This window comes from Roseomonas sp. F4 (assembly GCF_053891155.1).
Window position 1 is genome coordinate 500,672 of record NZ_JBSSHK010000004.1, and the last position, 111,220, is coordinate 611,891.

Annotated in this window: 106 protein-coding genes and 4 tRNA genes (2 of these 110 cut by a window edge); 42 read left to right on the top strand and 68 right to left on the bottom strand. The window is 68.4% G+C overall.

What is annotated here, in order from left to right:
• The 18 genes from nuoN to ACVFYP_RS18895 all read right to left on the bottom strand — a co-directional run.
• Nucleotides 1-962, bottom strand: partial view of an NADH-quinone oxidoreductase subunit NuoN gene (nuoN, locus tag ACVFYP_RS18810; RefSeq protein ID WP_499201736.1) — the 5' portion only. 457 nt of this gene lie to the left of the window's left edge; 962 of the gene's 1,419 nt are visible here — the first part of the coding sequence; it begins with the start codon at nt 960-962; the stop codon falls past the left edge of the window.
• A gap of 8 nt (nt 963-970) precedes the next feature.
• Nucleotides 971-2,482 (bottom strand): NADH-quinone oxidoreductase subunit M, encoded by a 1,512-nt coding sequence (locus tag ACVFYP_RS18815; protein ID WP_499201737.1) that lies wholly within the window; start codon nt 2,480-2,482, stop codon nt 971-973.
• Complete coding sequence (gene nuoL / locus ACVFYP_RS18820; protein ID WP_499201738.1) at nt 2,479-4,395, bottom strand: NADH-quinone oxidoreductase subunit L; 1,917 nt, start codon at nt 4,393-4,395, stop codon at nt 2,479-2,481. The genes ACVFYP_RS18815 and nuoL overlap by 4 nt, the downstream gene beginning before the upstream one ends.
• 4 nt (nt 4,396-4,399) lie before the next feature.
• A complete protein-coding gene (gene nuoK / locus ACVFYP_RS18825; protein ID WP_499201739.1) occupies nt 4,400-4,711 on the bottom strand; it encodes an NADH-quinone oxidoreductase subunit NuoK in 312 nt (103 codons plus the stop codon).
• Complete coding sequence (locus ACVFYP_RS18830; protein ID WP_499201740.1) at nt 4,711-5,400, bottom strand: NADH-quinone oxidoreductase subunit J; 690 nt, start codon at nt 5,398-5,400, stop codon at nt 4,711-4,713. The genes nuoK and ACVFYP_RS18830 overlap by 1 nt, the downstream gene beginning before the upstream one ends.
• Nucleotides 5,401-5,411: 11 nt before the next feature.
• On the bottom strand, nt 5,412-5,900 hold the full coding sequence (nuoI, locus tag ACVFYP_RS18835) for an NADH-quinone oxidoreductase subunit NuoI (RefSeq protein ID WP_499201741.1): 489 nt from the start codon (nt 5,898-5,900) through the stop codon (nt 5,412-5,414).
• A gap of 3 nt (nt 5,901-5,903) precedes the next feature.
• Nucleotides 5,904-6,920: an NADH-quinone oxidoreductase subunit NuoH gene (gene nuoH, locus ACVFYP_RS18840; RefSeq protein ID WP_499201742.1), complete on the bottom strand. Its 1,017-nt coding sequence runs from the start codon at nt 6,918-6,920 to the stop codon at nt 5,904-5,906.
• A 4-nt stretch (nt 6,921-6,924) separates the two neighbouring features.
• Nucleotides 6,925-8,964 (bottom strand): NADH-quinone oxidoreductase subunit NuoG, encoded by a 2,040-nt coding sequence (nuoG, locus tag ACVFYP_RS18845; protein ID WP_499201743.1) that lies wholly within the window; start codon nt 8,962-8,964, stop codon nt 6,925-6,927.
• Complete coding sequence (locus ACVFYP_RS18850; protein WP_499201744.1) at nt 8,964-9,233, bottom strand: pentapeptide repeat-containing protein; 270 nt, start codon at nt 9,231-9,233, stop codon at nt 8,964-8,966. The genes nuoG and ACVFYP_RS18850 overlap by 1 nt, the downstream gene beginning before the upstream one ends.
• Nucleotides 9,230-9,697: a hypothetical protein gene (locus tag ACVFYP_RS18855; protein ID WP_499201745.1), complete on the bottom strand. Its 468-nt coding sequence runs from the start codon at nt 9,695-9,697 to the stop codon at nt 9,230-9,232. Before ACVFYP_RS18855 ends, ACVFYP_RS18850 begins: the two co-directional genes overlap by 4 nt.
• Nucleotides 9,697-11,007, bottom strand: coding sequence for an NADH-quinone oxidoreductase subunit NuoF (gene nuoF, locus ACVFYP_RS18860; protein WP_499201746.1), 1,311 nt, complete (start codon nt 11,005-11,007; stop codon nt 9,697-9,699). The genes ACVFYP_RS18855 and nuoF overlap by 1 nt, the downstream gene beginning before the upstream one ends.
• A gap of 3 nt (nt 11,008-11,010) precedes the next feature.
• Nucleotides 11,011-11,619, bottom strand: a complete 609-nt coding sequence (locus ACVFYP_RS18865) for a complex I 24 kDa subunit family protein (protein ID WP_499201747.1) — start codon at nt 11,617-11,619, stop codon at nt 11,011-11,013.
• Nucleotides 11,616-12,821: an NADH-quinone oxidoreductase subunit D gene (locus tag ACVFYP_RS18870; protein ID WP_230410992.1), complete on the bottom strand. Its 1,206-nt coding sequence runs from the start codon at nt 12,819-12,821 to the stop codon at nt 11,616-11,618. Before ACVFYP_RS18870 ends, ACVFYP_RS18865 begins: the two co-directional genes overlap by 4 nt.
• A 29-nt stretch (nt 12,822-12,850) precedes the next feature.
• Nucleotides 12,851-13,549: an NADH-quinone oxidoreductase subunit C gene (locus ACVFYP_RS18875; RefSeq protein WP_499201748.1), complete on the bottom strand. Its 699-nt coding sequence runs from the start codon at nt 13,547-13,549 to the stop codon at nt 12,851-12,853.
• Entirely contained in the window at nt 13,491-14,051 is a 561-nt protein-coding gene (locus ACVFYP_RS18880) for a NuoB/complex I 20 kDa subunit family protein (protein ID WP_216879108.1), read from the bottom strand. The genes ACVFYP_RS18875 and ACVFYP_RS18880 overlap by 59 nt, the downstream gene beginning before the upstream one ends.
• A gap of 40 nt (nt 14,052-14,091) precedes the next feature.
• Nucleotides 14,092-14,460: an NADH-quinone oxidoreductase subunit A gene (locus tag ACVFYP_RS18885; RefSeq protein ID WP_499201749.1), complete on the bottom strand. Its 369-nt coding sequence runs from the start codon at nt 14,458-14,460 to the stop codon at nt 14,092-14,094.
• A 282-nt stretch (nt 14,461-14,742) separates the two neighbouring features.
• Nucleotides 14,743-14,819 (bottom strand) — tRNA-Asp (locus tag ACVFYP_RS18890).
• A 272-nt stretch (nt 14,820-15,091) separates the two neighbouring features.
• Nucleotides 15,092-15,799: a GntR family transcriptional regulator gene (locus ACVFYP_RS18895; RefSeq protein WP_499201750.1), complete on the bottom strand. Its 708-nt coding sequence runs from the start codon at nt 15,797-15,799 to the stop codon at nt 15,092-15,094.
• 57 nt (nt 15,800-15,856) lie between these two features.
• On the opposite strand from ACVFYP_RS18895, the gene fahA reads away from it, so the two are divergent.
• From fahA to ACVFYP_RS18910, 3 genes are read left to right on the top strand one after another with little or no spacing between them, the layout of a single operon-like run.
• Nucleotides 15,857-17,152, top strand: coding sequence for a fumarylacetoacetase (gene fahA / locus ACVFYP_RS18900; protein ID WP_499201751.1), 1,296 nt, complete (start codon nt 15,857-15,859; stop codon nt 17,150-17,152).
• Between the two features lie 31 nt (nt 17,153-17,183).
• Nucleotides 17,184-17,972, top strand: coding sequence for a cyclase family protein (locus ACVFYP_RS18905; RefSeq protein ID WP_499201752.1), 789 nt, complete (start codon nt 17,184-17,186; stop codon nt 17,970-17,972).
• A gap of 4 nt (nt 17,973-17,976) precedes the next feature.
• Nucleotides 17,977-18,951 carry a Bug family tripartite tricarboxylate transporter substrate binding protein gene (locus ACVFYP_RS18910; RefSeq protein WP_499201753.1) on the top strand — a complete coding sequence of 325 codons (975 nt, stop codon included), beginning with the start codon at nt 17,977-17,979 and terminating at the stop codon, nt 18,949-18,951.
• Nucleotides 18,952-18,971: 20 nt separating this feature from the next.
• On the opposite strand, the gene ACVFYP_RS18915 is transcribed toward ACVFYP_RS18910, so the two are convergent.
• From ACVFYP_RS18915 to ACVFYP_RS18950, 8 genes are all read right to left on the bottom strand, one after another.
• Nucleotides 18,972-19,046, bottom strand: a tRNA-Val gene (locus ACVFYP_RS18915).
• A gap of 114 nt (nt 19,047-19,160) precedes the next feature.
• Entirely contained in the window at nt 19,161-19,433 is a 273-nt protein-coding gene (locus tag ACVFYP_RS18920) for an HU family DNA-binding protein (protein WP_499201754.1), read from the bottom strand.
• Between the two features lie 289 nt (nt 19,434-19,722).
• Nucleotides 19,723-22,140, bottom strand: a complete 2,418-nt coding sequence (gene lon / locus ACVFYP_RS18925) for an endopeptidase La (RefSeq protein ID WP_499201755.1) — start codon at nt 22,138-22,140, stop codon at nt 19,723-19,725.
• Nucleotides 22,141-22,344: 204 nt separating this feature from the next.
• Nucleotides 22,345-23,601, bottom strand: a complete 1,257-nt coding sequence (gene clpX / locus ACVFYP_RS18930; protein WP_499201756.1) for an ATP-dependent Clp protease ATP-binding subunit ClpX — start codon at nt 23,599-23,601, stop codon at nt 22,345-22,347.
• A gap of 172 nt (nt 23,602-23,773) precedes the next feature.
• Entirely contained in the window at nt 23,774-24,418 is a 645-nt protein-coding gene (clpP, locus tag ACVFYP_RS18935) for an ATP-dependent Clp endopeptidase proteolytic subunit ClpP (RefSeq protein ID WP_499201757.1), read from the bottom strand.
• 252 nt (nt 24,419-24,670) lie between these two features.
• Complete coding sequence (gene tig, locus ACVFYP_RS18940) at nt 24,671-26,008, bottom strand: trigger factor (protein ID WP_499201758.1); 1,338 nt, start codon at nt 26,006-26,008, stop codon at nt 24,671-24,673.
• 153 nt (nt 26,009-26,161) lie between these two features.
• A tRNA-Leu gene (locus ACVFYP_RS18945) sits at nt 26,162-26,243 on the bottom strand.
• A 50-nt stretch (nt 26,244-26,293) separates the two neighbouring features.
• Nucleotides 26,294-28,678, bottom strand: coding sequence for a thiamine pyrophosphate-binding protein (locus ACVFYP_RS18950; protein WP_499201759.1), 2,385 nt, complete (start codon nt 28,676-28,678; stop codon nt 26,294-26,296).
• Nucleotides 28,679-28,910: 232 nt separating this feature from the next.
• Between ACVFYP_RS18950 and ACVFYP_RS18955 the strand changes: the two genes are divergently transcribed.
• Genes ACVFYP_RS18955 through ACVFYP_RS18965 form a run of 3 tightly spaced genes read left to right on the top strand, consistent with a single transcriptional unit; the run spans nt 28,911 to nt 31,914 of the window.
• Nucleotides 28,911-30,425 (top strand): sensor histidine kinase, encoded by a 1,515-nt coding sequence (locus ACVFYP_RS18955; protein WP_499201760.1) that lies wholly within the window; start codon nt 28,911-28,913, stop codon nt 30,423-30,425.
• Nucleotides 30,422-30,859 carry a response regulator gene (locus tag ACVFYP_RS18960; RefSeq protein ID WP_499201761.1) on the top strand — a complete coding sequence of 146 codons (438 nt, stop codon included), beginning with the start codon at nt 30,422-30,424 and terminating at the stop codon, nt 30,857-30,859. Before ACVFYP_RS18955 ends, ACVFYP_RS18960 begins: the two co-directional genes overlap by 4 nt.
• Nucleotides 30,856-31,914 (top strand): sensor histidine kinase, encoded by a 1,059-nt coding sequence (locus ACVFYP_RS18965; RefSeq protein WP_499201762.1) that lies wholly within the window; start codon nt 30,856-30,858, stop codon nt 31,912-31,914. Before ACVFYP_RS18960 ends, ACVFYP_RS18965 begins: the two co-directional genes overlap by 4 nt.
• Here the strand turns inward: ACVFYP_RS18965 and ACVFYP_RS18970 are convergent.
• The 5 genes from ACVFYP_RS18970 to ACVFYP_RS18990 form a co-directional block, all read right to left on the bottom strand.
• Nucleotides 31,889-34,246, bottom strand: coding sequence for a CheR family methyltransferase (locus tag ACVFYP_RS18970; RefSeq protein WP_499201928.1), 2,358 nt, complete (start codon nt 34,244-34,246; stop codon nt 31,889-31,891). The genes ACVFYP_RS18965 and ACVFYP_RS18970 overlap by 26 nt on opposite strands.
• Nucleotides 34,134-35,186, bottom strand: coding sequence for a chemotaxis protein CheB (locus ACVFYP_RS18975; RefSeq protein ID WP_499201763.1), 1,053 nt, complete (start codon nt 35,184-35,186; stop codon nt 34,134-34,136). The genes ACVFYP_RS18970 and ACVFYP_RS18975 overlap by 113 nt, the downstream gene beginning before the upstream one ends.
• Nucleotides 35,187-35,231: 45 nt before the next feature.
• Entirely contained in the window at nt 35,232-36,428 is a 1,197-nt protein-coding gene (locus ACVFYP_RS18980; RefSeq protein ID WP_499201764.1) for an MFS transporter, read from the bottom strand.
• Between the two features lie 79 nt (nt 36,429-36,507).
• Nucleotides 36,508-37,947 (bottom strand): malonyl-CoA decarboxylase, encoded by a 1,440-nt coding sequence (locus ACVFYP_RS18985; protein ID WP_499201765.1) that lies wholly within the window; start codon nt 37,945-37,947, stop codon nt 36,508-36,510.
• Complete coding sequence (locus tag ACVFYP_RS18990) at nt 37,940-39,445, bottom strand: NAD(P)H-hydrate dehydratase (RefSeq protein ID WP_499201766.1); 1,506 nt, start codon at nt 39,443-39,445, stop codon at nt 37,940-37,942. The genes ACVFYP_RS18985 and ACVFYP_RS18990 overlap by 8 nt, the downstream gene beginning before the upstream one ends.
• 99 nt (nt 39,446-39,544) lie before the next feature.
• Here ACVFYP_RS18990 and ACVFYP_RS18995 point away from each other — a divergent pair, with 99 nt between their 5' ends.
• The 4 genes from ACVFYP_RS18995 (at nt 39,545) to ACVFYP_RS19010 (ending at nt 42,500) form a co-directional block, all read left to right on the top strand.
• Nucleotides 39,545-39,910, top strand: a complete 366-nt coding sequence (locus ACVFYP_RS18995) for a hypothetical protein (RefSeq protein WP_499201767.1) — start codon at nt 39,545-39,547, stop codon at nt 39,908-39,910.
• 74 nt (nt 39,911-39,984) lie between these two features.
• Complete coding sequence (gene parA / locus ACVFYP_RS19000; RefSeq protein ID WP_499201768.1) at nt 39,985-40,620, top strand: ParA family partition ATPase; 636 nt, start codon at nt 39,985-39,987, stop codon at nt 40,618-40,620.
• Between the two features lie 90 nt (nt 40,621-40,710).
• On the top strand, nt 40,711-41,187 hold the full coding sequence (locus ACVFYP_RS19005; protein WP_499201769.1) for a GNAT family N-acetyltransferase: 477 nt from the start codon (nt 40,711-40,713) through the stop codon (nt 41,185-41,187).
• Complete coding sequence (locus tag ACVFYP_RS19010; protein WP_499201770.1) at nt 41,184-42,500, top strand: hypothetical protein; 1,317 nt, start codon at nt 41,184-41,186, stop codon at nt 42,498-42,500. The genes ACVFYP_RS19005 and ACVFYP_RS19010 overlap by 4 nt, the downstream gene beginning before the upstream one ends.
• On the opposite strand, the gene ACVFYP_RS19015 is transcribed toward ACVFYP_RS19010, so the two are convergent.
• A complete protein-coding gene (locus tag ACVFYP_RS19015) occupies nt 42,497-42,976 on the bottom strand; it encodes a MaoC family dehydratase (RefSeq protein WP_499201771.1) in 480 nt (159 codons plus the stop codon). The genes ACVFYP_RS19010 and ACVFYP_RS19015 overlap by 4 nt on opposite strands.
• On the bottom strand, nt 42,973-43,899 hold the full coding sequence (locus tag ACVFYP_RS19020; RefSeq protein WP_499201772.1) for a DMT family transporter: 927 nt from the start codon (nt 43,897-43,899) through the stop codon (nt 42,973-42,975). The genes ACVFYP_RS19015 and ACVFYP_RS19020 overlap by 4 nt, the downstream gene beginning before the upstream one ends.
• A gap of 37 nt (nt 43,900-43,936) precedes the next feature.
• Here ACVFYP_RS19020 and ACVFYP_RS19025 point away from each other — a divergent pair, with 37 nt between their 5' ends.
• Genes ACVFYP_RS19025 through metC form a run of 4 tightly spaced genes read left to right on the top strand, consistent with a single transcriptional unit; the run spans nt 43,937 to nt 47,371 of the window.
• On the top strand, nt 43,937-44,605 hold the full coding sequence (locus ACVFYP_RS19025) for an NUDIX domain-containing protein (protein WP_499201773.1): 669 nt from the start codon (nt 43,937-43,939) through the stop codon (nt 44,603-44,605).
• Nucleotides 44,605-45,324 (top strand): alanyl-tRNA editing protein, encoded by a 720-nt coding sequence (locus ACVFYP_RS19030; protein WP_499201774.1) that lies wholly within the window; start codon nt 44,605-44,607, stop codon nt 45,322-45,324. The genes ACVFYP_RS19025 and ACVFYP_RS19030 overlap by 1 nt, the downstream gene beginning before the upstream one ends.
• A 5-nt stretch (nt 45,325-45,329) precedes the next feature.
• Nucleotides 45,330-46,175 carry a sulfurtransferase gene (locus tag ACVFYP_RS19035; protein ID WP_499201775.1) on the top strand — a complete coding sequence of 282 codons (846 nt, stop codon included), beginning with the start codon at nt 45,330-45,332 and terminating at the stop codon, nt 46,173-46,175.
• The gene (gene metC, locus ACVFYP_RS19040) at nt 46,175-47,371 is read left to right on the top strand and encodes a cystathionine beta-lyase (protein WP_499201776.1); all 1,197 of its coding nucleotides are present in this window, start codon (nt 46,175-46,177) and stop codon (nt 47,369-47,371) included. The genes ACVFYP_RS19035 and metC overlap by 1 nt, the downstream gene beginning before the upstream one ends.
• Nucleotides 47,372-47,401: 30 nt before the next feature.
• Here the strand turns inward: metC and ACVFYP_RS19045 are convergent, their stop codons facing one another.
• Both ACVFYP_RS19045 and ACVFYP_RS19050 read right to left on the bottom strand, forming a co-directional pair.
• Nucleotides 47,402-47,764 (bottom strand): helix-turn-helix domain-containing protein, encoded by a 363-nt coding sequence (locus tag ACVFYP_RS19045; RefSeq protein ID WP_499201777.1) that lies wholly within the window; start codon nt 47,762-47,764, stop codon nt 47,402-47,404.
• Between the two features lie 73 nt (nt 47,765-47,837).
• Nucleotides 47,838-48,341 (bottom strand): Fur family transcriptional regulator, encoded by a 504-nt coding sequence (locus ACVFYP_RS19050; RefSeq protein WP_499201778.1) that lies wholly within the window; start codon nt 48,339-48,341, stop codon nt 47,838-47,840.
• A gap of 63 nt (nt 48,342-48,404) precedes the next feature.
• Between ACVFYP_RS19050 and hisI the strand changes: the two genes are divergently transcribed.
• From hisI to ACVFYP_RS19070, 4 genes are all read left to right on the top strand, one after another.
• Entirely contained in the window at nt 48,405-48,860 is a 456-nt protein-coding gene (gene hisI, locus ACVFYP_RS19055; RefSeq protein WP_499201779.1) for a phosphoribosyl-AMP cyclohydrolase, read from the top strand.
• Nucleotides 48,857-49,897 carry a CobW family GTP-binding protein gene (locus tag ACVFYP_RS19060; protein WP_499201780.1) on the top strand — a complete coding sequence of 347 codons (1,041 nt, stop codon included), beginning with the start codon at nt 48,857-48,859 and terminating at the stop codon, nt 49,895-49,897. The genes hisI and ACVFYP_RS19060 overlap by 4 nt, the downstream gene beginning before the upstream one ends.
• Nucleotides 49,898-49,993: 96 nt before the next feature.
• Nucleotides 49,994-50,644 carry a GOLPH3/VPS74 family protein gene (locus tag ACVFYP_RS19065; RefSeq protein WP_499201781.1) on the top strand — a complete coding sequence of 217 codons (651 nt, stop codon included), beginning with the start codon at nt 49,994-49,996 and terminating at the stop codon, nt 50,642-50,644.
• Between the two features lie 39 nt (nt 50,645-50,683).
• Complete coding sequence (locus ACVFYP_RS19070; protein WP_499201782.1) at nt 50,684-51,016, top strand: STAS domain-containing protein; 333 nt, start codon at nt 50,684-50,686, stop codon at nt 51,014-51,016.
• Nucleotides 51,017-51,076: 60 nt separating this feature from the next.
• Here the strand turns inward: ACVFYP_RS19070 and ACVFYP_RS19075 are convergent, their stop codons facing one another.
• Nucleotides 51,077-51,334 (bottom strand): SemiSWEET family sugar transporter, encoded by a 258-nt coding sequence (locus tag ACVFYP_RS19075; protein ID WP_499201783.1) that lies wholly within the window; start codon nt 51,332-51,334, stop codon nt 51,077-51,079.
• Nucleotides 51,335-51,380: 46 nt separating this feature from the next.
• Here ACVFYP_RS19075 and ACVFYP_RS19080 point away from each other — a divergent pair, with 46 nt between their 5' ends.
• The 4 genes from ACVFYP_RS19080 to ACVFYP_RS19095 are packed head-to-tail and all read left to right on the top strand — an operon-like array spanning nt 51,381 to nt 54,425.
• Nucleotides 51,381-51,977, top strand: a complete 597-nt coding sequence (locus ACVFYP_RS19080) for a GNAT family N-acetyltransferase (protein WP_499201784.1) — start codon at nt 51,381-51,383, stop codon at nt 51,975-51,977.
• On the top strand, nt 51,974-52,873 hold the full coding sequence (locus ACVFYP_RS19085) for a carbon-nitrogen hydrolase family protein (RefSeq protein WP_499201785.1): 900 nt from the start codon (nt 51,974-51,976) through the stop codon (nt 52,871-52,873). Before ACVFYP_RS19080 ends, ACVFYP_RS19085 begins: the two co-directional genes overlap by 4 nt.
• Nucleotides 52,870-54,012, top strand: coding sequence for a lipid-A-disaccharide synthase (gene lpxB / locus ACVFYP_RS19090; protein WP_499201786.1), 1,143 nt, complete (start codon nt 52,870-52,872; stop codon nt 54,010-54,012). The genes ACVFYP_RS19085 and lpxB overlap by 4 nt, the downstream gene beginning before the upstream one ends.
• Nucleotides 54,009-54,425 carry a GNAT family N-acetyltransferase gene (locus tag ACVFYP_RS19095; RefSeq protein ID WP_499201787.1) on the top strand — a complete coding sequence of 139 codons (417 nt, stop codon included), beginning with the start codon at nt 54,009-54,011 and terminating at the stop codon, nt 54,423-54,425. Before lpxB ends, ACVFYP_RS19095 begins: the two co-directional genes overlap by 4 nt.
• 32 nt (nt 54,426-54,457) lie before the next feature.
• On the opposite strand, the gene ACVFYP_RS19100 is transcribed toward ACVFYP_RS19095, so the two are convergent.
• On the bottom strand, nt 54,458-55,393 hold the full coding sequence (locus ACVFYP_RS19100; RefSeq protein WP_499201788.1) for a Gfo/Idh/MocA family protein: 936 nt from the start codon (nt 55,391-55,393) through the stop codon (nt 54,458-54,460).
• Between the two features lie 152 nt (nt 55,394-55,545).
• Here ACVFYP_RS19100 and secD point away from each other — a divergent pair, with 152 nt between their 5' ends.
• The 4 genes from secD (at nt 55,546) to ACVFYP_RS19120 (ending at nt 60,441) form a co-directional block, all read left to right on the top strand.
• Nucleotides 55,546-57,129: a protein translocase subunit SecD gene (gene secD, locus ACVFYP_RS19105; protein WP_499201789.1), complete on the top strand. Its 1,584-nt coding sequence runs from the start codon at nt 55,546-55,548 to the stop codon at nt 57,127-57,129.
• Nucleotides 57,130-57,154: 25 nt separating this feature from the next.
• Nucleotides 57,155-58,117 (top strand): protein translocase subunit SecF, encoded by a 963-nt coding sequence (gene secF, locus ACVFYP_RS19110; RefSeq protein WP_499201790.1) that lies wholly within the window; start codon nt 57,155-57,157, stop codon nt 58,115-58,117.
• Nucleotides 58,114-59,067: a tripartite tricarboxylate transporter substrate-binding protein gene (locus ACVFYP_RS19115; protein WP_499201791.1), complete on the top strand. Its 954-nt coding sequence runs from the start codon at nt 58,114-58,116 to the stop codon at nt 59,065-59,067. The genes secF and ACVFYP_RS19115 overlap by 4 nt, the downstream gene beginning before the upstream one ends.
• 216 nt (nt 59,068-59,283) lie before the next feature.
• A complete protein-coding gene (locus tag ACVFYP_RS19120) occupies nt 59,284-60,441 on the top strand; it encodes an EAL domain-containing protein (protein ID WP_499201792.1) in 1,158 nt (385 codons plus the stop codon).
• Here ACVFYP_RS19120 and ACVFYP_RS19125 read toward each other — a convergent pair.
• From ACVFYP_RS19125 to ACVFYP_RS19160, 8 genes are all read right to left on the bottom strand, one after another.
• Complete coding sequence (locus ACVFYP_RS19125; RefSeq protein ID WP_499201793.1) at nt 60,429-61,598, bottom strand: iron-containing alcohol dehydrogenase; 1,170 nt, start codon at nt 61,596-61,598, stop codon at nt 60,429-60,431. The genes ACVFYP_RS19120 and ACVFYP_RS19125 overlap by 13 nt on opposite strands.
• Nucleotides 61,599-61,709: 111 nt before the next feature.
• The gene (locus tag ACVFYP_RS19130; protein ID WP_499201794.1) at nt 61,710-62,777 is read right to left on the bottom strand and encodes an ABC transporter ATP-binding protein; all 1,068 of its coding nucleotides are present in this window, start codon (nt 62,775-62,777) and stop codon (nt 61,710-61,712) included.
• Nucleotides 62,774-63,766 (bottom strand): ABC transporter ATP-binding protein, encoded by a 993-nt coding sequence (locus ACVFYP_RS19135; RefSeq protein ID WP_499201795.1) that lies wholly within the window; start codon nt 63,764-63,766, stop codon nt 62,774-62,776. The genes ACVFYP_RS19130 and ACVFYP_RS19135 overlap by 4 nt, the downstream gene beginning before the upstream one ends.
• Nucleotides 63,763-65,196, bottom strand: coding sequence for an amidohydrolase family protein (locus tag ACVFYP_RS19140; RefSeq protein WP_499201796.1), 1,434 nt, complete (start codon nt 65,194-65,196; stop codon nt 63,763-63,765). Before ACVFYP_RS19140 ends, ACVFYP_RS19135 begins: the two co-directional genes overlap by 4 nt.
• A 19-nt stretch (nt 65,197-65,215) precedes the next feature.
• On the bottom strand, nt 65,216-66,805 hold the full coding sequence (locus ACVFYP_RS19145; RefSeq protein WP_499201797.1) for an ABC transporter substrate-binding protein: 1,590 nt from the start codon (nt 66,803-66,805) through the stop codon (nt 65,216-65,218).
• 18 nt (nt 66,806-66,823) lie between these two features.
• Entirely contained in the window at nt 66,824-67,684 is an 861-nt protein-coding gene (locus ACVFYP_RS19150) for an ABC transporter permease (RefSeq protein WP_499201798.1), read from the bottom strand.
• Entirely contained in the window at nt 67,681-68,622 is a 942-nt protein-coding gene (locus ACVFYP_RS19155) for an ABC transporter permease (RefSeq protein WP_499201799.1), read from the bottom strand. Before ACVFYP_RS19155 ends, ACVFYP_RS19150 begins: the two co-directional genes overlap by 4 nt.
• Complete coding sequence (locus ACVFYP_RS19160; RefSeq protein ID WP_499201800.1) at nt 68,616-70,247, bottom strand: amidohydrolase; 1,632 nt, start codon at nt 70,245-70,247, stop codon at nt 68,616-68,618. Before ACVFYP_RS19160 ends, ACVFYP_RS19155 begins: the two co-directional genes overlap by 7 nt.
• Before the next feature lie 152 nt (nt 70,248-70,399).
• Between ACVFYP_RS19160 and ACVFYP_RS19165 the strand changes: the two genes are divergently transcribed.
• Nucleotides 70,400-71,974: an ABC transporter substrate-binding protein gene (locus tag ACVFYP_RS19165; RefSeq protein WP_499201801.1), complete on the top strand. Its 1,575-nt coding sequence runs from the start codon at nt 70,400-70,402 to the stop codon at nt 71,972-71,974.
• Nucleotides 71,975-71,977: 3 nt separating this feature from the next.
• Here ACVFYP_RS19165 and hflX read toward each other — a convergent pair whose 3' ends face one another.
• The 10 genes from hflX to ACVFYP_RS19215 all read right to left on the bottom strand — a co-directional run bounded on the left by hflX (nt 71,978) and on the right by ACVFYP_RS19215 (nt 80,896).
• Nucleotides 71,978-73,327, bottom strand: coding sequence for a GTPase HflX (hflX, locus tag ACVFYP_RS19170; RefSeq protein ID WP_499201802.1), 1,350 nt, complete (start codon nt 73,325-73,327; stop codon nt 71,978-71,980).
• A gap of 41 nt (nt 73,328-73,368) precedes the next feature.
• Complete coding sequence (locus tag ACVFYP_RS19175; RefSeq protein ID WP_499201803.1) at nt 73,369-73,737, bottom strand: DoxX family protein; 369 nt, start codon at nt 73,735-73,737, stop codon at nt 73,369-73,371.
• Nucleotides 73,737-74,213, bottom strand: a complete 477-nt coding sequence (locus ACVFYP_RS19180) for a cupin domain-containing protein (protein ID WP_499201804.1) — start codon at nt 74,211-74,213, stop codon at nt 73,737-73,739. The genes ACVFYP_RS19175 and ACVFYP_RS19180 overlap by 1 nt, the downstream gene beginning before the upstream one ends.
• A gap of 104 nt (nt 74,214-74,317) precedes the next feature.
• The gene (locus ACVFYP_RS19185) at nt 74,318-75,223 is read right to left on the bottom strand and encodes a helix-turn-helix transcriptional regulator (RefSeq protein ID WP_499201805.1); all 906 of its coding nucleotides are present in this window, start codon (nt 75,221-75,223) and stop codon (nt 74,318-74,320) included.
• Between the two features lie 86 nt (nt 75,224-75,309).
• Entirely contained in the window at nt 75,310-76,095 is a 786-nt protein-coding gene (locus tag ACVFYP_RS19190) for an ABC transporter permease (RefSeq protein ID WP_499201806.1), read from the bottom strand.
• Nucleotides 76,092-76,931: an ABC transporter permease gene (locus ACVFYP_RS19195; RefSeq protein WP_499201807.1), complete on the bottom strand. Its 840-nt coding sequence runs from the start codon at nt 76,929-76,931 to the stop codon at nt 76,092-76,094. Before ACVFYP_RS19195 ends, ACVFYP_RS19190 begins: the two co-directional genes overlap by 4 nt.
• Nucleotides 76,928-78,022, bottom strand: a complete 1,095-nt coding sequence (locus tag ACVFYP_RS19200; RefSeq protein ID WP_499201808.1) for an ABC transporter ATP-binding protein — start codon at nt 78,020-78,022, stop codon at nt 76,928-76,930. The genes ACVFYP_RS19195 and ACVFYP_RS19200 overlap by 4 nt, the downstream gene beginning before the upstream one ends.
• A complete protein-coding gene (locus ACVFYP_RS19205; RefSeq protein ID WP_499201809.1) occupies nt 78,019-78,789 on the bottom strand; it encodes a class II aldolase/adducin family protein in 771 nt (256 codons plus the stop codon). Before ACVFYP_RS19205 ends, ACVFYP_RS19200 begins: the two co-directional genes overlap by 4 nt.
• A complete protein-coding gene (locus ACVFYP_RS19210; RefSeq protein WP_499201810.1) occupies nt 78,789-79,730 on the bottom strand; it encodes a 2-hydroxyacid dehydrogenase in 942 nt (313 codons plus the stop codon). The genes ACVFYP_RS19205 and ACVFYP_RS19210 overlap by 1 nt, the downstream gene beginning before the upstream one ends.
• Before the next feature lie 59 nt (nt 79,731-79,789).
• A complete protein-coding gene (locus tag ACVFYP_RS19215; protein WP_499201811.1) occupies nt 79,790-80,896 on the bottom strand; it encodes an extracellular solute-binding protein in 1,107 nt (368 codons plus the stop codon).
• A gap of 110 nt (nt 80,897-81,006) precedes the next feature.
• Between ACVFYP_RS19215 and ACVFYP_RS19220 the strand changes: the two genes are divergently transcribed.
• The 11 genes from ACVFYP_RS19220 (at nt 81,007) to ACVFYP_RS19270 (ending at nt 96,706) form a co-directional block, all read left to right on the top strand.
• Complete coding sequence (locus ACVFYP_RS19220; protein WP_499201812.1) at nt 81,007-82,329, top strand: NAD(P)/FAD-dependent oxidoreductase; 1,323 nt, start codon at nt 81,007-81,009, stop codon at nt 82,327-82,329.
• The gene (locus ACVFYP_RS19225; RefSeq protein ID WP_499201813.1) at nt 82,326-83,933 is read left to right on the top strand and encodes an amidohydrolase; all 1,608 of its coding nucleotides are present in this window, start codon (nt 82,326-82,328) and stop codon (nt 83,931-83,933) included. Before ACVFYP_RS19220 ends, ACVFYP_RS19225 begins: the two co-directional genes overlap by 4 nt.
• On the top strand, nt 83,930-84,796 hold the full coding sequence (locus ACVFYP_RS19230) for a DMT family transporter (RefSeq protein WP_499201814.1): 867 nt from the start codon (nt 83,930-83,932) through the stop codon (nt 84,794-84,796). Before ACVFYP_RS19225 ends, ACVFYP_RS19230 begins: the two co-directional genes overlap by 4 nt.
• Nucleotides 84,793-86,658 carry an ABC transporter ATP-binding protein gene (locus ACVFYP_RS19235; RefSeq protein ID WP_499201815.1) on the top strand — a complete coding sequence of 622 codons (1,866 nt, stop codon included), beginning with the start codon at nt 84,793-84,795 and terminating at the stop codon, nt 86,656-86,658. Before ACVFYP_RS19230 ends, ACVFYP_RS19235 begins: the two co-directional genes overlap by 4 nt.
• Nucleotides 86,659-86,733: 75 nt before the next feature.
• Nucleotides 86,734-87,945 (top strand): FAD-dependent oxidoreductase, encoded by a 1,212-nt coding sequence (locus ACVFYP_RS19240; RefSeq protein ID WP_499201816.1) that lies wholly within the window; start codon nt 86,734-86,736, stop codon nt 87,943-87,945.
• A 95-nt stretch (nt 87,946-88,040) separates the two neighbouring features.
• Nucleotides 88,041-89,378 carry a sn-glycerol-3-phosphate ABC transporter substrate-binding protein UgpB gene (ugpB, locus tag ACVFYP_RS19245; RefSeq protein ID WP_499201817.1) on the top strand — a complete coding sequence of 446 codons (1,338 nt, stop codon included), beginning with the start codon at nt 88,041-88,043 and terminating at the stop codon, nt 89,376-89,378.
• Nucleotides 89,379-89,445: 67 nt separating this feature from the next.
• Entirely contained in the window at nt 89,446-90,333 is an 888-nt protein-coding gene (gene ugpA, locus ACVFYP_RS19250) for a sn-glycerol-3-phosphate ABC transporter permease UgpA (RefSeq protein WP_499201818.1), read from the top strand.
• Nucleotides 90,333-91,235: a sn-glycerol-3-phosphate ABC transporter permease UgpE gene (gene ugpE, locus ACVFYP_RS19255; protein ID WP_499201819.1), complete on the top strand. Its 903-nt coding sequence runs from the start codon at nt 90,333-90,335 to the stop codon at nt 91,233-91,235. Before ugpA ends, ugpE begins: the two co-directional genes overlap by 1 nt.
• A gap of 1 nt (nt 91,236) precedes the next feature.
• Complete coding sequence (gene ugpC, locus ACVFYP_RS19260; RefSeq protein ID WP_499201820.1) at nt 91,237-92,307, top strand: sn-glycerol-3-phosphate ABC transporter ATP-binding protein UgpC; 1,071 nt, start codon at nt 91,237-91,239, stop codon at nt 92,305-92,307.
• A 50-nt stretch (nt 92,308-92,357) separates the two neighbouring features.
• On the top strand, nt 92,358-94,526 hold the full coding sequence (locus tag ACVFYP_RS19265) for a glycosyltransferase (protein ID WP_499201821.1): 2,169 nt from the start codon (nt 92,358-92,360) through the stop codon (nt 94,524-94,526).
• Nucleotides 94,527-94,732: 206 nt separating this feature from the next.
• Nucleotides 94,733-96,706 carry a sensor histidine kinase gene (locus ACVFYP_RS19270; RefSeq protein ID WP_499201822.1) on the top strand — a complete coding sequence of 658 codons (1,974 nt, stop codon included), beginning with the start codon at nt 94,733-94,735 and terminating at the stop codon, nt 96,704-96,706.
• Nucleotides 96,707-96,710: 4 nt separating this feature from the next.
• Here ACVFYP_RS19270 and ACVFYP_RS19275 read toward each other — a convergent pair whose 3' ends face one another.
• The 6 genes from ACVFYP_RS19275 to ACVFYP_RS19300 form a co-directional block, all read right to left on the bottom strand.
• On the bottom strand, nt 96,711-97,073 hold the full coding sequence (locus tag ACVFYP_RS19275) for a response regulator (RefSeq protein ID WP_499201823.1): 363 nt from the start codon (nt 97,071-97,073) through the stop codon (nt 96,711-96,713).
• A 107-nt stretch (nt 97,074-97,180) separates the two neighbouring features.
• On the bottom strand, nt 97,181-97,522 hold the full coding sequence (locus tag ACVFYP_RS19280; RefSeq protein WP_499201824.1) for a gamma-glutamylcyclotransferase family protein: 342 nt from the start codon (nt 97,520-97,522) through the stop codon (nt 97,181-97,183).
• Nucleotides 97,503-98,915: a phosphoglucomutase/phosphomannomutase PgmG gene (gene pgmG, locus ACVFYP_RS19285; protein ID WP_499201825.1), complete on the bottom strand. Its 1,413-nt coding sequence runs from the start codon at nt 98,913-98,915 to the stop codon at nt 97,503-97,505. Before pgmG ends, ACVFYP_RS19280 begins: the two co-directional genes overlap by 20 nt.
• 29 nt (nt 98,916-98,944) lie before the next feature.
• Entirely contained in the window at nt 98,945-99,817 is an 873-nt protein-coding gene (gene galU / locus ACVFYP_RS19290) for a UTP--glucose-1-phosphate uridylyltransferase GalU (protein WP_499201826.1), read from the bottom strand.
• Nucleotides 99,818-99,899: 82 nt separating this feature from the next.
• Nucleotides 99,900-100,592 carry a J domain-containing protein gene (locus ACVFYP_RS19295; protein ID WP_499201827.1) on the bottom strand — a complete coding sequence of 231 codons (693 nt, stop codon included), beginning with the start codon at nt 100,590-100,592 and terminating at the stop codon, nt 99,900-99,902.
• A 3-nt stretch (nt 100,593-100,595) separates the two neighbouring features.
• Nucleotides 100,596-101,300, bottom strand: a complete 705-nt coding sequence (locus ACVFYP_RS19300; protein ID WP_499201828.1) for a vWA domain-containing protein — start codon at nt 101,298-101,300, stop codon at nt 100,596-100,598.
• Between the two features lie 12 nt (nt 101,301-101,312).
• On the opposite strand from ACVFYP_RS19300, the gene ACVFYP_RS19305 reads away from it, so the two are divergent.
• Nucleotides 101,313-101,885, top strand: a complete 573-nt coding sequence (locus ACVFYP_RS19305) for a hypothetical protein (protein ID WP_499201829.1) — start codon at nt 101,313-101,315, stop codon at nt 101,883-101,885.
• Here ACVFYP_RS19305 and ACVFYP_RS19310 read toward each other — a convergent pair.
• The gene (locus ACVFYP_RS19310; protein ID WP_499201830.1) at nt 101,830-104,109 is read right to left on the bottom strand and encodes an NADP-dependent malic enzyme; all 2,280 of its coding nucleotides are present in this window, start codon (nt 104,107-104,109) and stop codon (nt 101,830-101,832) included. The two genes, ACVFYP_RS19305 and ACVFYP_RS19310, sit on opposite strands and share 56 nt — an antisense overlap.
• 174 nt (nt 104,110-104,283) lie before the next feature.
• On the opposite strand from ACVFYP_RS19310, the gene ACVFYP_RS19315 reads away from it, so the two are divergent.
• Together ACVFYP_RS19315 and ACVFYP_RS19320 are read left to right on the top strand one after the other, a co-directional pair.
• Nucleotides 104,284-104,712, top strand: a complete 429-nt coding sequence (locus tag ACVFYP_RS19315) for a hypothetical protein (protein ID WP_499201831.1) — start codon at nt 104,284-104,286, stop codon at nt 104,710-104,712.
• A gap of 341 nt (nt 104,713-105,053) precedes the next feature.
• On the top strand, nt 105,054-105,644 hold the full coding sequence (locus ACVFYP_RS19320; RefSeq protein WP_499201832.1) for a GNAT family N-acetyltransferase: 591 nt from the start codon (nt 105,054-105,056) through the stop codon (nt 105,642-105,644).
• Nucleotides 105,645-105,667: 23 nt separating this feature from the next.
• Here ACVFYP_RS19320 and ACVFYP_RS19325 read toward each other — a convergent pair.
• Nucleotides 105,668-105,753 (bottom strand) — tRNA-Leu (locus tag ACVFYP_RS19325).
• A 28-nt stretch (nt 105,754-105,781) separates the two neighbouring features.
• On the opposite strand from ACVFYP_RS19325, the gene lipB reads away from it, so the two are divergent.
• On the top strand, nt 105,782-106,465 hold the full coding sequence (lipB, locus tag ACVFYP_RS19330) for a lipoyl(octanoyl) transferase LipB (RefSeq protein ID WP_499201833.1): 684 nt from the start codon (nt 105,782-105,784) through the stop codon (nt 106,463-106,465).
• Nucleotides 106,466-106,494: 29 nt separating this feature from the next.
• Here the strand turns inward: lipB and ACVFYP_RS19335 are convergent, their stop codons facing one another.
• The 5 genes in view from ACVFYP_RS19335 to ACVFYP_RS19355 are tightly spaced (at most 13 nt apart) and all read right to left on the bottom strand, a layout consistent with a single transcriptional unit that may run on beyond the window.
• The gene (locus ACVFYP_RS19335) at nt 106,495-107,307 is read right to left on the bottom strand and encodes a creatininase family protein (protein WP_499201834.1); all 813 of its coding nucleotides are present in this window, start codon (nt 107,305-107,307) and stop codon (nt 106,495-106,497) included.
• Between the two features lie 13 nt (nt 107,308-107,320).
• A complete protein-coding gene (locus ACVFYP_RS19340) occupies nt 107,321-108,295 on the bottom strand; it encodes an ABC transporter ATP-binding protein (RefSeq protein ID WP_499201835.1) in 975 nt (324 codons plus the stop codon).
• Nucleotides 108,292-110,112 (bottom strand): dipeptide/oligopeptide/nickel ABC transporter permease/ATP-binding protein, encoded by a 1,821-nt coding sequence (locus ACVFYP_RS19345; protein ID WP_499201836.1) that lies wholly within the window; start codon nt 110,110-110,112, stop codon nt 108,292-108,294. Before ACVFYP_RS19345 ends, ACVFYP_RS19340 begins: the two co-directional genes overlap by 4 nt.
• On the bottom strand, nt 110,109-111,059 hold the full coding sequence (locus ACVFYP_RS19350; protein WP_499201837.1) for an ABC transporter permease: 951 nt from the start codon (nt 111,057-111,059) through the stop codon (nt 110,109-110,111). Before ACVFYP_RS19350 ends, ACVFYP_RS19345 begins: the two co-directional genes overlap by 4 nt.
• Nucleotides 111,059-111,220 carry the end of an ABC transporter substrate-binding protein gene (locus tag ACVFYP_RS19355; protein ID WP_499201838.1) on the bottom strand. It continues 1,371 nt past the right edge of the window, so 162 of the gene's 1,533 nt are visible here — the last part of the coding sequence; the start codon falls outside the window, past its right edge; the stop codon is at nt 111,059-111,061. The genes ACVFYP_RS19350 and ACVFYP_RS19355 overlap by 1 nt, the downstream gene beginning before the upstream one ends.

Below are 111,220 nucleotides of genomic sequence, written 5' to 3' on the forward strand. Positions count from 1 at the left end.
TAGACCAGCACCCCGCGCAGCCCGACATCGCTGGCCACCGCCAAGCCCATCAGCGCGTAGCCGACATGGCCGATGGAGGAATAGGCCATCAGCCGCTTGATGTTGCGCTGGCCGATGGCCGCGAAGGCGCCCAGCAGCATGGAGCCGACCGAGGCCACCCAGATCACCTGCGACCATTGCGCCGCGAGGTCCCCGAAGGGACCCGCCAGCACGCGCATCAGCAGCGCGATGGCCGCCACCTTCGGCGCGGTGGCGAAGAAAGCCGTCACCGGCGTCGGCGCACCCTCATAGACGTCGGGCGTCCACATATGGAAGGGCACGGCCGAGATCTTGAAGCACAGCCCGGCGAGAACGAAGACCAGCCCGACCACGACGCCAAGGCCCACTGTGCCGCCCGACAGCGCATCCGCCAACTGGTCGAAATTGGTGCTGCCGGCAAAGCCATAGACCAGCGACGAACCATAGAGCAGCAGGCCCGAAGCCAGGGCGCCGAGCACGAAATACTTGAGCCCGGCTTCCGCGCTGCGGGGGTTGTCGCGGTCGAAGGCGGCGATGACGTAGAGCGACAGGGAAAGCAGTTCGAGCCCGATATAGAGCGACATCAGGTCATTGGCCGAGACCATGACCAGCATGCCGAGCGTCGCGAACAGCATCAGCACGGCATATTCGAAGCGCCCGATGCCCGCCTTCTCATTGTAGTCGAGCGACAGTACCACGCCCAGAGCGGCGCCCAGCAGGATCAGCACCTTGGCAAAGCGGCTGAAGGCGTCGGAAACATATTGGCCGAGGAAGGCCGTGCCCTCCCCCTGCCCGATCACCAGTACCGCGGTCAGCACGAAGGCGCCGATCACGGCCATGGAGACGGGGAAGAAGGTCTCCTTCTTCGGGATCACGCCGCCGGCCAGGATCAGCAGGCCGGCGATGCCGAGGACGATCTCCGGCGTGGCAAGGGTCCAGTTCATCGGGCTCATCACATCCCAGCCAGTCGTGCGGCGCCGAGGGCGGCTTCATGGCGCGCGACCAGCGCGGCCACGGTCGCCTCGAAGAAATTGAGGAAGGAGGAGGGATAGACCCCCATCCAGATGGTCAGCAGGATCAGCGGCGCGAAGGTGGCGTATTCGCGCGGGCTGAGATCCAGCAGCGCCTTCAGATCCTCCCGCACGATCTTCCCGAAAATGACGCGGCGGTACAGGTACAGCGCATAGGCCGCGCCCAGGATCATGCCCATGCAGGCGCCGAGCGCGACCCAGGGGTTCACCCGGAAGGCGCCGACAATCACCAGCAACTCGCCCGGGAAGCCGGCAAGGCCAGGCAGTGCGACGCTCGCCATGGTAAAGACCATGAAGACCAGCGCATAGGCCGGCATGATCTTCGCCACGCCGCCGTAGCGCGCGATTTCCCGCGAATGCACCCGGTCGTACAGCACGCCGACGCAAAGGAAGAGCGCGCCGGAGACGACGCCGTGGCTCAGCATGGTGAACAGCGCGCCGGACAGGCCCTGCGCGGTGAAGGTGAAGATGCCCAGCGTGACGATGCCCATATGAGCGATCGAGGAATAGGCGATCAGCTTCTTCATATCCTCCTGCGCCAAGGCGACGAGGGAGGTGTAGATCACCGCGATCACGCTCAGCGCGAAGATCAGCGGCGCGAAGTCGGCGGAGGCCTGCGGCAGCAGCGGCAGGGAGAAGCGCAGGAAGCCATAGGCGCCCATCTTCAGCAGCACGCCCGCCAGAATAACGGAGCCCGCGGTCGGCGCTTCGACGTGCGCATCCGGCAGCCAGGTATGCACCGGCCACATCGGCACCTTCACGGCGAAGGAGGCGAAGAAGGCCAGGAACAGCCAGAACTGCATGCGTGGCGAGAAAGCCGTCTGCATCAGCGTGGGGATGTCGGTGGTGCCGGCCTCGTACCACACCGCCAGGATCGCCAGCAGCATCAGCAGGCTGCCCGCCAGGGTGTAGAGGAAGAACTTCAGCGCCGCATAGACGCGCCGCGCACCGCCCCAGATACCGATGATGAGGAACATCGGGATCAGCACGGCTTCGAAGAAGATGTAGAACAGCACGAAGTCCAGCGCGGCGAACATGCCGATCATCATCGCTTCCAGCACCAGGAAGGCGACCATGTATTCGCGCACGCGGGTCTGCACGCTTTCCCACGAGGCCAGGATGCAAAGCGGCGTCAGGATGGTCGACAGCAGGATGAACAGCACCGAGATGCCGTCCACGCCCATGTGGTAGCCGATGCCGTATTCCGGCAGCCAATCCACCCGCTCGACGAACTGGAATTCCGCGGTGGACTGGTCAAAGCCGGTCCAGAGCAGCAGCGACAGCGCCAGGGTGATCAGGCTGGCCCAAAGCGCGGTCCAGCGGGCATTGCGCGCCACCACGGCGTCCTCGCCCCGCACCATCATGATGATCAGGGCGCCGGCCAGCGGCAGGAAGGTGACGAGGCTCAGCAGGGGGAAACCGGCGGTGTTCATCGGGGCATTCCGACCAGAATGAGGCTCACGAACAGGACAAGCCCGATGATCATGGTGAAGGCGTAGCTGGCGACCCGGCCGGATTGCAGCCGCACCGCCCCGCCCGCCACCCCGACAGCCAGGGACGCCGCGCCATTCGGCATGCCATCGATGATGCGGGTATCGCCGGTCTTCCAGAAGACGCGCGCCAGATGCAGCGCGGGCCGCACGAAGATCGCGTCATACAGCTCGTCGAAGTACCACTTGTTGAGCAGGAAGCGGTGCAGGCCCGGCAGGGCGCCGGCCAGCATCGCCGGCAGCTTCGGCGCGAACATGTACATCACATAGGCCAGCGCGATGCCCGCGAGGCCGACCACGGTCGGCGCCAGCGGCACCCAGGACGGCACGTGATGGGCGTGTTCCAGCACCTGGTTGGTGGCGGAGGTGAAGATCGCGCCGTTCCAGAAGGCGTCCTGATCATGACCCACGAAAAGACCGTAGAAGACATAGCCCGTCAGCACCGCGCCCACCGACAGCGCCAGCAACGGCACCATCATGGTCCAGGGGCTTTCATGCACATGTTCCATGGTGTGGTGGTCCGCCCGCGGCGCGCCATGGAAGGTCATGATGATCAGGCGCCAGGAATAGAAGGCGGTCAGGAAAGCGGCCAACAGGCCCATGGCGAAGGCGTACATCCCTGCCCCGCTATGCGCGGCATAGGCCACCTCCAGCACCATGTCCTTCGAGTAGTAGCCGGCGAAATAGGGCACGCCGGCCAGCGCGAGGGAGCCGATCCACATCATCGCATAGGTCAGCGGGATCTTCTTCCAGATGCCGCCCATGCGGCGGATGTCCTGCTCATCCGACATCGCGTGGATGACGGAGCCGGCGCCGAGGAACAGCAGCGCCTTGAAGAAGGCATGGGTGAAGAGATGGAACATCGCCGCCTGATAGGCACCGACGCCGACTGCGAAGAACATGTAGCCGAGCTGCGAGCAGGTCGAGTAGGCAATGATGCGCTTGATGTCGTTCTGCACGCAGCCGATGGTCGCCGCAAAGATCGCCGTGGTGGCGCCGACGATGGTGATGATGGTGAGCGTGGTCGGCGCGTATTCCAGCACCGGCGACATGCGGCACATCAGGAACACGCCGGCCGTCACCATGGTCGCCGCATGGATCAGCGCGGAAACCGGCGTCGGTCCCTCCATCGCATCCGGCAGCCAGGTGTGCAGGCCGATCTGCGCCGACTTGCCGCAGGCGCCGAGGAACAGCAGCAGGCCGATGACTTCGAGCGACGGCAGTCCCAGGAAGGTCTGGTTCTGCACGGCCTCGACACCCGCGAAGATCGTCTCGAACTCCACGGACTGGAAGGTCCAGAAGGTGAGCGCCATGCCGAGCATGAAGAACACGTCGCCGACGCGGTTGACGATGAAGGCCTTCATCGCCGCGCGGTTGGCGCTTTCCTTCTCGTACCAATATCCGATCAGCAGATAGCTGGCGAGGCCGACGCCTTCCCAGCCGAAGAACAGCTGCACCAGGTTATCGGCCGTCACCAGCATCAGCATCATGAAGGTGAACAGCGAGAGATAGGCGAAGAAGCGCGGGATCGTCGCGTCATGCGACATGTAGCCCACGGAATAGAGGTGGATCAGCGTCGAGATGAAGGTGACCATGGCCACCATCACCACGCTCAGCGTGTCGTAGCGCAGCGCCCAGGAGACCTCGAAGCCACCCACATCGATGAAGGTGAACAGCGGTACGACGCCGGGCGCGCTGTGCAGCGCCACATCGACGAAGGCCGCGGAGCCGCAGACGGCCGCGAGCGCCATGAAAAACACGGTGGCCCATTGGGCCGGCTTGTCGCCGATCCAGCGGCCCAGGAAGCCCGCGATGCAGGCCCCGAGCAGCGGGAAGAAAATGGCGCCGACATACATGGGCTCAGCCCTTCAGGGTGGACACGTCATCCACCTCGATCGTGCCGCGGTTGCGGAAGTGGATGACGACGATGGCGAGGCCGATGGCGGCCTCGGCCGCGGCGACCGTCAGGATGAACATGGCGAAGATCTGCCCGGTGAGGTCGCCCAGCTGCGCGGAGAACGCCACCAGGTTCAGGTTCACCGCCAGCAGGATCAACTCCACCGACATCAGGATGACGATGATGTTCTTCCGGTTCAGGAAGATGCCGAGCACCCCCAGCACGAACAGGATCGCCCCCACCGTCAGGTAGTGCGAAAGGCCGATCGCCAGCATCAGTGGTGCCCCCCATGGGCGTGGTCATGAGCGATGGGCTTGGGCTTCTCGGCCGGCGCATCCACCGGCGGCCGCTCGATGCCCAGCTCCGCCAGGCCGGCGCCGCTGCGCACCTGGCGCAGATTGACGCTGCCCATGCGGGAAACCTGCTTGCCGATATCCTGGCGCTTGGCCTGAGGCTTGTTGCGCAGCGTCAGCACGATGGCGCCGATCATCGCGACCAGCAGGATCAGGCCGGAAAGCTGGAACAGCCAGACATGGTCCGTATAGAGGATGCGACCGATCTCGCGGGTGTTCTCCGCCCCCGGCTCCATCGGGTTCAGCCGAAGTCCGGCCGCGTTGTCGGCGAAACTCCAGCTTCCGAAGACGAAGATCAGCTCGACGAAGAGCACCAGGCCGATGACGCCGCCGATCGGCGCGTAGCGCTGGAAGCCTTCCCGGATCGCGGAGAAGTCCACATCCAGCATCATCACGACGAACAGGAACAGCACCGCGACGGCGCCGACGTAGACGATGACCAGGATCATCGCCAGGAACTCCGCCCCTGCGATCAGGAACAGCGCCGCGGCGTTGAAGAAGGCCAGGATCAGGAACAGCACGGAATGGACGGGATTGCGGCTGGTCACCACCATGACCGCGCTGGCGATCAGGATGGCGGCGAACAGGTAGAAGGCGATGGCGGCGATCATTCCCCTGCCCCTCAGCGATACGGCGCGTCGAGGGTCAGGCGCTGGGCCAGCGCCGCTTCCCAGCGGTCACCGTTATCCAACAGCCGGCCCTTGTCGTAGATCAGCTCCGACCGCGTTTCCGTGGCGAATTCCAGGTTGGGTCCCTCAACGATGGCATCCACCGGGCAGGCTTCCTCGCACATGCCGCAATAGATGCACTTCGTCATGTCGATGTCGTAGCGCGTGGTGCGACGGGATCCGTCCTCGCGCGGCTCGGCCTCGATGGTGATGGCCTGGGCGGGGCAGATGGCCTCGCACAGCTTGCAGGCGATGCAGCGCTCCTCCCCATTCGGGTAGCGGCGCAGCGCGTGCTCCCCCTTGAAGCGCGGGGAGACCGGCGACTTCTCATAGGGATAGTTGATGGTCGCCTTGCGGCTGAAGAACTGCTTCAGCGTCAGCGCCATGCCGCCGACCAATTCGGTCAGCAACAGGCTGCGGGCGACGCGATCGAGGGTTGCCATGGATCAAACTCCTCCCGGCAGCCAGCCGAAGATCTTCAGCACGAAGGCGGTCAGCACCAGCCAGATCAGGCTGAGCGGCAGGAACACCTTCCAGCCCAGACGCATCAGCTGGTCGTAGCGGTAGCGGGGAAAGGTCGCGCGCACCCAGACGAAGACGAACAGGCAGAAGCAGATCTTGAAGATGAACCACAGCGGCCCGGGCACCCAGGTGAAGGGCGCGATGTCGAAGGGCGCGTACCAGCCGCCCAGGAACAGGATGGTGATGAGCGCACTCATCAGGATCATGTTCGCGTATTCGCCGAGGAAGAACAGCGCGAAGGACATGCTGCTGTATTCGACGAAGAAGCCCGCCACCAGCTCGGACTCGCCTTCCGGCAGGTCGAAGGGGGCGCGGTTGGTTTCGGCCAGCGCGCTGATGAACATGATGATGAACATCGGGAAGAGCGGGATGATGAACCACAGCCCCTCCTGCGCCCGCACGATGTCGCTCAGGTTCAGGGAGCCGACGCAGAGCAGCACGGTGACGATGACGAAGCCCATCGAGACTTCGTAGCTGACCATCTGCGCGGCGGAGCGCAGCGCGCCCAGGAAGGCGTATTTCGAATTGGAGGCCCAGCCGGCGATAATGACGCCATAGACGCCGAGCGAGCTGATCGCGAACAGATACAGGATGCCGACATTGATGTCGGCGATCGCCCAGCCCTCATTCACCGGGATCACCGCCCAGGCCAGCATCGCCAGCATGAAGGTGATCATCGGCGCCATGATGAACAGCGCCCGCGCCGCGCCGGAAGGAATGATGGTTTCCTTCATCAGCATCTTCAGCGCGTCGGCGAAGGGCTGCAGCATGCCGAAGGGCCCGACGATGTTCGGCCCCTTCCGCATCTGCATTGCGGCCAGCACCTTGCGCTCGGCCCAGGTGAGGTAGGCGACGCCGATCAGCAGCGGCACCAGCAGCGCCATGGCCTGGGCCACGGTCAGTGCGAGCACGCCCAAGGGGGTGGCGAGGAAAGCGTCCATCGTCCTACTCCGCCGCCACGGCCATCGGCGCGGCATAGGTCGCCGCGCACTGCGCCATCACCTCGGAGGCACGGCTGATGACATCGGCCTGGTGGTAATTCGCCAGCGGCAGGGTGAAGGCCGCGGAGGCCAGCGCGCCGACATCGCCCGAAGGCCCCGTGGCATCGGCGCAGAAGCCGCGTTCGAAACCCTCGGTCAGCGGCATGGCATCCCGAAGCTGCACCAGCGTGTCGAAGGGCAGCGTCGCGCCCAGCGCCTCGCTGGCGGCGCGGATGATGCGCCAATCCTCACGCGCCTCGCCCGGCGGATGCACCGCCAGATGGCCGCGCTGCACGCGGCCTTCCGTATTCACCCAGGTGCCGTCCTTCTCGGTATAGGCAGCGCCCGGCAGGATGACGTCGGCACGGGATGCCGCGCGGTCGCCGTGATGGCCCTGGTAGATCACGAAGGTGCCCGGCTGGATCATCGCCGGATCGACGCTGTCGGCGCCCAGAAGCCACAGCGCATCCACGCCGCCGCCCAGCATGCCGCCAATATCCTGCCCGCCCTCACCCGGCAGGAAGCCGAGCGCCAGGGCGCCGACCTGGCCGCCGAACAGATGCAGCAGATTGAAGCCGTGCCAGTCCGGACGCAGCGCATCGGCGCTGGCCGCCACCTGCCAGGCCGCGGCCAGCACGGCTGCGCCATCGGGCCGCGCCAGAGCGCCGCGCCCGAGCAGCACCATGGGCTTCTTGGCCGCGCGGAAGGTCTGGCTGAACCAATGCGTGCCCTCGATGAGGGTGCCCAGCGCCGCCGGGCTGTCGCCCAGATGCTCATGGCCATAGGTCAGGTCGAGGCCCTGCGGGCCGATCAGCCCGACCGGGAAGCGGCCCTGCGCCCAGCGCTTGCGGATGCGGGCGTTGATGACCGGCGATTCCTGACGCGGATTGCTACCGACGATCAGCAGCGCATCCGCTTCCTCGATGCCGGCGATGGTCGTGTTGAAGCGGTAGAAATCCGGCCGCGACACGTCGATGGCCGCGCCATCCACCCGGCAGTCCAGATTGGCCGAGCCCAGCTTCGCCATCAGCGACTTCAGCGCGAACAGGCTTTCGGCATCCACCAGATCGCCGGCGATGGCGCCGATCCGCGAGCCCGGCAGACCCTTCAGCTTCGCCGCGATGGCCGCGAAGGCTTCGCCCCAGCTCGCCGGCCGCAGCTTGCCATCCACACGCACCCAAGGCCGATCCAGCCGCTTGCGCTTGAGCCCATCGAAGGAAAAGCGGCCACGATCGGCCATCCATTCCTCGTTCACATCCTCATTGATGCGCGGCAGGATGCGCAGCACTTCCGGGCCGCGCGTGTCGATGCGGATATTCGTGCCGGTCGCGTCCAGTACGTCGATGCCCTCGGTCTTACGCAGCTCCCAGGGCCGCGAGACGAAGGCATAGGGGCGCGAGGTCAGGGCGCCGACCGGGCAGATGTCGATCAGATTGCCGGAGAGTTCGCTGGTCAGCGCCTGCTCGACATAGGTGCCGATTTCGAGGTTCTCACCGCGATTGGTGCCGCCGAGCTCGGATGTGCCGGCCACTTCCGCGGAGAAGCGCACGCAACGCGTGCACTGGATGCAGCGGGTCATGATCGTCTTGATCAGCGGCCCGATATTCTTGTCCTTCACCGACCGCTTCGCCTCGCGGTAGCGGCTGTGATCCATGCCGTAGCCGACGGCCTGGTCCTGCAGGTCGCATTCGCCGCCCTGGTCGCAGATCGGGCAATCCAGTGGATGGTTGATCAGCAGGAATTCCATGACGCCGCGACGCGCATTGCGCACCACAGGGCTGTCCGTCTTCACCACCATGCCATCCGCGACCGGATAGGCGCAGGAGGCGACGGGCTTCGGCGCCTTCTCCACCTCGACCAGGCACATGCGGCAATTGCCGGCGACGCTCAGACGCTCATGGTAGCAGAAGCGCGGGATTTCCTTGCCCGCGGCCTCGCAGGCCTGCAGCACCGTGGCGCCGTTCGGGACTTCGACCTCGATCCCGTCAACCGTGACCTTCGCCATCACGCCACCTTCCTATAGGCCGCGAAAAGGGCATCAACCGCCACGCCGTTGATGGTCATCCCCGTCAGCCCCGAACCCGTCACCTGCACGCCCGAAAGGTCGCAGGCCTTAAACTGCGCGCCGGCCAGCGTCGCGCCTTCGAACACCGTGCCGCCGAGGTTGCTGCCCTCGATGCGGCTGCCGGTCATCGTCGTACCCTTCACCAGGCTGCCGGGCGCATTGCAGCCGGAGATGGCGATGGGGCCGGCCTTGCCGGAAATCTCGGTCATACTTGACCACCCTTCATGTCGCGAACCCGCGCCAATATCCGGCGGAAGCTGAGCGAGTAGTGCGGCGCAATCTCGTCATGATGCTTCAATACATAGTCGCGGTGATACTGGACTTGGCTTTCGACCGTCGCCAGCCAAGCACATCGTTCGCTTCCCTTGGTATGAAGCAGCACCTGCTCGCAGGCAGAGGCCATGAATGAGAAGAACCACTCATAGGCGCCGAACTTACCCGTGTTGGTTATCTGCGTCAGATCGCCGTTGGCCAGGACTGGATGAGAAATAGCGAGCTCGAGATACCTGTCGTAGGCCACCAGTGCAGCAGAGCGCGCGGCAGTGCTACGTGCGTCGCGGCCCTGGATCAGTGCAATCACCAGCGCAGCAACAACCGCCGCCAGCGTGCCGACCGCACTCAACATTTCCCAAAAGGAATCACCCGCCGGGAGTGTCGCCTGCGCCGGGTTCATCACTCGGCCGCCATCGGCAGCGCGGCAGGCTGCCCATGCGCGGCCTTGTAGGCGGCGATGCGCTCCTCCATCACCGGCCGGTAGTGCCGGATCAGCCCCTGCACCGGCCAGACGCCGCCATCGGCAAGCGCGCAGATGGTGTGGCCCTCGATGCGGCGGGTCACATCCTCCAGCACGTCGATCTCCTCGATCTCCGCGCGGCCCTGCACCATCCGGTCCATCATGCGGCTGACCCAGCCCATGCCCTCGCGGCACGGGGTGCATTGGCCGCAGCTCTCATGCTTGTAGAAGCGCGACAGGCGGGCGATGGCGCGGACGATATCGGTGGACTTGTCCATGACGATCACGCCCGCCGTGCCCAGGCCCGACTTGTGCTCGCGGAGCGCATCGAAATCCATCAGCACATCGTCACAGATGTGCTTCGGCAGCAGCGGCGTGGAGCTGCCGCCGGGGATCACACACATCAGATTGTCCCAGCCGCCGCGCACGCCACCGGCATGACGCTCGATGAGCTCCCGCATCGGGATGCTCATCTCCTCCTCGACATTGCAGGGCTTGTTCACATGGCCCTGGATGCAGAAGATCTTGGTGCCGGAATTCTTCGGACGGCCGAAGCCCGCGAACCAGGCCGCGCCACGGCGCAGGATGGTCGGCACCACGGCGATGGTCTCGACATTGTTCACCGTGGTCGGGCAGCCATAGAGGCCGACGGCGGCCGGGAATGGCGGCTTCAGCCGCGGCATGCCCTTCTTGCCTTCCAGGCTCTCGATCAGCGCCGTCTCTTCGCCGCAGATATAGGCGCCGGCGCCGCGATGCACGTAGAGATCAAAATCCCAGCCGGAGCCCGCGGCGTTCTTGCCGAGCAGGCCGGCGGCATAGGCCTCGTCGATCGCCGCATCCAGCACGCGGCTCTCATTGTAGTACTCGCCGCGGATGTAGATGTAGCCGGCATGGGCGCCCATGGCGAAGCCGGCGATCAGGCAGCCCTCGATCAGCGTATGCGGATCGTGGCGGATGATGTCGCGGTCCTTGCAGGTGCCGGGCTCGGATTCGTCGGCATTCACCACAAGGTAGTGCGGCCGCTCGCTCGCCTGCTTCGGCATGAAGGACCACTTCATGCCGGTCGGGAAGCCCGCGCCGCCGCGGCCGCGCAGACCGGAGGACTTCATCTCCTCGATGATCCAGTCACGACCCTTGGCGAGGATGCCGCCCGTGCCGTCCCAGTTGCCACGCTTCTGCGCCGCCGCCAGGCGCCAGTCCTGCAACCCGTAGAGGTTGGTGAAGATGCGGTCCTTGTCGGAGAGTGCCATGGCCTATTCTCCCCCCACATCGATCAGCGTCAGCGGCCCGCCTTCCGGCGCGCTGGTCTGGCGACCGATGCTGCTGCCGGGTGTCGGCTTCTCGCCACGCTTCAGCGCCTCGATCAGCGCGACGGTGCGGTCGTAGTCGAGGTCTTCGAAATAGTCGTCATCCACCTGGAGCACCGGCGCATTCACACAGGCGCCGAGGCACTCCACCTCGGTCAGCGTGAACAGCCCATCCTCGGAGGTCTGGCCGACACGCACATGCGCCGCGTCATGGCAGGCGCGCATCACATCGTCCGAGCCGCGCAGCATGCAGGGCGTCGTGCCGCAGAGCTGCAGATGGTGGCGTCCGATCGGCTTCATGTTGAACATGAAGTAGAAGGTCGCGACCTCATAGACGCGGATCGGCGCCATGCCGAGGCGATCGGCGATGACATCCATCGCCACCTTCGGCACCCAGGCGCTGCCCGTGCTGCGGCCCATCTGGCGCTGCACGACATAGAGCAGAGGAATCACGCCGGAAGCCTTCTTCGCCTCCGGATACTTGGCCAGAATCTTCCGGATTTCGGCCTCGCTCGACTCGTCGAAGGCGAAATGCGTGGGCTGTTCGAAGCTCACCGGTCGATCTCCCCGAACACGATGTCCAGGCTGCCAATGATGCTCACCGCATCGGCCAGCATATGCCCCTTGGACAGGGCCTCCATCGCCTGAAGATGCGCGAAGCCGGGCGCGCGGATCTTGCAGCGATAGGGGCGGTTGGTGCCGTCGGCCACCATATAGACGCCGAACTCGCCCTTCGGCGCCTCGGTCACCGTATAGGTCGCGCCTTCCGGCACGTGATAGCCCTCGGTGTAGAGCTTGAAGTGATGGATCAGGCTTTCCATCGACCGCTTCATCTCCCCGCGCGAGGGCGGGGAGATCTTGTGGTCGGCGATCTTGACCGGACCCGGGCGGATATGGCCCAGGCACTGTTCCACCATGCGCAGCGACTGCCGCATCTCCTGCATCCGCACCAGGTAGCGATCGTAGCAATCGCCCTGCACGCCGACCGGGATTTCGAAGTCGAGCTGGTCGTACATCTCATAAGGCTGCGACTTGCGCAGGTCCCAGGCGCAGCCGGAGGCGCGCAGGCAGGGGCCGGAGAAGCCCCAGGACATCGCCTGCTCCGCCGTCATCACGCCAATATCGACGGTGCGCTGCTTGAAGATGCGGTTCTGGGTCAGCAACCCCTCAAGCTCATCGAGGAATTTCGGGAAGCGCTGGCACCAGGCGCCGATCTTATCCTCCAGACCCGCCGGTAGATCCTTCGCCACGCCGCCGGCGCGGAAGTAGTTCACATGGTAATGCGAACCGCCAACCGCCTCGTAGAATTCCAGCAGATGCTCGCGCTGCTCGAAGCCCCAGAGCGATGGCGTGATGGCGCCGACGTCGAGCGCATAGGTCGTGACGTTCAGCAGGTGGTTCAGGATGCGCGTGAGTTCCGCGAACATCGTGCGGATCCATTTGGCGCGCAGCGGCACGTCATTCTCGATGCCGAGCAGCCGCTCCGTCGCGAGGACAAAGCTGTGCTCCATGCACATCGGGGAGACGTAATCCAGGCGGTCCATATACGGCATGGCCTGGAGGTAGGTCTTGTATTCGATCAGCTTCTCGGTGCCGCGATGCAACAACCCGATATGCGGATCGGCACGCTCCACCACCTCGCCCTTCATCTCCAGGATGAGGCGCAGCACGCCATGCGCGGCCGGATGCTGCGGGCCGAAATTGATGGTGTGCGTCTCGGCATCGAACAGCTTCTGGGAGGCGTTCGGGCCGTCCATCTGCGACAGGCCGGAGACGAGTTCCGTTGTCATGACTTCGGCCCCTCGATCTGCCCGCGTTCGCTGCGGATCTGATGCACCTTCTCGTCGCCCGGCAGGGTGGTCATGCCCTCCCACGGGCTCAGGAAGTCAAACGACCGGAAATCCTGGGTCAGCGCGACAGGCTCATAGACCACCTGCTTGCGGGTCTCGTCGTAGCGAACCTCGACATGGCCGGTCAGGGGGAAATCCTTGCGCAGCGGATGGCCCTCGAACCCATAGTCGGTCAGCAGGCGGCGCAGGTCGGTCTGGCCCTCGAAGACGATGCCGTACATGTCCCAGGCCTCGCGCTCATACCAGGTCGCGGCGGGCCAGACGGCGATCAGGCTCGGCACCGGCGTCGCCTCATCGGTCGAGACCAGCACGCGGACACGCTGGTTCAGCGCGAGGCTGAGCAGGTTGTAGACCACCTCGAAACGCTCCGCGCGCTCCGGCCAGTCCATGCCGCAGATGTCCATCACCTGTTCGAAGGCGAAGCGCGGATCGTCGCGCAGCATCAGCATCAGCGGCACCAATTGGTCCCGCCGCGCGCGCAGCACCAGCTCCGCCCCGCGTTCCACGAACACCTCCTCCACCACGGAACCCGCGGCTTCGGCGATGGCGGCGCCCAGCGCCTGGAGGGTGCTCACCTCAGCCACGGAGGATGGTCCCCGTGCGGCGGATCTTTTTCTGCAATTGCAGGATCCCATAGACCAGGGCTTCGGCGGTCGGCGGGCAGCCGGGGACATAGACATCCACCGGCACCACACGGTCGCAGCCGCGCACCACGGAGTAGCTGTAATGGTAATAGCCGCCGCCATTGGCGCAGGAGCCCATGGAGATCACCCAGCGCGGCTCCGACATCTGGTCGTAGACCTTGCGCAAGGCGGGCGCCATTTTGTTGGTCAGCGTGCCGGCCACGATCATCACATCCGACTGCCGCGGCGACCCGCGCGGGATGATGCCGAAGCGATCGAGGTCGTAGCGCGCCATATAGGCGTGAATCATCGGCACCGCGCAGCAGGCCAGACCGAAGGTCATCGGCCAGAGGCTGCCGGTGCGGGCCCAGTTCACCACCTTGTCGAGGTTGGCGATGACGAAGCCTTTTTCCTCGATCTCACCGGTGATGCCGCGCACCACGGAATCCTGCGCCGGGCCGGGGGGCAGAGCCTCCCTGTTCCAGGCGATCTGGTCTGCATTCGAACCGCTCATGCCATTCTCCGGGCGCCCTGCCGGCCTCCCCTAAAAGGCTTCATTCCCAGTCCAGCGCGCCTTTGCGCCACTCATAGATGAAGCCCACCGTCAGCACGCCCAGGAAGCCCATCATGGACAGGAAGCCGAACCAGCCGATCTCCCCGAGCGTGACCGCCCAGGGAAACAGGAAGGCGACTTCCAGGTCGAAGATGATGAACAGGATGGCGACCAGGTAGAATCGCACATCGAATTTCCGGCGCGTGTCGTCGAAGGGCTCGAAGCCGCATTCATAGGCCGAGAGCTTCTCGGCATAGGGCTTCTGCTTCGCGGCCAGAAGCGCGCCGCCGACCATCGCGCAGGCGATGCCGCCGGCGATGCCCAGGAACACCAGGATCGGGAAGTATTCTGCCAGCAGCGGCTGGGTCATGGTGCTTCGGCCATCCTTGCCTGGCCCGAGGCCGCCAAGGGCACCCGGGCTATTCCACTTGCACGCCAAGGCGGGGCGAACTGCGCCAGTCCCGCAGGCCCCGTCCCCATCGCATTGCAGCGCAGCGGAGAATACTCGCCCTGGCCACACTTCGCCATAGGGCCGATGCATGATGGAAGTGTTGACATGTGGCAGGTCGTACCAAGGACCAAAAAGAAAAAGGGCGCTCACCAATGGTGAACACCCGTTTCTTAACTTTCCAGAGAAAGTAGCAAGTCCGCGTGGCGCGAGTGACGGGGCTCGAACCCGCGACCTCCGGCGTGACAGGCCGGCGCTCTAACCAACTGAGCTACACCCGCCCGCGAACTTGTGCGGCGGGGAATAGGGGTGCGGCGGCGGCCTGTCAACAGCCTCCCCAGGTGCCCCGCGGACGGCCCGGGGAGCCGGCGGCGGGGGCTGCCCTGATCGGTCCGGCAATAGCATTTCCGGCGATTCGCATGATTGATCCGCAGGCCACCCCTCGGCCTCTCGGGGCCGTTCCGGCCCGCGAAGGCGCTTGGCGGCATGGTTCGATGACAAAAAAGTCGCGAGCGGATGTGGGTTGGACGGCACTGGCGACGCCGGATAGTGGTCAGGCGCCGCCGCCAGGCCGCGCCACGCCCTCCAGTACCTCCACCACCTGCTCCGCTGTCTTGCCTATATGGGTGGTGAGTTCCTGGGTCGCGGCGGGGTCGCGCGCCAGGGTCAGTTCGGCCAGCCGGGCATGGACCCGCAGCATGTGGTCCCAATCCAGCGCCGCGATCTTGATGATCCGGCGGTAGCGCGTCTTCTGCACATACAGCTCGTCGCAAAAGCGCTTCAGCGAGGGCAGCGGGCAGCCGGCGATCAGCGCGGCATGGAAGCGATGATGGCGGACCTCATAGCTGTCCAGCCAGGCCTCGCTGGTCATGTCGCGGCGGCCGATCTCGTGGCCCAGCACGGAGAGGGCGGCGACGATGCCATCTTCCCATTCCGCACCGCCCTCCGCCATGGCGAGCCGCAGGGCCGCCGCCTCCGCGATCTGACGGGACTGGGTGATGTCCTGCAGATGGGCGCGGGTGACCGGTGGGACGGAAAAGCCCTTCTGCCCCTCAAGCCGAACCAGCCCTTCCGCCGCCAGCCGCGCCAGGGCTTCCCGCAACGGCGTCGCGCCCAGGCCGTAGCGGGCACTGAGTTCGCGCAGCCGCAGCCGCGCCTCCGGCGGCAGGCTGCCGGCGATGATGTCCCGCCGCAGCTTGCGGGCCGCGGACTCCGCGAGGGTGACCTCCGCGAGGATGGCTTCCTGATTCTGATCGATCATCTGAAAAATTTATATTTCATCTAGCCAGACGCTGTCCAGCGCGACAGGATGGCGTCCATGGAAACGACCAACGAAACGCATGATCCCGCCTTGCGGGCCTGGATTCCCGCGGCCAATGCGCCGGAATCCGACTTCCCCATTCAGAACCTGCCGCTTGGCCTGTTCTCCCGACCCGGCGAGGCGCCACGCCCCGGCATGGCGATCGGCGACCGCGTGCTCGACCTGCGGGCGGCGGCGGAGCTGGGCCTGGTCCCGGCGGAAGGCCTCGGCGGGCCAACGCTGAATCCGCTGATGGCGCTGGGCCGCCCCGCTTCGGCGGCGTTGCGCCGGGCCGCCTCCACCCTGCTGCGCCAGGGTGGCGCCGGGCAAGCCGCGGCGGAACGGATCACCGTGCCGATGGCGGAGGTGACCCTGCACCTGCCCGCGTCGGTGGCGAACTTCACCGACTTCATGATCTCCCGCGACCATTCCGAACGCCTGGGCGCGCTGAAGAACCCCTCCGCCCCCCTGCCCCCGGCCTTCTCCCATCTGCCCATCGCCTACCACTCCCGCGCCTCCTCGCTCCGCGTCAGCGGCACGCCGGTGATGCGGCCGAACGGACAGCGGCGGGAGGAGGATGGCAGCGTCAGCTTCGGGCCGGAGCGGCGCCTGGATTTCGAGCTGGAACTGGCGATCTGGATCGCCGGGGAGAATGCGCTGGGCACGCCGGTGCCGATGCGCGCCGCACCGGAGCGGCTGTTCGGCTATGGCCTGCTGAACGACTGGTCCGCCCGCGAGATCCAGATGCTGGAAATGCCGCCCCTCGGCCCTTTCCTCGGCAAGAGCATGGCCACCACGGTCTCGCCCTGGATCGTGACGGCGGAGGCGATGAGCCCTTTCGCGACCGGCGCCGCGCCACGGCCGCTTGGGGACCTGCCGGTGCCGGCGCATCTGGACAGCGCAACCAACCGCGCCGCGGGCCATCTGTCGCTCACCATGGAGGTGCTGCTGCTGACCCCGGCCATGCGCCAGGCCGGCGCCGCGCCAGCACGCATCACCGCGACGGAATTCGCCAACCTTTACTGGACGCCGGCGCAGCTCGTCGCGCACCACGCCTCCAATGGTTGCAGCCTGTTGCCGGGCGACCTGTTCGGCAGTGGCACCTGTTCCGGTCCGGAAGCCGGGGCCCGCGCCTGCCTGGCCGAAATCGCCCTGACCGGCCCGATCGCCCTGCCTGGCGGTGAGACGCGGCGATTCCTTCTGGATGGCGACGAGGTGATCTTTCGCGCGCGCGCCCATGCGCCGGGCGCCGTGCCGATCGGCTTCGGCGAATGCCGCGCCGAAATCCTGCCAGCACCCGCCTGGCCCAACTGACAACAAGAACGACGAGGAACGGACAGGCCCCATGCCGAGACGCATCATCGACATCTCATCGACCCTGAAGGCGGGCATAGCCTCCGACCCGCCGCACATGCTGCCCAAGATCAACTACCGCAACCACCACGACACCGCGCCCTCCATGGCCGCGCTGATGGGCGTGCCGGTGGAGGCGCTGCCGGAGGGGGAATATGCGGCGGTGGAGGAGATCACCCTCTCCACCCATAACGGCACGCATCTTGACGCGCCCTACCACTACTTCTCCCGAATGGATGAGGCGCTGGTCCCGGGCGGACGCCCGGCCATACGGATCGACGAGGTGCCGTTGGACTGGTGCCTGCAACCCGGCGTGAAGCTGGACTTCCGGCATTTTCCCGACGGCTATGTCGCGACACCTGAGGATATCCGCCGGGAGCTGGACCGCATCGGCCATGTGCTGCGACCGCTCGAGATCGTGGTGGTCAACACCGCGGCCGGGGCGCGCTACGGCCAGCCGGATTTCCTCGATACCGGCTGCGGCATCGGCAAGGCGGCGACGCTATGGATGCTGGAGCAGGGCGTGCGCGTGGTCGGCACCGATGCCTGGTCCTGGGATGCGCCCTTCAGCCACACCGCCCGGCGGGTGAAGGAAACCGGCGATGCCTCACTGATCTGGGAAGGCCACCGCGCCGGACGCGAGATCGGCTACTGCCACATGGAGAAGCTGAGCAACCTCGACGCCCTGCCGGCCGACGGATTCACCGTCGCCTGCTTCCCCGTGAAGATCGAGCGCGCCTCCGCCGGCTGGACCCGCGCCGTCGCCATCATCGAGGAGTGAGACCATGCGCCACATGATGCTGGCCGCGCTGCTCGCGCTGGCCCCCCTCACCTCTGCCATCGCCCAGGGAAGCCAACCGGGGAGCCAAGCGGGCAGCTATCCAGAGCGTCCGATCACCATGATCATGCCCTATTCGCCCGGCGCGGCGGATGTGCTGATCCGGGCGATGGGGGAGCATATCCAACGCACGCTGCACCAGCCCCTGGTGCTGAACACGCGGGACGGTGCCTCCGGCGTCGTCGGCATGCGGGTGGTCGCGGCGGCCGCGCCGGATGGCTATACGCTGGGCCATACGCCTATGACCGCCATCGTCGTGCAGCCGCATCTGCTGCGGAATCCGGGCCTGGGCCCGGAGCAGTTCGAAGGTGTCTGCGGCACCAATGAGAATGTCATCACCGTCGCCGTGCGGACCGAAAGCCCGATCCGGGACCTGCCTGGCCTGGTGGCGGAGGCCCGCAGGCGCCAGCTCAGCTTCGGCAGCCCCGGCCCCAATTCCCTGCCACAGCTCGCCGTCTGGCGCGTGCAGCGGGCCACCGGCGTGGAGATGAACCACATCCCCTATCGCGGCGAGGCGCCGCATGTGAACGACACGCTGGCCGGCCGGCTCGACTTCTCCGCCGCCATCGTCAGTTCGGTGGCGGAGCTGGTGCAGGCGGGGCGGATGCGGATGATCGCGGTGTTCTCGGCCAACCGGCATCCGGATTTCCCCGATGTGCCGACGGCGCGGGAACAGGGCATCGATGCCCAGCAATTCTCCCAGGTCGGCATCTACGCGCCGCGCGGTACCCCTGCCCCGATCCTCGACCGGCTGGAGGAAACCTGCCGCGTGGCGCTGGAGGATCCGACCGTGCGCCGGGTGCTGGCGACCAGCCGCAGTCCGGTGAGCTTCGTGCCGCGCGCGGAGCTCACCCGGATGATTCGTGAGGAGTACGGCAATTACGGCCGCATCCTGCGTGAGCTTGGCGTACAGCCGGAATAGGGACGGGCGGGCGGCGGTTCTGGTGGGCGCTGACGGGATCGAACCGCCGACCACCTGTGTGTAAGACAGGCGCTCTACCGCTGAGCTAAGCGCCCCAAGCGCCCCCATGGCCTAGCCGCCCGGCGGCGCGGCGCCAAGACCTTTGAAACGGAAAAGGGCCAGCCCCTGCGGGCCGGCCCTTCCGTCACGTCAGATCTTGGCGGGTAGTCTCAGTTCACCGCGTCCTTCAAGCCCTTGCCGGCCTTGAAGCGCACCGTGTTGGTCGCCGGGATCTCAATCTCCTCGCCGGTCCGCGGGTTGCGGCCCTTGCCGGCCTTGCGCTTGGAGGTGCTGAAAGTGCCGAAGCCGACCAGTCGGACTTCGGTGCTCGTCTTCAACGCCTTCTCGATCGCATCGAACACCGCATCGAGCACGTCGCTCGCCTTGGCTTTCGGAATGTCAGCAGCCTCCGCAACCACGGTGACCAGATCCTGCTTGTTCATGTGGGACTCCCTTTCAGGTTCCTGTTCATTTCGCATCATCGAACGGGCCCGAATCACGCCCCGCCACGGCGGCACACTAAGAGCCGCGTTTCAGCGCAGTCAACGTCGTCGCTCTCGATTTCTGGCGGATAACCGCCATTTCCGGGATACAGGCGCGGTAAATTCGCATGGCGCGAGGGCAAATCATCGGGAGGTTGCCAAATATTCAGGATGCGGCGCCCGAAAACAGAAAGGGCGCGCACCCCAGGATGCGCGCCCTCGCCCTGTTCAGACCCTCGCCGGCCTCACCTCAGTGCGGTCGCACCGTGGCGCCATCGCTGCCCGCGGACCCGGCGGCAGGCGCCGGATCGGCCGGCTCCTCCCAGGTGATCGCTTCCGGTTTGCGGACCAGGGCCTGGGAGATGACCTCATCCGCATGGCTGACCGCGATGATGGTCAGCCCCTTCTTCACATTGTCCGGGATCTCGGCCAGGTCCTTCTCATTCTCCTTCGGGATGAAGACCGTGGTGACGCCGGCACGCAGCGCCGCCAGCAGCTTTTCCTTCAACCCGCCGATCGGCAGCACCCGGCCACGCAGCGTGATCTCGCCCGTCATGGCGATATCCTTGCGCACCGGAATGCCGGTGAGCACGGAGACGATGGAGGTGGCCATCGCCACGCCGGCGGAAGGTCCGTCCTTCGGCGTCGCACCTTCCGGCACATGCACATGGATGTCCCGCTTCTCGAACACCGTCGGCTTGATGCCGAAGTTGATCGAGCGGCTTCGCACATAGGACAGCGCCGCGGAGACGCTTTCCTGCATGACGTCGCCGAGCTTGCCGGTCGTCTTGATGGCACCCTTGCCCGGCAGAACCACCGATTCGATGGTCAGGATCTCGCCGCCCACCTCGGTCCAGGCGAGGCCGGTGACGACGCCCACCATGTCCTCGGCTTCCGCCTCGCCGTAGCGGAACTTCCGGACGCCGGCGAACTTCTCCAGGTTCTTGACGGTGACCGCGACCTTCTTCGTCTTCTTGGAGACGATCTCCTTCACCGCCTTGCGGGCGATGCCGGCCAGCTCACGCTCCAGGTTACGCACGCCCGCTTCGCGGGTGTGGTAGCGGACCATGTCGTGCAGCGCCTCGTCCGAGATGCTCCACTCGCCCTTCTTCAGGCCATTGGCCTCGCTGACCTTGGGCAGCAGATGGCGCTTGGCGATCTCGACCTTCTCATCCTCGGTGTAGCCGGGGATGCGGATGATCTCCATGCGGTCCAGCAGCGGCTGCGGCATGCGCAGGCTGTTGGCCGTGGTGACGAACATCACGTCGGACAGGTCGTAATCGACCTCCAGGTAATGGTCGTTGAAGGTGCCGTTCTGCTCGGGGTCCAGCACTTCCAGCAGGGCGGAAGACGGGTCACCGCGCCAATCGGCGCCCAGCTTGTCGATCTCGTCCAGCAGGAACAGCGGGTTCGACGACTTCGCCTTCTTCATCCCCTGCAAAACCTTGCCGGGCATGGAGCCGATATAGGTCCGACGATGGCCACGGACTTCCGCCTCATCGCGGACGCCGCCCAGGGACATGCGGACGAAGTTACGACCGGTCGCCTTGGCGATCGACTTGCCGAGCGACGTCTTGCCCACGCCGGGCGGGCCGACCAGGCACAGGATCGGGCCACGAATCTTGGGCGAGCGCGACTGCACCGCCAAATACTCGATGATCCGCTCCTTGATCTTGTCCAACCCGTAGTGGTCGGCATCCAGCACCGCTTCCGCCGCGACCACGTCGTTGCGGATACGGGTCTTCTTCTTCCACGGGATCGACAGCATCCAGTCGAGGTAGTTGCGCACGACGGTGGCCTCGGCCGACATCGGCGACATGGTCTTGAGCTTCTTCAGCTCCGCCATCGCCTTGTCGCGGGCCTCCTTCGAGAGCTTGGTGGCCTTGATCTTGGCCTCAAGCTCGGCGGCCTCGTCCTTGCCTTCCTCGCCCTCGCCCAGCTCCTTCTGGATCGCCTTGAGCTGCTCGTTCAGATAGTACTCGCGCTGCGTCTTCTCCATCTGCCGCTTCACGCGGCTCCGGATGCGCTTTTCCACCTGAAGGACGCCGATCTCGGCTTCCATATGGGCGAAGACCCGCTCGAGACGCGGGCCGACGCCCACGATCTCCAGCAGCTCCTGCTTCTCGGAGATCTTGAGGTTCAGGTGGCTCGCCACCGTATCGGCCAGCTTGGCCGGCTCCTCGATCTGGTTGATCGAGACCAGCACTTCCGGCGCGATCTTCTTGTTGAGCTTGATGTACTGCTCGAACTGCGCGACCACGGTGCGCGCCAGCGCCTCCAGCTCGCGCCCCTCGGGCTTCGGCTCATCGGCCGTCGCGGCAAAGGCCTCGAAATAGGGTTCGGTGCCCTTATAGGCATCGATCTTGGCGCGCCGGCCGCCCTCGACCAGCACCTTCACGGTGCCGTCGGGCAGCTTCAGCAATTGCAGCACCGTGGAGACGGTGCCGACCTGGTACAGGTCCTCTGCCCCCGGATCGTCCTGCGCGGCGTTCTTCTGCGCGACCAGCAGAATTTGCTTGTCGTCGCGCATCACCGCTTCCAGCGCGCGGACGGATTTCTCGCGCCCGACGAAAAGGGGGACGATCATGTGGGGGAAGACAACGATGTCACGCAGCGGCAGGACGGGAAGCAGTTCGCCGCGGACGGGTTCAGTGGGATTGGCCGCCATATCGGACCTCACTTTGGACGATCGGCGCGGGAACCGCCCCCAGGATGATCCCACCTGGGGTCCTGGTTATCGGCACGGTTCCGGCGCCACGGGATTGTCAAACAGATGGCCCCCCTACCCCACCATCACAAGCGGCCCCGCATGCGGGTGCTTCGTGTCAGGGGTGCCATCGGCGCCAGGCCTATCGGGGCCTGGCCCCGTTCCTCAGCCCGCAGATTGCTCCGCGGGGCGTTCACCATAGATGAACAGCGGGCTGGCGCGGCCTTCGGCCACCTCCCGGTTCACCACCACCTCCTCGATATCCTCGATACCGGGCAGGTCGAACATGGTGCTCAGCAGGATCGCCTCCATGATCGAGCGCAGGCCGCGGGCGCCGGTGCGGCGCTGGATGGCCCGCGTCGCCACGGACTTCATGGCGTCCTCGGTGAAGGTGAGCTTCGCCCCCTCCATCTCGAACAGCCGCTGATACTGCTTGATCAGGGCGTTCTTCGGCTTGGTCAGGATCTCGATCAGGGCCTTTTCGTCGAGGTCCTCGAGCGTCGCCACCACCGGCAGGCGGCCGATGAATTCCGGGATCAGGCCGAACTTCAGCAGATCCTCGGGCTCGACTTCCTTCAGGATGGCACCCGCGCGCCGCTCATCCGGCGCCCGCACCTCGGAGCCGAAGCCGATGCCGGAGCCCTTGCCGCGGGAGCCGATGATCTTCTCCAGCCCCGCGAAGGCGCCGCCGCAGATGAACAGGATGTTGGTCGTGTCGACCTGCAGGAATTCCTGCTGGGGATGCTTGCGCCCGCCCTGCGGCGGCACGGAGGCGACGGTGCCTTCCATGATCTTCAGCAGCGCCTGCTGCACGCCCTCACCCGACACATCGCGCGTGATGCTCGGATTGTCGGACTTGCGGGAAATCTTGTCGACCTCGTCGATATAGACGATGCCGCGCTGCGCCCGCTCCACATTATAATCGGCCGATTGCAGCAGCTTAAGGATGATGTTCTCCACATCCTCACCGACATAGCCGGCTTCCGTCAGCGTCGTCGCATCCGCCATGGTGAAGGGCACGTCGAGGATGCGGGCCAGCGTCTGGGCCAGCAACGTCTTGCCCGAGCCGGTCGGGCCGATCAGCATGATGTTGGACTTGGCGATCTCGACCTCGCCGGCCTTCGCCCCATGCGCCAGGCGCTTGTAGTGGTTGTGGACCGCGACCGACAGAACCTTCTTCGCATGATCCTGCCCGATGACGTAATCATCGAGGACCTTGCAGATCTCGCGGGGCGTCGGCACGCCGTCACGCGACTTGACGAGGTGCGTCTTGTGCTCCTCGCGGATGATGTCCATGCAAAGCTCGACGCATTCATCGCAGATGAACACGGTGGGCCCGGCGATCAGCTTCCGGACCTCGTGCTGCGACTTGCCGCAGAACGAGCAGTACAGGGTATTCTTCGAGTCGCCGGACTTGCTCATGCGCGCTCCGAAAGCCTCAAGCCGCGACCGCCAGGCAGGTTGACGGCGCGGGACGCCTGCCCCCCGGCCGGGGGGCGGGAAACAAAGGAATATAGCCCCGCAATCGAGCGGGGGAAAGTGCCACCCATCGGGTGACGGCGCGGCAAGGTGCCGCGCCCCGCCCGAAGGGCGCTCAGATCTTCACCGGATCGGTCGGCGGCACCGGCCGCTGCTCCACCACCTGGTCGATCAGCCCGAAGTCCCGGGCCTCCTCGGCCGTCATATAGGTGTCGCGTTCCATCTTGGCCTCGATCTCCTCGATCGGCTGGCCGGTATGGTGGACGTAGATGCGGTTCAGGCGTTCCCGGGTCTTCAGGATCTCACGCGCCTGGATGGCGATGTCCGTGGCCTGGCCCTGGGCGCCGCCGGAGGGTTGGTGGATCATCACCTGGCTGTTCGGCAGGGCGAAGCGCTTGCCCTTGGCACCGGCGGTCAGCAGCAGGCTGCCGGCGGAGGCGGCCATGCCGACGCAGACGGTCGAAACCGGGCTGCGGATATACTGCATGGTGTCATACATCGCGAGGCCGGCGGTCACGACGCCGCCCGGGCTGTTGATGTAGAAGGCGATCTCCTTGTTCGGGTTCTCGCTTTCCAGGAACAGCAGCTGGGCGCAGACCAGCGAGGCCACCTGGTCGAAGATCGGCCCGGTCAGGAAGATGATCCGCTCCTTCAACAGGCGCGAATAGATGTCATAGGCCCGCTCGCCCCGCGCCGTCTGTTCGACGACCATGGGCACGAGCGAGTTATTGTAGATCTCGACCGGATCGCGGTCACGCATGGTGGTCCCTTTCATGCCCGTCCGTCGCCGGCCTGGGCGCATTCCCCTGACTGGGTTCCCCTCGTCGGGGCCACAGTGTGACAGCGAATCTCTGCCATTCCCTTTAAGATGGGGAAAGCCGCGTCGCCCGCAAAGCCCCCCACCCCAAGACCCATATGGCGGAGCGCGGAACTGGGGCGAGAGTCCCGCAAATGCAAGCGGGGCGGGCCTTGGGCGCCGCCCCGCTGAACGATCCGGATTGGCCGAGGCCGCTTAGTCGGCCTGGGTGGTCAGCTCCGACGGGGCGACCTGATGGTCGGTGACCTTGGCCAGTTCCAGCACGAAATCGACCACCTTCTCCTCGAAGATCGGCGCCCGCAGGCCCTCGATCGCCTGGGGATTCTTGCGGAAGTACTCCATCACCTCCTTCTCCTGCCCCGGGTAGCGGCTGGCTTCCTGGCGCATGGCGTTGGCGATTTCGTCGTTCGACACCTGGATGTTGTTGGTGCGGCCGATCTCGGACAGCAGCAGGCCCAGGCGGATGCGGCGCTCGGCGATGCCGCGGTAGTCCGCCTTCAGCGTCTCCTCGTCCTTGCCCTTGTCGTCCGCATCCAGGCGGCCGGCCTTCAGGTCCTGCTCCACCCGCTGCCAGATCTGGGCGAACTCGGCCTCCACCATGCCGGACGGCACCTCGAACACGGCCTTCTCGGCCAGGGCGTCGAGCAGCGCGCGCTTCACCTTCATCCGGGCCAGGGCGTCGTATTCGCCCTGCAGGTTCTCGATGACCTTGGCGCGCAGCGCGGCCATGTCCTCAAGCCCGAGGCGCTTGGCGAATTCGTCGTCCATCTCCGGCAGCTTCTTCACCTTCAGCGCCTTGGCGTTGATGGCGAAAACAGCGTCCTTGCCGGCCAGAGCGGCGGAGCCGTATTCGGCCGGGAAGCTGACATTGATGTCCTTCTTCTCGCCCGGGCTCATGCCTTCCAGCTGCTCGGTGAAGCCGGGGATGAAGCCCTCGCCGGCCACCTCGACGGGGGTGTCGGTGGCAGTGCCGCCCGGGAAGGGCTCGGACAAGCTGCCGTCCTCGTTCTTAGTGCGGCCCTCGAAATCGACGACCAGCACGTCACCCTTGGCGGCCGGGCGGGCTTCGGCGACGTCTTCCGTGGTGGCCAGGCGGCCGGCCATGGTGGCCAGGAATTCGTCCACCTGGGCGTCTTCCGGGGTCGCCTTCTGGCGGTCCAGCGCGATGGAGGCGAAATCCGGCATGGGGATCTCAGGCAGCAGCTCCAGGTCGATCTTGTATTCCAGATCGGCGCCGTCGCTGTAGTTCACCAGCTCGATCTTCGGCTGCAGCGCGGGGCGCAGGCCGCGATCGGCGATCACCTGGCGGGTCGCGTCATCGACCGACTGTTCCAGCACTTCGCCGGCCACGGCCTGGCCATAGCGCTGCTTGACCACGGCGGCGGGCACCTTGCCGGGGCGGAAGCCGGGCAGGCGCAGGTCGGCGCCCAGTTCCTTCAGGCGCTTGTCGCGCTTGGCGGCGAGGCTGGCGGCCGGGACGACGACCTGGAACGCCCTTTTCAGCCCCTCGGCGGGAAGCTCGGTGACCTGCATTTTGGACCTTCTTTATGCACAGAGGCGCCCATGACGGGCGCAAGACGCTTTGAGGCCCGCCCCGTTACCGCCCAAGGGCGCCGGGGGCAATGGGGATCGGCCCGAAACCGGGCCAGGCCACGGTTCCCCGTCGGTCAAAAGCGGTGAAAACCATGCGGGCGGAGGGACTCGAACCCCCATGACTTGCGCCACTGGAACCTAAATCCAGCGTGTCTACCAATTCCACCACGCCCGCCTGAAGCCGCTACCTACCCCGGCCTCCGCCCCATCGCCAAGCCCGCCCCTTCAGCGATCCAGCACCGCCGCCGCGCAGGCATCCAGGATCGCCGAGGCATCCAGCCCATAGGCCGCGTAGAGGTCCGGCAGGTCGCCAGCCTGGCCGAAGCGGTCGACTCCGAGTGGCACCACCCGCTGGCCACGCACCGCGCCGAGCCAGGCATGGGCCGCCGGATGCCCGTCCAGGATCGTCACCAGCGCCGCGTCGCGATCGAGCGGTGCCAGCAATGCCTCGATGGCGGAGGTGCCGCCGCCACGCCCCTGGCGTTGACCGCGCCGGCTTTCCAGCCATCCGGCCTGCAGGCGATCGGGGCTGGTCACGGCGAGCAGCCCGGCATCGGGCACGTCCTCCCGCACCGCCGCGAAGGCTTCCCGCACCTCGGGCGCGATCGGGCCCTGATAGGCGATGGCGAGCTTCGCGCCGGGGCCGGGCGGGACGTCCCAATAGCCGCCGGCGATCACCCCGGCCGGGTCCAGCTTGCGCTCCGGCTGCGCCAGGGCGCGGGTGGACAGGCGGAGCCAGACGGAACTGCCATCGGGCTTCTGCATATGGTCGAAGGCGAATCGCATCAGGATCGCCAATTCGTCCGCATAGGCGGGTTCGTAGGCGACCAGCCGGTCCTGGGCGATGCCGATCAGCGGCGTGTTGACCGACTGGTGCTGGCCACCTTCCGGCGCGAGGGTCAGGCCGGAAGGTGTTGAAACCAGAAGAAACCGGGCGTCCTGGTAGCAGCCATAGATCAGCGCATCGAGGCCCCGGTTGACGAAGGGATCATACACCGTCCCCACCGGCAGCAGCCGCGCCCCATATAGCGAATGCGACAGGCCGAGTGCCCCAAGCAGCAGAAAAAGGTTCTGCTCGGCGATGCCGAGTTCGATGTGCTGCCCCTCCGGCCCCATGCCCCAGCGCTGCGCACTCGCCAGCTTGGCATCGCGAAACACATCGTTCTTCAGATGCCGGTCGAAGATGCCGCGCCGGTTCACCCAGGGGCCGAGATTGGTGGAGACGGTGACATCCGGGCTGGTGGTGACGATCCGCCCGGCCAGCGCGGCATTCTCCCCCTGGCCGCGGCCGATTTCGGCCAGGATTTCGCCGAAGGCCCCCTGGGTGGACATCATCCGCCCCGGCGGGATGCGCGGCGCCGGCAGGGCGGCGGGCACCGGGATGGTCGGGGATTGCAGCTGGCGCCCTTCCGGGGCCAGCGTCCGGGCGAAGGGAATGCTGGCCAGGAAGCTCTCCAGCTCGCTTTCCGGCACGTCCAGGCCTTCGAATCGGTCGAACTCATGGCCGGGGCGGATGCCCATGGCATCCCGGAACGTCTCCATCTGCTCCTTGGTCATCAGCCCGGCGTGGTTGTCCTTATGCCCGGCGAAAGGCAGGCCCATGCCCTTGATGGTATAGGCAATGAAGCAGGTGGGCTGGTCGCCGGCGGCATCCGCGGCCCGGAAGGCCTCGGTCAGAGTCTCGATGTCGTGGCCGCCGAGATTGGTCATCAGCGCCGCCAGCTCGTCATCGGTCAGCGGGTCGATGATGGCGCGCACGCCCGGCACCCGGCCCAGCTCCGCCAGCAAGGCATTCCGGAAGGCGGCGCCGCCCTGGAAGGTCAGCGCGGCGTAGAGGCTGTTGGGGCAGTCATCGATCCAGCGCCGCAGCGCCTCCCCCTCCGGCCGGGCGAAGGCGGCTTCCAGCTTGCGGCCGTATTTCAGGGTGACGACGTCCCACCCCATGTCGCGGAACAGCCCCTCGATGCGACCGAACAGGCGATCCGGCACGACGCTGTCCAGGCTCTGGCGGTTGTAGTCCACCACCCACCAGACATTGCGCACATCGTGCTTCCAGCCTTCCAGCAGGGCCTCGTAGATATTGCCCTCATCCAGCTCGGCATCGCCGACGATCGCCACATGTCGCCCGGCGGCAATCTCCGGCCGCCCAAGCCCGTGCAGCCGCACATAGTCCTGCACCAGGCTCCCAAAGGTGGTCAGCGCCACGCCGAGGCCGACGGAGCCGGTGGAGAAATCCACCTCCGCGCCATCCTTCACGCGGGACGGGTAGGGCTGGATGCCGCCGAACTGCCGCAGCGTCGACAGCTTCTCCCGCTCCTGCCGGCCGAGGAGATAGTTGATCGCATGGAACACCGGCCCGGCATGCGGCTTCACCGCCACCCGGTCCTGCGGCCGCAAAATCTCGAAATACAGCGCCGCGAGGATGGAGACGGAGGAGGCGCAGGAGGCCTGGTGCCCGCCCACCTTCAGCCCGTCGCGATTCGGCCGGATATGGTTGGCGTGGTGGATCATCCAGGCGGACAGCCACAGCAGCTTGCGCTCCAGCGCATGCAGCAGTCGCAGGCGGTCGGCGGGTGCGGGCTCGGTCCGGATCGGCCGCTCCATTGTCATGCTGCTGTTCCTCGACGTTCCTTGCCGATGAGCATAAGGGCAGCCGCAGCGGGTGCGAAGCGCGGCTTGGCGCCCCCGCCGGCACGATGTGGTGCGCCGCTGACAGCGCGAATCTTCACAGCGATGTGAAGTCCGGGAGCGGATCGGTTCCAGCGCCGCTCTTGTGCAACTGCGCTCTCCACGGCGTTGTGGCGATGTTCGCCCGCCCCCGCAATGAAACCGAAACGGATCCATGACCTGGACTCAGGCCACGTTCGGCCGCATCACCCTTGGCTTCACCGCCATCGGTTTCGCCCTTCTCCTGGCGCTTGGCGTTGGCTTCGTCTGGATGGTCCAGCAGACGCGAAGCTATGCCAATGCCGTGGTGGCCACCCAGCAGATCCGGGTTTCGACGGCCGAGGTGCTGAGCTCGCTCCAGGATGCGGAGACGGGGCAGCGTGGCTATCTGTTGACCGGCGATCGCGACTACCTCGCCCCCTATGAGCAGGCGGCCGCGCAGATCGAAGCCGAATTGGACCAGCTGACCCGGCAGGTGACCGCCGATGGCGGCCGCCTCGATGCGTTGCTCGAGCTGCGGGCGCGGATCGAGGCCAAGCTCGCGGAGATGCGTGGCACCGTCGAACAGGCCGAATCGGGCGACATGGCGGGCGCCATCGCCACCGTGCGGGATGGCCGCGGCAAGCGGCTGATGGACGAGGTGCGGGCAGTTCTGGCCGGGATCGAACAGCGCACCGTGGCGCGTCAGGCGCGCCGCGCCACCGCCCTGGAATCCGCCGGCGGCATCCTGCTGATGGTGGCCACCGGCGGATTGCTGCTGATCGCGCTGGTCAGCTTCGGCACCGCCCGCGTCGCGCTGCAATACACCCGCGACCTGCAGGAGGCGCAGGCGGCGCTGCAAAGCGCCAATGCCAGCCTGGAACAGCGGGTGGCGGACCGCACCACATCCCTGATGGCGGCGAATGAGGAAATCCAGCGCTTCGCCTATATCGTCTCCCACGATCTGCGCGCGCCGCTGGTCAATGTGATGGGCTTCACGCAGGAGCTGGAGACCGCCATCGCCACGGTGCGCAGCATGGTCGAACGCGCCGAAACGGAAGCCCCCGGCCTGCTGACGCGGGAGGTGCGGGAGGCGGTGGACGAGGATATTCCGGAGGCGATCGGCTTCATCCGCTCCTCCACCAACCGCATGGACCGGCTGATCGGCGCCATCCTGGCGCTGTCCCGCGAGGGTCGCCGGCGGCTGACGCCGGAGCCGGTGGCCTTGCAGACACTGCTGGAGGGCATTGCCGCCAGCCTGCAGCATCAGCTGGACCGCGCCGGGGCGGAGATGACGCTGAAGCCCCCCTTCCCCACCCTGCGCACCGACCGCCTGGCGCTGGAGCAGATCCTCGGCAATCTGCTCGACAATGCGACGAAGTACCTGGAGCCCAGCCGCCCCGGCCGCATCATGGTGCAGGCACGGCGCGAAACCGGGCTGAACGCCATCGATGTGATCGACAATGGACGCGGCATCGCCGCGCGCGACCATGCCCGGGTGTTCGAGCTGTTCCGCCGCTCCGGCCCGCAGGACCAGCCCGGGGAAGGTATCGGCCTGGCCCATACCCGCGCCTTGGCCCGCCGCATGGGCGGCGATATCCGTCTGACATCGACGCTTGGTGTCGGATCGACCTTTACCCTGCTATTGCCCGACACCCTGCCCGCGCCCGACCCGGCGAGCGGAGCGCCGCTTGAGGAACAGCCCGCATGAATGTCTCCGCCCAGGCCGTTACCATCGTCATGGTCGAGGATGACGACGGCCATGCCCGGCTGATCGAGAAGAACCTGAAGCGCGCCGGCGTCTATAACGACGTCAAGCACCTGAACTCCGGCACCGCCGCGGTCGAGCATCTGTTCGGCCCGCAGCGCCAGGCCGGCGCGCCGGTGCTGGTCCTGCTCGACCTGAACCTGCCGGATATGAGCGGCATCGACATCCTGGCGCGGTTGAAGGCGGACCCAGAGCTGCGCCTCGCACCTGTGATCGTTCTGACGACAACGGATGACGACCGGGAGATCCGGCGCTGCTATGAACTCGGTTGTTCCGTCTACATCACCAAGCCGGTGAACTACGAAACCTTCGCCCAGGCTGTCCGCCAGCTCGGGCTGTTCCTGGCCGTCATCCAGGTGCCGCCCACAGCCCCATGACCCCCCCTGCCAGTCCCGCCACCTCCCGCATCCTGTATATCGACGATGACGCGGCGCTCTGCCGTCTCGTGCAGCGGGCGCTCGGGCGGATGGGGCATGAGGTGATCACCGCCGGCGGTGGCGAGCAGGGCGTGGCCATGGCACGCCAGGGCGGCTTCGCGGCCATCTGCCTCGACCACTACATGCCCGGCGCCGATGGGCTGGAAACGCTGGCGGAGCTGCGCGCCCTGCCCGACCCCGCCCCCGTCATCTTCGTCACCGGGGCGGATGAGACGCGGGTGGCCGTGGCGGCGCTGCGCGCGGGGGCCGAGGATTTCGTGGTGAAAACCCCGGGCGAGAGCTTTCTGCTGCTGCTGCACCGGGCCATCGAAGGCGCCGTCCAGCGCGCCGCCATGCACCGCCAGCAGGCCGAGGACGCCGCCGCGGTGCGCGAAGCACGCGACCGGGCGGAGGAGCTGGCGGCCAGCCGCGCCTTGCTGTTGCAGGAGGTGAACCACCGCGTCGCCAACAGCCTGCAGATCATCGCCAGCCTGACCCGGCTTCAGGAAGGCGCGGTCGCCGACCCCGCCGCCCGCGCCGCCCTGGCCGCCGTGCGCCACCGTATCGCGGCGGTCGCCCAGGTGCATCGCAGGCTCTACACCTCCGCCGATGTGCGCTCCGTCGCGCTGTCCGATTATCTCGGCGGGTTGCTGACGGAGATCGGCCGCAGCGTGGAAACGGCGCGCATCGACTTCACCGCCATCCCGCTGGAAGTCCCCCCCGACCGCGCCGTATCGCTCGGCGTCATCCTGTCGGAGCTGGTGACCAATGCGCTGAAATACGCCTATCCGGACAAGCCCGGCGGCGGCCCCATCCGCGTCAGCCTGGACCGCGATGGCGATGGCGGTGTGTTGCGGGTGGAGGATGACGGGGTCGGCGGCGCCGGCGCCGATCAGGTCTCCGGCACCGGCCTGGGCGGGCGGATCGTCCATGCCATGGCGGGGACGATCGGCGGGCTGGTGGAATTCGCCGGCGGGCCGGGCTCCCGCATCACGGTGCGGTTTGGGCTGGGATAGGGCTTTCCGGCGCGGCTTGCGTCGCGCCGGCCAACGGAAGATCGAGGGTGGTCACCCGCAATCCCTCCCCCAGCTCCACCTTCATCTGCCCAGCCAGGTCGTGGCTGACCATCCGCGCCATCAGTTCCGACCCGAACCCGCGACGCTGCGCACCCGGGGCGGGTGGCGGGCCGCCGCGCTCGGTCCAGATGAGGTGGAGCGCCCGGGCCGCCGCCCCGCCATCCACAGCCCAGCCAATGCTGACGCGCCCCTGCGGCACGGACAGGGCCCCATGTTTCGTTGCATTGGTCGCCAGCTCATGCAGCACCATGCCGAGCGTCAGCGCCACCTTCGGCCGTAGCAGGACGGGCACGCCCGACAGGGTGACGCGATCCGCGCGGTCGGCATGCGGCGCCACTTCCTTCGCCACCAGCGCTTCCAGATCCACCGTGGTCCAGCCCTGGTCGGCCAGCAGTTCATGCGCCCGCGCCAGCGCCTTGATCCGCCCGCCGAAGGAGGCGCGGAATTCCTCCAGCGAACCGGTGCGGCGCAGCGTGCTGGTGGCCACGGCCTGGACCACCTGAAGCATGTTGCGCACCCGGTGGTTCAACTCATCGACCAATGTGCCGAGGATCTCCCCTTCCACCACCTTGGTCACGTCAAAGAAGGTCAGCACCACGCCATCCACCTGCGCATCCGCGGTGCGATAGGGCAGCAGGCGCATCAGGTAGTGCACCTCGCCGTCGCGCGCCGTGACGCGGCGTTCCACCGCTTCACGCTCATCCAGCACACGCCGCGTCTCCTGCCGCATGTCCACCTTGTCCAGCTGGCTGGAGAAATCCGTGATCGGGCGCCCGCGATCGGCGGCCACCAGGTTGAAGATGCTGGTCACCGCCGGGGTGAAGCTGCGGATCACCAGGTGCCGGTCCAGGAACAGCGTGGCGATCTGGGTGCTGTCGAACAGGTTGCGAAGGTCGCCATTAGCGCGGTCCAGCTCATCGATCTTGCTGGACAGCTCGATATTGGCGGTGCGCAGCTCCTCGTTCACCGATTGCAGCTCCTCCTTCGAGGTTTCCAGCTCCTCGTTGGTGGATTGCAGCTCCTCATTCACCGAGACCATTTCCTCGTTGGCCGAGGTCAGCTCCTCGGTTGCGGTCTCATATTCCTCGGTGATCGATTGCAGGCGCTCTCGCGTGTCGCGCAGTTCGCGGTCCAGGCGCTGCATGCCGGCCTGGTCCGCCGGCTCACCCGACCGCACCACGACCGGCGGTGCGGCGGGCAGGTCGTTGAACACCACCATGTACAGCTGGTCCTTCGCCTCCCGCATCGGCATCGGGATGATGGTCAGGTCGATGCCGAAGCGCTGCTGGTCGACCTCGATCTCGACCTGCGGACGCTTCACCCGGGCGTGGCTTTCGACCGCCTCGCGCAGGGCACCGCGTAGCACGAAGCGCAGGCCCGGCCTGGCCATGGCCAGAAGCTGGCGGCTGGGCTGCCCGGCGGCGGGTTCCAGATAGCGGCCCAGATGGGCGGACTGGTGCAGCACGTCGCCGTCCCGGTTCACCACCACATGCGGCGGCGTGAACTGGTCCAGCACCAGCGCCTCCGCCGCCTGCCGAAGGTCGGAACCGCGCGTGCCCGTCGCAGGGCGCGCCGCGGCACGTACGGGCCAGGCACGCGTGGTGCCGGTGGTCATGACCATCGGCCGCAGGCCGGGTCTGCCGTGGCCGCTGGTGTCCCGGCGCCGGTAGATGCGATGCGCCTTGTCGTCGGCCACGAACAGTTCGCTGTGCCGGGCGATGGTCTCGGCGATGCCCAGGAACAGGAAGCCGCCGGGACGCAGCGCGTAGTGGAACAGCGGGATCACCTGATCCTGCAACCCGGTGCCCAGATAGATCATCAGGTTGCGGCAGGAGACAAGATCGATGCGGGAGAAGGGCGGATCGTTGATCAGGCTGTGCGGCGAGAAAACGCAAAGGTCGCGCAGTGGCTTCGCCACGGCATAGCTCGCCGCATCCACCGTGAAATGTCGCGCCACCTGCGCGGGCGACAGGCTGGACAGCAGCGCGGCGGGGTAGCGCCCGCGCCGCGCCACGGCGAGTGCGGGCTCGTCGATATCGGTGGCGAAGACCTGCGCGCGCGGGCCGCCGGGATGCGCGTCCATGTAGTCGCGCAGTAGCATCGCGAGGGAATAGGCTTCCTCCCCCGTGGCACAGCCGGGCACCCAGACCCGCACCGCCTCATCCGCCCCGCGTCCCTCGAACAGCCGGGGAATGACGCGCTCGGCGAGGGCGGCGAAGGCGTCGGGGTCGCGAAAGAAGCTGGTGACGCCGATCAGCAGGTCCTGGAAGATCCGCGCGCAGCCGGGCGATATAGGCCTCCAGGCCCGGCAGGCGCAGCACATGGATGCGGCGCTGCACGCGACGGAAGAAAGTGCGGTCCTTGTAGCCGGCGAAATCATGCCCGACCCCGGCCTTCAGAAGGCCGGCGATCGTGGCATGCGCCGCCGCCGCCGCCGCATCGTCAAGCCGTTCATGGGGCGACGAGTCGTCAAAGGTCTCCGACAGCTCCGCTAGCCGGTCCACCATCTGGTCCGAGGGCACCACAAGATCGACCACCCCGGCGGAGATCGCGCTGTGGGGCATGTCGTCATATTGCGGGGAGGTCCCGTTGGCGCCCTGGGCCATGGTCAGGCCGCCGCCGGTCTTGATGGCCTTCAGCCCGAGCGTGCCATCGCTGCCGCTGCCCGACAGCACGATGCCAATGGCGCAATGCTGCTGGTCTTCCGCCAGGGAGGCCAGGAAGACGTCGATCGGATGGCGTTCGCGCTTGAGGTCGGGCGGCTGCGCCCGCAGGCGGATAGTGCCGTCCTGGATGGTGATGATGGCGTTGCTCTGCAGGACGTAGGTGTGCCCCGATTCAATCTTCTGGCCGTCTTCCGCCGGCACAATGGGCAGGCTCGTGCAATCGGCGATGATGGAGGGCAGCGAACTCAGCCGGCCGCGCGCCAGATGCGTCACCACGATGAAGGCCATGGGTAGCGGCTGCTTCATCGCGCGGAAGAAGGCCTGCAGAGCTTCGACCCCACCAGCCGAGGCGCCGATGCCGACGATGGGAAACCGCGACACGACGTTGGTCATCTGGTCCTGACATCGTTGCTGGAGGAGCGGCGCAGGTCGCGCGCATGGGGCTGGTGAAGTCGCCGGCCGGATGTCACATGCAACTGTAGGCGCCTGGGGGGCCACTTGCCATCGCACCTTGGCCCCCAGACGCAGCTGAACGCGCTTTTTCATCACGATTTCGTGACAAACACCGAGAGTTGCGGCGCGAGGCCCCCGCTAGCCCGCCCGCCACCAGCGGCGCGTCAGCACCAATGCGCAGACACCCTCCAACCCGATCACCATCGTGGCCCGGGGTGCGCCCAGCCAATGCGCCATCAGCCCGAGATGCAGGAAGCCCAGCAGGCCCAGCCCGATGCAGGCCGAAAGCACGCCGAGCGCGCGGGACCGCATCTCCGGCGGGGCCGTGGTATAGACCAGCGTCGCCTGCATCGCCGCGAAGGCGGCACTGCCGATGCCCACCACCAGCAGGGCCAGCGCTGCCGGAATCGCCGCGGTGATGGCGGCGAAGATCACGAACATGCCGCAATACATCGCCGTGCCGCCGACATAGATGGCCCGGTACCAGGCCGGCCGCACCAAAGGCACCAGCAGCGCCGCGCCCAGCAGCGCGCCCAGCCCGTCCATCCCCGCCAGCAGCCCGACCCCCTCCGGCCCCAGCCGAAGCTGCTCCTGCCCGATCACTGGGATCATGGAGGAGACCGGCCAGCCGAACAGGTTGAAGATCAAAGTCACGATCATCACCCCGGCCATGCCCGGCGTGCGCAGCACCAGGCCGAAGCTCTCCCGCATGTCGCGCAGCACACCGCCGCGCGGCGGCTGGAGGACCGAACGGTGCGAGAGGCGCAGCGCCGCCAGCACCGCCAGCAGATAGAAGCCGGCGCAGAGCAGGAAGGCCGGGCCGAGCCCCGCCGCCGCCAGGATGGTGCCGCCCACCGCCGGACCGGCGATGCGGCTGGCATTGTTGGCGACCACGTCCAGCGACACGGCGCGGGCCATGCGGCTGGCACCCACCACCTCCCCCAGCATCATCCGCCGCACCGGATTGTCGGCGGCCCAGACGATGCCGGCGATGAAGCTGGCAAGACCCAGATGCCAGACCGCCAGCAGGTCCGACAGCGCCAGCGCCGCCAGCGTCGCGGACAGGGCGCCCTGCACGCTGAGCATCACGAGCAGCGCGGAGCGTCGCTGCACCCGGTCCGCCGCGACGCCGAGAAAGGCGCCGAACAGCCCCATCGGCAGCAGCCGCAGCAGCGTCATCATGGCGACGAGAAAGGCGGAATGGGTCTGCTGCCAGACCACGACGCCGACCACCAGCATCTCCAGCCATCGCGCGATGGAAACCAGCAGCCCCACCAGCACGATGCGCCGCGCATCCGGCACGCCAAGCACGCCGCGCGCCCCTGATCCCTGCAACAGCTTCCACCCGGCTTCTCTGACGGGCGATCCTTGCAGCGGTGGGCGTCTGGCTCAAGACGGGGGGCTCAAGCCGCGGTCACAGAAATCCCTTGGCCAGCTTGCGGATGGCAGGCGACGCGGCGCGCTTGCCCTCTCCGGCATAGTCCTCGTGATAGGATTCGATCTTCGCCGGGTCGTAGCGGTAATTCACCATCAGCCCGCAAGCCTCCCGGAACCCCTTGTCGGAGGTGTCGCCACGCCAGTTCAGGCGTTCGACGCGGGCCCCGTTGGACAGGTGGAAATGCGCCACCGGGTCCCGCGCGCGCTTGCCGTCGCGGCCCGATTCCGCCAGCAGATAGCGGGCGCAGGCGCGGGTCAGGATCGGCTCCAGCAGCTTCGCCGTGGCCTCCACCCGCGCCCAGCCGCGACGGGCGATCAGCCGGCGCAGCGTCTGCACCGGGGTTTCGGCTTGCGCATCGGCGGGGTCGGCGCCGGGGGCGGCGATGGCGGGTTCCGGCGGGGCGACGGCGCGCAGCGCCTGCGCTTCCTCCTCCGTCACCAGCGTCGTGTCCGCCGCCTCCAGCCGCGCTTCCAGCCAGCTACGGAAGCCGGGGATGGGGGAGAGCGTCGCGAAGCAGTTCAGATTGCCGAACTCGGCGCCCAGCACCTCCACCACCCGCTTGATCAGGAAGTTGCCGAAAGAGATGCCATCCAGCCCGCGCTGGCAGTTGTTGATCGAATAGAAGATCGCGGTGTCGGCCTGGCGCGGGTCCAGCAGCGGCGCCTTTTCATCCAGCAGTCCCTGCACGCTGGCCGCCATGCCCTCCACCAGCGCGATCTCGACGAAGATCAGCGGCTCCTTCGGCATGCGCGGGTGGAAGAAGGCGTAGCAGCGGCGGTCGGAATCCAGGCGGTTCTTCAGGTCGCGCCAGGTGCGGATGCGGTGCACCGCCTCATAGCCCACCAGCTTCTCCAGCAACTCGGCCGGGGAGGACCAGTCGATGCGGCGCAGCTCCAGGAAGCCGACATCGAACCAGCTGGCCAGAAGGCTGCGCAGATCGGCCTCCAGCGCCTGCAGCATGGCGTCGCCGCGCATCCGTGCCATCAGATCGGCGCGGAGCTCCACCAGGAACTTCACGCCGTCGGGGATGGTGGTGAACTGCGTCATCAGCCGCAGCCGCGGCGGCTCCAGCACCCGGCGCAGCTTCGCCTTGGCGGTGGCGCGCGCCTCGGCATCCGGCGCGCGGGCGACGGCGTCCCAGGCCGCGGTGACGGCGGCGGCGTCGGAATCGAAGCTGGCCAGGGCGCGCAGGAACTCGCCGCGCGCGACCTCATCCGCCGAGAGATAGCTCTGCGCCAGCCGCGCGGCGCGGGAACGGGCGGAAACCTCGCCGCCCTTGGCGTCCAGGCAGGCCCGCATCTGCGGTCCGAAACCTTCCTCGCCCTCCGGCGCGGAGGAGGCGATGTCCCGCCAGAGCGCGGTGACGCGCCGCAGCGCGCGGTCAATCAGGCCGGGCGGGGCAGCAACGTCAGACATCACGCTTCCTTTCCGCATATTTCAGGGATGATGCCCGAGAGGCGCCCCTCCGTCGAGGAACATCGCCGGCATGGTGCGGGACAAAGGACGAAAGAACCGTTGGGAGACGGGCCGGCAGATCCTCCGCCAGCAGCCCCGGGCCGGCCAGGGTGGCGGCGGCGCCGTGCAGGTGGCAGGCGCAGGCGGCGGCCTCGAAGCGTGCCATGCCCTGGGCCAGCAGCCCGGCGACGATGCCCGCCAGCACATCGCCGGTGCCGCCGCTGGCCAGCCAGGGCGGGGCGTTGTGGTTGATGGCGACACGGCCATCGGGCGCGGCGATCAGCGTATCAGCCCCCTTCAGCACCACCACCGCCCCGGTGGCCCGCGCCGCCGCGCGCACCGCCGCCAGCCGGTCCTCCCCCGGCGGGCCGAAGACAGCGGCGAATTCGCCGGCATGGGGCGTCAGCACGGCGCAGCCGGCGAGCGCGGCGGGGTCGCCCGTGGCGGCCCGCAGCGCGCCGGCATCGGCCACCACCTGGCGGCCGGCGGCCACCGTCTCCCGCAGCATCTGCCGCGTCGCGGCCTCGGGTGGCAGGCCGGGGCCGATCACCCAGGTTCCGATCCGCGCCTCCTCCCGAAGCGCCGCCGCGCCGGCCTCGCTGACCATGGCGCCGGGGTCGCCGGCGCGCAGCACAGCGGCCGTCGCGGCGTCCGGGGCGAGCAGCGTCAGCAGCCCGGCGCCCGCGCGGCGCGCGGCGGCGGCGACCAGCCGGGCCGCGCCGGTCATCGCCGGCCCGGCCACCACGGCCACATGCCCGCGCGCGTATTTGTGGTCGGCAGCGCCCGGCACCGGCAGGCGCCACAGCGCCGGCCCGTTGCGGAAGGTTTGGGGCTGGATCGCCCCGAGCACGGCGGTGGGCAGCCCGATATCGGCCAGCACCACCTCCCCGCACAGCTCCCGCCCCGGCAGCAGCAGATGTCCGGGCTTGAGGCGGAAGAAGGTGACGGTCAGCGCGGCGGCGGCCGCGAAACCCCGCACCGCCCCCGTCGCGCCATCGAGGCCGGAGGGCACATCCACCGCGACGATCGGCGCGCGTACCGCGCCCAGCACCGCAGCCGCCCGCCCCGCCACCGGCTTCGACAGGCCAGCGCCGAAGACCGCATCGATCACCAGCCCAGCGCGCGCCACCTCCGCCTCGGTGAAGGACGCCATCCGGCCGTGCCAGCGCGCGGCGACGGCGGCGGCGTCGCTGCCGGGGCTGGGCGGCGCCAGGGCGGCCACCGCCACCGGCCAGCCCACCTGTTCCAGCAGCCGCGCCACGACATAGCCGTCCCCGCCATTATTGCCGGGGCCGGCCAGCACCAGCACCCGCACCGGCCGGAAGCGCCGCAGCACAGCCCGCGCCACAGCGCGGCCCGCCGCCTCCATCAATGTCAGGCCGGGGATGCCACCGGCAATGGCGGCCGCATCGGCGCGGGCCATCTCGGCGGGGGTGAGGAGTTCGGGCGGAAGGTCCATGCGCGGAGGCTACATCGGGCCGGAGCCAAATGCGCCGCCCCCCGCGGCAAATCAGCATGGCCGCCGCGAACCCTCGGCCGCCTCTGGCGCTACCCCTCCATGCGCCATTCCCTTCGCCTTCTCACGATCCCCGCTTTGTTGCTGCATTTGGCCTCCGCCGGCGCGCAGCAGCTTGACCGCGAACCCGCCGCCAGCGCCGTGCCGCCGCGCAGCGAATTGCCGGGCGACCGTGCCGGCCCACCTTCGGAGCCGCGCACCGGCGCGCCGGCCCAGCAGGCGGAGCCGCGCCCGCCCGTGGGCGTCGGCACGCCGCCGCAGCAGCCGCCGAGCACCGAGCCGCCCGCAGGCCATCGCACCATGCCGGCGCCGGAAGTGCCCGGCCAAAGGCTTCCCGAGAGCAGCTCGGGCGCCGGCAACCTCGGCCAGAGCCCGATTCCGGACCGCGCCAGGCCGGATCGCCGCTGACTGGACCTTGCTGACCGGGACCTTATCCGGACTTGGTGCTAGGCTTGGCGGGCAACTGGTCTGGAGTCGCGGGCATGGCCTTCGTCGTCGCCGTCGCGCAGCGCAAGGGTGGCGCGGGCAAGTCCACCCTCAGCGCCAATCTGGCCACCGCCCTGGCGAGCCTCGGTATGAAGGTCGCGCTGCTCGACACCGATCCGCAGCAGACCCTGACCCGCTGGGGCGCGGAGCGCGCCTCGGCCGGGGCGCGGGCACTGCCCCTGCATCTGGAAGCGCCCGCGGGATGGCGCTTGCCGGCCAGCCTCGACAAGCTGCGACGCAGCCAGGATGTCGTGCTGCTGGACACGCCGCCGCATGCCGATACCGATGCCCGCATCGCCATCCGCAACGCCGACCTGGTGCTGGTACCCTTGCAGCCGTCCTCCGCCGATCTCTGGGCCATGGATGCGACGCTGGATCTGGCGAAGGGCGAAAAGCGCGCCGCGGCCATCGCCCTGAACCGCGCGCCGGCCAGCGGCAAGCTCCTGTCGCAGATCCTCGCGGAGCTGGACCGCCGCGCGCTGACCCGTCTGGAGCCTGCCATCGGCAACCGCACCGGCATCGCCCAGGCCTTCGCCGCCGGTCTCGGGGTGACGGAATCCGCGCCGAAATCGGTGGCGGCGGCGGAGATGCGGGCGCTGGCCCAGGCATTGATGGCGCTGCGGCCGCGCTAAACTCCCGGCCACCCAGGATCCGGGTCTTTTCAGTCGCTGCGCGATGTGGCCATTTGCCGCGCCGCAACACGTCACAAGGAGCGGCGCCGCATGGCCGATGAGGTAGAGGACGCGCCAGAGGCCGGGCCGCAGATCATGCGGCCGGATGCGGGCGTCGAGATCCATGAGGACAATTTCCCGGAGCTCGATGCGGTCGCGGCCATCCAGCGCGGGCTGCACACCTTCAACCAGGAAATGGGCGGCCCCTATGACCGGGAGCCGGTGACGCTGCTGGCCCGAGGGCCGGATGGCACGGTGCGCGGCGGACTGCTCGGCCTGACCTTCTGGGGCTGGCTGTTCGTCGACTGGATGTGGCTGTCGCGGGAGCTGCGCGGCAAGGGCGTCGGCTCCGAACTGTTGATGCGGGCGGAACGCATCGCCCGCGAACGCGGCTGCGGCCAGGCCTATACGGACACCTTCAGTTTCCAGGCGCCGGATTTCTGGCTGCGCAACGGCTATACGGAATTCGGCCGGCTGGACGGCATGCCCGCCGGCCATGCGCGGGTATGGTTCAAGAAGACACTGTGATTCAATACGACGCCGTGAAGCCCGAATTCATCGTCCATATCGGCCAGTCGAAGACCGGCACCTCCTCCATCCAGCGGGTGCTGGGCGGGCAGCGTGCGGCCTTGGCGAAGCTGGGCATCTGCTACCCCACCTCCCCCGGCTGGGCCAATCACGGCATGCTGCCCGCCTCCCTGGTGCCGCTCTCGCGGCTGGGTCATTTCAATCCGGCGCTGTGGGACGGCATTGGGGCGGAGGCGCGGCTGGCGCAGTTCCGCCGGGACTTCGCGGCGGAGATGGCGGGGCTGCCGCCGACCACGCGGCTGGTGATCCTCTCCGCCGAGCAATGCGGCGGGCTGCTGACCAATGAGGAGGAAATCGGCCGGCTGCGCGACTTGCTGACCCCCCTCGCCTCGCGCATCCGCATCGTGATCTATCTGCGCCGGCAGGATCAGCATGTGGCCAGCAGCTACACCCAGGCGCTGCGCGTCGCCGCCATTCAGCCGCCGACCTTGCCGCAGCAGGGGCCGGACCGGCTGCCGCATTACGATTACCGCCTGCTGCTCGACCGCTGGGCCAAGGTCTTCGGCGAGGCGGCAATGGTCGTGCGCATCTTCGACCGCGCCCGGCTGGTGAATGGCGATGCGGTGGATGACTTCCTGGCGCTGTGCGAGGCGCCGCTCGCCGTGCCGCCGGACCATCCCGACCGGCAGAGCAACCTCTCCGTCACCCCCGCGGCCATCGACCTGCTGCGCGCGATGGGGGAGCGGCTGAAGGCGCGGCCCGAGGGGCTGACCGCCTCCTCCCTGCTCTGGCGACGCTTCACCGGCGCGGTGTCCGATGCCCTGCCCGGCCGCGGCTGGCAGCCCCATCCCGCCGAGGCGGCCGCCTTCCTGGCGCGCTTCGCAGAGGCGAATGAAGCGGTGCGGCAGCGCTGGTTCCCCGACCAGCCGAGCCTCTTCGCCCCCCTCACCCCGCCCGCCGATGCCCCGCCACCGCCGCCCGGCCCGCCCGCCATCGACCGCACCTCGGCGCTGGAGGCGGCCTGCCAGGTGCTGGAATCGCATCTCGGCGCGGCGGCGCGGCGCGAGGCGGAGCACTTTGTGCATGTCGGCCGGCTGCATGAGCGGCTGGGCGAGGCAGGCCCGGCGGCCAATGCCTTCCGGGCGGCGCTGCGCGTGGTGCCCGACCATGCCATGGCGCATCAGCATCTGGCGGAAGCCGCGATCCGGGCCGGGAAGAAGGAGGCTGCGAAGCCGCATCTGGCGGTGCTGCGCCGTGCCCATCCGGACCATGCCGCGACCCGGCGCGTGGCGGAGCTTCTGGGCGAGGCTTAAGGGCGCTTGCGCAGCAGGTAGCGGTGCCGGCCTTCCATCACCAGCACGCCCTTCTGGTTGTGCACAGTGCTGCGCAGGCCGACCACGCCGGTGGTCCGGTTCGGCGTCAGCTCATCGACCTCCAGGCAGGGATAGACCGTGTCGTCGAGGAAGACCGGCTGCAGGAAGCGGCTGGATTGTTCCAGGAAAGCCTTCAGCGACTCCTGCACCAGATGCGGGAAGATGCCGGCCCCGGCGGCCGTCTGGATCGCCACCTGGAAGCCATGCGCCAGCATGTCCGGCAGGCCGTGGGCGCGGCAGTAGTCCCGGTCGTAATGGATCGGGTGGTTGTCGCCGCTGGCTGCCTGGAAGGCCAGGAAGACGGCGCTGGTCATGGTGCGGCTGGGCAAGGGGAAGCGCTCGCCGAGCCGGAAATCCTCGAACCAGCGCTGCTCCGCGATCATGCGGTGGGCGCGCGGATCGAAGGCCTCCGTCATCGCCGCGCCTCCGCCGCCCGCACCACCTCGCGCCGCCAGATGTAGAGGCCCGCGCCGACCAGCACGCCAAAGCCCGCGAGTTCGAAGCCATCGGGCCATTCGGACCAAACCAGGATGCCCACCAGCATGGTCCAGATCAGGCCGGAATATTCGAAGGGCGCGAGCAACGTCGTCTCCCCTCGCCGATAGGCCGCCGTCATCAGCAATTGCGCGACGGCGGAGACGCAGCCGATGCCGCCCAGCAGCAGCCATTCGCGCGGGGATGGCGTGACCCAGACCGGGATGGTGCCGATCCCGGCCAGGGTGGCGGAGCAAATTGCGAACCAGAAGACGATGGACACGCCGGGCTCCCCGGCCTCCCCCATCTTGCGGATGCTGAGCATGGCCATGGCCCAGCCGAAGGCGCCCAGCAGCACCAGGCCGACACTGAACACCGGCAGCGCCGCCCCGCCAAAGCCCGGGCGGACCATCAGCAGCACGCCGCCGAAGCCCACCACCACCGCGGACCAGCGACGCCAGCCCACCTTCTCCCCCAGCAGCACGGTGGACAGCGCCGTCAGGAACAGCGGCATGGTGAAGCCCAGCGCCGTGGCGGTCGCCAGCGGCAGATAGACGAAGCCATGGAAGGCGCCGACCATGCCGCACATGCCCCAGAAGGTGCGCTCCACATGGCGCCAGGGCAGCCTGGTGCGCAGCAGATGAAAGCCGCCGGCCTGCGCCACCATCAGCAGCAGCAGCGGCAGAGCGAAGAAATTGCGGAACAGGATGATCTGCGGCAGCGGAATCGCCGGCCCGATCGACTTCACCAGCGCGGCGGAGACGACGAAGGCGGCCGAGGCGCCCAGCACCAGAAGGATGCCGCGGCGCCGCGCGGCGGCGAGGCCCGGAGAAACGGGGGGGATGATCGGGGGGATGCGGGACATGGACGTTCCTGATGCCCAAGGGTAGGGTCGGCCGGGCATGAGCGCCAGCCCGCCCCCTCCCCCCGACACGCCATCCCGCCACCCAAAGGCCCCGCCGATCCCGCCCTGGCCGGGGCTGGAGGTGTTGGAAGATGAGGTTGTCTGGGGCCAGCGCTTCGCTTTGCAGCGCGTGCGCTTCCGTTATGCCCGCTTCGACGGCTCGCCCTCCGGCGTCCTGACCTGGGAATTGTGGCGGCGCGGCCAGGGCGTTCTGATCCTGCCCTATGACCCGGCGACCGACCGAATCGCCATGATCGAGCAGTTCCGCCTGCCGGCCCTGGCCGCCGGTCTGGCGCCGGTGATGACCGAATGCCCAGCCGGGCTGCTGGAAGCGGGCGAGGACCCGGTGCTGTCCGCCGGCCGCGAACTGGCCGAGGAAACCGGCCTCACGGCGCTGGCGATGGAAACCATGGGTCGCTTCCAACTGATGCAGGGCGGTTGCGACGAGGTGGTGCATTTCCACTGCGCCCGGGTCGATCTGGCCCATGCCACGGCCAGCACCCATGGCCTCGCCACCGAGCATGAGGAAACACGGGTGCTGCTGCTGCCGGCGGAGGAGGCCTTCCGCATGGTGGCCGACAACCGCATCCAGAACGCACCGGCCGCCCTCGCCCTGCTGTGGTTGCAGGCGAACCGCGCCAGGCTGTGCGAGCAATGGAAAGACTGATGACGACCGAGCCGCTTTTCACCGAAGACGCCTATCTCCGTGAGACAACCGCCCGCGTGATCGCCGCCGATGAGCGTGGCGTGGTGCTGGACCGCACCGTCTTCTACGCCCGCAGCGGCGGCCAGCCCGGCGATACCGGCACGCTGCGCTGGGATGGCGGAGAGGCCACGGTCGCCGAGGCCACCAAGGGTGAGGCCGGCGCCATCCTGCACACCCTCGCCCCCGGCGCGGCCCTGCCGCCGGTGGGGGCGGAGGTTCTGGCCAGCCTCGACTGGGCGCGGCGCCACCGGCACATGCGCATGCACACCACCCTGCATCTGCTGTGCAGCGTGCTGCCCGGCATATATGCGACCGGCAACCAGATCGGCGCCGAGAAGTCCCGCCTGGACTTCGACCTGCCCGATCCGCCGGCCAAGGAATGGTTCACCGAACAGCTCGCCGCCCTGGTCGCCGCCGACCATCCGACCGGCACGAGTTGGATCACGGAAGCCGAGCTGGACGCCAATCCGCAGATGGTTCGCACCCTGTCCGTGCAGCCGCCGCGCGGCGCCGGGCGCATCCGCCTGGTGCGCATCGGGCCGGAAGGCTCGCCCGTGGACCTGCAACCCTGTGGCGGCACCCATGTGCGCAGCACCGGGGAGATCGGGCGGGTGGAGGTCTCCAAGCTGGAAAGCAAGGGCCGCCAGAACCGCCGCATCCATATCGTGCTGGGAGAATGAAACCCATGGACCTGCTGGTATCCACGGAATGGCTGGCGGCCGAGCTCGGCAAGCCCGACCTCGTCGTGCTGGACTGCACGACCTATCTGCCGAATGAGCAGGGCAATGCGCCGGACGGTTTCCGCAAGGCGCATATCCCGGGCGCGCTGCTGTTCAACATCGACCAGATCGCCGATCCCGATAGCAGCCTGCCGCACATGATCCCCACCCCGGCGCGGTTCGAGAAGCTGATGGGCGCGCTCGGCGTGGGCAATGACACGCGCGTCGTCTTCTACGACCAGCACGGGCTGCGTGCCTCCCCGCGCGGCTGGTGGATGATGCGGCTGTTCGGGCATGAGAAGGCCGCGGTGCTGGATGGCGGGTTGCTCAAGTGGCAGCGCGAGGGTCGTCCGGTCGAGACCGGCGAAGCTACCGCCAAGACCTCCGCGACCTTCGTGGCCGACCTCATCGCCCGCCGCCTGGCCGGCATCGGCGATATCAAGCGCATTGTCCGCCAGGGTGGGGGCGAGGCGCTGATCCTCGATGCGCGGTCCAAGGCCCGCTTCGACGGCACCGCGCCGGAACCGCGCCCAGGCCTGCCTTCCGGCCATATGCCCGGCGCGAAATCCCTGCCGGCCGCCGATCTGGTGGGGCCTGATGGGACGATGAAAGATGTGGCGACGCTGCAGGCGATGTTCGCCGAACGCGGCGCCGACGACACCCGGCCGATCGTCACCTCCTGCGGCACCGGGGTCACCGCCTGCGTCGTGGCGCTGGGTGCGCTGCGGGCCGGCCTGCCTGAACCCGCCGTCTATGACGGCTCCTGGACTGAATGGGCGAGCCGCCCGGAAACCCCCAAGGACGTAACCTGATGCCCGACGACGCCCCCGGCGATAAGACCCACGGCTTCGCCACCCGCATGTCACATGCGGCGCGGCCGCCGATCCGCGCGCTCAGCTTCGTCAACCCGCCGGTGCATCGCGGCTCCACCGTCACTTCCCCCTCCTGCGAGGCGCGACGCGAGAATGGGAAGCGCCGCTTCGAGCGGGTGCTGACCTATGGCACCCAGGGCGGCCCGACCCATTGGCAGCTGGAGGATGTGGTCGCCGAGATCGAGGGCGGCACGCATTGCACCATCACCGGCACCGGCCTGTCCGCCGTGACCGTGCCGCTGATGGCCTGGCTGAAGTCCGGCGATCGCTGCCTGATGCCCGACAGCGTCTATGGCCCCGCGCGCAACCTGGCGGAGAATGTGCTGCCCGGCTGGGGCGTGGAGACGCAGTTCTACGACCCCTGCATCGACGCCGAGGGGCTGGAGAAGCTCTGGACCCCGAACACCAGGGTCCTCTATCTCGAGAGCCCCGGCAGCCACACCTTCGAGGTGCAGGACGTGCCGGCGCTGACCGCGGTGGCGAAGCGCCACGGCGCCATCAGCATGATCGACAACACCTGGGGCATCCACAGCTTCCAGCCCTTCGCCCATGGCTGCGACGTCTCGATCCAGGCGCTGACGAAATATGTCGGCGGGCATTCGGACATCCTGCTGGGCTCCGTCACCGTGGCCAGCCAGGAGCATCACCACATCGTCCGCGGCATGTCCTCGGCGCTCGGCCATTATGCCAGCCCGGATGACTGCTGGCTGGCGCTGCGCGGCGTGCGGACCATGCCGGTGCGGCTGAAGCACCAGTCGGAAAGCTCGCTCCAGGTCGCGGCCTGGCTCGCGACGCGGCCGGAGGTGATGGAGGTGCGCCATCCCGCACTGCCGGGCGCGCCGGGGCATGAGATCTGGAAGCGCGACTTCGATGGCGGCTGCTCGCTGTTCGGCATCGTCTTCCAGCCGCGCTACACGGAGGCGGATATCTTCCGCTTCGTCGACGGGCTGAAGCTGTTCGGCATCGGCGCGAGCTGGGGCGGCTATGAATGCCTGGCGCTGCCGACCAATGGCCAGCTGGTGCGCAAGGTGACGCCGGCGCTGCCGGGCCAGGCGGTGCGGCTGCATATCGGGCTAGAGGAGGTGGCGGATATCATCGCCGACCTCGAACAGGGCCTGACGCTGCTGCCGCAATAGCGGACCGCGAAACCTGACGGCCAACGGCCGTCAGGATAGCCGGAAGGCCAGGATCGCTTTCACATAAGCGGCGAAACCGGTCTCCCCTTCCGGGGTCAGACCATAGAGCTGCGTCTTGCCGATGCGGCGGGATGCTTCGACGGTGCCGGCCTGGTCCAGCCGCTTCAGCACCAGCCGCACGGTCGGGCCGCTATAGCCACTGGCGGCGGCGAGTTGGTCGACGGACAGCGCCGCTCCGGACCCCGACGCCAGGATCTCCTCATAGAGCAGCAGGCCTACATCGAAAGCGATGCGGCTGTTGCGTACCCCGGTGTGGCCATCCAGCCGCCGCAGGTCCCGCAACAGCCGAAGCGCGGCCTCGTGGCCATCCAGCACGTCCCGACCTTGGGTCATGCATGGCTTCTGACATATCAGAACAAGATTGCAACGTTCTCAATTCAACAAAATTGACAACGCGCCATGACATTCACGCGGCACTGGCCTCCGCAGGCCGCGCCGCGGCAGCGCAGCGGGCGCAAAGGCCCTCGACCTCCACCATGGTCCGGTGCGGCACGAAACCCTGGCGGGCGGCGGCGGCGGCCAGGGCAGCCAGAGTGGCGGGATCGCAGATCTCCGCCGTAGTGCCGCATTGGCCGCAGATCAGGAACTGGTGCGGATGGTCGTGCCCGTGGGCATGGCCGTGGCCGGCCTCATCGCAGCCGATGAAGGCGTTCAGCCGCTCCACCTTGTGGATCAGCCCCTGAGCCAGCAGGAAATCCAGCGCGCGGTAGATGGTGGGCGGCGCCGCACCGCGCCGGGCGCCGCGCAGCTGGTCCAGCAGCGCATAGGCGCCGATCGGCTGTCCCGATTGCAGGACCAGACGCAGCACCTGCCGCCGCAGCTCCGTCAACTGGGCACCATGGCGCTGGCAGGTCGCGGCGGCCTGGTCCAGCTGGGCTTCCAGCCGCTGGTCATCCCTCGCCTGCGCCATCGCGATTTCTCCTCATCCGGGGGGCGGTAGGCATCCCCCGCGCCTCCCATATAATGCCTTCCCATGATCGACACACCCACCCAGCCGGCCACCCTCAATGCCCATAAGCTGGTCGAGGCCGTGCGCTTCGATGCGCGCGGCCTCGTCGCGTGTATCGCGCAGCAGCATGATACCGGGGAGGTGCTGATGATGGCCTGGATGAACCGGGAGGCGGTGGAAGAAACGCTGGCGACCGGCCGGGTCTGCTACTACAGCCGTTCCCGCCAGGGGCTTTGGCGCAAGGGTGAGACCTCTGGCCAGATCCAGAAGCTGGTGGAGCTGCGGCTGGATTGCGATGGCGACACGCTGCTGGCGCTGGTCGAGCAACACGGCGTCGCCTGCCACACCGGCCGCCGCAACTGCTTCTTCCGCGCCATGCGCGACGGCGAGCTGGCGACCATCGCGGAGCCGCTGATGGACCCGGAAGCGCTGTACGGCCAGCACCAGGGACACAGCCATGACGGGCACAGCCACGGATGAGCGGCCCGATCCCCGTCACGCTGCTCACCGGCTTCCTCGGCGCCGGCAAGACCACGCTGCTGAACGCCCTGCTGAAGCAGCCGGCCATGGCCAATACCGCCGTGCTCATCAACGAGTTCGGCGAGATCGGCCTGGATCACCTGCTGGTGGAACGGCTCGATGGCGACACGGTGCTGCTGAATGCCGGCTGCCTGTGCTGCACCATCCGCGGCGACCTGCTGACCGCGCTGGACGGCATCTGGGACCGGATGCTGGCGGGCCAGGCGGTGGCGCGGGTGGTGGTGGAGACCACCGGCCTCGCCGACCCCGCCCCCATCCTGCATACGCTGATGGCCGATCCGCGCATGGCGCGGCGATTCGTGCTGGATGGCGTGGTGACGCTGGTCGATGCCGCCACGGGCATGGCGACGCTCGACAGCCAGATCGAGGCGCTGCGCCAGGCCGCGGTGGCGGACCGGATCGTGCTCAGCAAGGTGGACCTCGCCTCGTCGGATGCTGTGGCGGCACTCACCGACCGATTGCTGATGCTGAATCCCACCGCGCCGATCCTGCCCGCCATCGCCGGCGATGTGCCGGCGGCGGCGCTGCTGGATGCCGGAGCCTATGACGCCTCCTCCAAGCTGCCGGATGTCGCCACCTGGATCGGCGCGGCGGCGCCGCATGGCCATCACCACCATCATCACCACGACCGCAATCGGCACGACCCACGCATCCAGGCACTGTGCCTGGAATTCGACAAGCCCTTGCCCTGGGCAGGCCTGGCCAGCTGGCTGGAGATGCTGGCGATGACGCGCGGCGCTTCCGTTCTGCGCATCAAGGGCCTGCTGGACCTCGTCGGCGAATCGCGGCCGGTGGTCATCCACGGCGTGCAGCACCTGTTCCATCCACCGACCCGCCTGCCCGCCTGGCCGGAGGGCACGCCGCGTCGGTCCAGGCTGGTCTTCATCCTGCGCGACCTGGACCCGCAGGTGGTGCGCGACGGTCTCGCCGCCTTCCTGCAGGCCGCGGAGCAGGAGGCGGCGCTGCAAGGCGATTGATGGCGGGCAGTTACGTTGACTTCACCCCCGCCGCGCGCTTCCCTGGCGCCCGCCGGGGCAGACATCCGGCTTGTGGCCAGGGAGCCTTGTGACGCCATGTCCTTGACGATGCCGGAGGAAATCCTCCTCCTGATGCTCGATGACGAAAGCGGGCGCTTGCAGGAGCGCGCGGCCCCCTCCGGCGACTATGCGATCGCCGGCGCCGTGCTCGCGGAGCTTGCGCTGGCCGGCCGCATCGACACCGACCCGACCCGCCTCTACGTGGTCAATCCGGCGCCGACCGGCGATGCGCTGATGGATCGCGCCCTGGCGCAGATCGTGGCCGCGCCGGAGACCGGCGACAGCCGCCACTGGATCGAAACGCTGGCCGCCGATGCTGACGAATATCGCGATGCGCTGTTCGAGCGGCTGGTCGCGAAGGGCATCCTGAAGCGCGTCGAGGGCCGCTTCCTCTGGGTCTTTCCGGAGCGCCGCTACCCGGTGATCTCCGACAAGGAGGAGCGGGAGGTGAAGGCGCGCATCATGGGCGTGCTGTTCCACGACGACATCCCCGATCCGCGCGACTCGATGCTGATCGGCCTGTGCCGCGCGGGTGGCCTGTTCTCCCTGATCCTCTCGACTCAGGAACTGGACAAGGTGCAGCCGCGCATCGACCAGGTGGCCGATCTTGAGGAATTGAACCGGTCCCTGGCGGATGCCATCCGGGAAATCTATGCGCAGATCGCGCGCTACGCGCCGATGGTCTAAGACAATCCGTAGACGCGAGCTCAGGACAGGACAGGCTTCATGGATATCTCGGAAAGCACCGACCAGGGCGTGAAGGTCGCCGCCCTGAAGGGCCGCCTCGACACCGCCACGGCCCCCACGGCGGAGACGAAGCTGCTCGCCCTGCTGGAGGGTGGCGCCAAGGTGGTGGCCGATCTGGCGGAGGTGCATTACGTCTCCTCGGCCGGGCTGCGCGTGCTGCTGAAGGCGGCGAAGCAGGCCAAGGCCATTGGCGGCAGCTTCGCGGTCGCCTCCCCCCAGGCGCCGGTGCGTGAGGTGCTGGAGATCAGTGGCTTCGACAAGATCCTGGCGATCCATCCGAGCCGCGACGCGGCTGTGGCCGCGCTGGCCTGATCTCCCGGCGCCTCTCGGCCCATGAAAAACCCCGCCACGGCGGGGTTTTTCATGGGCGGGTCAGCCACGCCGCAGCTTCACCCACAGGATGAAGCAGGTCAGTGGCACGGTGACGAGATTGGCCACCACCAGCCCCGTCGACCCCTTCATCACGCCATAGCCGAACCACAGCGTATTGCCGGCCACCAGCAGCACCAGCAGGGCCAGGGAGAAATCCCGCGCCGATCCGCTGCGCCAGGTCTTCCAGGCCTGCGGGATGAAGGCCGAGGTCGTCATCGCGCCGGCGACCAGCCCAATCGCCTCCACCGCCACATCCACGCGCGCGCTCTTTCCTGTCCGCCACGCGGCCCCTATGCATCGGGGCATGGCGGAAATCCATCTCACCTTCGAGACTTTGTCCGGCCCGGCGCTGCATCCCCTGCTGGCGGACCTCGCCCGGTTGCGCATCGCGGTCTTCCGGGAATGGCCCTACCTGTATGAGGGCGATGACGCCTATGAGCGGGGCTATATGCGCGCCTATGCCGATGCGCCGGGGGCCGCCATCGTGGTCTGCCGCGATGGCGACCAGGTGGTGGGGGCCGCGACCTGTGAGCCCATGGCGGAAGCCCATGCCCAGGTGCCGGCCGCCTTCCGCGCCGCCGGGATGGACCCGTCGCGCTTCTGCTATTTTGGCGAATCGGTGCTGCTGCCCGCCTATCGTGGCCGAGGCGCCGGGGTGCGCTTCTTCGCCGAGCGCGAGGCCCATGCCCGCCGCCTGTCCCTGCCCGAGGCCGCCTTCTGCGCTGTGACGCGCGCCGAGGACGATCCGCGCCGCCCAGCGGGACAGGTGCCGCTCGATGCCTTCTGGGGTAAGCGCGGCTATCAGCGAAGGCCGGATCTGAAGGTCATTTTTAACTGGAAGGAAATCGGACAAGACGCTGAATCCGCGCATGAACTCTTATTCTGGACCAAAACCCTTTGAGCGCCCCCCCGCCCCTGCCCTTGCGTCTCGGCCTGCTCGCCTGGCCGGTCGGTCAGCCCGCCTCGGTGGCGGAGTTCGAGGCGCGGCTGGACGGCTTCCTGGCCGAGGCGCGCGGCCGCGCCGATCTCTGCATCCTTCCGGAATATGCCTGCGTGGAACTGGGCGCGGCTCTGGCCGGCAATGTCGCGCCGGATGAGGCGACCGAACTCGCCGCCATGGTCGCCCATGCCGAGGCCATCCTGGCCGCGATGCGGGCCGCCGCCATGCGCGCCGGGGTCTGGCTGCTGCCGGGCACGCTGCCGATGCGGGCGGAGGATGGGCGCATCATCAACCGCGCCCCGCTGATCGCGCCGGATGGCCGGCTCGCCTTCCAGGACAAGCAGGCGATGACGCGCTTCGAGACCGAGCGTTGGGGCGTCGCCTCCGGCGCCACGCCCGCCGTCTTCGACACACCCTGGGGACGGATCGGTATCTCCATCTGCTATGACGTGGAATTCCCGAAGCACGCCCGCGCCCAGGTGGAGGCCGGCGCCTGGCTGATCCTCGCCCCCTCCTGCACCGACAGTTTGCGTGGGTTTGCCCGGGTGCGGATCGGGGCGGCGGCGCGGGCGCTGGAGAACCAGTGCTTCGTGGCGGTGACGCCGACGGTTGGCCTCGCGCCCTGGTCCGTGGCGCTGGATGAGAATCACGGCGAGGCGGCCATCTTCGGCCCGCCGGATCACGGCTTTCCGGAGGATGGCGTGGTCGCGGCCGGCGGCATGGATGCGCCGGGCTGGCTGTTCCACACGCTCGACCCCGCCCTGGTCGCGGAGGTGCGGGCGCATGGCGCGGTGCGCAACCATCGCGACTGGCCGCGACGCCCCGTCCCCGCCCCGCGCCCGGCGCGATTCGCATGAGCCTCGTCTATGTCGTGGCCGGTGAGGCCTCCGGCGACGTTCTGGGCGCCCGGCTGGTGGCGGCGCTGCGCGAGAGGCGGCCTGAGTTGGCCTTTGCCGGCATTGGCGGCGACCGGCTGGCGGAGCAGGGCCTGCAAAGCCTGTTCCCCATGCGCGAATTGGCGTTGATGGGGCTGATCGAGGTTCTGCCCAATATCCGCCGCCTCGCCCGCAGGCTGGACGAAACGGTGGCGGAAATCGCCGCGCGCCGCCCCGCCGTGGTGATCACCATCGACGCCCCCAGCTTCACCCTGCGCCTCGCGCAGCGCATCCGCCCGCTCGGCATTCCCGTGGTGCATTACGTGGCGCCGCAGATCTGGGCCTGGCGGCCGGGGCGGATCGCCAAGATCAAGGCGGCGGTGGACCACATCCTGTGCCTGCTGCCCTTCGAGCCCGTGATCTTCGAGGCCGCCGGCATCCCCGCCAGCTTCGTCGGCCATCCGGTGCTGGAATCCGGCGTCGATGCCGGCGATGCCGCCTGTTTCCGCGCCGCCCATCGGCTGGCGGCGGAAGCGCCAGTGCTGGTGGTGATGCCCGGCAGCCGGCGCAGCGAGGTGAAGCGCCTGCTGCCTGTCTTCGGCGCCGCGCTGCGCCTGGTGGCGGATCGCGTGCCGGGTCTGGTGGCCGCGCTGCCGGTCTCGACGGTGGTGGCGGAGGCGGTGGCGGCGGGCACAAGGGACTGGCCGGTGCGGCCGATCCTGCTGACGGATCTGGCCGGCAAGCACGACGCCTTCGCGGCCGCCTCCGCCGGGCTGATCAAGTCAGGTACCTCCAGCCTGGAGATGGCGGTGGCGGGCGTGCCGCATCTGGTGGCCTACAAGGTCAATCCCATCACCGCCGCCATCGTCCGCCGCCTCGTCCGGGTGCCTTTTGCCAGCCTGGTGAACCTGCTGGCGGAGCGGCAGGTGGTGCCGGAGTATTTGCAGGAGGGGGCGACGCCGGAGGCCTTGGCGGAAGGCCTTACCGGCCTGCTGACCGACCCCGCCCAGGCGGCGGCCCAGCACGCCGGCTTCGCCGAGATGCTGGCCAAGCTGCGCCCGCCCGAGGGGTTGCCGAGCGCCGCAGCGGCCGAAGTGGTGCTACGGCAGATGGCGCCATGATCGCGCTGCGCCCGCCGGTGCCCGGCGATGTGCCGCAGATGCGCGGGCTGTTGGACCAGCTCGGCTATCAGGTGACGGAAGCCGATCTGCTCGTCCGCCTCGCGGGCGTGTCGCCGGAGGATCTGGTGCTGGTGGCAGAGCAGGATGCGCGGCTGCGCGGCGTGATTGCCCTGCACCGGGCTACGATCCTGCATGCTGGTCCCGTCGCCAGGATCATGACGCTGGTGGTGGATGAGGCCGCGCGCGGCGGCGGGGTGGGGCGCTTGCTGCTGGAAGCCGGCGCCGCCTGGGCGAAGCAGGCGGGCTGCGACACGCTGGAGCTGACCTCCGGCAAGCAGCGGCTGCGGGCGCATGCATTTTATGAGGGGCTAGGGTTTTCGGCCTCGGGGCTGCGGCTGCATCGGGCATTGTAGGCGGGTCTTCCCCCCCCCCAACCCGAGGCTTTTCAGCCGATCGCGGCCTCCACGGCCAGCGCGACTTCCAGCGCCGCGATGCCTTCCGCCGCGCCGACCTCCACCGGGGCCGTCCCGGCGCAGGCCGCGGCAAAGCCAGCCTGTTCGGCTTCCAGGCTGTCATGGTCGGTCCAGCCGGCGCGATCAATGCCGTGATCTGGCATGTTCGCCACCGGCTCCGCCCCGCCCCGGCGCAACATGGCCAGGCCGCGATTGAGGAAATCGACACTCATCTCCCCCTCCCGCCCCAGCACCCGCAGCCGCCGCTCCATGGCCAGCGAGACGCGCGACGCGGTGATGGTCGCCGCCCGGCCGCCGGAAAAGCCCAGCCGGGCCACGGCGAAGTCGGCGTGATCGGACATCACCCGCGCGCCGACGGCCTCGACGCTGCGCGGTGCCTCCCCGGCCAGTTTCAGCACCAGGTCGATGTCATGGATCATCAGGTCCAGCACGACAGACACATCCAGGGAGCGCGGCCGGAAGGGGGCGACGCGCACCGCCTCCCAATGCACGGGCTGGCCGCCTTCCTGCGCCGCGACCACGGCGCGGAAGGCGGCGGAGAAGCGCTCGATATGGCCCACTTGCAGCACGCGGCCGCGTTCGGCGGCCAGGCCGGCCAGCGCCTGCGCCTCGGCCAGGGTGGCGGCGATCGGCTTTTCCATGAACAGATGCCGCCCGGCCTCCAGCACCTGGCGGCCCAAGGCGGCGTGGAAGCGCGTGGGGGCGGCGACGATCACCGCCTCCGCCGCCGCGATCGCCTCCGCCGCCGTCAAGGCGGGCACGCCGCATTCGGCGGCGACCGTGGCGGCCCGCGCCGGGTCGGCGTCATGCAGCGCGACCAGCCGCAGCGGCCCCTCCGCCCGCGCCGCCTTCAGCGCATGGAAGCGCCCGAAATGCCCGGCACCCAGCACCGCCACCCGCAAGGACATCCTGAAAACCCTTTCTTCAAGCCACGGGGTGATACTGCGTCACGCGCGGGCTTGCATCAGGGGGGGCCGCGCCGCATCTTCCGGCCCGGTGGCATCGCCCCCCGCATGGGGTAATAGGGCCGCTCCTTCACCATTGGGGTCTGGCTGCTTCCATGATGTATTTCGCCCGCTGGAAGGTGTTCGCCATCATCGGCGTCTGCCTCCTCGGCATCCTGGTCTCCCTGCCGAATGTCCTGCCGCGCAGCGTGCTGCCGGATTGGGCCCGCCAGATCAGTCTCGGCCTCGACCTGCGCGGCGGCAGCTACCTGCTGCTGGAAGTCGATACCTCCGCCATGGTGCGGGAGAGGCTGGAAGCGCTGGTCGATACCGCCCGGCGCGGCGCCAGCAGCGCCAATCCGCGCATTCTCTATACCGGCCTGGCGGCCAACCCGGCGGAGCGCCGGGTGACGCTGCGGGTTTCCGACCCTGCCCGCGCCGCCGACATGGCCCGCATCCTGCGTGATGCCGCCATCGTGGTGCCGGCCGGCGCCGGGGCGCAGCAGCCGGATATCGAAGTGACCACGGCCCCCGACGGCCAGGTTTCCGCCACGCTGACCGAGGTGGCGCTGCGCGCCAAGGCCGGCAATGCGGTGGAACAGTCGCTGGAGATCGTCCGCCGCCGCATCGACGAGACCGGCGTGGCGGAGGCGCTGATCGCCCGCCAGGGCGCCAACCGCGTGCTGGTGCAGTTGCCCGGCGTGGAAGACCCCGCCCGGATCAAGGCGCTGCTCGGCCAGACCGCGCGCATGACGTTCCATCTGCTGGACGAATCGGCCAATCTGCAGGCTCCGACACCGCCGCCGGGGACCATGTTCCTCGCTGGCGACCGCTTCCAGGAACGCTATGCGGTGCGCCGCCGCGTTGAAGTGGATGGCGCCAATCTGACCGATGCCCGCGCCGGCCAGGACCAGAACGGCCAGTGGGTGGTGAACTTCACCTTCGATTCCATCGGCACCCGCCGCTTTGCCGATGTCACCCGCCAGAATGTCGGCCGCCCCTTTGCCATCGTGCTGGATGACCGCGTGATCACCGCGCCCAACATCCGGGAGCCGATCACCGGAGGCCGCGGCCAGATCTCCGGCAGTTTCGACGTGCGCGGGGCCAACGACCTTGCCGTGCTGCTGCGCGCCGGCGCCCTGCCCGCGCCGCTGACGGTGGTGGAGGAACGGACCGTGGGGCCGGAGCTGGGGGCGGATGCGATCCGCGCCGGCATCATCTCCCTCGCCGTCGGGGCCAGCTTCGTCTTTCTTTATATGGGCCTAGCCTATGGCTTCCTGGGCTGGCTGGCGAATATCGCCCTGTTGGCCAATCTGGTCATCATGATCGGAATATTGTCGGTGATGGGCGCCACCCTGACCCTGCCCGGCATCGCCGGCATCGTGCTGACCCTCGGCACGGCGCTGGATGCGAATATCCTCATCAACGAACGAATAAGGGAGGAGGTGCGGAACGGGCGAACGCCCATCTCGGCCCTGGAACTGGGCTTCACCAAGGCCTCCGGCACCATCATGGACAGCAACCTGACCAATCTGATCGCCATGGGCTGCCTCTATGGCTTCGGCAGCGGTCCGATCAAAGGCTTCGCCGTGACCGTGGCGGTGGGCACCGTGGTGCAGATGTGGACCGCGACCGTGGTGGTGCGGCTGATGGTGTCGAGCTGGTATCGCCGCCGCCGCCCGCAGACGCTGCCCGTTTGATGCCAGCGGTCTGAGGAAAAACGACATGTTCCGTGCCCTGTCTCGCCCGCTGTTCCGCATCGTCCCGGACGACACCCGCATCCCCTTCATGAAGGGTGCCGTTGTCGGGCTGATGATGTCCGCCTTCCTGTCCATCGCCTCGCTCGTTCTGGCGATCTATCCCGGCATGGCCCGGGGCATCGACTTCCAGGGCGGCATCGTCATGGAGGTCCGCACCGAGGGTCCGGCCGATCTCGCCACGCTGCGCAGCGCCGCGTCCAGCCTCAATCTGGGCGATGTCGGCGTGCAGCAGTTCGGCTCGCCCGAGGCCGTGCTGATCCGCCTGCCTGTCCAGGGCGACGAGGCCGGCACCCAGCGCGCCGTCGCCGCCGTGCGCGGCGCCCTGGAACAGGCCAGCCCCGGCACCCGCGTGCTGCGCGTGGAGGCGGTGGGTGAGCGTGTGTCGTCGGAGCTGTTCCGCGGCGGCATGATCGCACTGGGCGTCAGCCTGCTGGCGATGCTGATCTACATCTGGTTCCGCTTCGAATGGCAGTTCGGCGTCGCGGCGATCATCACGCTGATCCTGGACACCACGAAGACCATCGGCTTCCTGGCCGTCACGCAGATCGAGTTCAACCTGCAGACCATCGCGGCGATCCTGACCATCGTCGGCTTCTCGGTGAACGACAAGGTCGTGGTGTTCGACCGGATGCGGGAGAATCTGCGCAAATTCAAACAGATGCCGTTGCGGGACGTGGTCGATCTGTCGATCAACGAAACGCTGAACCGCTCCATCGGCACCTCGATGACCCTGTTCCTCTCGGCCCTGCCGCTGGCCCTGTTCGGTGGCGACGCGCTGGCCGGATTCGCCTGGACCATGCTGTTCGGCATCGTCCTGTCGACCTCCTCCTCCATCTTCATCACCGCGCCGCTGGTGCTCTACACCGGCGCCAAGTCGCTGCGGCCGAAGGAGGCCGCCACCACGCCCGCCCAGGCCCAGGCGACGTGAGCCTCCTCGTCCTGCGACGCCGTGGTCTGCTGGGGCTGGGTGGCGCGCTGGCGCTGTCGACCCCAGCGCTTGCCGTGCGCCGCAACCCGGCCGAGTTGCTGGTCGGCGCCCCGCCGGGCTCGCCGGTGGACCTCTGGGCGCGCGGTGTCGCGCCCTTCCTGGAACGCGCCTTGCCGCGGCTGACGCTGGTCGTGCGCAATCGCCCTGGGCGCTTCGGCCTGGACCTGGTAACCGCGCTGGCCGAGGCCGAGCCGGACCAGCGGATCTTCGGCGTGGTCAGTTCCCCTCTTCTGCTGGCCCGTGCGGTGGAACAGGGCGATCCCTTTCCGCTCGGCCAGATCGCGGCCCTGGCCGGACTCGCCGAGGACGGCATGGTGCTGGTCGGCGCCAATGCCGGGCCGCAGGACGTCGCCGCCCTGCGGGCGCTGGGCGATCGCGGCACGCTCGGCACCGCGCCGCCCGGCAGCGCCGCGCATATCGCGGCACTGCGGCTGGATGGCCGGCTGGACATGCCCCGCTTCGCCTTCCCCTCCGCCGCCGCCGCGCGGCAGGCCGCCATCGGCGGCCATGTCGCCGCCTCCATGCTGGCGCTGCCCGATGTCATCACCGGGCTGCGGGAGGGCAAGTTGCACGGCATCGGCATCGCCGCAGCGCGCCGCAGCCCGCTACTGCCGGAACTGCCGACGCTGCGCGAACAGGGCGTCGATCTGGTCGCCGCCGCCTTCCGCGGCTTCGCGACGAGCCCGACCGCGCCGGAAGCCTTTCGCACCGCCCTGCTGCGCGGGCTGGAGGCGGTGGCCGGAGACCCGGATTTCGTCGAGCAATGCAGCGGGCGTGGGCAGGTCCCACGCTTCCTGGGGCCAGAGGCCTGGGGCCGGCTGCTGACCCGCGCCGATGCGGATCTTCGCCAACGCTGGGCCGATGAGCCCTGGCTGCCGCGGCGCGCCTGACACTCCCGACCACACGCGACTGTGTTCGCGCCGGTTTGCGGGCCTTCATCATGCTAGGCTATGGAATCCGCGCCAGGGCGTGGCGCGTGATCGCCAGGGAACGGCTTCTGTGGTTCAGCTTATTTTGTCCCGGATTCTTACTTTATCACAAATTCGTGATATCAATGCGGGCGCGCCGGCACCGCTTTCCGGTTCTGTACGGAGGATGAGCTTAGGATGATGAGGCGCCCCGGCCGCGCCCTGTCGGACCCCGGCACCGTGTTGCTGGTGGCAAGCGATCCGCAGGTTATCGCCGCGACACGGGACGCCGTGCGCCAGATGGCGGGGCCTCCGCCCGTGCTGGTCGCCACCTCCGCTGAGGCACTGTCCCATATGCTGGGTCCGGGTGCGGCCCCGCGCCATCTGGTGGTGGAGAATGGGGCCGGCAGCCTGGCCCTGTTCAGCGCGGCGCAGGACCCCTTCAACGGCACGGAAGTTGTGGTGATAACCCGGCCCGGGCAGATGTCGCCGCCCGGCCTGCGCCAGGCACCGGCGGAGGCGAAGGGGCTGGCCGCCATGTTGGCCGAAGTCCGCGCCCAGGATGTGCTGGCCGATTGCGACGCGCCGGCCTTGGCCGCCGGTCTGACGCGTGGCGAGATCACCGTGCGCTTCCAGCCCATGGTCAGCCTGGCCGACCGCCGCCCCATGCTGGTGGAGGCGCTGGCACGCTGGGAACGACCTGGGGCAGCGCTGGGCGCCAGCGAATTCGTGCCCTTGGCGGAGCAGGCAGGTCTTGGACCGAAGCTGACCTTCGCCGTGGCCCAGCGCGCGATCAGCGAACTGGCGGCGCATCGCGGGAACCGGCGCATCCGCCTGTCCTTCAATCTTCCCCTCTCCGAACTGCTGAAGCCCAGCCTGCCGGTCTGGCTTGGTCGGTTGACCGCTGAATCGGGCCTCACGCCGCATGATGTACTGCTGGAACTGACCGAAAGCACCCAGGTGCGCGACCGGTCGCTGCTGCGGCGCGCCCTGATGCGTCTGGCGCGCGCCGGCTTCGGCGTGTTGCTGGATGATCTGAGCCTGGATGACGGCCGCCGAGGGCTGCTGGCCCTGCCTTTCGCCGGGGTGAAGCTGGACCGCAGCCTGGTGATCGCGATGCCGAGCTGCCGCCGCGCCCGGGGCGAGGTGGAGCGTATCGTCCGCCACGCGCGCCGGCATGGCATGTTGGTGATCGCGGAGGGGGTTATGGACAGCCATGTCTGGCGCGCCGCCGCCGCGGCCGGCTGCGATATGGCGCAGGGTTTTGGCGTCGGCCGCCCCCTGCCGCCGGCCTCCCTACCCGCCTGGGTCCAGGCTTGGCGGGCGGCGGCGACGCCGGTGGATCAGGCCCCGTAGCTGGCCCGGTACAGCGCGACGATCTCCCCGGCATCCGGCACGCGCGGATTGTTCGCGGGACTGCCGGAGGCAATGGCCTGCTGGGCCATGAGTGGCAACAGACCCTCCCACTTCGCGCCGTCGATGCCCCATTTCGCCGGGCTCGGCACCTCCAGGTCGCGGTTGAGCGCGCGCAACTCCTCTACCAGGCGCTGGGCGGCGGCCTGGTCGCCCTCCGCCTCGCTGGCCACGCCCATCACCCGCGCCGCCTCGGCATAGCGGCCGCGCGCGGCCTCCAGCCCGAAAGCGGTGACGGCGGGCAGCAGCATGGCGTTGGACAGGCCGTGCGGCACGTGGAAATGCGCGCCGATCGGGCGGCTCATGCCATGCACCAGGGCGACGCTGGCATTGCTGAAGGCAAGGCCGGCCAGGGTCGCGCCGCGCATCATCGCCTCCCGCGCCGCGGCATCCTTTGGATCGGCCCAGACGCGGCGCAGATTGGGTGCGATCAGCCGCATGGCGCTGCGGGCATAGTCGTCGGAGACCGGATTGGCCTTGGCGGAGACGAAGGCCTCAAGCGCATGGGTCAGGCTGTCGATGCCGGTATCGGCGGTGATGCGGGCGGGCAGGCCGAAGGTCAGCTCATGATCCACCACGGCCGCCAGCGGCAGGGCGCCGAGGCCGGCGATGAGCATCTTCTCATCCGTCTCGGTGTCGGTGATGACGGTGAAGCGCGTGGCCTCGCTGCCGGTGCCGGCGGTGGTGGGCACGCAGATGATCGGCACGGCGCCCCGGCTGGCCACGGCGGGCACCTTGAAGTCCCGCATCCTGGCCCCGGCTGGCGCGGCGGCGAGGATCGCCATGGCCTTGGCGGTGTCCATCGGGCTGCCACCGCCGAAGCCCACCAAGCAGTCATAGTCGCCAGCCGCGAAAGCCGCGACGCCGGCGGCAATGACGGTATCCGTCGGGTCCGGCACCGTTTCCGAGAACACCGCAGGCGCCATCCCTGCCGCGCGCAGCGGGGCCAAAGCGCGTTCCAGCAGGCCGGAGGACAGCATGAAGGGGTCGGTGACCACCAGGGGACGAGACAGGCCAAGCTGGCCCAGAACCTCCCCAAGCTTGCCGACCGCGCCGCCGCCCATCACCATCAGCCGTGGCGCCACCAGTGACATGATCATCGCGTTTTCCCCCCTCGCCTCATGGCGGCGAGGGTAGGACAGGCGGCCCGGCCCGTCAGTCCCCCGCGCGCCGCAAGACAGGCTTTCGCGCGATGAAGGTAAGGCGGCGATTCAAGCCGCGCGGGAAGCCTTGCGTGCCTTGGCCGCCGCGTAGAGCGCCAGGCGCTGCGCCGCGACGGGGGACATCCCTTCCTCCGCCACACCGACATGCGGCGGCAGGGTCTCGGCGAAGTGGCAGGCGACGCGGTGGCCGGGGGCGAGGTCGCGCAGCGCCGGCATTTCCGCCTTGCAGCGGTCCTGCGCGAAGGGGCAGCGCGTGTGGAAGCGGCAGCCGCTGGGCGGGTTCATCGGGCTGGGCACATCGCCGCCGATCGGCTTCACCAGGCCGCGCCGGCGCGGATCGGGATGCGGAATCGCCGAGAGCAGCGCCCGCGTATAGGGGTGCAGCGGCGCGTCGAAGATGGCGCGCTTCGGCGCCGTCTCGACGATCTGGCCGAGATACATCACCGCCACGCGGTCGGCCATGTGATGCACCACGGCCAGGTCATGCGCGATGAACAGGTAGGACAGGCCGAAGCGCCGTTGCAGATCCTTCAACAGGTTCACCACCTGCGCCTGGATCGAGACATCCAGCGCCGAGACCGGCTCGTCGCAGATGATGAGTTCCGGCTGCACCGCCAGCGCGCGGGCGATGCCGATGCGCTGGCGCTGGCCGCCGGAGAATTCATGCGGGTAGCGCTGCGCGTGAAATGGGGCGAGGCCCACCAGGCCAAGCAGCTCCTTCACCCGCGCGGCACGGGATTCGGCGGTGCCGATGCCATGCACCTCCATCGGCTCCGCAATGGTATCCGCCACGCGCAGGCGCGGGTTCAGGCTGGCATAGGGGTCCTGGAACACCACCTGCACGCGGCGGCGCAGCGTGCGCAGCGCGGCGCCCGAGACTTCCAGCCCATCGAAGCGGACGGTGCCGCCCGTGGGCTCGATCAGCCGCAGCACGAGGCGGGCGGTGGTGGACTTGCCACAGCCGGATTCGCCGACGATGGCCAGCGTCTCGCCGCGCTCGATGCGGAAGGACACGCCATCCACGGCGCGCACCGTGCCCACCTGTTTCGCCAGCACGATGCCCTTCTTGACCGGGTAGTGCTTGGTGAGGTTCTCGACCTCCAGCAGCGCGCTCATGCGGCGATGTCCAGGCTGTTCTCGACCGGCGCACGGATGCAGGCGGCGTAGTGGCCGGGCGCCACCTCCTCCAGCGGCGGGGGGGCGTTGCGGCAGGCGGCGATGGCGAAGGGGCAACGTGGTTCGAAGCGGCAACCCTTGGGCAGCGCGAAGGGCGGCGGGACGCTGCCCTCGATGGCCAGGAGTTCGTCCCGCGACTCATCCAGGCGCGGCACGGAGCCGAGCAGGCCGAGGGTATAGGGGTGCTGCGGGCTGGCGAAGAGTTCCGCGGCGGTGCCGCGTTCGGCGATGCGGCCGGCATACATCACCGCCACCTCATCGGCCATTTCGGCGATCACGCCGAGGTCGTGGGTGATGAGCACGATGGACATGCCGGTTTCCGCCTGCAGGTCCTTCAGCAGGTCGAGGATCTGCGCCTGCACCGTCACGTCGAGGGCCGTGGTCGGCTCATCGGCGATCAGCAGTTTTGGTTTGCAGGCCAGCGCCATGGCGATCATCACGCGCTGGCGCATGCCACCCGAGAGCTGGTGCGGGAATTCGTCGAAGCGGCGCGCGGGGGCCGGGATGCGCACGCGGTCCAGCGCGGCGATGGCGCGGTCGCGCAGCTCCGCCTTGCTTGCCTTCGTGTCGTGGGCGCGCATCGCCTCCATGATCTGCACCCCGATGGGGTGCACCGGATTCAGGCTGGTCATCGGTTCCTGGAAGATCATCGCCACCTGGCCGCCGCGCACGGCGCGCATGCCGGCCTCCGACAGATCCAGCAGGTTCTGGCCTTCCAGCAGCACGCGCCCGGCCGCGATGCGCCCCGGCCGCGGCACCAGCCGCATGACGGACAGCGAAAGCATGGATTTGCCGCAGCCGGACTCGCCCACGATGCCGAGCGTCTTGCCGCGCGGCACCGTCAGATCGACGCCATCGACCGCGGGAATGTCGCCATTGGCGCTGCGGAACACCGTCCGCAGCCCTTCGATCTGAAGAAGAGGATTCATGACCACCGGAATGTGGGGGGCGAGGAGACTTCGACCGGGCGATGCGCCCAGTCCTGCGACGGCGCCTTCTCGATGATGCGCTTCTGCGCCTCATGCAGATGCGCGGCGGCGCCGTGGTAATCCATGGTCGTGACCTTGCCGTCGGCGACCACCTTGTTGCCATCGACATAGACATCGCGCACGGCGCGATCACCGGCCGCATAGACCAGGCTGCGCACCGGGTCGCGGCCCGGGCGCATCATCGGATGCGTCACATCCACCAGCACGAAGTCGGCGCGGGCACCGGCGGCGAGGCGGCCGATATCCTCCCGCCCCAGGGCCTTGGCGCCGCCGATGGTGGCTGCATCGAACAGCTCCGTCGTCGTCATGCTGCGCGGATCATTCGCCTGGGTGCGGGCGAGATAGGCGACGAGACGCATCTCATCCAGCATGTTGTGCGGATAGGTATCCGTGCCGAGGCCCATATTCACACCGGCCCGCTTGTAGCGCCCAAAATGCTTCAGCGTGATGCCGCGGCGGGCGAAGACGGTCGGGCAATGGGCGACGGTGGTGCCGGTTTCCGCCAGGCGTCCCATGTCGCTGTCGGTCCACCACTTCGTCGAGGGGTGATCATCGAGAAAAATGCCGTGGCCGATGATGCTGCGGTCGCTGAGCAGACCCATGGAATCGAGCCAGCCGATCGGCGTCTTGCCGGTGCGCCGCGTGATCTCGTGGAACTCCACCACGGATTGCGCCGCGTGGATCTGCCAGGACAGGCCGCGCTTCTCGGCCTCAGCAAAACTGTCCTTCAGCAGCGTGTCGGTGCAGGTGTCGATCTGCGCCGGCACCACCATGCCGAACAGGCGGCCGCTTTCGTGCTGCTCCGCGCGCTCGATCAGCGACAGCGCCTCCGCCATCGCCTTTTCGCCGGCGGCCTCGTCCCATTCATATTCGACGACATGGCCGTTCTTGGTGAACCACTTGGCGGATTTGAACATCGGCGCGATGCAGACCCGCATGCCGGATTCCGCCAGCAGGTCCATCCAGCCCGGATGCGCCATCGACAGGTCCGCCACCGTGGTGACGCCCGACAGCAGCAGTTCCGACAGCGCGACGCGCACGCAGGAAGGTACCGCCTCCGAATCCGCCCGGAAGATCGGCATGAATTCGTAGAGCGAGGAGTTATACAGGCCGGGGGAACCGATCTCGTCGATCAGCCCCTTGTTCATCGGCTCGCTGGAGGGGTGCGAGTGGATGTTCACCAGCCCCGGCATGACCATCAGCCCCGATCCGCTGATCTCCTCCTCCGCCGGGCCGTCATAGCCGCGGCCGACGAAGCTGAGGGTGCCGCCGGTGAAGGCCACATCGGCATCGGGCAGATAGATGTGCTGCTTCGCCGAGGCGTCCCATGCAACGACGAGATCGGCGTTGCGGATGACGGTGGTGGTCATGCCGTTTCTTCCCTTCTTCTTATCGCGTCGTGCGCATATCGAGCGCCTTGTAGATGCCTGCGCCATAAAGGCCATGGGCGCGCAGACCGGTGACGCGGCTGGACACCGCGACATACAGGTTCTCACGCGCCGTGGTCAGCCAGGGGGCTTCCTCCGCCAGCTGGCGCTGCAGATTGGCGAGCGCGGTGCGGCGCACGGCCGGGTCGGTGGCGCTGCGCGCCTCATCCAGCCAGGCGTCGGTCTGCGGGTTGTTCCAGTTCATCCGGTTCGGCGTCGGACGTGCCCGGCTGTGCCAATAGAGACTCAGCGCGTCGCCGGCGGAGAAGTACGGGTAGGACAGGAACAGCGCATCGAATTCCTGCGTCGCCATGCGGCCCCAGGCCACGGTCGCATCGAACAGCTGGATGCGCATCTCGATGCCAACGCGGCGGAGCTGCTGCTGGATGATCTCGCTCTGGCGCTGGTTCTCCAGCGTGTTGATGCCGTAGGTCAGGAAGGTGGCCCGCTGGCCGTCCTTCACGCGGACACCGTCGCTGCCCATCACCCAGCCGGCTTCTTCCAGCGTGCGCTGCGCGGCGGCCATGTCGAAGCGTGGCACCATCGCATCGGACTGCGCATCGTAGTCCAGCGTGTTCGGGTTGACGATGTTCAACGCCGGCTGGGCGTGGCCGAACCACACGGCGCGCACCAGGGCCTCCCGGTCCACCGCCTGATGGATGGCGCGGCGCACCGCGCGGTCATTCATGACGGGCTTGTCGACCTTGAAGCCCAGGTAGAAGTCCCAGAAGTAGTTCGGCTGCGTCAGCACGGACACGGTCGGCACGCGGCGCAGGTTGGTGATGGCCACGGTCGGGATGTACTGCGTGACGTCCGCGGCGCCGGTCTGGATGGCGGCCAGGCGTGCGGAGGGTTCCGGCACCACGCGCCAGACGATGCGCTCGACATGCGCCGGGCCCTGGTTCTGGTACATCGGCGGGCCCCAGCGGTAATTCGGATGGCGCGTCAGCACCAGTTCGTTCCGCGGGGTCCAGGACTGCCAGCAATAGGGGCCGGTGCCGTTGAAGCCCTGGCTGCCGAAATTCTGGCCGAGGCGATCCACCGTGGCCTTGTCGATGATGCCGGCGAAGAACAGCGTGAGTTGCGACAGCAGTTCGGAGAAGGGCTCGTTCAGCTCATATTCGACGGTATGCGCATCAACGGCGCGGATTTCCTTCACCGGGCCGGCGCGCCAGGCAACGGGGCTGCGCGTTTCGCGGGAGATCCAGCGGTTGATGGAATAGACCACGTCCTCCGCGGTGAATTCCTTGCCGTCGCAGAAGGTGACACCGCGACGCAGATGGAAGGTATAGGTCTTGCCGTCCGGCGAGACGCTCCAGCGCTCCGCCAGGCCGGGGCGGATGGTCTGCCCATCGAAGTCCATGGTGACCAGCGTGTCGGTCATCATGCCCACCACCTCACCCGCGCTGCGCGCGGTGGAGCGGTGCAGGTCGTAGCGGTCCGCGTCGATCTCGCGCAAGAATACCACGGTGTTGCGCGGCGTTTGCCCGAATGCCGGCAGCGCCGTCACCATCGCCAGCGCGGCGACGAATGCGCCTTTGAGGAACTTCATCTTCTTCTCCCTGCCTGACTAGATGCGCAGCCGGGGGTCGAGCGCATCGCGCAGCGCATCCCCCAGCACGTTGAAGGCCAGCACGACAACGAAGATGCCGACGGCCGGAATTACGGAGATATGCGGCGCGAAGAACAGGAAGGTGCGCCCCTGCGCCGCCATGGCGCCGAGCTCCGCCACCGGCGGCTGCGCGCCGAGACCCAGGAATGAAAGCGCCGAGCCCAGCAGGATCACCTGGCCGAAGCGCAATGTGGCGAAGACCAGGATCGGGCTGGCGCAATTCGGCATCAGATGCCGCCAGATCAGCCGCGCATCGCCCATGCCCTGCGCCCGGGCCGCCTCGATGTAATCCAGCCCCAGCACGACCAGCGCGGTGGAGCGCGCGATGCGCGCCATCAGCGGGATGGTGGCCACCGCCAGCGCGATGACCACGGCCGTGACACCCGGCCCGAAGATGGCGGCGATCGCCAGCCCGAACAGGATGGCCGGGAAGGACAGCATGATGTCCGCCAGCCGCATCAACAGCCCATCGATGCGGCGGTAATAGGCGGCGGCGAAGCCCATCGCGACGCCGATGACGCCGCCGATGCCGAGGCTGAGCGCGCCCATCGCCAGAGTCACCCGCAGGCCGTGCAGCATGCGCGAGAGCATGTCCCGTCCCTGCCCGTCCGTGCCCAGCAGATACTTTCCATCCGGCGGCTGCATCACCGCCATCAGGTCCGTGTCGAAGGGATCATAGGGCGCGATCCAGGGCGCCAGCAGCGCCGCCAGGATCACCAGCACCACCACCGCCAGCGAGATGGCTGCGGCCGGTTCCCGCAGCAGGATCTTCAGCGTGCCCGGCCGCGCCGGGGCGACGATTTCGGTCGTGCTGCTCATCCCGCGCGCACCCGCGGATCGAGCACGCCATAGAGAAGATCCACCGTCAGATTCACCAGGATGAAGCCCATCGACAGGACGATGATGGTGCCCTGCGCCATCGGAAAATCAGAGGACAGGATGGCGCCCACCGCCAGCCGCCCGACGCCGGGCCAGGAGAACACCGTCTCCGTCACCACCGCGCCGCCGAGCAGGAAGCCAATCTGCAACCCGATCAGCGTCACCACCGGCACCATCGCATTGCGCAGCGCATGCCGCGTGACAACGAGATGCTCCGCGAGACCCTTGGCGCGCGCCGTGCGCACATGGTCCGCGCCCAGCACATCCAGCACCGCCGTGCGCGTCATCCGCGCCACCGGCCCCACGAATACGCCGCCGAGCGTGATCGCCGGCAGGATCACCGCCCGCAGCCCCTGCCAGGTCCAGAGCGGCCCCTCACGCCCGGTAAAGGGCAGCCACTGCCATTGGAAGCCGACGAACCAGATCAGCACCAGGCCAAGGAAGAACACCGGCACAGAAACGCCGGCGACGCTGAAGGCCATCACCACGCGATCGATCAGCGAGCCGCGCCAATAGGCGCCGACCGTGCCCATGGCGATGCCGAGCGGAATGGACCAGATCAGGCTGGCCACCATCAACTCCAGCGTCGGCCCGATGGTCGAGGCCAGTTCGCCGGCAACCGGCACGTTGTTGATGATCGATACGCCGAGATCGCCCTGCGCCAGGCGCCAGACATAGAGCGCGAACTGCACGTAGAGCGGTTCATCCAGCCCGAGATCGGTGCGGATCTGCGCGATGACCTCGGCGCTCGCATTCGGACCGGCGCGGACGACGGCCGGATCGGTCGGCACCACCTGCATCAGCAGGAAACCCACCAGCAACACGCCAAACATCACCGGCACCGCCAGCAGCAGACGCTGGACGGCATGTCTCAGCATGGTGCGAGCGCCCCATGCCGGTCGAAGATCACCTCGCCGCCGCGCAGCGTCAGGTCGGCGCGCGTGTCGCGCAGGATCAGCTCCGGATCACAGTCGAAAATGTCGCGCGACAGCACGGCGATATCGGCCTGCATGCCGGGCTCCAGCGTGCCGCGGCGATCCTCGGCAAACTGCGTATAGGCGCCGCACCAGGTCTGGCAGTGGACGGCCTGTTCCGCCGTCAGCGTCTGGTCAGGGCCGAGCACCGTGCCGCGATTGGTCTTGCGAGTCAGCATGGTGAAAAGATTGGCGAAGGGATCGACGGAGGAAACAGGGCAGTCGCTGGACGCCGCCGGATGATGCCCCTCCTCCAGCCAGGTCCGCATCGGATAGGCTTCCTCCGATCGCGCGCGACCGAGGTTGCGGATGTAGAGGTCGCCGAACTCGTACATGAAGGCCGGCTGCGGTACCGGCAGGATGCCGCGCGCCAGCATGCGCTTGCGCTGGTTCGCGTTGAGGAAGCCGCAATGCTCGATGCGATGGCGGCGGCCGAGGAAGGGATGGGCCTCGCTATCCGCCATCTCCATGCCGACCAGCACCTGCTCGATCGCCGCATCGCCGATGGCGTGGATATCGAGCTGCCAGCCCTGCTCATGGAACAGCTTCAGCAAGGCGTGGATCTTGTCGTCGGGGAAGGTGAAGACACCCGTGCCGCCGCCGGCGCTTTCCAGATAGGGATCGAAGAAGGCCGCCGTCAGACCGCCAGCGGAACCATCCGCAAACACCTTGACCGCGCCCCAGCGCAGCATGTCGTCGCCCTGCATAGGCCGCAGCCCGGCCTCCCAGGCCTGCAAGGCGATGCCTTCCGGATTGCCGGCCAGCACGTTCCACATCCGCATCAGCGAACGACCGCTGGCAACGGCGGTGCGAAACGCCGCGACCTCTGTCATGCCGGCCGTCATGCCGACATTCATGTCGGTGGCGGAGGCGAAGCCGAGCGAGGCGAGGTGCTTGCCGGCGCGTTCGATCGCATCGACCAGCGTCGCCTCATCCGGCTCCGGCACCACGTCGCGGATCAGCCGCATGGCGCGTTCCTGGAACAGGCCGGTCAGCGCGCCGCCCTTGCGTTCCACCACACCGCCCTCCGGGTCCGGCGTGTTGTGGCCGACGCCGGCGGCGCGCATCGCGGCGCTGTTCGCCACGCCCATATGGCCGCAGGTGCGGACGATGAAAACGGGATTGTCGGGCGAGACGCGATCCAGCTCCGCCGCGGTCGGATGCCGGCCGATGTCGAGCTCCGCATGGTCGTAACCGCGGCCGAGCACCCAGGCGCCCTTCGGCGCGGCCTTCGCCGCATCGCCGATTCGCCGCAGCACCTCATCCAGGCTGCGCACCTCCTCGGCCCGCAGATTCACGCCCGCCAGCGCCAGGCCGTAGGGCAGAAGATGCATATGCGCCTCATTGAAGGCGGGAATCGCCACCCGCCCCTCCAGCGCCACATGCCGGGCCTGGGGTGCCGCCGCCGTCACCTCCGCCAGGCTGCCCACGGCCAGAACCAGGCCGTCCCGCACAGCGAGTGCCTCGGCAAAGCCGCCCGCCAGGCCGCGAAACACGCGCCCGCCGGAAAAAATCACATCCTGGCCCATGCAGTCGACCAACCCCATTCCGCGCGTCGTTTTAAGTGACCCGACTGTCATGCGGTGATCCCCACCCGTCAACCCGGTGATGACGCAAGAAGATTGCGTATCGAGCGGTTGACGGAGATGATCCGCCCCTTCGCTAGGCAGGATGATACCCGATGATGCGCAAACGCTGGCTCGGCCTTGTGGCCGCGGCCGCCCTCAGCCTTTCACCCGCCGCCGTCTCGGCGCAGTCCACGCTGCGGGTGGTGCTGATCAACGACCTGGCGAGCCTGGACCCGGTGAACTCCACCGCCGCCTTCGTGCGGAACCATGGCTTCATGGTCTACGACCAGCTTTTCGCGCTGGACAGCCAGGGCGTGGCGCGGCCGCAGATGGTGCAGACGCATGAGGCGAGCGCGGATGGCTTGAGCCATCGCTTCACCCTGCGCGATGGCCTGACCTTCCATGATGGGGCGCCAGTGCGCGCGGCCGATGCCGTGGCCTCCATCCGTCGCTGGTCGCAGCGCGACATCGTGGGCCGGGCGCTGGCGGCCTCCACCGCCGCGATGGAGGTGGTGGATGACAAGACCTTCACCATCCGTCTGTCCCGCCCCTTCGCCCTGGTGACGGAAGCCCTGGCCCGCCCCACGGCCAGCGCGCTGTTCGTGATGCCGGAGCGTATCGCCGCGACGCCCGCCAGCACCGCCATCACGGAGGCGACGGGCAGCGGCCCCTTCATCTTCCAGCCGCGCGAATGGCAGGTCGGCAACCGCGCCGTCTACCTGCGCAACCCCGCCTATCGTCCGCGTCCGGAGCCAGCCGATGGCCTGGCCGGCGGCAAGGTGGTGAGCATCGACCGGCTGGAATGGGTGGCGATGCCGGACCCCGCCACGGCGGCGGCGGCGCTCCAGGCGGGGGAGATCGACTTCATCGAACAGCCCTCCCCCGACCTGATCCCGGTGCTGGAGCGCAACCGCAACATCCGCACCTTCGCCCTGAACCCGGTGGGCTTCATGGTCTGGCTGCGGCTCAACCACACCCAGCCGCCCTTCGACAGGCCGGAAGCGCGCCAGGCGCTGCTGCACCTGATCAACCAGCAGGATGTGCTGAATGCCGTGGGCGTGCGGCCTTCCGAACAGGTGCCCTATTGCCCTGCCTACTTCTTCTGCAACACGCCGCTGCAATCGGATGCCGGCGCCGAGGGTCTGCGCGCCGAGAATCTGGAGCGCGCGCGCGCCCTGCTGCGGGAGGCCGGGTATACGAACCAGCGCGTCGTCTTCATGAATGCCGCCGACAGCCCGATCAACAACGCCGCCACGCTGACCATGGCCGCCGCCTTCCAGCGCGGCGGCTTGAACATGGACGTGCCGAGCATGGACTGGGCCACCGTCACCCAGCGGCGCAACCGGCGTGAGCCTGTCGAGCAGGGCGGCTGGAACATGTTCGTCACCGTGGCGAATGTGCTCGACGGCCAGAACCCGCTGACCAACCTGTATCTCGCCAGCCCCTGCGAGGGCGGGCTGACCGGTTGGCCCTGCGATGCGGAGCTGGAGGCGCTGCGCCGGTCCTGGTGGGAGGAGAATGACGCGGCGAAGCGGCAGGAGATCCTGCATCGCGTCCATGCCCGCGCCTATCGCGTGCTGCCCTATATCAATGCCGGGCAGTTCCGCACGCTCGCAGCGCATCGCAGCAATATCGAGGGGCTGCGGCCGACCACCGTGCCGGTGTTCTGGGGCGTGACCAAGAGATAGCGATCAGGCGAGGCTGCGTCGCAGCCTCGCAATGGCGCCGGGCAGGCCGCGTATCTTCAGCACGCGGCCTGCCTCGTCGTAGTCCTCCGACAGCACGCGGGCGCTTTCATAGACCTCGCCGATCAGCCCCTGCTTGGCATAGGGCAGGACCAGCACGTCCTCCTCCATCTGAGCCTCGAAGAAGGCGATCAGCGTCTCTCGCAGCGCCGCGACATCTTCGGGCGCATGGGCGGACAGCATGATGGCATCGGGGTGCTTTTCGGCAAGCGCCGCACGGCCTGCGACATCCACCCGGTCCATCTTGTTCAGCACCAGGCGCGAGGGCACCGTATCCGCGCCGATCTCCCGCAGCACGCTGCGGCTGACCTCCAGCTGCGCCTCATAGGTCGGGTCGGAGGCATCCACCACGAACAGCAGCAGCGAGGCCTCCAGCGCTTCCGCCAGCGTCGAGCGGAACGACGCCACCAGATCATGCGGCAGCTGCTTGATGAAGCCGACTGTGTCGGAGACCAGGATGCGCGGCCGCGTCTCCGGCTGCAAAATGCGCACGGTGGTGTCCAGCGTCGCGAACAGCTTGTCTTCCACCAGCACCTGGCTGCCGGTCAGCGCCCGCATCAGCGAGGATTTGCCCGCATTGGTGTAGCCGACCAGCGCCACCCGCAGCTGATCCCGCCGCGCGGAACGGCGGTTGTCAGAATCGCGCTGCACCGCTTCCAGCTGGTCCTTGAGCTCGGAGATACGGTCCCGGATCTTTCGGCGATCCAGGTCCAGCGCGGTTTCGCCCGCGCCCGGCCCCTGCTGGCGCCCGCCGCCGCCCGAGGATTCGCGCAGGCGCGGCGCGACATATTTCAGCCGCGCCATCTCCACCTGCAACTTCGCCTCCCGCGTATTGGCGTGGCGGTGGAAGATCTCGACGATCACGCCGGTGCGGTCCAGCACCTGCGCGCCGGTGGCGCGTTCCAGATTGCGGATCTGGCTCGGCGAGAGTTCGTGATCGACGATGACGAATTCCGGCTTCGCCGCGGGGGCTTCGGCCTCCGCCTCCTTCCCGGCGGGCGCTTCCGCCGCACCCTCGAAACGCTGGCGCGCCTTGGCCGTCGGCTTCGGTGCCATGGTGCCGATCTCGCCGGTGCCGCCGGTGAGGGCCGCGAGTTCCGCCAGCTTGCCACTGCCCAGCAGCGACCCGGCGCCGGTGCCTTCCCGGCGCTGGGACACCTCCCCCACCACCTCATAGCCGAGCGTCTTCACCAGCCGCCCCAGCTCCTCGAGGCTGGCGGCATGGGCGATGTCATCCACCTCTGGCGTCTGGATTCCGACGAGGACGGCGCGCGGGGTGGGGGCTTTGGTCTCCATGGCGGGGACCTAGCACGGAACGCGCCGAAACCCAGCCTTGGTCAGGCCCGCCGGCGGGACCGCGACAGATGCAGGGCCGCCAGCCCTGCCAGGATCGCCAGCGAGATCACTGCCGGCAGCGCCATGGGCAGCGGGTCGCCAACGCGCAGATGGCTGACCACGGCGCCCACCAGCACAGCCCCGAGCAACGCCGTGGCGGGCAGCAGCAGGCGGGCATGCAGCAGGGCGAAGGCCGCCGCGAATTCGATGACGCCGATGGCATACATGAACCACAGCGGGTAGCCGAAATGCGCGAAGCCGTGCAGTTCGAAAGGATGCGCCGTCAGCTTCATCGCGCCGGCGATGCTGAACAGCACCACCATTAACCCGCGCAACACCCAGTCCAGCTTGCGGAAGGTCGGTTCGGACATCATGCAGCCTCGGCCATGTTTGTCATCGGCGGACCCAGCACGATAGTGCCGTAGCTGGCCGCCAGGCTCGTCATTTCCTGCGGAGACAGGCCCGCGAGGCGGGGAAACAGGGTTTCGACGCCGCCCGGCGCGAAGGTGGCGAGCATGCGGCAGGGCCGGTCCGCGGCATTGATCCAGCCATGCGGGGTGCCGGCCGGGATCAGCACCAGGTCGCCGGGCCCCGCGGCGAAGATCTTCTCGCCCAGACGGAAGGTCGGACGACCCTCCAGCACATAGAAGGTCTCCTCCTCCGCATGCAGGTGCAGGGGGGTGGCACAGCCGGGTTCGGCGAGGCTCTCCATCACGGAAAAGCGCCCCTGCACCTGCGCAGCATGCAGGCGGATGGCGACGCGCTCACCGGGGATGGCGGAGAACCATTCGGCGGCATCCTGGGCCAGGACACCGGCCTCTACGGGGGCAGTCGGGGGTTGAGTCATCTGGGGGCTCCAGCTTCGATTGGGGGCGCCCCTCTACCCGGCCCGGACGTGGCGGGATTGTATCCGATCAGCATGGATGGATGGATCCTGCGCCCGGCTGCACGCTACGCCGCACGCTTCTGCAGCCGTCGCCACAGGCCGGGCGTCTCCCCCTCCTGCCGGGCGAAGACCCGGGTGAAATGGCTCTGGTCGGCGAAGCCGCAGGCCAGCGCGATCTCCGCCAGGGTAAGCTCCGGCCGGGCGAGCATCTGCCGGGCCCGCGCCACCCGGCAGGCCTGCAGATAACCATGCGGCGTGGTTCCGGTGGAGGCCTTGAAGGCGCGGGAGAAATGCGCGACCGAGAGCCGGCACTGCCGCGCAATCTCCGCCAGCGAAGGCGCTTCCGCGATACTCTCCGCGATCAATTCCCGCGCCAGGCGAAGCTGCCAGGGCGCCAGGCCACCCCCGCGCAGGCGGCTGAGTTCCGGCATTCCGCCATAGCGCTGCACGAGATGGGCGCAGAGACCCAGCACCAGGTGGTCGATCAGCAACTGGCTGGCTTCCTCCGGCCGCTCCAGCGCCGCCAGGATCAGCGGGCGCAGCCCGTCCACGATCGGGTCCCGCGTGTTCCAGCCATGGGGTGTCCGCAAGGCGCGGATCTGCGGGAGATCCGCCTCATCCGCCAGGTCATCCAGCGCGGCGCGGGGGATATGCAGGTGAAGACTGTCGAAGCGGCCGATGATCCGGCAGCTGGGGGCTGCGTTGAGATCCGTGAGGTTGAAGGCATCCGGCGTCTGGAAGATCTCCGCCAGCGGCCCCGGCCCGTTGCTGATATGGCGCCGCGGCGGGGGACCGAGATGCATGATGGCGAGATGCGCATCATGGCGGACGGCCTGCAGGACGACCTCCTCCTCCGTCTCCTGCCGCAGGCGGCCGAGGGTCAGGGTGGCGTTGTGATAGCGGGTGCGGAGGACCGCCTCGGGCGGCCGCCCCTGCTTCACCCAGGAGAGGGATGTGTCGCGTCCATGCATGGTGGCCGCTATCTGCCGAAGTCCTGACGGGCCCGCAACAGATCGCTGGGCGCCGCCCGATCATCTTCCGGCGAGCCTGGAAGCGGCTATTCCGCGCGGCGCCGCCGCAGCGCCAGGTCCAGCAGCAGCAGCCCCGTGGTGAAGACCACCAGCAGCACGGCCACCGCCGCCATGGCGGGGTCCAGGTTCTCGTTGATACCGTCCCAGATGCGGCGCGGCAGGGTGAAGACATCGCGGGAGGCGATGAACAGCACGATCACCAGCTCGTCCCAGCTATGGATGAAGGCGAAGATGGCGCCGGAGAGGATACCCGGCGTGATGCGCGGCAGGATCACCCAGCGCAGCGTCTGCATCAGGGACGCCCCCATGCCCCGCGCCGCCTGTTCCAGCCGGGGGTCGAAGGCGGCCAGGGCGGTAGAGACGGTGATGACCACATAGGGGATACCGGTGACGCCATGGGCGATAGCCACCCCCAGGAAGCGATCCAACAGGTCCAGCCCGGCGAAGTACCGGTACAGGCCGATGGCATAGACGATGGAGGGGATGATGATCGGCAGCAGCATCAGCGCCCGGATCAGATCCGTTGCTCGCCGCGCCAGGCGCCAGCACCCGATGGCGCAGAACGTGCCGGCCAGCACCGCGATGGCGGTCGCCGCGACGGCGATCAGGAAGGATTGCCAGATGGAGCCCAGCCATTCCGGGGACCCCAGCACGGTCATGTAGTGTTGCAGCGACAGCCCCTCCCTCGGCAGGGACAGGAACCGCTGGTCGGTCATGGAGACCGGGATGATGATGCTGATCGGCAGCAGCAGATACAGCGCCACCACGCCGGCGGAGATGCGGGCGAAGGGCCCGGGCCGATGCGCCATCATGCCCCACCCCCGAAGATGCGCCGCAGATCGACGATGCGGGCGAAGACGGCCAGCGTGGTCAGGATGGCGACGACCAGCATCGTCGCCATCATCGTCCCCAGCCCCCAGCGCAGCAGATCCAGGATCTGCAGGCCGATCCATTCCGCCACCATCAGCGTCTTGCCACCGCCGAGCAGCGCCGGGGTGATGTAGAAGCCGAGCGAGAAGATGAAGACCAGCACGCCGGCGGCCAGAAGGCCGGGCAGCGACAGCGGCAGGAAGATGCGCCCGAAGATGGTGAAGCGCGACGCGCCGAGCCCCCGCGCGGCCGCCATCAGGCGCGGATCGATTTCCCGCATGCTCGCCAGCATGGGCAGTACGGCATAGGGCACCATGTAATGGACCATGCCGACGATGATGCCGAATTCGTTCCAGACCAGGGCCAGCGGTTCGGTGATGACGCCGCTTGCCATCAGCGTCTCATTCACCAGGCCCTGGCGGCGCAGAAGCGTCACCCAGGCGAAGGCGCGCACCAGCACGGAAATCCACAGGGGCACCAGCACGGCCAGGATCCACCAGCGCTGGGCGGAGGGGCTGGACAGCGCGATGCGATAGGACAGCACATAGCCCAGCAGCAGCGACAGCGCCGTGGTGATCAGGCAAATGCGCAGCGTGGTGACGATGACCCGCTGCACGCTCTCACTCGTGAAAAGCCGTTCGTAATTGCCCAGGCCGGGCGTCGGCTCGGTGAAGGAAATCGCCAGCACCTGCGCGATGGGCGCGACGTAGAAGGCCGTCATCAGCAGGAAGGCCGGCAGGATCAGCAACCACCAGCCGACATCCTGCCGGCGGATCATGCCTGGTCATCCAGCACGGGCACGCTGGCCGTGGAATGCCAGCCGAGGCGCAGTGACAGCCCCTCCCTCGGCGCGATCGGGGCGTTCCAGGTGGGCAGCGTCACGCGCAGCGTGCCAAAATCCGGCGCCGCAACATTCAGCGCATAGCCGGCGCCGAGATAGGACCAGCTCTCGATGGTCCCGGTCACGCTGTTCTCCGCCGTCTCCCCCTCCGCCAGCAGCGCCATTTTTTCGGGCCGCAGGCTGAGCAGGACCTGGCTGCCGAGCGGCGGCGCCTCGGCAGCCGCGGTCACCACCCGCGTGTCGCCGGCACCGATGGCGAAGCCGCCGGCGAAGACTTCCCGTACCGTGCCGTGCAGGAAGTTGGACTTGCCGAGGAAGTCGGCGACGAAGCGCGTCGCCGGGCGCTCATACAGCTCGGCCGGCGCGCCCTGCTGGATCAGCTTGCCGTGGTTGAGAATGGCGACGCGGTCGGAGAGCGACAGCGCCTCCTCCTGGTCATGCGTCACATTGACGAAGGTGCGGCCGATACGGCGGTGCAGGGCCTTCAGCTCATCCTGCAATTCGGCGCGCAGCTTCTTGTCGAGCGCCGAAAGCGGCTCGTCCAACAGCAGCAGCGCGGGTTCGAAGACCAGCGCGCGGGCCAGCGCTACGCGCTGCTGCTGGCCGCCGGAAAGCTGGCGCGGCAGGCGATCACCGAAGGCGGAAAGCTGCACCAGGTCCAGCGCCGCGCGCACCTTCGCCTCCCGCTCCGCCGCGCCCAGCTTGCGGACGCGCAGAGGGAAGGCGACGTTTTCCGCCACGGTCATATGCGGGAACAGCGCATAGCCCTGGAACACCATGCCGAAGTCGCGGCGTTCCGGTGGCAGGGCGGTGATGTCCCGGCCATCGAGGCGGATGGCGCCCTCGCTCGGCGCGACGAAGCCGGCGATGCACATCAGGATGGTGGTCTTGCCGCTGCCCGAGGGGCCGAGCAGGGTCAGGAATTCCCCCTGCCCCACCCCCAGCGAGACATCGGCCACGGCGGTGAAGCTGCCGTAGCGCTTGCTGAGGCGCTCGATCGCCAAAGCGTGGCCGGCGGCGCCACTCATGCGCGGTAGTCCGGCTGCTCACGGTCCAGCTTTCGCCGCAGCGCCTGCCAGGGCAGCCAGCCCTTGGTCGGGCCGGTGCTGAACTGCTTGCGGGTACGCTCCACCGTGGCGTCGGAGGCCACTGCCAGCGGCGCGCCGGAGGATTGGGCGGCGATCTGGATGCGGCAGGACTGCTCCAGATACCACATCCAGTAGAAGGCCTCCGCCACCGTATGGCCGACCGTCAGCAGACCGTGGTTGCGGAGGATCATGGCCGGCTTGTCGCCGAGGTCCTGCACCAGCCGCTCCCGCTCCGACAGGTTGTCGTCGGCCGCGACGCCTTCGTAGCCATGGATCGCGACGCGGCCCATGAACTCCATCATCATCTGGTTCAGCGGCAGCAACCCGCCCTTCTGCGCCGCCACCGCCATGCCGGCCAAGGTATGCGTGTGCATCACGCAGTTCGCGTTCGGCGCACCGAGATGCACGGCCGAATGGATGACGAAGCCCGCCGGGTTCACCGGCCATGTGGTCGGCTGTTTCGGCGCCCCCTCCGCATCCACCAGCACGAGGGAGGAGGCGGTGATCTCCTCGAACAGCAGCCCATAGGGGTTGACCAGAAATCTATGGCCTTCTCCCGGCACCCGCACCGACAGATGGGTGAAGACCAGGTCGGTCATGCCGTAGAGGGCGATCAGCCGGTAGGCGGCGGCCAGATCCTCCCGCAACTCCTGCTCGGTCGGCACATGCCCGGGATCGGGCCGGGTGGGAGGGGCGGGAAGCGCCATCAGTAACCTCGTGCGTGGTCGTAGAGATTGACGAGCGGGCGGCCGGCGGCGAGGTCGGCGATGGCGGCCGCGACATATTCCGCACGCTCCCGCCGGCTGGGCAGGCTGGCGATATGCGGCGTCACGATGATCTTCGGATGCGCCCAGATGGGGCTGTCCGCCGGCAGCGGTTCCTTCTCGAATACATCGAGCACGGCGCCGGAGAGGTGGCCGGAATCGAGGGCGGCCAGGATGTCCTCGATCTTCTGATGGCTGCCGCGCCCGACATTCACCAGCCCGGCGCCCTTTGGCAGCTTGGCCAGCAGCGTCGCATCCAGGATGCCGCGCGTCTCCGGCGTGGCGGGCAGCAGGCAGACCAGCAGCTTCGTCTCCGCCAGGAAGGCATCGAATTCCTCGACGCCGGCGAAGCAGGTCACGCCAGGCAGGTCCTTGCGGCTGCGCGACCAGCCGCGCACGGGAAAGCCCAGGCCCTGCAGCATCGCCGCCGCGCGGCTGCCCATATTGCCCAGTCCCATGACGCCGATGGTGCTCTCGCGCGCGGTGAATTCCGGCTCGAAATACTTCCACCGCGACGCGGCCTGGTTCAGCGCGATCCGCCGCGCATCCTTCAGCAGCGACAGCGCCGCCCAGCAGACGAATTCGCCCATCCGCTGGGTGGAGCCCTTGGTGGCCATGCGCATCAGCGGCAGATGCTTCGGCAGGTCCGGATCGGCGGTGATGAAATCCACGCCCGCGCCCGTGCCAACGATCAGCTTCAGATTCGGCATCCGGCCGATCCGCCCCGGCTCCGGGTCCCAGACCAGCACATAATCCACCTGCTCCGGCGCCACGCTGGCATCACCCCACCAGCGGACATCAAGGTCCGGCGCGAATTCGGCAAAATGCCGCTGCCATTCCGGCATGGCGGCCTCGCCACCGGATTTCACCAGGATCGTCGGCATGGGGCCCCTTGTCACTCAGCTTGCGGCGCGGCCGATGCCGCACCGCAGCATTCCTGCCCTCAGCCCGTGACCATGTCGATATAGTCCGCATTGGCCTGGGCATAATTCTGCCCCCACCAGCGGCCATCCTGCGCCACCTGGACCCGGGCATTGGCCGGATCGGTCGGGTTGTATTTCTTGAATTCCTCCGGCACCAGCGCCGCCGCATTGGGGTTGGTCGGGCCATTGCCGAGGAATTGCAGAAGCTCGACCTGCGGCGCCGCATTGGCCAGCATGGAGGCCAGAAGCTTCTGCGCCAGCGCGCCGCCGGGATTGCCGCGCGGGCTGACGAAGATGCCCGGCTGCAGGATGCCCTGGTTCCAGATGAACTTGAACCGGCCGTTGCTCTCCGCTTCCAGCACCTTGGCGCGGGTATGCCAGATCTGGCCCATCACCGCCTCTCCGGTCCGGATGAACTGCTCCGATTCGGAGCCGCTGTTCCAGAAGACCAGGTTGCGCCGGATCTCCCGCACCTTGGCGAGGCAGGCGCGGATATCCAGCGGGTAGAGGCTGGCGATGTCCTTGCCCAGCGCCATCTGCGCCGCGTCCAGCGCGCCGGCGGCATCGCGGCGCAGAAGGCGGGTGCCGGGGAAGCGGCGCAGGTCCCAGAAATCCGCCCAGCCGGTCGGCGCGGTCTGGAACTTGGTGCTGTCATAGACCAGCACGCTGCTGAAGGAATAAGGCGCCGCACCGTGTTCCAGCGCGAAGGTCGGGCCGATGACATGGGATCGGTCGACCACGCTGTAATCCACTGGCGTCAGCAGGTTCATCCCGCCCAGCAGAAAGGCCGAGGTCGCGGAGCTGTCGCAGAGGTCCCAGGTGACACGCCCGGATTCCACCATGGAACGGATGCGCCCCGCGGAGGGCCCGGTGCTGTCCTGCACCACCGTCACGCCGGGATTGGCCGCCTCGAAGGGCTTGCCGTAGTTGTTGCCGAAGCCCTGATTGGCGATGCCGCCCCAGTTCACCATCACCAGACGCTGCGCGGCCTGGGCCTGGGCATCATCAGGCAGCGCCGCCGCCGCCCCCAGCGCGGCCAGGCCCGCCATCAGCCCGCGCCGGCTGACCTCGCCCCGGCGAAATTTCTCCAGCGCCAGCTCGACGCAATCCTGCTGGAAGCTTTGCATACGAAATCCCCTTTTTGATGAAGCCCCGATCGGGGTCCCTTGATCCGGAGCGCGTCCGGCAGGAACCTCTCGCTTTGCAGCAAGTGAACAGCGGGACGCGCGCCACGGCAATGACTGATCTTCATCCGATCTTCGCCCCCGCTTTCAAGGCGCGCCCCTGGTGGTGGGAAGCCGCTGAGCCGCCCGACCGCGACAACACACTGCCCGACCATACCGCGGTCGCCATCGTCGGCGGCGGCTATGCCGGCCTCTCGGCCGCGCTGACGCTGCGGCGGCTGGGGCATGAGGTGACGGTGATCGATGCCGAGCGCATCGGCTGGGGCGCCTCCTCCCGCAACGGCGGCATGGTCTCGGGCGGGCTGAAGGTGGCTTCGACCGGGCTTGAGGCGACCTACGGGGCGGAGGAGGCGCGCCGCATCACCGGCGCTGCCGCCGCCTCCTTCCCCTTCATCGAGGAGACCATCGCGCGGGAGGGGATCGACTGCGACTATGTCCGCTGCGGCCGCTACGCCGCCGCCTGGTCACCGGGGCACTATCGCGCCATGGCGGAAAAGGCCGACTGGATCGCGGAGCTGACCGGCCTGCCGACCGAGATGGTGCCCAAGTCGCGCCAGCGCGAATTCCTGGGCAGCGATCACTACCATGGCGGCATGGCCGCGGCGGCGACCGGCAGCCTGCATCCCGGCAAGTATGCGCGCGGCCTGGCCGCGGCGGCGGAGAAGGCGGGCGCCCGTCTGGTCGATGGCGTGCGCGTGACGGGCGTGAAGCAGGAGGGCAGCGGCTTCCGGCTGGCCACCGACAAGGGCGAGCTGCGCGCGGATGCCGTGCTGGTCGCGACCAATGGCTACAGCAAGGACCCGCGCGGCACGGCCCTGCCCTGGCTGGCGCGCCGTCTGATTCCGCTGAACTCCTATATCATCGCCACCGAGGAATTGCCGCCGGAGACAATGGACCGGCTGTTCCCCGGCCGCCGCATGATCTCCGACAGCAAGCGCGTGTTGAACTATTTCCGTCCCTCACCGGATGGCAAGCGCGTGCTCTGGGGCGGTCGCGCGAGCTTCCGGGCGGTGACAGCGGAGCAATCCGCGCCGACTCTGCACAGCTACATGACGGCCGCCTTCCCGGAACTGGCGCAGACAAAGATCACCCATGCCTGGACCGGCTATGTGGCCTTCACCTTCGACTACCTGCCGCATATCGGCGTGCAGGACGGCGTGCATTTCGCCGCCGGCTGCCAGGGCAGCGGCGTCGCCATGGCCACCTGGCTCGGCCACAACGTCGCGCTGAAACTGGCCGGCGCGGCGAATGAGCGCTTCGCGCTGGACGGGCTGAATTTCCCGACGAAGCCGACCTATACCGGCTCGCCCTGGTTCCTGCCGTTCGTCGGTGGGTGGTACCGGCTGCGAGACCATATCGACAGGATCGCGGCGTGAGACCCGACTTCATCCTGGTCAACGGCCGTATCGCGAAGATGGATGCGGCCGGCACGGAATGCACCGCATTGGCGTCGCTCAACGGCCGCATCGTCGCGCTGGGCGATGACGGCCTGCGCGACCTTGCCGGGCCACAGACCAAAATCCTGAACGCCGAGGGCCGCCGCGTGCTGCCCGGCATCGTCGACAGCCACGCGCACCCCGATGCCTATGCGCTGCGGCTGCGGACCTGGACGCTGGTTTCGCCGGAGCATGTGACGACGCGCGAGGCGCTGCTCTCCCGCATCCGCGCGCGCTGCGAGAAGGCCGCGCCCGGCCAGTGGTGTGCCTTCTACCGGCTGAACGAACGCGCCAGCGGTGGCTATCCGACGCTGGCGGAGCTGGATGCGGCGAGCCTTGGCCGGCCGATCTTCATCCTGCGCACCGACGGCCATCTCGGCCTGGCGAATTCCGCCGCCTTCGCTGCCTGCGGCGTGACTCGGGACACCCCCGACCCCGCCTTCGGCCGCTTCGACCGCGGTACCGATGGCGGCTTCACCGCGCTGGTGCGGGAGACGGCGGCGCATGTCTTCCTAAACGCCCTGCACGACCAGGACAGCGAGGCCGATATCGCCGAGGGCATGGAGCAGGTGCAGGACCAGTGCCTCGCCGCCGGCATCACCTCCGTCGCCAATTCCCTGACGCCCAGCAAGGCGATCCGCGCCTATCAGAAGATGCGGCGGGACGGGAAATGGCGGATGCGCATGGGCATCATCGCCTCCGGCCGCGACGAGCCGCTGGTGCCAGCGCTGATCGCCGCCGGCATCCAGTCCGGCTTCGGCGACGACTGGCTGCGGATGATCGGTGTGGAGTGGTGCCCGGACTGCTCGACCAGCGGCCGCACCGCCGCCTATTGGGACCCCTATCGCGGCACGCCGGTGCCGGGCGAGCCGGTGCCGAATACCGGCATGCTGCTTTATGAGAGGGACGACCTCACCCAGCGCGCCACCGCCGCTCATAAGGCCGGCTTGCAGGTGATGATTGAGGGCGTCGGCGACCGCGGCATCGATTTTGCCCTCGACGTGATGGAAGCCGCCCTGGCCGCACACCCCGTGGCGGATCACCGGATGCGCGTGGAACACTGCTGCTACGTCACGCCGCCGATCCTGGCGCGACTGAAGCGTGGGGGCTTCGTGGACAGCTCCGCCACCGGCTTCATGGACGAATTGGGCGAGGCCTATGTCGCCAATCGAGGGCAGGAGGCCATGCGCCATATGTGGCCGCATCGCGCGCTGATCGATGCCGGCATTCCCGCCCCCGGCCATTCCGACTTCGCGGTCTGCCGCGTCTCCCCCTGGACCGCCATGGCCTCCATGGTCACCCGCCGCACCACGGGCGGCGCGGACCTCGATGCCAGCCAGGCCATCACGCCGCTGGAGGCGATCCGCGCCTACACCACCCTCGGCGCCTGGGCGCAGCGGGAGGAACACGAAAAAGGCTCGCTGGAGATCGGCAAGCTGGCCGATTGCATCGTGCTGGACCGCGACGTGCTGAACGGGGAGGACATCGCCGGCACCCAGGTGAAGGCCACCGTGGTCGGCGGCGTGCTGCGCCACCAGGCGTGACGTCGCGTCTTTCGCCCGCCGATATCGCGCTGCTGCTGGTTCTCTGCGCGAGTTGGGGCTTTGCGCAGGTCGCCATGAAGCTGGGTGGGGAGGGTATCTCCCCCCTGGTGCAGGCCGGACTGCGCTCCGTCCTGGCGGTGCCACCGGTGCTAGCCTGGTGCTGGTGGCGCGGCGTCGTGGTGCTGAAGCGGGACGGCACGCTGGCGGCGGGGCTGCTCTGCGGCGCACTTTTCGCGCTGGAATTCTGGGCGATCTTCGCCGCCCTGGAACGCACCACCGCCGCGCGCGTGGCTGTGCTGCTCTATACGGGCCCGTTCTTCGCGACCATCGCCACCCATTTCCTGCTGCCGGATGACCGGCTGACGGCGCGCAAGCTGGCCGGCCTGCTACTGGCCTTCTGCGGCCCTCCGCTGATCTTCGCCGACCGCCTCGGTGGCATCCAGCTTGCGGGGGATGCGCTGGCGCTGCTGGCCGGGCTCGCCTGGGGCGGCACCATCGCCACCATCAAGGCCAGCCACCTGACCCGAATCGCGCCGGAGCGGACGCTGCTGTATCAGCTTGCCGTGTCATCCTTCCTGATCCCGCTCGGCTTCGCCCTGGGCGAGGCCGGCATCTTCGCGCCCAGCGCCGTGGTCTGGTGGTCGCTGGCCTATCAGGTGCTGGGCATCGCCTTCGCCAGCTATATCGCCTGGTTCTGGGTGATGGCGCGGCACCCGGCCTCCCGCCTAGCGCCCTTCCTCTTCCTCACGCCGGCCTTCGGCGTGGTCTTCTCCGCCCTCATCCTGGCGGAGCCCATCACCCCGGCCCTGCTCGGCGCGCTCGCCTTGATCGGCGCCGGAATCTGGATCGTGAATCACCGATGAGTGGCCGCCGTCCCCCTCCGCCGCGCCTGGCCAAATCCTTCCGGGAGAGGCTGGGCGCGCTGCGCAACCTCTGGCCCTTCCTGGCCATGGTCTGGCGCACCAGCCCCTGGCTCACCAGCGCCTCCCTCGCCCTGCGGCTGGTGCGGGCGGTGCTGCCGGTGATGGCGCTGTTCGTCGGCAAGCTCATCATCGACGATGTGGTGGCGCTGCTGGGGGAACAGCCGCGCCCAGACAGCCCCTGGGGCTGGTGGGAGACGGGCCGGCTGAACGGGCTCGCCTGGCTGGTCGCCGCGGAATTCGGCCTTGCAATCCTGAGCGATCTGCTGGGCCGCCTGGTCTCCCTGGTCGATGCGCTGCTGGGCGAGCGTGTCGCCAATGACGCCTCCATCCGCCTGATGCGCCACGCGGCGACGCTGGACCTCGAAACCTTCGAGGATGCCGCCTTCCAGGATCAACTGGACCGCGCCCGCCGCCAGACCAGCGGGCGAATGGGGCTGATGGGGCAGATCTTCAATCAGGTGCAGGACCTGCTGACGGTGGCCAGCTTCGCCGCCGGCCTGCTGCTCTATGCCCCCTGGCTGATCCTGCTGCTGCTGGTCGCGCTGGTGCCGGCCTTCCTGGGCGAATCCCACTTCAACGCCCAGAGCTACGCGCTGGACTATTTCCGGGCGCCGGAGCGCCGCGAACTGGACTACGTCCGTGCCACCGCCGCCAGCGCGGAGACGGCGAAGGAGGTGAAGGTCTTTGGCCTGAACGATTTCCTGATCGACCGCTACGCCCAGGTCTCCGCCGCCTTCTATGCGGGCAACCGGCGACTGGCCCAGCGCCGCGCCTTCTGGGGCGGCGCCTTCACCGCGATCGGCACGGTGGGCTATTATGTCGCCTTCGCCTTCATCGTCTGGCGCACGCTGGAAGGCGCCTTCAGCATCGGCGACCTGACCTTCCTCGCCGGGTCCTTTCGCCGGCTGCGACAGTTGCTGGAAGGGCTGCTCGCCGGCTTCTCCACCACCGCCAGCCAGGCGCTGTACCTCGATGACCTGTTCCGCTTCTTCGAGGTGACGCCGGCCATCCTGTCGCCGGCCGATCCCCTGCCCTTCCCCGCCCCCATCCGCCAGGGCTTCGTCTTCGAGGATGTCGGCTTCCGCTATCCCGGCGCAGAGCGCTGGGCCGTCCGCCACCTGTCCTTCACACTGCAAGCCGGCGAGGTGGTGGCGCTCGTCGGCGAAAACGGCGCCGGCAAGACGACATTGGTGAAGCTGCTGACGCGGCTGTATGACCCGGTGGAAGGCCGCATCCTGCTCGATGGCCGCGACCTGCGGGATTACGACCTGGACGCGCTGCGCGGCAGCATCGGCGTCATCTTCCAGGATTTCGTGCGCTACAATTTCACCGCTGGCGACAACATCGCCGTCGGCCGCATCACCGCCCGCGACGATACCGCCCGCATCGAGCGCGCCGCCCAGCGCAGCCAGGCCGATGCCGTGATCGCTCGCCTGCCGGAGGGGCTGGCCCAGATGATCGGCAAGCGCTTCCGGAACGGCGTCGAGCTTTCGGGCGGCGAATGGCAGAAGATCGCCATCGCGCGGGCCTATATGCGGGAGGCGGAGGTGCTGGTGCTGGACGAGCCCACCGCCGCCCTGGATGCACGATCCGAATACGAGGTCTTCGCGCGCTTCAAGGAACTCAGCCAGGGCAAGACCGCCGTGCTGATCTCGCACCGCTTCTCCTCCGTCCGCATGGCGGACCGGATCCTGGTGCTGGCGGATGGCAAGGTGGAAAGCCAGGGCACGCATGAGGAATTGCTGGCGGAGCGCGGGCGCTATGCGGAGCTGTTCGAGTTGCAGGCGGCGGGATATCGCTGAGGCCCGGCTGCCCGGCGCCTGCCTTCGCGTCTATGGTCGCCGCCGAATCGCAGCGATATCGGGACCCGACCAGCCATGAGTGAACGCAACCGCCGCATCGTCATCGTCGGCGCCGGCCCGGTCGGCCTGGTGCTGGCGCTGAAGCTGGCCACGATGGGCCTGCCGAGCCTGGTGCTGGAAGCGGGGGACGATATTTCGGAGGAGCTGCGCGCCTCCACCTTCCACCCGCCCAGCCTCGACATGCTGGACAGCCTGGGCCTCGCCCAGGATCTGATTGCGCAGGGACTTGTGACGCCGACCTGGCAGATCCGCCGGCATGAGGATGGCGAACGCGCCGTCTTCGACCTCGGCGTGCTGAAGGACGACACGGCGCATCCCTACCGGCTCCAGGCCGAACAGTGGAAGCTCTCCCGCCTCATCCTGGCGAAGCTGGCGGCGGAACATGCCGGCACGGTGGAGCTGCGCTTCAACGCCAAGGTGGATACGGTGGTGCATGGGGTGGACCATGTCGCCCTGACCGGCCAGGGCTTCGACCCGGTGGAAGCGCCCTATGTGGTGGGCTGCGACGGCGCCCGCAGCGTCATCCGCCGCGCCATGGGCCTCGACTTCCCGGGCGATACCTATCCCGAGACCACCATCCTCGCCACCACGCCCTTCCCCTTCCATGAGGTGTTCGAGGGCCTATCCAACGTCAATTACATCTGGACCCAGCACCCGGCCTTTTCCGGCACCTTCTCCCTGCTGCGCGTGCCCGGGCTGTGGCGCGCCTCGCTGCACACCGCGCCAGGCGAATCGGTGGAGGAGGCGCTGGAGCCGGCGGCGATCGAGCGCAAGCTCCAGGCCATCTATCCCAAGGGCACGCCCTATGAGGTGCCGGACCTGCGCCCCTACCGCATCCATCAGCGCATCGTGGAGAATTACCGCATCGGCCGGCTGATCCTGGCCGGGGATGCCGCGCATCTGAACTCACCCTCGGGCGGCATGGGCATGAATGGCGGCATCCAGGACGCCATGGAACTGGCCGAAACCCTGGCCCCGGTCTGGCGGGGGGAGGAGGAGGCCGCGCTGCTCGACCGCTACACCCGCCGTCGCCAGCCGATCGCGGCCCGGGAGATCATCGCCCAGGCTGACCGCAACCGCGCCCGGATGCGGGAACAGGACCCGGCCAAGCGGGCCGAACTGCTGGCCGACCTGCAGGCCACCGCGGCCGATCCGGTGAAGGCGCGGGAGCATCTGCTGCGCTCTTCCATGATTTCGGGGCTGCGGGCGGCGAGCCGGATCATGTGAGGATTCGTCCCCTTCACCGAACTGACATAAATCTGTAAAATCCCCGCAACGCTGGCCGTCTAGAGCCGCCGTCACCTTACGGGGAGAGATTTGCCATGTTCCGCCGCACTTTGATGGCGGGCGCCGTCGCGCTCGCCGGCCTGATCGGGCCGGCTTCCGCCCAGCAGCCCACCGAGATCCAGTTCTGGCACGGCCTGTCGCAGCCCCTGGGCGGGCTACTGGAGCGGCTCGTGTCGGACTTCAACGGCAGCCAGACCCAGTACCGCATCGTCCCGACCTTCCGTGGCAGCTATCCGGAGACGATGGTCGCCGCCATCGCCGCCTTCCGCGCCGGCCAGGCGCCGCACATCGTCCAGATGTTCGAAGTCGGCACCGGCACCATGATCAATGCCGGCCGCGCCATCATCCCGACGCATGAGCTGCTGACGCAGACCGGCGTCAACATCAACTTCGACGACTTCCTGCCCGGCGTGCGCGGTTACTACGCGGCGGCCGATGGCCGGCAGATGGCGATGCCCTTCAACAGCAGCACCTCCATCGTCTACTACAACAAGGACGCCTTCCGCCGCGCCAACCTGAACCCCGACCAGTTCCCGACCACCTGGGAAGGCGTGGGCCAGGCGCTGACGGCGCTCAAGGCCTCCGGCCATGCCTGCCCGATGTCGACCGCCTGGCCGACCTGGCTGCATGTCGAGCAGTTCAGCGCCATCCACAACATTCCCCTGGCGACCCAGGGCAATGGCTTCGGCGGCGCGAATGCGGAGCTTCGGGTCAACAACCCGCTGATGCTGCGCCACATGACCAACCTGGTGAACTGGCAGAAGGAAGGCCTGTTCCGCTGGGGCGGCCGTGACAATGCCGGTGAGGCGCTGTTCCCGGGCGGCGAATGCGCCATCATGATGACCTCCTCCGGCTTCCGCGCCCGGGTGCAGCGGGAGGCGCGGTTCGACTGGGGCGTCGCCATGCTGCCGACCTATGAGGGCACGGCGCCCGCCAATGCCATCATCGGCGGTGCCAGCCTCTGGGTGATGAACCGCGGCCCGAACGCGCAGCGCAGCGCGGCCGAGCTGCGTGGCGTGGCGGAGTTCTTCGCCTACACCGCCCGCCCGGAAGTGGCCGGCAAGTGGCACATGGATACGGGCTATCTGCCGATCACGCGCAGCGGCTTCGAATCCGCCCGCGCCACGGGCTTCTACACCCAGCCGGCCAATATCGGCGCCGATATCCCGATCGAGCAGATGCTGCGCGGCGCGAGCTCGGAGAACACCCGCGGCATTCGCCTCGGTGGCTTCGTCGAGATCCGCGTCATCATGCAGGAGGAGATGGAGAAGGCCTTCCAGGGTCAGCAGACCCCTGAACAGGCCCTGGCGGCGATGACGGCGCGCGGCAATGCGGTTCTGCGCAATTTCGAGCGTGCGAATCGCGGCGGCTGATACAGCTTTAATGGCCTGATGGAGGGTGGGCATGGGGCCCACCCTCTTTGCGTTCTGAAGGGGGATCGTGGCGTTGCGGAAGAAGGTGATCTTCAAGGGAACGCTGTTGCCCTGGCTGCTGCTGCTGCCGCAATTGCTCATCACCGCCGTCTTCTTCTTCTGGCCCGCCGGCCAGGCGATCTACGGGTCCTTCCTGCGGGAGGATGCCTTCGGCCTGTCCCGGGAGTTCGTGGGGCTGGACAATTTCACCGACGTGCTGGTCGATCCGACCTATCTGGCCGCCGGCTGGAATACGGTGGTGTTCTCCTCCGCCGTCGCGATCTCCGCGCTCGGCATCGCGTTGTTCCTGGCGGTGCAGGCGGATAAGGCCATCCGCGGCACCAACTTCTTCAAGACCATGCTGATCTGGCCCTATGCCGTGGCGCCGGCGATTGCCGCCGTGTTGTGGCTGTTCATGTTCCATCCGCAGATCGGCCTGTTCGGCCGTATGATCAACGGCATGGGAATCCTGTGGGACTACAAGCTGAATGGCGGCCAAGCGATGACCCTGGTGGTGGTCGCGGCGGCCTGGAAACAGGTGTCCTACAACTTCATCTTCTTCATGGCGGGCCTGCAATCCATCCCGAAAGCGGTGCTGGAGGCGGCGGCCATCGACGGTGCCCGACCGATGCGGCGCTTCTGGACCATCATTTTTCCTCTCTTGGCCCCCACCTCGTTTTTCCTGCTGGTGGTGAACATCGTCTATGCCTTCTTCGACACCTTCGGCACGATCCACGCCCTGACCGGCGGCGGCCCCGGGCAGGCGACGACGACTCTGATCTACAAGGTCTATGTCGACGGCGTCCAAAACCTGAATTTCGGCAGCTCCGCCGCGCAGAGCGTGATCCTGATGGCCATCGTCATCCTGCTGACCGCAGTGCAGTTCCGCTTCATCGAGCGGAAGGTGCATTACTGATGTCCGCCACCATGGACCTGGAGGCGGACCGCCTCGCCCGCGCCACCCTCCGCCGCAACGCGCGCAATCGCTGGGTCGCCTATATCTCGCTGTCGCTCGGCGTTCTGATCTTCGCCTTCCCGATCTGGATCACGCTGGTGGGCTCCACCCATGATGTCTCCACCATCGGCCGCGGCGACGTGCCGCTGTGGTTCGGTGGGGAGGCGGTGGCCAATTACGTTTCCGCCTGGCTGACGGGCGGGGAGGCCACGCGCACCACGCGTTCCGTCCCCGCCTGGGTCATGCTGTGGAACAGCCTGAACATGGCGGTGCTGATCGCGGTGGGAAAGATCGCGATCTCCCTGCTCTCGGCCTATGCCGTGGTGTTCTTCAGCTTCCCCGGCCGCATGATCGCCTTCTGGCTGATTTTCATCACCCTGATGCTGCCGGTCGAGGTCCGCATCATCCCGACCTTCGAGGTCATGGTGAATCTCGGCCTGATCAACACCATGACCGGCCTTGTCGTGCCGCTGATTGCCAGCGCCACGGCCACGCTGCTGTTTCGCCAGTTCTTCCTGACCATCCCGGATGAATATGTGGAAGCGGCGAAGATCGACGGCGCGGGGCCGCTGCGCTTCTTCAAGGATGTCGTGCTGCCGCTGTCCATCACCAATATCGCGGCGCTTTTCGTCATCCTGTTCATCTATGGCTGGAACCAGTACCTCTGGCCGCTGCTCATCGTCTCCGACCGCGATCTGGAAACGGTCGTCGTCGGCATGACCAAGATGATCGGCAATGGCGATGCGCAGAATGAGTGGAACATCATCATGGCCACCGCCGTGCTCGCCATGCTGCCGCCCGTGGCGGTGGTGGTGTTCATGCAGCGCTGGTTCGTGAAGGGCCTGACGGAGACCGAGAAGTAACATGGCCACCCTGTCCCTCACCTCCGTCAAGAAGCAGTTCGCCGCCACCCAGGTGCTGCACGGCATCGACCTCGACGTCGCGGATGGCGAGATGATCGTCGTGGTCGGCGCCTCCGGCTGCGGCAAGTCCACGCTGCTGCGCATTGTCGCGGGGCTGGAAACGGCCACCTCCGGCACCGTGCGCATCGACGGCCGTGACGTCACGGCGTTGGAGCCCGCGGATCGGGACATCGCCATGGTGTTCCAGAACTACGCGCTCTACCCGCATATGTCGGTCTTCGAGAACATGGCCTATGGCCTGAAGATCCGCGGCATGAAGCCCGCCGAGATCAGGCGCCGCGTGGATGAGGCCGCGCAGATGCTGGAGATCGGCCCACTGCTGGACCGCAAGCCCCGCCAGCTCTCGGGCGGCCAGCGCCAGCGCGTCGCCATGGGCCGCGCCGTGGTGCGCGAACCCAAGCTGTTCCTGTTCGATGAGCCGCTGTCCAACCTCGATGCCAAGCTGCGCGTGCAGATGCGCGCCGAAATCCGTCGCCTGCAAAAACGCCTCGGTGTCACCAGCCTGTTCGTCACCCATGACCAGGTGGAGGCGATGACGCTGGGCGACCGGCTTGTCGTCATGCATCAGGGCCGCGCCGCGCAGGTCGCCTCCCCCATGGAGGTCTGGGGCCGGCCGGCGGATACCTATGTGGCGGGTTTCATCGGGTCGCCGGCCATGAATTTCCTGGCTGCGACGATGGATGAAGGCGGCACCGGCGCGACCATGAAGGCGGGGCCGTCCCTCGTCTTTACCGATGGCGCGCGCGCTGCACCCGCCGGCACGCCGCTGACCCTCGGCATCCGGCCGGAGCATGTCCAACTGGGCGGAGGCGGGCTTGCCCTGGCGGTCGATCTGGTGGAGCCGCTGGGGTCGGAGACCGTCATCCATGGCACCCTCCCGGGCGGCGAAATCCTCACCGCCCGCCTGCCCATCCCGGCCAGCGGCATCGGCGCCGTGCTGCCGGTGATCCTGCCGCCGGAGGCTTTTCATGTCTTTGACGGCGGGACCGGCAAGCGCATGGATGCCAGCTGAGCCGATCTTCCTGTAAGGAAGACGGCACAGAAGGAGCGACTGCGCAGCGCATGGATGTGGACCCCTCGGCCGAGCCCGATGCCCCCCCGACCCCCGATGCGATCCGCGCCCGGGGCGACGCGCTGCGGGATGCGCGGCGATGGGCGGAGGCCGAGGCGGCCTATCGCGACTACCTCGCCGAACGCCCGCGCCACTGGCAGATCCATGTCCAGCTCGGCCATACCCGCAAGGAACAGGGCGATGCGGAGGGCGCGCTGACGCATTACCAGCGCGCCGCCCTGCTGGCGCCCGATGATCCGGACCCGATGCTCCAGGCCGGTCATGTGCTGCGCAACCTCGGCCGTGGCGCCGAGGCGGCGGAGGCGCTGGGCCGCGCTTTGGCCCTGGCGCCGGACAGCGCCGATCTGCGCCATGTCGTGGCCCTGGTGCGCCACCGCACCCTGCCACCGCCCGAGGGTCCGATGCAGGCGCCGCCGCCGCGCCCGACCGGCACGCCGACGCAGCTCGCTTTCGATGTCACCGACCTGGTCGAATATCTGCGCGCCGCCCGCACGCCAACCGGCATCCAGCGGGTGCAGATGGGTATTCTGGGCGCGCTGCTGGCCAGCCCGGCCCGCCCGGCGGATGTCATTCTGGTGGGCTTCGAGGGCGCGACCTGGCGCTGGTGGCATGTGGATGAGACCGCCTTCCGCCGCGTGCTCAACCTGGCGCGGCTGGGGGGGCAGGAGGACGATCCGGCCTGGCAGGCCGCCCTCGCCGCGCTGCTGACCCCCGATGCGCGGCCCGACGCGCCCATCATTCCCGGCTGCACCCTGGCCTCGCTCGGCAATGCCTGGGGGGTGCGGGAGTATTTCCGCGGCCTGCGCCGCCTGCGCGCGACCACGCCGATGCGCTACGTCGCCTTCGTGCATGACTGCGTGCCGCTGGCCATGCCGGAGCATTGTCTGGACCTGACGGTGCGGCTCTATGCCAAGTGGTTCGCGGCGCTGTCGCTGCATGCGGATGGCATCCTGGCCAATTCCCAGGCGACCATCGGCGACCATGCCCGTTTCGCCGCGCCGCTGGGCCCGGTCGCGCCGGCGGGCCTGATCCGCCTCGCCGCCGAATCCGGCGCGGCGCCGCAGGCGGCCGCCCAGGCCGCCGCCGCCCTGCCCTTCCCCCGGCCGGGGGAGGATTTCGTGCTGTTTGTCGCCACGCTGGAGTCCCGGAAAAACCACCTGATGGTGTTCCAGGCCTGGCTGGAACTGGTGCGCCGCCTGGGCGCGGCGCGCGTACCACGCCTGATCTGCGTCGGCCGCCCCGGCTGGCGGGCGGAGGCGGCGCTGGCGCTGCTGAACGGCTCGCCCGACCTGCGACGCAAGGTCTCGGTCGTCTCCGGCGTCTCCGACCTCGCTTTGGCGGGGCTGTATGGGCGCTGCCTCTTCACCGTCTACAACTCCTTCCATGAGGGCTGGGGCCTGCCGGTCAGCGAAAGCCTCGCCGCCGGCAAGCTTGCGCTGGTGCCGGCCCATTCGGGGCTGCTGGAAGCCGGCGCGCCGGGTGCCGTGTTCTTCGCGCCAGGCGACATGCCCGATCTGGTGGCGAAGCTGGAGATGCTGCTGACCGACACATCGCAGCGCGAAGCCCTCGAAGCCCGCATCGACCGCGGCGCCGCCCGCCGCGACTGGCCCGATGCGGCGCGGGAGGTTCTGGCGGCGCTGATGAACCCGGCGGATACTCCCCAGCCCCCCCAGGACCTGCCGCTCGGCCGGCACCTGCCCATGGGCTGGCGCGGCGAGGGCCTGCCCTCCCCGGCCATGGCCTGGGCGGAACGGGTGCGGGACGGGCTGGCCTGGTGGTGGCAGGAGGATTGGGGCGTCTGGATGCGCGACGGCGTCGCCACCCTCGCCTTGCCGGCCAGCCTGCCGGAGGGCACGCCGATGCGCGTGGTGCTGGAACTGCGTGGCCCGCCGGCCCCCCTCACGCTGCGGCTGCGCGCGCGCGGCCGCCGGGCGGAAGGCTGGCGCGGCGTCACCCTGGCGCCCGGCGAGACGCTGCGCTGCGTGCTGCAGGCGGAGGCCGGGCCGGGCGGCGTGGCGGTCGATTTCGACTCCGGCGATGGCGTACCGCTGGGCGACCGGCTGAAGCGCATCGTGGGCGCCGGGCTGACCGGGGTGATGCTGTGCCGGGAGGATGACCTCGCCGCGCGCCTTGCCGCATTGGAACGCGCCGAGGCCTGACAAAGCGGGATCATGATGCGCCCGGTGCGAGTCGTCCGCACTTCGCCTATCCTGTCGCGCGAATCGGCAAGATGCCGATGTTGCGCCGAGACGCGCGGCGAGCTTCACCCCCGACGAAAGGGGCTTGTTTCATTTACAGAGCCCGGCCCCCCGTCGCAGGACGACCAGGCGCCTCCCGCTCCGGCCTCTTCGCCCTTCTGGGCGGATTGCTGGGGTCTGGACTTGTCTGGCTGGGCGCCGCCTGGTTTGCCGAGGATCGGCGCGCCGCCACAGCCACAGCGGCGCAGTCCATCGCGCGCCATGCCGCGGAGGCGGGGCAGCGCTCGATCGCACCCGCCATCGAAGCGGCGACGGCGGCCTTGGCTGCGGCAGACCAGCGCCCGGCGGACCGCGCCATGGTCCAGGCCCTGTCTGGCCGGATTGGCCGGGACGGCGTGCAGTTCGGCGCGGTGACCGACGCCGGCGGCCGCATCCTGTGGTCCAGCCACGCGCCGCTGCTGGGCCAGTCGATGGCGGGGCAGGAGGTTTTTGCCCTGCACCGTGCCGGCAGCCCGGCGCCGTTGCTGAGCCCCGCTCTGCTCGACCTGCCAGGTGGGCCGCGCAGCCTGCTCGCCAGCCGCGCCCTCACCGATGCGCGCGGTCAGTTCGCGGGCATCGCCGTGGTGGCGATCGACCCGCGCCGCCTGGACCAGGCGCTGGCCGATGCGGCACCCCTGCCCGAGCTGCGCCTGGCGCTGCTGCGGAGGGATGGCACACCACTGGCCGCCGGGGGCAGCTTCCTGGCGCCCTGGCCGTCGCCACCCGCAGGCTCCACCGACCTTCTTCGCCCGGCCGGCGACGGGCTGCCACCGCTGGCCCTGACCAGCCTGCCGCTGCCGCCCGATCTGGTTCTGCTGGCCGCCTATGATCGCCAGCGATCGATCCGGGACGCCGCGGAGGCTGGCTGGCTGGCCTATCTCTCGGCCCTTATGGCCAGCCTGCTGCTGCTTGCCTTCACGCTGCCGCGCCGCCCTGCCGCCGCTGTCACAGGGGTGCTAGAGGAAGCGTTGCCCGCCGTCTTCTATCGCGGCCTGATCGAGCCGGGCGGCACGCTGCGCCTGACCGAGATCGGCGCGGGCGTCGAGCGCCTGACGGGATGGTCGCCAGAGGCTGCTCTGCGCCCCGGCTGGCGCCAGCGCGGCATCGATGCGGCGACGCTGCCGCTCGGCCCGGATCTTGAGGACCGGCTAAGGCGGGAATCCCAGGCCATGGCGGAATTCCGCTTCCGCCGCGCCGATGGCGCCTGGATGTGGCTGCGCGAGACCCTGCGCGCGACCGGCCGTGGCGCGGCGGGCATCGAGGTGACGGGCGCGCTGGAGGATATCTCGGCGGAGCGGGAGCTGGCCTTGCAGGCGGCCACCTCGGCGAAGTTCGCCACATTGGGCGAAATGGCGGCGGGGCTGGCGCATGAGCTGAACCAGCCCATCGCCATCATGTCCCTGGCCGCGGAGAATGCCGCGGAGGCGCTGGAATCCGGCGAGGACGGGGTGGAGGAAGCTCTGACCCGGCTGCGCCGCATCATGGCGCAGGCAGACCGCGCAAAAGCGATTGTGACGCAGTTGCGCGCCTTCTCCCGCGTCGATGTGGCGGCACTGGAACCGGTGGACCTGGGCAGCGCCGTGCAGGGGATGATGGTGCTGGCCGGCCAGGCGCTGCGGGATGCGGGCGTCCAGGTGCAGCTGCGCCTGCCGGATCAGCTGCCGCCCGTGGTCGGGCAGATCATCCTGGTCGAGCAGGTTCTGTTGAACCTGGTGCTGAATGCGCGCGACGCCCTGCTGGAACATCCCCCGGACCGCCGGCGATTGCGCATCGACGCCGAAGCGCCGCCGGATGCGGAGGTGGTGAGGCTGCGGGTGAGCGATACCGGCCCAGGGCTGAGCGAGGAGGTGCTGGAGAAGCTGTTCGAGCCCTTCTACACCACCAAGCCACCTGGCCTCGGCACAGGGCTGGGCCTGTCCATCTCCCGCACCATCATGCGCGGCGTGGGCGGACAGATCCTGGCGGCGAATGCGCCGGATGGCAGCGAGATGGGCGCCGAATTCACCCTGGTCTTTCGCCGCGCCAGCCTCGACCCCGCATCAGGGGTCGCACCGCGCGGGGTTGCCGCGACCCCAGCACCCCGCTGGCCGGCCGCGACCTGATGCCTCAGGCGGCGCAGAGCCGCCCGAGCATGGCGGTCAACTCCGCCGGGTCGTAGGGCTTGGCCAACACCATGACGTGCTGATGTCCCGGCGGCAGACCAGAGGCGCCGTAACCGGTGGCGATGACGTAGGGAATGCCGCGGGCCGCGAGCAGATCCGCCACCGGCGTCGAGGTTTCGCCAGCCAGGTTCAGGTCGAGCACCACGGCGTCCGGACGTTCCCCGGTCGCCAGCATCTGCAGCGCCTCCTCCACCGTGGCGGCCGGACCGAGCACCTGGAAACCGGCATCCAGCAGCGCATCCTCCACCAGCATGGCGACGAGGGCCTCATCCTCAACCACGAGGACTTTTCGAATCACTCCCGACATCACCTACTCCGTCAGCCAAGGTATCACGCACTTCAAACGCCTCAGCCGCCTTGACGTTCCAACTCGCGCGCGCCGGCATCATGCACCTTGCGGGTTTCATCTATAATTCAGACCGTTTCGTGGCGGTCTGCACGGGAAGGTTGTGCAAGCCAGGCAAAAGCCTGACCCCGTTGGAGGCGGACGGGGGCAAGGCGATAGGCGGAACCCTCATAGGCCATCAGCCGTCGCAGCGGCGCGCCGCAGAGCCGCAGCAGCAACCCCTCCACCGAGGCGCCGCGCTGGCGTACCAGCATCGGCCAGGGCGTGCCGCGCAGCCGGACGCGGCGCCATCCGTTCAGGCGCGCGCGGCGCAGCGCGCGGGCTGGAAACCGGCGTCCCGACCTGGCGGCGAGAACCGCCGGGTCGAGCAGCGAGCCATAGAGGAAAACCTCAATGGCCTGCGTTGGCACCCGAGAAATCCGGCACCGGCAGGCCGGAGGCCTGGAGCTGACGGGCGATATCGGCCTTCAGCCGGTCCAGCCCGGCCTCGGACGACGCCTCCGCCCGCGCCACCAGCACCGCCTGGGTGTTCGACGCGCGCAGCAGCCACCAGCCATCCTCGGTCAGCACGCGAACGCCGTCCACGTCCTGCACCTTGGCGCCCTCGGCCGCGAGGCGCTGCTTCACCTCGGTGATGACGCCGAACTTGCGGGTATCGGCGCAGTCGAAGCGCAGCTCCGGCGTGTTGATCACCTGCGGCAGGGCGGCGCGGACCTGGCTCAGCGTCTCCGACATGCGGGCGATGATGCCCAGCAGGCGGACGGCGGAATAGGGCGCGTCGTCGAAGCCATACCACTTGTCGGCGAAGAAGATATGGCCCGACATCTCGCCTGCCAGCGGGCTGCCGGTTTCCGCCATCTTGGACTTGATGAGCGAATGGCCGGTCTTCCACATCAAAGGCGTGCCGCCGGCCTTGGCGATCTCGTCGAACAGCACCTGGCTCGCCTTGACGTCGGCGATGATGGTGCCGCCGGGCTTCGACTTCAGCACATCGCGGGCGAGCACCACCAGAAGCTGATCGCCGAACAGGATACGGCCATCGCCATCCACCACGCCGATGCGGTCCGCGTCGCCGTCGAAGGCAATGCCAAGATCGGCGCCCTGCTTCGCCACCTCTGCGATGATCTGTTCCAGGTTCTTGGCGACGGTCGGGTCCGGATGATGCGCCGGGAAGGTACCGTCGATGCTGCCATTGATGATGTAATGCGTGCCCGGCAGCTGTGCCGTGAGCAGCTTGACGATCTCGGCGCCCGAGCCATTGCCCGGGTCCCAGACCACCTTTAGCGCACGCTCGCCACCATCCCAGTCCTGCATCATGCGCGCGACGTAGCGTTCGGAGACATCGACCTGTTCATCGGTGCCGACCGCATTGGGCACAACGTCGCCCTCGGCCGCCATGCGGCCGATCTCCTGGATCTGCGCGCCGTAGAATGGCTTGCCGCCCAGCATCATCTTGAAACCGTTGTAGTCCGGCGGGTTGTGGCTGCCGGTCACCATGATCGCGCCATCCGCCTTCAGGGCGTAGGAGGCGAAATACAGCATGGGGGTCGGGCCACAGCCGATGCGCGCCACCTTGAGCCCGCAGGCACGCAGACCGGCGACGAGCTGCGCCTCCATCTCCGGCGAGGACAGGCGGCCATCATAGCCCACCGCGACCTTGGTGCCGCCGGCACGGGACACCATGGTGCCGAAGCAGCGGCCGATGGCGAAAGCGTCCTCCGGATGCAGGGTCTGCCCGACGATGCCGCGGATGTCGTATTCGCGCAGCGAGGTCGGGTCGAAGCGATGGTTGAAGGCCGTCATCGGCGGCGGATCTCCCTGAGGTTCCAGGATTATTGGGCGTACTTCTTCAGGATCGCCTGCATCTCCGGCGCCATGTCCGGGCGCGACAGGGCGAAGGCGACCTGCGCTTCCAGATAGCCCGCCTTGTTGCCGCAGTCGAAGCGCCGGCCCTCATACAACACGCCGTGGAAAGGCTGGGTTCCAATCAGCTTGGCCATGCTGTCGGTCAGCTGGATCTCCCCGCCCGCGCCCTTCTCCTGCGTCGCCAGGAAGCCCATCACCTCCGGCATCAGCACATAGCGGCCGATGACGGTCAGGTTGGAGGGCGCCTTCTCGACCGGCGGCTTCTCCACCAGGCCCTTCACCTCGACGAGGTTGCCGGTGGTCGCGCCGGGATCGATCACGCCATAGGAAGAAACACGCTCCTTCGGCACTTCCTCGATCGCGACCACATTGCCGCCGGTCTGGTTATAGGCGTCCACAAGCTGCTTCGTGCAGGACACGTCGCAGAGCATCAGATCGTCCGGCAGCAGGATGGCGAAGGGCTCATCCGCCACGAAGGCGCGGGCGCACCAGATGGCGTGGCCGAGGCCCAGCGGCACCTGCTGGCGGGTGGAGACGACGGAGCCGGGCGGCAGCGCCTGTTCGCGCAGCATGGCCAGTTCCTTGGCCTTATTGCGCTCGGTCAGGGTGCGCTCCAGCTCATAGGCAACGTCGAACTGGTCCACCAGCATGGTCTTGCCACGGCCGGTGACGAAGCAGAATTCCTCGATACCCGCCGCGCGGGCCTCCTCGACAGCGTATTGAATCAAAGGCTTATCGACAACCGGCAGCATCTCCTTGGCCATCTGCTTGGTGGCGGGCAGGAAACGCGTGCCGAGCCCGGCAACGGGCAGGACGGCCTTGCGAAGTGGCTTGCGCACAGATGGGTATCCCTCGGCGATTGGATGGCGGAGAAGTGCCATGCCCTGCCGATTGCGTCCACCGCAACGGTCCGCGGTGGGGTCAGTGAAGCAGGGTGTCCCGCGCCGCGTTCAGGCGGGAGGCCAGCCAGTCCGACCCACCCTGGTCCGGATGGGCGGCCCGCATCAGGCGGCGATGGGCGGCGCGGATGGCCTGTTCGGTCGCGCCCTCGGCCAGGCCCAACACCTCCAGCGCCTCCGCCCGCGTCATCGGGCCGCCGGAAGCCGGCGCGTGGGCGGCGTGCAGGCGCCACTCGGGATGGCCCCGGTCCAGCCAGGCCTCCAGCAGCGGCACGCCTTCCGGGTCCAGCGCCGCCAGCTCGGCCAGCAGCGCCAGCAGCGCCGGCAGGTCGAGATCAGCGAGATCGGCCCCGGCCATGCGGCCCGCCTTGACCCGACCCGTCATGCGGCCGGTGTCATGGTCCAGAGTCATGGCCAGATGGGCCGTTTCCACATCGGAGGCCTGGCCGGCGCTGGCCGCGCCGCCACGCGCGAAGGTGCCGGCGCTGCGGCGGCCCTGCCACCAGCGCCAGACGAGCGGCCCGAACAGCGCCAAGGCCCATAAGGCCTGGCCACCCCGCCCGCTGATCAGCAGGGCCGCCAGCAGCGCCAGGCCCAGCCCGCCGGCGAACAGCGCCAGCGCCGCTTTCACTTGTCCCGGCTTCGCCTCCACGAACAGTTTTGTGAGCGCCAGCAGGCCGACCAGCAGCAGCAGGCCGAGGGCAAGCCAGACCATGCGTCAGGCGCCCCGCGGGCTGGGCAACTGGCCGGCAATACCCCGCGCCGCCGCGCCGCCGAGCCGCTGCAAGGCCGGCCTGCCGCCCGCGGCGAAGACCGCCACGGCCCGCAGCAGGTCACGCAGCGCCGTGGCGCTGGCCGCGTCGAAGGGCGCCCAGGCGCCGCCGGACAATTGCGCGATCTGCCGCAGGGCGTTTCGCGCCACCGGGTCCACGCCTTCCTGGAAGCAGAACAACGGCAGGCCACGCAGGCCGAGCTGGCCGGCGACATGGCAGGCGGCGTCCACATCTTCCTCGAAGGCATCGCCGATGAAGATCAGCGCATTGACCCGTTGGCGCTGGGTTTCCGCCAGCGCGTGCTTCAGCAGCCGCTCGATCTGGGTCTGGCCGCCGAGGCAGGAAACCGCCGTCATCCGCTGCGCCAGGTCGCGGGCATGGGTCAGGAAGGGGGTCGCGGCGAATTCCCGATAGCCGCGGTAATAGGCGAGGCTGACGGCCAGCCCGCCCATCTCCCGCACCGCGCCGAACATCTCGGCCTGAAGGTGGCAGGCGCGGTCCCAGCTCGGCTGGCGGCTGGCGGTGGCATCCATGGCGAAGATCAGCCGGCCCACCGTTCCGCGCGCCGTCGCCACGGCAGGCATCGCCTCGACCTTGCGGAGAAAGGCGGCGACGGCCAGGGAGCCGGGTTTATCGGGCAGACTGGTCATACAGGGGATGTGGTGCCGCGCGCCGCTGACCGCCAGGGCTTACTGCACCGCCAAGCCCGTGATATCGTTTCGATTATGGCAAGATGGGTGGAGCTGGCGGATGCGGAGGCGCATCCGCTTTACGGGTTTCGAGGCTGGCTGCGCCTGCCATCCCTTCTCGCCGCGGTCATCCTGCTGTCCGCGCCCATCATGTTCGTCAGGGATTGGTTTATCCCAATCTGGCTGGGCCGGACGACGGGCCATGATGCGTCCTTGCAGGATCTGTATGTCCTGGCCGTGGGGCTTGTCACCGCCATCCTCTGGTTTCGGCGCTGGCGCGGCTTCCGGATTTTTTACGGGCTCTCGGCGGCGGCCGACCTCGTCCTGTCGCTGGCGCGACTGCCCCCTTCCGGCGACCCGATGCGGACGGAGGAGATCGCCTTTCTGATTACAGGCATGGCATTCGAGCTGGCTTTCCTGCTGGCGATTCACCGCAGCCAGCGCTTCCGGATCACCTTCGAGCACCGGCTGCGGGCAGATGAGGCGAGCCTCACCCCACCGCCAGCATCCCATTCGCCTGCGCCGCCGCCAGCGCCGTCATATTGACGATGCCGCGCGCCGTGACACTCGGCACCAGCACATGGATTGGCTTGGCCATGCCGAGCAGCATCGGGCCGACCTGAAGCCCCTCGCCCGCCGCCTTCAGCAGGTTGAAGCTGATATTCGCGGCATCCAGCGTCGGCATCACCAGAAGATTGGCCGCATCGGTCAGCGGGCTGTCGGCGACGGCGCGGTCGCGGATCGCCTGCACCAGCGCGGCGTCGGCATGCATCTCGCCATCCACCTCGAAATCCGGTCCCGACTCCCGCAAAAGGCGCAGCGCGTCGCGCATCTTGCGGGCGGAAGGCGCGCCGGAAGCGCCGAAGCTGGAATGTGACAGCAAGGCGGCCTTGGGCGTCAGGCCGAAGGCGCGGATCTGCTCGGCGGCCAGCAGAGTCATATCGACGATCTGCGCGGCGGTCGGGTCCACCGTCAGATGCGTATCGACGAAGAACAGATGCCCGTTCGGCACGATCAGGGCGGAGAGCGCATAGACCCGTCCCACCCCCTCCCGCTTGCCGATCACGTCATAGGCGTGGTGCCAGTGGCGGAACCAGTCGCCGGTGCCGCCGCAGAGGCAGGCATCCGCCAGCCCCGCTTCCAGCAGCAAGGCGGCGGCGACGGTGGGGCGGTTGCCGACGCGACGCCCGGCGGCATCGGGCGGAATGCCCTTGCGACCCACCTTCACCTTGTACAGCTCGACCAGCGGGCCGAAGACCTCCGTATCCTGCGCCGGGTCCAGCACGCGCACGGATTCGGAAAAATCCATCCGCAGGCCCATGGCGGCCGATTTCGCGGCGATCACATCGCGGCGCCCAATCAGGATCGGCTCCGCCAGCCCGTCATCCAGCACGGTCTGCACGGCGCGCAGCACCCGCTCATCCTCGCCATCGGCATAGACGACGCGCGAGGTGCGCTTGCGCGCCGCCTCGAAGACCGGGCGCATCAGATTGCCGGAGCGGAAGACGAAGCGCTCCAGCTCCTGCCGATACTTCGGCATGTCGGTGATCGGGCGGCGGGCGACGCCGGACTCCATCGCGGCCTTCGCCACGGCCGGGGCGATTTCCAGGATCAGCCGCGGGTCGAAGGGCTTTGGGATGATGTATTCGGGACCGAAGGTCGGCGCGCTGCCGCCATAGGCTGCGGCGACCACCTCACTCGCCTCCATCCGCGCCAAAGCGGCGATGGCATCCGCCGCGGCGACCTTCATCGCCTCATTGATCGTGGTGGCGCCGACATCCAGCGCGCCACGGAAGATGAAGGGGAAGCAGAGGACGTTGTTGACCTGGTTCGGATAGTCGGTTCGGCCGGTGGCGACGATGGCATCCGGCCGCACCGCGCGCACGGCCTCCGGCAGGATTTCCGGCTCCGGATTGGCGAGCGCGAAGACCAGAGGCTTCGGCGCCAGCAGCGGCAGCCATTCCGCCTTCAGGATGCGCGGCGCGGACAGGCCGAGGAAGACATCGGCGCCCGCCAGCACCTCCTCCAGCTTCCGGGCATTGGTGTCCTGGGCATAGGCGGCCTTGAAGGGGTCGGTATTGGGCCGGCCCTGCCAGACGACGCCGTCGATGTCGCAGATGGTGACGTTTTCCCGCCGCAGCCCCATGGCCACCAGCAGGTCGAGGCAGGCGATCGCCGCCGCGCCACCGCCGGTGTTCACCACGCGCACATCCTCCAGCCGCTTGCCTTGCAGCAGCAGGCCGTTGCGGACGGCGGCGGCGACGATGATGGCGGTGCCGTGCTGGTCGTCGTGGAAGACCGGGATGTCCATCCGTTCCCGCAGCGTCCGCTCGATGGCGAAGCATTCGGGGGCCTTGATGTCTTCCAGGTTGATCGCGCCGAAGCTGGGGCCGAGCGCGGCCACGCATTCGATGAACTTGTCCGGGTCGCGCTGGTCGATCTCAAGGTCGATGGAATCGATGCCGGCGAACTTCTTGAAGAGGACCGCCTTGCCCTCCATCACCGGCTTGGAGGCCAGCGCGCCGATCGCGCCCAGGCCCAGCACGGCGGTGCCATTGGTGATCACCGCCACCATGTTGCCGCGCGCCGTATAGTCCCAGGCCGCGTCGGGGTTCTTGGCGATTTCCTCGCAGGCCGCGGCGACTCCGGGGGAATAGGCCAGGCCGAGGTCGCGCTGCGTCGCCATGCGCTTGGTCGGCTCCACGCTGAGCTTTCCCGGGCGCGGCAGCCGGTGATAGTCCAGGGCTGCCTTGCGAAAATCCTCGTCCATTGCCACCTCCGAGGCTTGCTATAGGCGATATCCGCCCGCGCCGCGACCCGTCGCGCCAGGAGCTTCGCAGTCCGAAAGCCCTCGTTGTGTGCCTGGCGCCCCGCAAGACCGTTGATGCGGAAGCAGGCCCCCGCATGCCATGCTCGGGCCGGCGGAAGGAGAGGCGGTCAGGCCATGACGATCAACGGCTTCGCGCTGCTCGCGATCATCCTGCTGATCTTTCCCATGCTGTACTTCCTGCTGGCCTCGCCGACCTTCCTGCTCCGCCCGCTGAGTGACCCGGTCGTCACCCGGCTGCTGCGCGGTCTGGTGAACGTCCATTTCTGCGCCGTGACCGTGACCTGCGGCATCGCCATCCTCGCCTTCCTCCTGGCCGGCCGCCCGGGGGTCGCCATCGGCATCGGGGTCCTCGCAGCCCTTGCCATAGGGGCGCGGCGCTGGTTCCTGGCGCGGATGGATGCGGAGCTGCGGTTTCGGGACTCCGGCGACGCCACGGCGGTGCCCCGCCTGCGGCGCCTTCACTGGGCGGGCATGCTCTACAATGCCGTCCAGTTCACCCTGGTGGTGGGCAGCGTGTCCTGGATCTTCCCGCCAGGCGCCTGAGCCCGGCCAGCCCGCCAGCCGGTGAGGAAGAAATATTTTTCCCGGGCGACCTTCTGGGCCGATTTCCGGCCCGCCGCGGCCCCGTCATCGGATTTCCCGGGGGCTTTGACCTTCATCGGGAAATATCCCGATTGTCACATGAGCAACGCCGGGTGTCGGATTTGCCTTCGGCGGTTGGAAACACGATCTATCAGCGGCCACCGGAGCAGTCGGGCGGGTCCATCCCCCCAGCCGCGATGGCGAGCCAACAATCGTAGCAGGATCACATGTTTCCCCCGCGGGCCCGGCAGGCCCTTCATTACCGATCGATTGCCAGAAACCAGCTGGACGTCGTCCATCGCATGGATCTGGATTTGGAGCAGGTCGAGGATTACCTCGGGCCGCTCTCCGATATTCTGGACAATGTCCGTCGCGGCGCCGCGCATTCGCTGATCGCCATCGAGGCCGAGGGCCGGATGATCGGCTTCTACGTCGTCCATCCCGACCGGCGCGATTCCAGCTGTTGGTGGCTGGGTTGGTTCATCCTGGCGCGCTCGCATCAGGGCCGCGGCCTGGGTCGCACGATCCTGGCGCGGATCATGGCGGGCATGGCCGCCGTGCCCGGCTGCCGCCGCATCCGGCTGATTGTCGTGCCGGAGAATGGCGGCGCGCTGGCGCTCTATCGCAAGATGGGCTTCAGCCTGGTCGGCACGCTGCCGGCCACGGGCGACCTGGTGATGGAATGCGCGCTGCGCCCGGGCAGCCCTGCCCTGGCGCAGGCCGTCCGCGCCCTCGCCTGCGCCATCGCGAGCCGTCGCGGCCGCCGGCGCATGCGTCTGCGGCCCAGGACCGGGCCGCATGCGGCGCGCGTCATCGGCATCGAGCGTGGCCCGCCGGCTCGCGGCCAGGCCGGTGCCGCCTTCGAGCGCCCGCCGCCACGGCTGGCCGCCTGAAACTGTCTTCGGGAAAAAGGGGATGGTGCGGTCGAGAAGATTCGAACTTCCACGGGGTTGCCCCCACCAGCACCTCAAGCTGGCGCGTCTACCATTCCGCCACGACCGCATATCGGGTAGGAGCGCGCCTATAGCCGATGACAACGCACCCGACAACGCCCCCCTTTGGGCCCCTTCCCGCCTCTCCTGAATGGTCCATTGCCCCGGGCCGGCTGCCCTATGCGCCGACGCTGGAGGCCATGGCCGAACGCGTGGCCGCCATCCGCGCCGGCACGGCGGCCGAGGCCGTCTGGCTGGTGGAGCATGAGCCCACCTACACCGCCGGCACCTCCGCCAGGCCCGAGGATCTGCTGGACAGCCGCTTCCCGGCGGTGGCCGCCGGGCGTGGTGGCCAGTGGACCTATCACGGGCCGGGGCAGCGTACCGGCTATGTGATGCTGGACCTGACGCGCGACCACGGCACCGTCCGCGCCCGCGATGTGCGGGACTATGTGCGGGGCCTGGAGGAATGGCTGATCCGGGCGCTGGACCGCTTCAACGTCAAGGGCGAGCGCCGGGATGGCCGAATCGGCATCTGGGTCGAGGACAAGGCGCGCGGGACGGAGGACAAGATCGGCGCCATCGGCGTGCGCGTCACCCGCTGGGTATCCTGGCACGGCGTGTCGCTGAATGTGGACCCGGACCTCAGCCATTTCGCCGGCATCGTCCCCTGCGGCATCGCCGAGCACGGCGTGACCAGCCTGCACCGGCTGGGCGTGCTGGCGACGATGGAGGAGGCCGATGCGGCGCTGATGTCGGCCTGGACCGAGGTCTTCGGGTAGGCGGGGGGCCTTCGCCCCCCCTTGCCCGCTTACTGCTTGGCGTAGTGGTGGCAGAAGCCCGCGCCGATTTCCGTCAGCCGGTCCGCGATCAGCTTGCCCGATTCCGCGCTGCACAGCCGCGGGTCACCCGTGCCGAGGCCGTTCGGGCTGACCGCGTCATATTCGATCGGCACCGTCACTTCCGCACCCTGGAAACTCAGCGAGCCCCAGCCCTGGAAGGGCAGGCCCAGCGCCTCCGGCTTGCCGCTGCGCGGTTCCGGGATGAGGTCGGTGCGGATGCGCTCCGGAAACAGATGCATGCCGAGGCTGGTCAGCGGATCGGCGCCGTGGCTGGAAACCGCCTTGGCCTTCTCGGCGCCTAGCAGCTTCGGCATCTCCGCATAGGCGATGCGCCAGAGATACAGCGCGGGGATCACCAGGCCGGTCTTGTGCATCACGGCACGGGTCGCCTCGTTGATGACGTTGACGTTGCCGCCATGGCCATTGATGACGATCAGCTTGGTCAGCTTGTGGCGCAGCAATTCGCCGAAGAGCTCGTCCAGCACGGCGCGGAAGGTGGCGGCGGACAGCGCGATGCCACCCGGCATGGGGCCGAAGAAATCACCCTTGCCGAAGGGCAGCACGGGCGCGACCACCGTGCGCGTCCCTTCCGCCGTAGCGCGCAGCGCGATCAGCTCCGCCATCTTCTCTGCCAGGAAATAATCGCCCATCGGCGCATGCGGTCCCTGATCCTCATGGCTGCCCATGGGCAGCAGGATCACCGGGTTCTGCGGATAGAGCGTGCGGGCCTCGTCGCCCGTGATCTCGCCCATGCGGACTTTCGTTGGCGATATGTCGGTCATGCTGGCGGGCTCCTCAGTTGATCTCATCGGCGCGAATGCAGGCCACACGGTGCGCCCGCGCGCCAAAGTTGCGAAGGGGGGGCACGGCCTCTGCGCAGGCCGGCAAAGCGAGGCTACAGCGGGTGCGAAAGACGCAGCCGGAGGGTGGGTTGGTCGGGCTGGGCGGCTCCCCCGGCAGGATCACCCGCGATAGCCGCTTCGCCGGATCGAGCCGCGGCGTCGCCGAAAGCAGCGCCCGCGTATAGGGGTGCGAGGGCCGCGCAAAAACCTCCGCGACCGGCCCTTCCTCCATGACGCGGCCGAGATACATGACGATGACGCGGTCGCAGAGATGCCGCACCACCGGCAGGTCATGGCTGATGAACAGCATGGCGAGGCCAAGGTCCCGCCGGAGATCCGCCAACAGCCGCACCACCTGCGCCTGGATGGAGACGTCCAGCGCCGAGACCGGCTCATCCGCCACCAGGAAATCCGGATTGGTGGCCAGCGCCCGGGCGATACCCAGCCGCTGCCGCTGACCGCCGGAGAATTCATGCGGATAGGCGCCGAGCCGCTGCGGATCGAGCCCCACCCGCACGAACATCTCTGTCAATCGCGCGCGCCGTTCGGCCGCGGAAAGTCTGGTGTGGATCGAAAGGCCGTCCTCCACCTGCGCGCCAATGGTGCGCCGCGCGTCGAGGCTGCCAAAGGGGTCCTGGAAGACAATGCCCATCCGTGCGCGCAACGCCCGCCAGGGCGCACTGCCTGGCTTCGGCAGCGGCTGGCCATCGAAGCGCACGGTGCCGCCCGTAGCGGCCAGCAGACCCAGAAGTACGCGGCCGAGGGTGGACTTGCCGCTGCCGCTTTCACCGACGACGCCCAGCGCCTCCCCCCGCGCCACGGTCGCATCCACGCCCGCGACGGCGCGCACGGGCCTGCCACGAGCCAGGATGCCGCGTGGCGCAAAACTCATCTCCACGGCCTCGGCGACGACCAGGGGTTCGGTCATGCCGTCAGCTCCCGCCAGCGGATGCAGCGCACGGCGTGGCCTTCCAGCTCCTCCAGCGGTGGCGGGGTGGCGCAGGCCTGTGTCGCAAAACCGCAGCGGGGCGCGAAGCGGCAGCCGGGTGGCCAGGCATCGGGGCGCGGCACGACGCCGGGAATGCCCTCCGGCTCGATATCGCCATCCGGCACGGCGGCCAGCAAGGCGCGGGTATAGGGGTGCAGCGGCCTCGCAAAGACCTGGGCGACGGGGCCGCGCTCCACCACCTGCGCGGCGTACATCACCACCACATCTTCGGCGACCTCCGCCACCACGCCGAGCGAATGGGTGATGAGCACGACGCCCATGCCCTCCGCCCGCCGCAGCTCCGCCAGCAATTCCAGAATGGCGGCCTGCACCGTCACGTCCAGCGCCGTGGTGGGCTCATCCGCGATCAGCAGGCGGGGACGGTTGGCGATGGCCATGGCGATCATCACGCGCTGGCGCATGCCGCCCGAGAGCTCGTGCGGATAGGCGCGGGCGCGGCGTTCGGGATCGGCGATGCCGACGCGCTTCAGCAGCTCCACCGCCTCCAAGGCCGCCTTGCCGGTGGGCAGGTCGCGATGGGCGCGGATCGCCTCCGCCACCTGGTCGCCGATGCGGTGCACCGGGTTCAGGCTGCTCATCGGGTCCTGGAAGACCATCGCCATGGCACCGCCGCGCAGCTTTCGGCGGGCGGGTTCCGGCATGCGCAGCAGGTCAGCGCCATCGAAGCGCGCCACGCCATCGGCCACGCGGGCGGCCGGCGGCAGCAGACCCATGATGGCGGTGGCCGCCATGGATTTGCCGGAGCCGCTTTCACCGACAATGGCCAAGGTGCGTCCGGCATCGAGGCGGAAGGACATGTCCTCCACCGGGCGGATGATGCCGCCCGGCGTGACGATTTCCACCGTCAGCCCCTGCACATCCAGCAGCGGCGCTGGCAAGGCCGGCGCGGGGAACAGGCCGGGCAGCAGCCGATCCACCAGCCGCAGCTTCTTTGCCCCGCCGCCACCGCGCTTGTCGGCCACGTCGCGCACCGCGTCGCAGAGCAGGTTCATCGCCAGGATGGTCACCGTCAGCGCAAGACAGGGCCACAGCAGCAGCATCGGCGCCTGTTCCATGGTGGCGCGCGCACCGCGGATCATCAGCCCCCAGCTCGGCGTCGGCGGAACCACGCCGAGGCCGAGGAAAGACAACCCGCTTTCCAGCACCACGGCGGAAGCCACTGCGAGCGAGAGCTGCACCAGCACCGGCCCCGAGATGTTCGGCAGCACCGTGCGCAGCAGGATGCGCGGCGTGCGGGCGCCAAGTGCGCGCACAGCCTCGACATAATCCTGCGACCGCGCGGAAAGCACCTCCGCAAAGCTCACCCGGATGAAGCCGGGCAGATACAGCACGGACAGCACCAGAATCAGCGTGGCGGTGCCCGGCCCCAGCAGCGTCACCACCAGCAGCGCCAGCAGCACCGGCGGAAAGCACAGCACCACATCGGCGCCGCGGATCGCCAGGAACTCCACCACGCCGCGGAACCAGCCGCCCAGCAGGCCCAGCGCCGTGCCGATCACCGCCGCGATGGTGGCGGAGGCGAAGGCCACGGCGAGGGAGGATCGCGCGCCCCAGATCAGCCGCGAAAACACATCACGCCCGAACTCATCCCGCCCCATCGGGCTGCCCGGCACATAGGCCGCCAGGCGGTTCGCCACATCCTGCCGGATCGGGTCCATCAGCGGCAGAACCGGCGCGGCGATGGCGATCAGCACGATCAGCGTGACGACAGCGCCCGGAATCCAGAGCTTCCTCATGAGCGGGTGATCCGCGGATCGAGCGCCGCATAGATCAGGTCCATCGCCAGGTTGATCAGCAGGAACAGGCCGGAGACGGTGATGACGATGCCGACGACCATCGGATAATCCCGCGCCTCCACCGCGCGCAGCAGCGGCGTGGACAGGCCGGGCCAGTTGAAGACGTATTCCACCAGCACCGTGCCGCCGAGCAGCGAGCCCATCTGAAGGCCGAGCACCGTCGTCACCGGGATCAGCGCATTGCGCACCACATGCCGGCGCAGCACCCGCTGCGGCGTCAGCCCCTTGGCGCGCGCCGTGCGCACATGGTCGCGCGACAGTGCATCAAGCACGGAAGCGCGCGTCATGCGGAAGATGGTGGCGGCCAATCCCTTGGCGACCGCGATGGCGGGCAGCGACAGCAGCACCAGATGCCGCACCGGATCATCCGCGAAAGGCGTGTAGCCACCCGCCGGCATCCAGCGCAGCCATTGCGCCAGCACCAGGATCAGCAGAGTGCCGAGCACGAAGACCGGCACCGCCTGCAACACCGCCGCCAGCGCCGAGGCCGCGCGGTCGAAGCTGCCGCCCTGGCGCACGGCGGCGAAGGTGCCCGCCGGCAGGGCGATGGCCACCGCCAGCAGCGTTCCGGCCACGATCAGTTCCAGCGTGCGCGGCAGGCGCAGCGCGATCTCCTCCGCCACCGGATAGTCATCCACCAAGGATGTGCCGAGATCGCCCTGGCTGAGCCCGATCAGGAAGGTACCATACTGCTCCAGAATCGGCCGATTCAGCCCCAGCCGCTCCCGCAACTCCGCAATCGCAAAAGCATCCGGCATGGCGCCGCCGGTGGAGAGCAGCATCTCCGCCGGATCGCCCGGCACCATGTGCAGCGCGAGGAAGACGATGGTCGCTACCACCCACATGAGCAGCAGCGAAATCCCGATGCGCCGGGCCAGCCATGCCATCAGCCGAAGGCCGCGAACTCCAGCATCGCGCCTGAGGAGGTGGTCAGCGCCCCCGGCAGGTTGGCGAAGCCGGTGATGCGGCTGTCGAAGCCGTAGCCCTGCTCGCGCCAGGCGAGACCCACCACGGGCACTTCCTCCAGCGCCGCGCGCTGCATGTCCTT

What these genes read in the sequence shown, in the direction of transcription:
- ACVFYP_RS19120 (WP_499201792.1), top strand. Translation starts at nt 59,284, where the DNA reads ATGATGAGGCGCCCCGGCCGCGCCCTGTCGGACCCCGGCACCGTGTTG.
- ACVFYP_RS18995 (WP_499201767.1), top strand. Translation starts at nt 39,545, where the DNA reads ATGCGCCATTCCCTTCGCCTTCTCACGATCCCCGCTTTGTTGCTGCAT.
- ACVFYP_RS18955 (WP_499201760.1), top strand. Translation starts at nt 28,911, where the DNA reads ATGACCTGGACTCAGGCCACGTTCGGCCGCATCACCCTTGGCTTCACC.
- secF (WP_499201790.1), top strand. Translation starts at nt 57,155, where the DNA reads ATGTTCCGTGCCCTGTCTCGCCCGCTGTTCCGCATCGTCCCGGACGAC.
- ACVFYP_RS19080 (WP_499201784.1), top strand. Translation starts at nt 51,381, where the DNA reads ATGGCGGAAATCCATCTCACCTTCGAGACTTTGTCCGGCCCGGCGCTG.
- ACVFYP_RS19315 (WP_499201831.1), top strand. Translation starts at nt 104,284, where the DNA reads ATGACGATCAACGGCTTCGCGCTGCTCGCGATCATCCTGCTGATCTTT.
- ACVFYP_RS18895 (WP_499201750.1), bottom strand. Translation starts at nt 15,799, where the DNA reads ATGATCGATCAGAATCAGGAAGCCATCCTCGCGGAGGTCACCCTCGCG.
- secD (WP_499201789.1), top strand. Translation starts at nt 55,546, where the DNA reads ATGATGTATTTCGCCCGCTGGAAGGTGTTCGCCATCATCGGCGTCTGC.
- ACVFYP_RS19340 (WP_499201835.1), bottom strand. Translation starts at nt 108,295, where the DNA reads ATGACCGAACCCCTGGTCGTCGCCGAGGCCGTGGAGATGAGTTTTGCG.
- ACVFYP_RS19145 (WP_499201797.1), bottom strand. Translation starts at nt 66,805, where the DNA reads ATGAAGTTCCTCAAAGGCGCATTCGTCGCCGCGCTGGCGATGGTGACG.
- hflX (WP_499201802.1), bottom strand. Translation starts at nt 73,327, where the DNA reads ATGGAGACCAAAGCCCCCACCCCGCGCGCCGTCCTCGTCGGAATCCAG.
- nuoF (WP_499201746.1), bottom strand. Translation starts at nt 11,007, where the DNA reads ATGGCACTCTCCGACAAGGACCGCATCTTCACCAACCTCTACGGGTTG.
- ugpC (WP_499201820.1), top strand. Translation starts at nt 91,237, where the DNA reads ATGGCCACCCTGTCCCTCACCTCCGTCAAGAAGCAGTTCGCCGCCACC.
- ACVFYP_RS19175 (WP_499201803.1), bottom strand. Translation starts at nt 73,737, where the DNA reads ATGTCCGAACCGACCTTCCGCAAGCTGGACTGGGTGTTGCGCGGGTTA.
- nuoH (WP_499201742.1), bottom strand. Translation starts at nt 6,920, where the DNA reads ATGGACGCTTTCCTCGCCACCCCCTTGGGCGTGCTCGCACTGACCGTG.
- ACVFYP_RS19150 (WP_499201798.1), bottom strand. Translation starts at nt 67,684, where the DNA reads ATGAGCAGCACGACCGAAATCGTCGCCCCGGCGCGGCCGGGCACGCTG.
- ACVFYP_RS18885 (WP_499201749.1), bottom strand. Translation starts at nt 14,460, where the DNA reads ATGACCCAGCCGCTGCTGGCAGAATACTTCCCGATCCTGGTGTTCCTG.
- ACVFYP_RS19185 (WP_499201805.1), bottom strand. Translation starts at nt 75,223, where the DNA reads ATGCATGGACGCGACACATCCCTCTCCTGGGTGAAGCAGGGGCGGCCG.
- ACVFYP_RS18965 (WP_499201762.1), top strand. Translation starts at nt 30,856, where the DNA reads ATGACCCCCCCTGCCAGTCCCGCCACCTCCCGCATCCTGTATATCGAC.
- ACVFYP_RS18880 (WP_216879108.1), bottom strand. Translation starts at nt 14,051, where the DNA reads ATGAGCGGTTCGAATGCAGACCAGATCGCCTGGAACAGGGAGGCTCTG.
- hisI (WP_499201779.1), top strand. Translation starts at nt 48,405, where the DNA reads ATGATCGACACACCCACCCAGCCGGCCACCCTCAATGCCCATAAGCTG.
- nuoG (WP_499201743.1), bottom strand. Translation starts at nt 8,964, where the DNA reads ATGGCGAAGGTCACGGTTGACGGGATCGAGGTCGAAGTCCCGAACGGC.
- ACVFYP_RS19310 (WP_499201830.1), bottom strand. Translation starts at nt 104,109, where the DNA reads ATGGACGAGGATTTTCGCAAGGCAGCCCTGGACTATCACCGGCTGCCG.
- ACVFYP_RS19295 (WP_499201827.1), bottom strand. Translation starts at nt 100,592, where the DNA reads ATGGTCTGGCTTGCCCTCGGCCTGCTGCTGCTGGTCGGCCTGCTGGCG.
- ACVFYP_RS19125 (WP_499201793.1), bottom strand. Translation starts at nt 61,598, where the DNA reads ATGATCATGTCACTGGTGGCGCCACGGCTGATGGTGATGGGCGGCGGC.
- ACVFYP_RS18975 (WP_499201763.1), bottom strand. Translation starts at nt 35,186, where the DNA reads ATGAAAAAGCGCGTTCAGCTGCGTCTGGGGGCCAAGGTGCGATGGCAA.
- lpxB (WP_499201786.1), top strand. Translation starts at nt 52,870, where the DNA reads ATGAGCCTCGTCTATGTCGTGGCCGGTGAGGCCTCCGGCGACGTTCTG.
- metC (WP_499201776.1), top strand. Translation starts at nt 46,175, where the DNA reads ATGCCCGACGACGCCCCCGGCGATAAGACCCACGGCTTCGCCACCCGC.
- ACVFYP_RS19045 (WP_499201777.1), bottom strand. Translation starts at nt 47,764, where the DNA reads ATGACCCAAGGTCGGGACGTGCTGGATGGCCACGAGGCCGCGCTTCGG.
- ACVFYP_RS18960 (WP_499201761.1), top strand. Translation starts at nt 30,422, where the DNA reads ATGAATGTCTCCGCCCAGGCCGTTACCATCGTCATGGTCGAGGATGAC.
- ACVFYP_RS19135 (WP_499201795.1), bottom strand. Translation starts at nt 63,766, where the DNA reads ATGAATCCTCTTCTTCAGATCGAAGGGCTGCGGACGGTGTTCCGCAGC.
- clpP (WP_499201757.1), bottom strand. Translation starts at nt 24,418, where the DNA reads ATGCGTGACCGCGATCCGGTCGAGATCTACAATAACTCGCTCGTGCCC.
- ACVFYP_RS19030 (WP_499201774.1), top strand. Translation starts at nt 44,605, where the DNA reads ATGACGACCGAGCCGCTTTTCACCGAAGACGCCTATCTCCGTGAGACA.
- ACVFYP_RS18815 (WP_499201737.1), bottom strand. Translation starts at nt 2,482, where the DNA reads ATGAACACCGCCGGTTTCCCCCTGCTGAGCCTCGTCACCTTCCTGCCG.
- ACVFYP_RS19240 (WP_499201816.1), top strand. Translation starts at nt 86,734, where the DNA reads ATGAGTGAACGCAACCGCCGCATCGTCATCGTCGGCGCCGGCCCGGTC.
- ACVFYP_RS19350 (WP_499201837.1), bottom strand. Translation starts at nt 111,059, where the DNA reads ATGGCATGGCTGGCCCGGCGCATCGGGATTTCGCTGCTGCTCATGTGG.
- ugpB (WP_499201817.1), top strand. Translation starts at nt 88,041, where the DNA reads ATGTTCCGCCGCACTTTGATGGCGGGCGCCGTCGCGCTCGCCGGCCTG.
- ACVFYP_RS19035 (WP_499201775.1), top strand. Translation starts at nt 45,330, where the DNA reads ATGGACCTGCTGGTATCCACGGAATGGCTGGCGGCCGAGCTCGGCAAG.
- ACVFYP_RS19210 (WP_499201810.1), bottom strand. Translation starts at nt 79,730, where the DNA reads ATGCCGACGATCCTGGTGAAATCCGGTGGCGAGGCCGCCATGCCGGAA.
- tig (WP_499201758.1), bottom strand. Translation starts at nt 26,008, where the DNA reads ATGCAGGTCACCGAGCTTCCCGCCGAGGGGCTGAAAAGGGCGTTCCAG.
- ACVFYP_RS18850 (WP_499201744.1), bottom strand. Translation starts at nt 9,233, where the DNA reads ATGACCGAGATTTCCGGCAAGGCCGGCCCCATCGCCATCTCCGGCTGC.
- clpX (WP_499201756.1), bottom strand. Translation starts at nt 23,601, where the DNA reads ATGAGCAAGTCCGGCGACTCGAAGAATACCCTGTACTGCTCGTTCTGC.
- ACVFYP_RS19235 (WP_499201815.1), top strand. Translation starts at nt 84,793, where the DNA reads ATGAGTGGCCGCCGTCCCCCTCCGCCGCGCCTGGCCAAATCCTTCCGG.
- lon (WP_499201755.1), bottom strand. Translation starts at nt 22,140, where the DNA reads ATGGCGGCCAATCCCACTGAACCCGTCCGCGGCGAACTGCTTCCCGTC.
- ACVFYP_RS19320 (WP_499201832.1), top strand. Translation starts at nt 105,054, where the DNA reads ATGGATCTGGATTTGGAGCAGGTCGAGGATTACCTCGGGCCGCTCTCC.
- ACVFYP_RS18950 (WP_499201759.1), bottom strand. Translation starts at nt 28,678, where the DNA reads ATGACAATGGAGCGGCCGATCCGGACCGAGCCCGCACCCGCCGACCGC.
- fahA (WP_499201751.1), top strand. Translation starts at nt 15,857, where the DNA reads ATGGAAACGACCAACGAAACGCATGATCCCGCCTTGCGGGCCTGGATT.
- ACVFYP_RS18910 (WP_499201753.1), top strand. Translation starts at nt 17,977, where the DNA reads ATGCGCCACATGATGCTGGCCGCGCTGCTCGCGCTGGCCCCCCTCACC.
- lipB (WP_499201833.1), top strand. Translation starts at nt 105,782, where the DNA reads ATGACAACGCACCCGACAACGCCCCCCTTTGGGCCCCTTCCCGCCTCT.
- ACVFYP_RS19095 (WP_499201787.1), top strand. Translation starts at nt 54,009, where the DNA reads ATGATCGCGCTGCGCCCGCCGGTGCCCGGCGATGTGCCGCAGATGCGC.
- ugpE (WP_499201819.1), top strand. Translation starts at nt 90,333, where the DNA reads ATGTCCGCCACCATGGACCTGGAGGCGGACCGCCTCGCCCGCGCCACC.
- ACVFYP_RS19345 (WP_499201836.1), bottom strand. Translation starts at nt 110,112, where the DNA reads ATGAGGAAGCTCTGGATTCCGGGCGCTGTCGTCACGCTGATCGTGCTG.
- ACVFYP_RS18905 (WP_499201752.1), top strand. Translation starts at nt 17,184, where the DNA reads ATGCCGAGACGCATCATCGACATCTCATCGACCCTGAAGGCGGGCATA.
- ACVFYP_RS19050 (WP_499201778.1), bottom strand. Translation starts at nt 48,341, where the DNA reads ATGGCGCAGGCGAGGGATGACCAGCGGCTGGAAGCCCAGCTGGACCAG.
- pgmG (WP_499201825.1), bottom strand. Translation starts at nt 98,915, where the DNA reads ATGACGGCCTTCAACCATCGCTTCGACCCGACCTCGCTGCGCGAATAC.
- ACVFYP_RS18875 (WP_499201748.1), bottom strand. Translation starts at nt 13,549, where the DNA reads ATGGGATCCTGCAATTGCAGAAAAAGATCCGCCGCACGGGGACCATCC.
- parA (WP_499201768.1), top strand. Translation starts at nt 39,985, where the DNA reads ATGGCCTTCGTCGTCGCCGTCGCGCAGCGCAAGGGTGGCGCGGGCAAG.
- ACVFYP_RS19265 (WP_499201821.1), top strand. Translation starts at nt 92,358, where the DNA reads ATGGATGTGGACCCCTCGGCCGAGCCCGATGCCCCCCCGACCCCCGAT.
- ACVFYP_RS19005 (WP_499201769.1), top strand. Translation starts at nt 40,711, where the DNA reads ATGGCCGATGAGGTAGAGGACGCGCCAGAGGCCGGGCCGCAGATCATG.
- ACVFYP_RS19165 (WP_499201801.1), top strand. Translation starts at nt 70,400, where the DNA reads ATGATGCGCAAACGCTGGCTCGGCCTTGTGGCCGCGGCCGCCCTCAGC.
- ACVFYP_RS18990 (WP_499201766.1), bottom strand. Translation starts at nt 39,445, where the DNA reads ATGGACCTTCCGCCCGAACTCCTCACCCCCGCCGAGATGGCCCGCGCC.
- ACVFYP_RS18985 (WP_499201765.1), bottom strand. Translation starts at nt 37,947, where the DNA reads ATGTCTGACGTTGCTGCCCCGCCCGGCCTGATTGACCGCGCGCTGCGG.
- ACVFYP_RS18920 (WP_499201754.1), bottom strand. Translation starts at nt 19,433, where the DNA reads ATGAACAAGCAGGATCTGGTCACCGTGGTTGCGGAGGCTGCTGACATT.
- ACVFYP_RS19155 (WP_499201799.1), bottom strand. Translation starts at nt 68,622, where the DNA reads ATGCTGAGACATGCCGTCCAGCGTCTGCTGCTGGCGGTGCCGGTGATG.
- ACVFYP_RS18855 (WP_499201745.1), bottom strand. Translation starts at nt 9,697, where the DNA reads ATGAACCCGGCGCAGGCGACACTCCCGGCGGGTGATTCCTTTTGGGAA.
- ACVFYP_RS19130 (WP_499201794.1), bottom strand. Translation starts at nt 62,777, where the DNA reads ATGAGCGCGCTGCTGGAGGTCGAGAACCTCACCAAGCACTACCCGGTC.
- nuoL (WP_499201738.1), bottom strand. Translation starts at nt 4,395, where the DNA reads ATGTATGTCGGCGCCATTTTCTTCCCGCTGCTCGGGGCCTGCATCGCG.
- ACVFYP_RS19335 (WP_499201834.1), bottom strand. Translation starts at nt 107,307, where the DNA reads ATGACCGACATATCGCCAACGAAAGTCCGCATGGGCGAGATCACGGGC.
- ACVFYP_RS19200 (WP_499201808.1), bottom strand. Translation starts at nt 78,022, where the DNA reads ATGAGTGGCGCCGCCGGCCACGCTTTGGCGATCGAGCGCCTCAGCAAG.
- ACVFYP_RS19215 (WP_499201811.1), bottom strand. Translation starts at nt 80,896, where the DNA reads ATGCAAAGCTTCCAGCAGGATTGCGTCGAGCTGGCGCTGGAGAAATTT.
- ACVFYP_RS18870 (WP_230410992.1), bottom strand. Translation starts at nt 12,821, where the DNA reads ATGGACGGCCCGAACGCCTCCCAGAAGCTGTTCGATGCCGAGACGCAC.
- ACVFYP_RS18830 (WP_499201740.1), bottom strand. Translation starts at nt 5,400, where the DNA reads ATGATCGCCGCCATCGCCTTCTACCTGTTCGCCGCCATCCTGATCGCC.
- ACVFYP_RS19300 (WP_499201828.1), bottom strand. Translation starts at nt 101,300, where the DNA reads ATGACCAGTCTGCCCGATAAACCCGGCTCCCTGGCCGTCGCCGCCTTT.
- ACVFYP_RS19100 (WP_499201788.1), bottom strand. Translation starts at nt 55,393, where the DNA reads ATGTCCTTGCGGGTGGCGGTGCTGGGTGCCGGGCATTTCGGGCGCTTC.
- ACVFYP_RS19205 (WP_499201809.1), bottom strand. Translation starts at nt 78,789, where the DNA reads ATGGCGCTTCCCGCCCCTCCCACCCGGCCCGATCCCGGGCATGTGCCG.
- ACVFYP_RS19070 (WP_499201782.1), top strand. Translation starts at nt 50,684, where the DNA reads ATGGATATCTCGGAAAGCACCGACCAGGGCGTGAAGGTCGCCGCCCTG.
- ACVFYP_RS19275 (WP_499201823.1), bottom strand. Translation starts at nt 97,073, where the DNA reads ATGTCGGGAGTGATTCGAAAAGTCCTCGTGGTTGAGGATGAGGCCCTC.
- ACVFYP_RS19195 (WP_499201807.1), bottom strand. Translation starts at nt 76,931, where the DNA reads ATGATCCGCCGGCAGGATGTCGGCTGGTGGTTGCTGATCCTGCCGGCC.
- nuoI (WP_499201741.1), bottom strand. Translation starts at nt 5,900, where the DNA reads ATGGCAACCCTCGATCGCGTCGCCCGCAGCCTGTTGCTGACCGAATTG.
- ACVFYP_RS19180 (WP_499201804.1), bottom strand. Translation starts at nt 74,213, where the DNA reads ATGACTCAACCCCCGACTGCCCCCGTAGAGGCCGGTGTCCTGGCCCAG.
- ACVFYP_RS19025 (WP_499201773.1), top strand. Translation starts at nt 43,937, where the DNA reads ATGAGCGCCAGCCCGCCCCCTCCCCCCGACACGCCATCCCGCCACCCA.
- ACVFYP_RS19220 (WP_499201812.1), top strand. Translation starts at nt 81,007, where the DNA reads ATGACTGATCTTCATCCGATCTTCGCCCCCGCTTTCAAGGCGCGCCCC.
- ACVFYP_RS19065 (WP_499201781.1), top strand. Translation starts at nt 49,994, where the DNA reads ATGTCCTTGACGATGCCGGAGGAAATCCTCCTCCTGATGCTCGATGAC.
- ACVFYP_RS19060 (WP_499201780.1), top strand. Translation starts at nt 48,857, where the DNA reads ATGAGCGGCCCGATCCCCGTCACGCTGCTCACCGGCTTCCTCGGCGCC.
- ACVFYP_RS19160 (WP_499201800.1), bottom strand. Translation starts at nt 70,247, where the DNA reads ATGGGCCAGGATGTGATTTTTTCCGGCGGGCGCGTGTTTCGCGGCCTG.
- ACVFYP_RS19190 (WP_499201806.1), bottom strand. Translation starts at nt 76,095, where the DNA reads ATGATGGCGCATCGGCCCGGGCCCTTCGCCCGCATCTCCGCCGGCGTG.
- ACVFYP_RS19140 (WP_499201796.1), bottom strand. Translation starts at nt 65,196, where the DNA reads ATGACCACCACCGTCATCCGCAACGCCGATCTCGTCGTTGCATGGGAC.
- nuoK (WP_499201739.1), bottom strand. Translation starts at nt 4,711, where the DNA reads ATGCTGGCGATCGGCCTTTCGCACTACCTGACGGTGGGGGCGATCCTG.
- ACVFYP_RS19020 (WP_499201772.1), bottom strand. Translation starts at nt 43,899, where the DNA reads ATGTCCCGCATCCCCCCGATCATCCCCCCCGTTTCTCCGGGCCTCGCC.
- ACVFYP_RS19015 (WP_499201771.1), bottom strand. Translation starts at nt 42,976, where the DNA reads ATGACGGAGGCCTTCGATCCGCGCGCCCACCGCATGATCGCGGAGCAG.